The organism is Arenibacter hampyeongensis, from assembly GCF_002909255.1.
In the GTDB taxonomy this organism is placed as follows: Bacteria; Bacteroidota; Bacteroidia; order Flavobacteriales; family Flavobacteriaceae; genus Arenibacter; species Arenibacter hampyeongensis.
The window spans coordinates 57,672-173,014 of sequence record NZ_PIOB01000007.1 but is presented as its reverse complement, the minus strand read 5'-3'; the positions used below and the strand labels follow the sequence as shown (position 1 = coordinate 173,014).

Annotated in this window: 112 protein-coding genes (2 of these 112 cut by a window edge); 52 read left to right on the top strand and 60 right to left on the bottom strand. The window is 38.3% G+C overall.

Annotated elements, in window-relative coordinates; all coding sequences use genetic code 11:
- The 3 genes in view from rmuC to CWD91_RS16900 are tightly spaced (at most 18 nt apart) and all read left to right on the top strand, a layout consistent with a single transcriptional unit that may run on beyond the window.
- A protein-coding gene (gene rmuC / locus CWD91_RS16910; protein WP_103442146.1) for a DNA recombination protein RmuC crosses the window boundary here: on the top strand, nt 1–556 show its end. The gene continues 797 nt to the left of window position 1, outside the view; only the last 556 of its 1,353 coding nucleotides appear in the window; its start codon lies beyond the left edge, outside the window; the stop codon is at nt 554–556.
- 18 nt (nt 557–574) lie between these two features.
- Nucleotides 575–931, top strand: a complete 357-nt coding sequence (locus CWD91_RS16905; protein ID WP_103442145.1) for a 6-phosphogluconate dehydrogenase — start codon at nt 575–577, stop codon at nt 929–931.
- Between the two features lie 5 nt (nt 932–936).
- Nucleotides 937–1,488 (top strand): acyl-CoA thioesterase, encoded by a 552-nt coding sequence (locus CWD91_RS16900; RefSeq protein ID WP_103442144.1) that lies wholly within the window; start codon nt 937–939, stop codon nt 1,486–1,488.
- Here the strand turns inward: CWD91_RS16900 and pgl are convergent.
- On the bottom strand, nt 1,485–2,195 hold the full coding sequence (gene pgl, locus CWD91_RS16895; protein ID WP_103442143.1) for a 6-phosphogluconolactonase: 711 nt from the start codon (nt 2,193–2,195) through the stop codon (nt 1,485–1,487). The two genes, CWD91_RS16900 and pgl, sit on opposite strands and share 4 nt — an antisense overlap.
- A gap of 19 nt (nt 2,196–2,214) precedes the next feature.
- Complete coding sequence (gene zwf, locus CWD91_RS16890) at nt 2,215–3,747, bottom strand: glucose-6-phosphate dehydrogenase (RefSeq protein WP_103442142.1); 1,533 nt, start codon at nt 3,745–3,747, stop codon at nt 2,215–2,217.
- A gap of 189 nt (nt 3,748–3,936) precedes the next feature.
- Between zwf and gndA the strand changes: the two genes are divergently transcribed.
- Together gndA and CWD91_RS16880 are read left to right on the top strand one after the other, a co-directional pair.
- Nucleotides 3,937–5,346 carry an NADP-dependent phosphogluconate dehydrogenase gene (gndA, locus tag CWD91_RS16885; RefSeq protein WP_103442141.1) on the top strand — a complete coding sequence of 470 codons (1,410 nt, stop codon included), beginning with the start codon at nt 3,937–3,939 and terminating at the stop codon, nt 5,344–5,346.
- 81 nt (nt 5,347–5,427) lie between these two features.
- Nucleotides 5,428–5,709, top strand: a complete 282-nt coding sequence (locus CWD91_RS16880; RefSeq protein WP_103442140.1) for a hypothetical protein — start codon at nt 5,428–5,430, stop codon at nt 5,707–5,709.
- A 347-nt stretch (nt 5,710–6,056) separates the two neighbouring features.
- Here CWD91_RS16880 and CWD91_RS22830 read toward each other — a convergent pair whose 3' ends face one another.
- The 4 genes from CWD91_RS22830 to CWD91_RS16865 all read right to left on the bottom strand — a co-directional run bounded on the left by CWD91_RS22830 (nt 6,057) and on the right by CWD91_RS16865 (nt 9,309).
- Entirely contained in the window at nt 6,057–6,200 is a 144-nt protein-coding gene (locus CWD91_RS22830) for a hypothetical protein (RefSeq protein WP_192877688.1), read from the bottom strand.
- A gap of 266 nt (nt 6,201–6,466) precedes the next feature.
- Entirely contained in the window at nt 6,467–7,744 is a 1,278-nt protein-coding gene (locus tag CWD91_RS16875) for a tetratricopeptide repeat protein (RefSeq protein ID WP_103442139.1), read from the bottom strand.
- A gap of 91 nt (nt 7,745–7,835) precedes the next feature.
- Complete coding sequence (locus CWD91_RS16870; RefSeq protein ID WP_103442138.1) at nt 7,836–8,603, bottom strand: DUF4331 family protein; 768 nt, start codon at nt 8,601–8,603, stop codon at nt 7,836–7,838.
- A 25-nt stretch (nt 8,604–8,628) separates the two neighbouring features.
- Entirely contained in the window at nt 8,629–9,309 is a 681-nt protein-coding gene (locus tag CWD91_RS16865; RefSeq protein WP_103442137.1) for a DUF4331 family protein, read from the bottom strand.
- Nucleotides 9,310–9,487: 178 nt separating this feature from the next.
- Here CWD91_RS16865 and CWD91_RS16860 point away from each other — a divergent pair, with 178 nt between their 5' ends.
- The gene (locus CWD91_RS16860) at nt 9,488–10,675 is read left to right on the top strand and encodes an LETM1-related biofilm-associated protein (protein WP_103442136.1); all 1,188 of its coding nucleotides are present in this window, start codon (nt 9,488–9,490) and stop codon (nt 10,673–10,675) included.
- Between the two features lie 92 nt (nt 10,676–10,767).
- Here CWD91_RS16860 and CWD91_RS16855 read toward each other — a convergent pair whose 3' ends face one another.
- From CWD91_RS16855 to CWD91_RS16815, 9 genes are all read right to left on the bottom strand, one after another.
- On the bottom strand, nt 10,768–11,523 hold the full coding sequence (locus tag CWD91_RS16855; RefSeq protein WP_103442135.1) for a LytR/AlgR family response regulator transcription factor: 756 nt from the start codon (nt 11,521–11,523) through the stop codon (nt 10,768–10,770).
- A gap of 37 nt (nt 11,524–11,560) precedes the next feature.
- Nucleotides 11,561–11,884, bottom strand: coding sequence for a 2TM domain-containing protein (locus CWD91_RS16850; protein WP_103442134.1), 324 nt, complete (start codon nt 11,882–11,884; stop codon nt 11,561–11,563).
- Complete coding sequence (locus tag CWD91_RS16845; RefSeq protein WP_239985824.1) at nt 11,884–12,213, bottom strand: 2TM domain-containing protein; 330 nt, start codon at nt 12,211–12,213, stop codon at nt 11,884–11,886. The genes CWD91_RS16850 and CWD91_RS16845 overlap by 1 nt, the downstream gene beginning before the upstream one ends.
- Nucleotides 12,213–12,515 carry a 2TM domain-containing protein gene (locus CWD91_RS16840; protein ID WP_103442132.1) on the bottom strand — a complete coding sequence of 101 codons (303 nt, stop codon included), beginning with the start codon at nt 12,513–12,515 and terminating at the stop codon, nt 12,213–12,215. The genes CWD91_RS16845 and CWD91_RS16840 overlap by 1 nt, the downstream gene beginning before the upstream one ends.
- An 89-nt stretch (nt 12,516–12,604) precedes the next feature.
- The gene (locus tag CWD91_RS16835) at nt 12,605–13,942 is read right to left on the bottom strand and encodes a 2TM domain-containing protein (RefSeq protein ID WP_103442131.1); all 1,338 of its coding nucleotides are present in this window, start codon (nt 13,940–13,942) and stop codon (nt 12,605–12,607) included.
- Nucleotides 13,943–14,018: 76 nt separating this feature from the next.
- The gene (locus CWD91_RS16830) at nt 14,019–14,273 is read right to left on the bottom strand and encodes a hypothetical protein (protein ID WP_103442130.1); all 255 of its coding nucleotides are present in this window, start codon (nt 14,271–14,273) and stop codon (nt 14,019–14,021) included.
- Nucleotides 14,274–14,964: 691 nt separating this feature from the next.
- Nucleotides 14,965–16,098: a Gfo/Idh/MocA family protein gene (locus tag CWD91_RS16825; RefSeq protein ID WP_103442129.1), complete on the bottom strand. Its 1,134-nt coding sequence runs from the start codon at nt 16,096–16,098 to the stop codon at nt 14,965–14,967.
- Nucleotides 16,099–16,110: 12 nt separating this feature from the next.
- Nucleotides 16,111–16,968, bottom strand: a complete 858-nt coding sequence (locus CWD91_RS16820) for a sugar phosphate isomerase/epimerase family protein (RefSeq protein WP_103442128.1) — start codon at nt 16,966–16,968, stop codon at nt 16,111–16,113.
- An 83-nt stretch (nt 16,969–17,051) separates the two neighbouring features.
- Nucleotides 17,052–20,558: a PVC-type heme-binding CxxCH protein gene (locus CWD91_RS16815; protein ID WP_205164653.1), complete on the bottom strand. Its 3,507-nt coding sequence runs from the start codon at nt 20,556–20,558 to the stop codon at nt 17,052–17,054.
- A gap of 194 nt (nt 20,559–20,752) precedes the next feature.
- Between CWD91_RS16815 and CWD91_RS16810 the strand changes: the two genes are divergently transcribed.
- From CWD91_RS16810 to rpiA, 6 genes are all read left to right on the top strand, one after another.
- Nucleotides 20,753–21,619, top strand: a complete 867-nt coding sequence (locus CWD91_RS16810) for an AraC family transcriptional regulator (RefSeq protein ID WP_103442193.1) — start codon at nt 20,753–20,755, stop codon at nt 21,617–21,619.
- A gap of 86 nt (nt 21,620–21,705) precedes the next feature.
- Entirely contained in the window at nt 21,706–23,262 is a 1,557-nt protein-coding gene (locus CWD91_RS16805) for an NAD(P)/FAD-dependent oxidoreductase (protein WP_103442127.1), read from the top strand.
- Between the two features lie 69 nt (nt 23,263–23,331).
- A complete protein-coding gene (locus CWD91_RS16800) occupies nt 23,332–24,606 on the top strand; it encodes a DEAD/DEAH box helicase (RefSeq protein WP_103442126.1) in 1,275 nt (424 codons plus the stop codon).
- 129 nt (nt 24,607–24,735) lie between these two features.
- Nucleotides 24,736–25,578 carry an endonuclease/exonuclease/phosphatase family protein gene (locus tag CWD91_RS16795; RefSeq protein WP_103442125.1) on the top strand — a complete coding sequence of 281 codons (843 nt, stop codon included), beginning with the start codon at nt 24,736–24,738 and terminating at the stop codon, nt 25,576–25,578.
- 8 nt (nt 25,579–25,586) lie between these two features.
- The gene (locus tag CWD91_RS16790) at nt 25,587–26,198 is read left to right on the top strand and encodes an FMN-binding negative transcriptional regulator (RefSeq protein ID WP_103442124.1); all 612 of its coding nucleotides are present in this window, start codon (nt 25,587–25,589) and stop codon (nt 26,196–26,198) included.
- Nucleotides 26,199–26,241: 43 nt separating this feature from the next.
- A complete protein-coding gene (gene rpiA, locus CWD91_RS16785) occupies nt 26,242–26,949 on the top strand; it encodes a ribose-5-phosphate isomerase RpiA (protein WP_103442123.1) in 708 nt (235 codons plus the stop codon).
- 94 nt (nt 26,950–27,043) lie between these two features.
- Here the strand turns inward: rpiA and CWD91_RS16780 are convergent, their stop codons facing one another.
- The 3 genes from CWD91_RS16780 to CWD91_RS16770 all read right to left on the bottom strand — a co-directional run bounded on the left by CWD91_RS16780 (nt 27,044) and on the right by CWD91_RS16770 (nt 30,737).
- Nucleotides 27,044–27,832, bottom strand: coding sequence for a hypothetical protein (locus CWD91_RS16780; RefSeq protein WP_192877687.1), 789 nt, complete (start codon nt 27,830–27,832; stop codon nt 27,044–27,046).
- A 215-nt stretch (nt 27,833–28,047) separates the two neighbouring features.
- Nucleotides 28,048–28,782: a response regulator gene (locus CWD91_RS16775; RefSeq protein ID WP_103442122.1), complete on the bottom strand. Its 735-nt coding sequence runs from the start codon at nt 28,780–28,782 to the stop codon at nt 28,048–28,050.
- Nucleotides 28,783–28,784: 2 nt separating this feature from the next.
- Entirely contained in the window at nt 28,785–30,737 is a 1,953-nt protein-coding gene (locus CWD91_RS16770) for a histidine kinase dimerization/phosphoacceptor domain -containing protein (RefSeq protein ID WP_103442121.1), read from the bottom strand.
- A 184-nt stretch (nt 30,738–30,921) separates the two neighbouring features.
- Here CWD91_RS16770 and CWD91_RS16765 point away from each other — a divergent pair, with 184 nt between their 5' ends.
- The 16 genes from CWD91_RS16765 to CWD91_RS16695 all read left to right on the top strand — a co-directional run bounded on the left by CWD91_RS16765 (nt 30,922) and on the right by CWD91_RS16695 (nt 45,192).
- Nucleotides 30,922–31,461: an ester cyclase gene (locus tag CWD91_RS16765; protein WP_103442120.1), complete on the top strand. Its 540-nt coding sequence runs from the start codon at nt 30,922–30,924 to the stop codon at nt 31,459–31,461.
- Between the two features lie 62 nt (nt 31,462–31,523).
- Entirely contained in the window at nt 31,524–32,291 is a 768-nt protein-coding gene (locus tag CWD91_RS16760) for a hypothetical protein (RefSeq protein WP_103442119.1), read from the top strand.
- A gap of 41 nt (nt 32,292–32,332) precedes the next feature.
- On the top strand, nt 32,333–33,100 hold the full coding sequence (locus CWD91_RS16755) for a hypothetical protein (RefSeq protein ID WP_103442118.1): 768 nt from the start codon (nt 32,333–32,335) through the stop codon (nt 33,098–33,100).
- 167 nt (nt 33,101–33,267) lie between these two features.
- A complete protein-coding gene (locus CWD91_RS16750; protein WP_103442117.1) occupies nt 33,268–34,071 on the top strand; it encodes a hypothetical protein in 804 nt (267 codons plus the stop codon).
- Nucleotides 34,072–34,234: 163 nt separating this feature from the next.
- Nucleotides 34,235–34,669, top strand: a complete 435-nt coding sequence (locus CWD91_RS16745; RefSeq protein WP_157943824.1) for a hypothetical protein — start codon at nt 34,235–34,237, stop codon at nt 34,667–34,669.
- 59 nt (nt 34,670–34,728) lie between these two features.
- Nucleotides 34,729–35,649 (top strand): ester cyclase, encoded by a 921-nt coding sequence (locus tag CWD91_RS16740; protein WP_103442115.1) that lies wholly within the window; start codon nt 34,729–34,731, stop codon nt 35,647–35,649.
- A 73-nt stretch (nt 35,650–35,722) separates the two neighbouring features.
- Entirely contained in the window at nt 35,723–36,619 is an 897-nt protein-coding gene (locus CWD91_RS16735) for a dioxygenase family protein (protein WP_103442114.1), read from the top strand.
- 257 nt (nt 36,620–36,876) lie between these two features.
- Nucleotides 36,877–37,347 carry a YybH family protein gene (locus tag CWD91_RS16730; RefSeq protein ID WP_157943823.1) on the top strand — a complete coding sequence of 157 codons (471 nt, stop codon included), beginning with the start codon at nt 36,877–36,879 and terminating at the stop codon, nt 37,345–37,347.
- A gap of 61 nt (nt 37,348–37,408) precedes the next feature.
- Complete coding sequence (locus tag CWD91_RS23090; RefSeq protein ID WP_262509689.1) at nt 37,409–37,540, top strand: hypothetical protein; 132 nt, start codon at nt 37,409–37,411, stop codon at nt 37,538–37,540.
- A gap of 17 nt (nt 37,541–37,557) precedes the next feature.
- The gene (locus CWD91_RS16725; RefSeq protein WP_103442112.1) at nt 37,558–38,436 is read left to right on the top strand and encodes an SDR family oxidoreductase; all 879 of its coding nucleotides are present in this window, start codon (nt 37,558–37,560) and stop codon (nt 38,434–38,436) included.
- Nucleotides 38,437–38,454: 18 nt separating this feature from the next.
- The gene (locus CWD91_RS16720; RefSeq protein WP_103442111.1) at nt 38,455–39,000 is read left to right on the top strand and encodes an acyl-CoA thioesterase; all 546 of its coding nucleotides are present in this window, start codon (nt 38,455–38,457) and stop codon (nt 38,998–39,000) included.
- A gap of 12 nt (nt 39,001–39,012) precedes the next feature.
- A complete protein-coding gene (locus CWD91_RS16715; RefSeq protein WP_103442110.1) occupies nt 39,013–40,050 on the top strand; it encodes a methyltransferase in 1,038 nt (345 codons plus the stop codon).
- A 6-nt stretch (nt 40,051–40,056) separates the two neighbouring features.
- Nucleotides 40,057–41,067, top strand: a complete 1,011-nt coding sequence (locus CWD91_RS16710; RefSeq protein ID WP_103442109.1) for a methyltransferase — start codon at nt 40,057–40,059, stop codon at nt 41,065–41,067.
- Nucleotides 41,068–41,161: 94 nt separating this feature from the next.
- Complete coding sequence (locus CWD91_RS16705; RefSeq protein ID WP_103442108.1) at nt 41,162–42,211, top strand: proline iminopeptidase-family hydrolase; 1,050 nt, start codon at nt 41,162–41,164, stop codon at nt 42,209–42,211.
- Nucleotides 42,212–42,228: 17 nt separating this feature from the next.
- Nucleotides 42,229–43,872 carry an AMP-binding protein gene (locus tag CWD91_RS16700; RefSeq protein ID WP_103442107.1) on the top strand — a complete coding sequence of 548 codons (1,644 nt, stop codon included), beginning with the start codon at nt 42,229–42,231 and terminating at the stop codon, nt 43,870–43,872.
- A 138-nt stretch (nt 43,873–44,010) separates the two neighbouring features.
- Nucleotides 44,011–45,192, top strand: coding sequence for a DUF1624 domain-containing protein (locus CWD91_RS16695; protein ID WP_103442106.1), 1,182 nt, complete (start codon nt 44,011–44,013; stop codon nt 45,190–45,192).
- A gap of 47 nt (nt 45,193–45,239) precedes the next feature.
- Here CWD91_RS16695 and CWD91_RS16690 read toward each other — a convergent pair whose 3' ends face one another.
- The 7 genes from CWD91_RS16690 to nusB all read right to left on the bottom strand — a co-directional run bounded on the left by CWD91_RS16690 (nt 45,240) and on the right by nusB (nt 53,283).
- Nucleotides 45,240–46,679, bottom strand: coding sequence for a carbon starvation CstA family protein (locus tag CWD91_RS16690; RefSeq protein WP_103442105.1), 1,440 nt, complete (start codon nt 46,677–46,679; stop codon nt 45,240–45,242).
- Nucleotides 46,680–46,737: 58 nt separating this feature from the next.
- A complete protein-coding gene (locus tag CWD91_RS16685) occupies nt 46,738–47,853 on the bottom strand; it encodes a hypothetical protein (protein ID WP_103442104.1) in 1,116 nt (371 codons plus the stop codon).
- Nucleotides 47,854–47,898: 45 nt separating this feature from the next.
- A complete protein-coding gene (locus CWD91_RS16680; RefSeq protein WP_103442103.1) occupies nt 47,899–49,686 on the bottom strand; it encodes an FAD-dependent oxidoreductase in 1,788 nt (595 codons plus the stop codon).
- A 323-nt stretch (nt 49,687–50,009) separates the two neighbouring features.
- Nucleotides 50,010–51,329, bottom strand: coding sequence for a Gfo/Idh/MocA family protein (locus CWD91_RS16675; RefSeq protein WP_103442102.1), 1,320 nt, complete (start codon nt 51,327–51,329; stop codon nt 50,010–50,012).
- A gap of 100 nt (nt 51,330–51,429) precedes the next feature.
- Nucleotides 51,430–51,717, bottom strand: a complete 288-nt coding sequence (yajC, locus tag CWD91_RS16670) for a preprotein translocase subunit YajC (protein WP_103442101.1) — start codon at nt 51,715–51,717, stop codon at nt 51,430–51,432.
- A 12-nt stretch (nt 51,718–51,729) separates the two neighbouring features.
- A complete protein-coding gene (locus tag CWD91_RS16665) occupies nt 51,730–52,203 on the bottom strand; it encodes a DUF1573 domain-containing protein (protein ID WP_103442100.1) in 474 nt (157 codons plus the stop codon).
- Between the two features lie 132 nt (nt 52,204–52,335).
- Nucleotides 52,336–53,283, bottom strand: a complete 948-nt coding sequence (gene nusB, locus CWD91_RS16660; protein ID WP_103442099.1) for a transcription antitermination factor NusB — start codon at nt 53,281–53,283, stop codon at nt 52,336–52,338.
- Between the two features lie 179 nt (nt 53,284–53,462).
- Between nusB and CWD91_RS16655 the strand changes: the two genes are divergently transcribed.
- Both CWD91_RS16655 and CWD91_RS16650 read left to right on the top strand, forming a co-directional pair.
- Complete coding sequence (locus tag CWD91_RS16655; protein WP_103442098.1) at nt 53,463–55,217, top strand: ABC transporter ATP-binding protein; 1,755 nt, start codon at nt 53,463–53,465, stop codon at nt 55,215–55,217.
- Nucleotides 55,218–55,297: 80 nt separating this feature from the next.
- The gene (locus tag CWD91_RS16650) at nt 55,298–55,669 is read left to right on the top strand and encodes a PUR family DNA/RNA-binding protein (RefSeq protein ID WP_031444651.1); all 372 of its coding nucleotides are present in this window, start codon (nt 55,298–55,300) and stop codon (nt 55,667–55,669) included.
- Between the two features lie 166 nt (nt 55,670–55,835).
- On the opposite strand, the gene CWD91_RS16645 is transcribed toward CWD91_RS16650, so the two are convergent.
- From CWD91_RS16645 to CWD91_RS16630, 4 genes are read right to left on the bottom strand one after another with little or no spacing between them, the layout of a single operon-like run.
- Nucleotides 55,836–56,873, bottom strand: a complete 1,038-nt coding sequence (locus CWD91_RS16645) for a lysophospholipid acyltransferase family protein (protein WP_103442097.1) — start codon at nt 56,871–56,873, stop codon at nt 55,836–55,838.
- On the bottom strand, nt 56,870–57,790 hold the full coding sequence (locus CWD91_RS16640; protein WP_262923156.1) for a bile acid:sodium symporter family protein: 921 nt from the start codon (nt 57,788–57,790) through the stop codon (nt 56,870–56,872). Before CWD91_RS16640 ends, CWD91_RS16645 begins: the two co-directional genes overlap by 4 nt.
- Before the next feature lie 3 nt (nt 57,791–57,793).
- Nucleotides 57,794–58,132, bottom strand: coding sequence for a tRNA-binding protein (locus tag CWD91_RS16635; RefSeq protein ID WP_103442096.1), 339 nt, complete (start codon nt 58,130–58,132; stop codon nt 57,794–57,796).
- Nucleotides 58,129–58,434, bottom strand: coding sequence for a phosphoribosylpyrophosphate synthetase (locus tag CWD91_RS16630; RefSeq protein ID WP_103442095.1), 306 nt, complete (start codon nt 58,432–58,434; stop codon nt 58,129–58,131). Before CWD91_RS16630 ends, CWD91_RS16635 begins: the two co-directional genes overlap by 4 nt.
- 110 nt (nt 58,435–58,544) lie before the next feature.
- On the opposite strand from CWD91_RS16630, the gene CWD91_RS16625 reads away from it, so the two are divergent.
- Nucleotides 58,545–59,102, top strand: coding sequence for a thioredoxin family protein (locus CWD91_RS16625; RefSeq protein WP_103442094.1), 558 nt, complete (start codon nt 58,545–58,547; stop codon nt 59,100–59,102).
- 84 nt (nt 59,103–59,186) lie between these two features.
- On the opposite strand, the gene CWD91_RS16620 is transcribed toward CWD91_RS16625, so the two are convergent.
- Nucleotides 59,187–59,738, bottom strand: a complete 552-nt coding sequence (locus tag CWD91_RS16620; RefSeq protein ID WP_103442093.1) for a YfiT family bacillithiol transferase — start codon at nt 59,736–59,738, stop codon at nt 59,187–59,189.
- 363 nt (nt 59,739–60,101) lie between these two features.
- Here CWD91_RS16620 and CWD91_RS16615 point away from each other — a divergent pair, with 363 nt between their 5' ends.
- Together CWD91_RS16615 and CWD91_RS16610 are read left to right on the top strand one after the other, a co-directional pair.
- Nucleotides 60,102–60,740 carry a peroxiredoxin gene (locus tag CWD91_RS16615; RefSeq protein WP_103442092.1) on the top strand — a complete coding sequence of 213 codons (639 nt, stop codon included), beginning with the start codon at nt 60,102–60,104 and terminating at the stop codon, nt 60,738–60,740.
- 362 nt (nt 60,741–61,102) lie between these two features.
- A complete protein-coding gene (locus CWD91_RS16610) occupies nt 61,103–61,294 on the top strand; it encodes a cold-shock protein (RefSeq protein ID WP_103442091.1) in 192 nt (63 codons plus the stop codon).
- A 439-nt stretch (nt 61,295–61,733) separates the two neighbouring features.
- Here CWD91_RS16610 and CWD91_RS16605 read toward each other — a convergent pair whose 3' ends face one another.
- The 3 genes from CWD91_RS16605 to CWD91_RS16595 all read right to left on the bottom strand — a co-directional run bounded on the left by CWD91_RS16605 (nt 61,734) and on the right by CWD91_RS16595 (nt 65,071).
- The gene (locus CWD91_RS16605; protein WP_103442090.1) at nt 61,734–62,666 is read right to left on the bottom strand and encodes a peptidylprolyl isomerase; all 933 of its coding nucleotides are present in this window, start codon (nt 62,664–62,666) and stop codon (nt 61,734–61,736) included.
- A gap of 156 nt (nt 62,667–62,822) precedes the next feature.
- On the bottom strand, nt 62,823–64,196 hold the full coding sequence (locus CWD91_RS16600; RefSeq protein ID WP_103442089.1) for a M20/M25/M40 family metallo-hydrolase: 1,374 nt from the start codon (nt 64,194–64,196) through the stop codon (nt 62,823–62,825).
- Nucleotides 64,193–65,071, bottom strand: a complete 879-nt coding sequence (locus CWD91_RS16595) for a PPK2 family polyphosphate kinase (protein ID WP_103442088.1) — start codon at nt 65,069–65,071, stop codon at nt 64,193–64,195. The genes CWD91_RS16600 and CWD91_RS16595 overlap by 4 nt, the downstream gene beginning before the upstream one ends.
- A gap of 418 nt (nt 65,072–65,489) precedes the next feature.
- Here CWD91_RS16595 and CWD91_RS16590 point away from each other — a divergent pair, with 418 nt between their 5' ends.
- A complete protein-coding gene (locus tag CWD91_RS16590; protein WP_103442087.1) occupies nt 65,490–66,179 on the top strand; it encodes a hypothetical protein in 690 nt (229 codons plus the stop codon).
- A 165-nt stretch (nt 66,180–66,344) separates the two neighbouring features.
- Here CWD91_RS16590 and CWD91_RS16585 read toward each other — a convergent pair whose 3' ends face one another.
- The 10 genes from CWD91_RS16585 to CWD91_RS16540 form a co-directional block, all read right to left on the bottom strand.
- Nucleotides 66,345–67,508 (bottom strand): sigma-54-dependent transcriptional regulator, encoded by a 1,164-nt coding sequence (locus CWD91_RS16585; RefSeq protein ID WP_103442086.1) that lies wholly within the window; start codon nt 67,506–67,508, stop codon nt 66,345–66,347.
- 11 nt (nt 67,509–67,519) lie between these two features.
- Nucleotides 67,520–68,398, bottom strand: coding sequence for a DUF6268 family outer membrane beta-barrel protein (locus CWD91_RS16580; RefSeq protein ID WP_103442085.1), 879 nt, complete (start codon nt 68,396–68,398; stop codon nt 67,520–67,522).
- Complete coding sequence (locus CWD91_RS16575; RefSeq protein ID WP_103442084.1) at nt 68,388–69,284, bottom strand: mechanosensitive ion channel family protein; 897 nt, start codon at nt 69,282–69,284, stop codon at nt 68,388–68,390. Before CWD91_RS16575 ends, CWD91_RS16580 begins: the two co-directional genes overlap by 11 nt.
- A 1-nt stretch (nt 69,285) precedes the next feature.
- Complete coding sequence (locus tag CWD91_RS16570) at nt 69,286–70,623, bottom strand: ABC transporter permease (protein ID WP_103442083.1); 1,338 nt, start codon at nt 70,621–70,623, stop codon at nt 69,286–69,288.
- A 5-nt stretch (nt 70,624–70,628) separates the two neighbouring features.
- Complete coding sequence (locus CWD91_RS16565; protein WP_103442082.1) at nt 70,629–71,552, bottom strand: ABC transporter ATP-binding protein; 924 nt, start codon at nt 71,550–71,552, stop codon at nt 70,629–70,631.
- A gap of 564 nt (nt 71,553–72,116) precedes the next feature.
- Nucleotides 72,117–73,241, bottom strand: a complete 1,125-nt coding sequence (dnaJ, locus tag CWD91_RS16560) for a molecular chaperone DnaJ (protein ID WP_103442081.1) — start codon at nt 73,239–73,241, stop codon at nt 72,117–72,119.
- A 9-nt stretch (nt 73,242–73,250) separates the two neighbouring features.
- Nucleotides 73,251–73,823, bottom strand: coding sequence for a nucleotide exchange factor GrpE (locus CWD91_RS16555; RefSeq protein ID WP_103442080.1), 573 nt, complete (start codon nt 73,821–73,823; stop codon nt 73,251–73,253).
- Between the two features lie 140 nt (nt 73,824–73,963).
- Nucleotides 73,964–74,926 carry a TIGR01777 family oxidoreductase gene (locus CWD91_RS16550; protein WP_103442079.1) on the bottom strand — a complete coding sequence of 321 codons (963 nt, stop codon included), beginning with the start codon at nt 74,924–74,926 and terminating at the stop codon, nt 73,964–73,966.
- A 130-nt stretch (nt 74,927–75,056) separates the two neighbouring features.
- On the bottom strand, nt 75,057–75,722 hold the full coding sequence (mnmD, locus tag CWD91_RS16545) for a tRNA (5-methylaminomethyl-2-thiouridine)(34)-methyltransferase MnmD (protein ID WP_103442078.1): 666 nt from the start codon (nt 75,720–75,722) through the stop codon (nt 75,057–75,059).
- A gap of 1 nt (nt 75,723) precedes the next feature.
- Nucleotides 75,724–76,227: a DUF4920 domain-containing protein gene (locus CWD91_RS16540; protein WP_103442077.1), complete on the bottom strand. Its 504-nt coding sequence runs from the start codon at nt 76,225–76,227 to the stop codon at nt 75,724–75,726.
- A gap of 105 nt (nt 76,228–76,332) precedes the next feature.
- On the opposite strand from CWD91_RS16540, the gene CWD91_RS16535 reads away from it, so the two are divergent.
- Nucleotides 76,333–77,406, top strand: coding sequence for a branched-chain amino acid aminotransferase (locus CWD91_RS16535; RefSeq protein WP_103442076.1), 1,074 nt, complete (start codon nt 76,333–76,335; stop codon nt 77,404–77,406).
- Nucleotides 77,407–77,492: 86 nt separating this feature from the next.
- On the opposite strand, the gene CWD91_RS16530 is transcribed toward CWD91_RS16535, so the two are convergent.
- A complete protein-coding gene (locus tag CWD91_RS16530; protein WP_103442075.1) occupies nt 77,493–77,882 on the bottom strand; it encodes a pyrophosphohydrolase domain-containing protein in 390 nt (129 codons plus the stop codon).
- A gap of 665 nt (nt 77,883–78,547) precedes the next feature.
- Between CWD91_RS16530 and crcB the strand changes: the two genes are divergently transcribed.
- From crcB to CWD91_RS16505, 4 genes are all read left to right on the top strand, one after another.
- Complete coding sequence (crcB, locus tag CWD91_RS16520) at nt 78,548–78,913, top strand: fluoride efflux transporter CrcB (protein ID WP_103442073.1); 366 nt, start codon at nt 78,548–78,550, stop codon at nt 78,911–78,913.
- A 298-nt stretch (nt 78,914–79,211) separates the two neighbouring features.
- Nucleotides 79,212–79,550, top strand: coding sequence for a P-II family nitrogen regulator (locus tag CWD91_RS16515; protein WP_103442072.1), 339 nt, complete (start codon nt 79,212–79,214; stop codon nt 79,548–79,550).
- A 30-nt stretch (nt 79,551–79,580) separates the two neighbouring features.
- The gene (locus tag CWD91_RS16510; protein WP_103442071.1) at nt 79,581–80,831 is read left to right on the top strand and encodes an ammonium transporter; all 1,251 of its coding nucleotides are present in this window, start codon (nt 79,581–79,583) and stop codon (nt 80,829–80,831) included.
- A 111-nt stretch (nt 80,832–80,942) separates the two neighbouring features.
- Nucleotides 80,943–82,010: an outer membrane beta-barrel protein gene (locus CWD91_RS16505; protein WP_103442070.1), complete on the top strand. Its 1,068-nt coding sequence runs from the start codon at nt 80,943–80,945 to the stop codon at nt 82,008–82,010.
- A 54-nt stretch (nt 82,011–82,064) separates the two neighbouring features.
- Here the strand turns inward: CWD91_RS16505 and CWD91_RS16500 are convergent, their stop codons facing one another.
- From CWD91_RS16500 to CWD91_RS16490, 3 genes are all read right to left on the bottom strand, one after another.
- On the bottom strand, nt 82,065–82,703 hold the full coding sequence (locus CWD91_RS16500) for a DUF1684 domain-containing protein (protein ID WP_103442190.1): 639 nt from the start codon (nt 82,701–82,703) through the stop codon (nt 82,065–82,067).
- Between the two features lie 266 nt (nt 82,704–82,969).
- Nucleotides 82,970–84,382, bottom strand: a complete 1,413-nt coding sequence (locus CWD91_RS16495) for an alpha/beta hydrolase (protein ID WP_103442069.1) — start codon at nt 84,380–84,382, stop codon at nt 82,970–82,972.
- Between the two features lie 220 nt (nt 84,383–84,602).
- Nucleotides 84,603–85,055: an Lrp/AsnC family transcriptional regulator gene (locus CWD91_RS16490; protein WP_103442068.1), complete on the bottom strand. Its 453-nt coding sequence runs from the start codon at nt 85,053–85,055 to the stop codon at nt 84,603–84,605.
- A gap of 118 nt (nt 85,056–85,173) precedes the next feature.
- On the opposite strand from CWD91_RS16490, the gene CWD91_RS16485 reads away from it, so the two are divergent.
- Nucleotides 85,174–85,566, top strand: coding sequence for a hypothetical protein (locus CWD91_RS16485; protein WP_103442067.1), 393 nt, complete (start codon nt 85,174–85,176; stop codon nt 85,564–85,566).
- A gap of 115 nt (nt 85,567–85,681) precedes the next feature.
- Here the strand turns inward: CWD91_RS16485 and CWD91_RS16480 are convergent, their stop codons facing one another.
- Nucleotides 85,682–89,140 carry a methylmalonyl-CoA mutase family protein gene (locus CWD91_RS16480; RefSeq protein ID WP_103442066.1) on the bottom strand — a complete coding sequence of 1,153 codons (3,459 nt, stop codon included), beginning with the start codon at nt 89,138–89,140 and terminating at the stop codon, nt 85,682–85,684.
- A 254-nt stretch (nt 89,141–89,394) separates the two neighbouring features.
- Between CWD91_RS16480 and purU the strand changes: the two genes are divergently transcribed.
- The gene (gene purU / locus CWD91_RS16475; protein ID WP_103442065.1) at nt 89,395–90,246 is read left to right on the top strand and encodes a formyltetrahydrofolate deformylase; all 852 of its coding nucleotides are present in this window, start codon (nt 89,395–89,397) and stop codon (nt 90,244–90,246) included.
- Between the two features lie 55 nt (nt 90,247–90,301).
- Nucleotides 90,302–91,003, top strand: a complete 702-nt coding sequence (locus tag CWD91_RS16470; RefSeq protein ID WP_103442064.1) for a DUF4197 domain-containing protein — start codon at nt 90,302–90,304, stop codon at nt 91,001–91,003.
- Nucleotides 91,004–91,273: 270 nt separating this feature from the next.
- Here CWD91_RS16470 and CWD91_RS16465 read toward each other — a convergent pair whose 3' ends face one another.
- Nucleotides 91,274–92,053 carry an alpha/beta fold hydrolase gene (locus CWD91_RS16465; RefSeq protein WP_103442063.1) on the bottom strand — a complete coding sequence of 260 codons (780 nt, stop codon included), beginning with the start codon at nt 92,051–92,053 and terminating at the stop codon, nt 91,274–91,276.
- Between the two features lie 182 nt (nt 92,054–92,235).
- Here CWD91_RS16465 and CWD91_RS16460 point away from each other — a divergent pair, with 182 nt between their 5' ends.
- Entirely contained in the window at nt 92,236–92,427 is a 192-nt protein-coding gene (locus CWD91_RS16460; RefSeq protein ID WP_103442062.1) for a hypothetical protein, read from the top strand.
- 5 nt (nt 92,428–92,432) lie between these two features.
- On the opposite strand, the gene pyrF is transcribed toward CWD91_RS16460, so the two are convergent.
- The gene (gene pyrF / locus CWD91_RS16455; protein ID WP_103442061.1) at nt 92,433–93,251 is read right to left on the bottom strand and encodes an orotidine-5'-phosphate decarboxylase; all 819 of its coding nucleotides are present in this window, start codon (nt 93,249–93,251) and stop codon (nt 92,433–92,435) included.
- A gap of 5 nt (nt 93,252–93,256) precedes the next feature.
- Nucleotides 93,257–94,333, bottom strand: coding sequence for a peptide chain release factor 1 (gene prfA, locus CWD91_RS16450; protein WP_103442189.1), 1,077 nt, complete (start codon nt 94,331–94,333; stop codon nt 93,257–93,259).
- Between the two features lie 386 nt (nt 94,334–94,719).
- Here prfA and CWD91_RS16440 point away from each other — a divergent pair, with 386 nt between their 5' ends.
- On the top strand, nt 94,720–95,382 hold the full coding sequence (locus CWD91_RS16440) for an ATP-binding cassette domain-containing protein (protein WP_103442059.1): 663 nt from the start codon (nt 94,720–94,722) through the stop codon (nt 95,380–95,382).
- On the opposite strand, the gene CWD91_RS16435 is transcribed toward CWD91_RS16440, so the two are convergent.
- The 4 genes from CWD91_RS16435 to CWD91_RS16415 all read right to left on the bottom strand — a co-directional run bounded on the left by CWD91_RS16435 (nt 95,371) and on the right by CWD91_RS16415 (nt 100,560).
- On the bottom strand, nt 95,371–96,324 hold the full coding sequence (locus CWD91_RS16435; RefSeq protein ID WP_239985822.1) for an FAD:protein FMN transferase: 954 nt from the start codon (nt 96,322–96,324) through the stop codon (nt 95,371–95,373). The genes CWD91_RS16440 and CWD91_RS16435 overlap by 12 nt on opposite strands.
- A gap of 287 nt (nt 96,325–96,611) precedes the next feature.
- The gene (locus tag CWD91_RS16425; protein WP_103442057.1) at nt 96,612–97,055 is read right to left on the bottom strand and encodes a Rieske 2Fe-2S domain-containing protein; all 444 of its coding nucleotides are present in this window, start codon (nt 97,053–97,055) and stop codon (nt 96,612–96,614) included.
- A gap of 49 nt (nt 97,056–97,104) precedes the next feature.
- Nucleotides 97,105–98,283 (bottom strand): AIR synthase related protein, encoded by a 1,179-nt coding sequence (locus CWD91_RS16420; protein WP_103442056.1) that lies wholly within the window; start codon nt 98,281–98,283, stop codon nt 97,105–97,107.
- Nucleotides 98,284–98,373: 90 nt separating this feature from the next.
- Complete coding sequence (locus CWD91_RS16415) at nt 98,374–100,560, bottom strand: glutamine synthetase III family protein (RefSeq protein ID WP_103442055.1); 2,187 nt, start codon at nt 100,558–100,560, stop codon at nt 98,374–98,376.
- Nucleotides 100,561–100,756: 196 nt separating this feature from the next.
- On the opposite strand from CWD91_RS16415, the gene CWD91_RS16410 reads away from it, so the two are divergent.
- Nucleotides 100,757–101,770 carry a glutamine synthetase beta-grasp domain-containing protein gene (locus tag CWD91_RS16410; protein WP_103442054.1) on the top strand — a complete coding sequence of 338 codons (1,014 nt, stop codon included), beginning with the start codon at nt 100,757–100,759 and terminating at the stop codon, nt 101,768–101,770.
- A gap of 76 nt (nt 101,771–101,846) precedes the next feature.
- Here the strand turns inward: CWD91_RS16410 and CWD91_RS16405 are convergent, their stop codons facing one another.
- Nucleotides 101,847–103,466: a carboxypeptidase-like regulatory domain-containing protein gene (locus CWD91_RS16405; protein ID WP_103442053.1), complete on the bottom strand. Its 1,620-nt coding sequence runs from the start codon at nt 103,464–103,466 to the stop codon at nt 101,847–101,849.
- Between the two features lie 22 nt (nt 103,467–103,488).
- Entirely contained in the window at nt 103,489–104,427 is a 939-nt protein-coding gene (locus tag CWD91_RS16400; RefSeq protein WP_103442052.1) for a calcium/sodium antiporter, read from the bottom strand.
- A gap of 713 nt (nt 104,428–105,140) precedes the next feature.
- On the opposite strand from CWD91_RS16400, the gene CWD91_RS16395 reads away from it, so the two are divergent.
- Genes CWD91_RS16395 through CWD91_RS16385 form a run of 3 tightly spaced genes read left to right on the top strand, consistent with a single transcriptional unit; the run spans nt 105,141 to nt 107,817 of the window.
- A complete protein-coding gene (locus tag CWD91_RS16395) occupies nt 105,141–106,157 on the top strand; it encodes a DHH family phosphoesterase (RefSeq protein ID WP_103442051.1) in 1,017 nt (338 codons plus the stop codon).
- Nucleotides 106,154–106,699 (top strand): gliding motility-associated peptidyl-prolyl isomerase GldI, encoded by a 546-nt coding sequence (gldI, locus tag CWD91_RS16390; RefSeq protein WP_103442050.1) that lies wholly within the window; start codon nt 106,154–106,156, stop codon nt 106,697–106,699. The genes CWD91_RS16395 and gldI overlap by 4 nt, the downstream gene beginning before the upstream one ends.
- A gap of 11 nt (nt 106,700–106,710) precedes the next feature.
- Complete coding sequence (locus CWD91_RS16385; RefSeq protein ID WP_103442049.1) at nt 106,711–107,817, top strand: peptidylprolyl isomerase; 1,107 nt, start codon at nt 106,711–106,713, stop codon at nt 107,815–107,817.
- A gap of 139 nt (nt 107,818–107,956) precedes the next feature.
- Here the strand turns inward: CWD91_RS16385 and CWD91_RS16380 are convergent, their stop codons facing one another.
- Complete coding sequence (locus CWD91_RS16380; protein WP_103442048.1) at nt 107,957–108,418, bottom strand: CBS domain-containing protein; 462 nt, start codon at nt 108,416–108,418, stop codon at nt 107,957–107,959.
- A gap of 166 nt (nt 108,419–108,584) precedes the next feature.
- Entirely contained in the window at nt 108,585–110,045 is a 1,461-nt protein-coding gene (locus CWD91_RS16375; RefSeq protein ID WP_103442047.1) for an aminoacyl-histidine dipeptidase, read from the bottom strand.
- Between the two features lie 83 nt (nt 110,046–110,128).
- Here CWD91_RS16375 and CWD91_RS16370 point away from each other — a divergent pair, with 83 nt between their 5' ends.
- Nucleotides 110,129–111,184: a DUF3810 domain-containing protein gene (locus CWD91_RS16370; protein ID WP_239985821.1), complete on the top strand. Its 1,056-nt coding sequence runs from the start codon at nt 110,129–110,131 to the stop codon at nt 111,182–111,184.
- A gap of 148 nt (nt 111,185–111,332) precedes the next feature.
- Here the strand turns inward: CWD91_RS16370 and CWD91_RS16365 are convergent, their stop codons facing one another.
- Nucleotides 111,333–112,136, bottom strand: a complete 804-nt coding sequence (locus CWD91_RS16365; RefSeq protein WP_103442187.1) for a DUF6503 family protein — start codon at nt 112,134–112,136, stop codon at nt 111,333–111,335.
- 74 nt (nt 112,137–112,210) lie between these two features.
- On the opposite strand from CWD91_RS16365, the gene CWD91_RS16360 reads away from it, so the two are divergent.
- The 3 genes from CWD91_RS16360 to CWD91_RS16350 form a co-directional block, all read left to right on the top strand.
- Nucleotides 112,211–113,020 carry a TrmH family RNA methyltransferase gene (locus tag CWD91_RS16360; protein ID WP_103442045.1) on the top strand — a complete coding sequence of 270 codons (810 nt, stop codon included), beginning with the start codon at nt 112,211–112,213 and terminating at the stop codon, nt 113,018–113,020.
- Nucleotides 113,021–113,083: 63 nt separating this feature from the next.
- Nucleotides 113,084–114,316 carry a M48 family metallopeptidase gene (locus CWD91_RS16355; RefSeq protein ID WP_103442044.1) on the top strand — a complete coding sequence of 411 codons (1,233 nt, stop codon included), beginning with the start codon at nt 113,084–113,086 and terminating at the stop codon, nt 114,314–114,316.
- A 44-nt stretch (nt 114,317–114,360) separates the two neighbouring features.
- Nucleotides 114,361–115,343, top strand: the beginning of a protein-coding gene (locus tag CWD91_RS16350; RefSeq protein WP_103442186.1) for a RelA/SpoT family protein. Its footprint extends 1,222 nt past the window's final position; only the first 983 of its 2,205 coding nucleotides appear in the window; it begins with the start codon at nt 114,361–114,363; its stop codon lies beyond the right edge, outside the window.

Genomic DNA, 115,343 nt, shown 5'->3' with positions numbered 1-115,343 from the left:
GTTGAAGGAAAAATTTCTTAAAGATCATATTAATTCCTTAAGAAGGCATGTGGACCAGCTTTCCGCTAAGAAATATGAGGACCTTTATGAAATGGAGAGTCCGGACTTTGTACTCATGTTCGTACCAATAGAACCTGCATTTGCGATTGCCATAAACAATGACAACTCCCTGTACAACAAGGCATTTGAACAGAATATAATTATCGTAACCCCATCCACCCTACTGGCTACCCTACGTACCATAGACACGATGTGGAACAATGAAAAACAGCAACGAAATGCGATTGAAATTGCAAGGCAGGCTGGTGCATTATACGATAAATTTGAGGGCTTTGTTGGGGATTTAATGAAAGTGGGCAAAAGGATGGATGAGGCAAAGTCCGAATACAAAGGAGCCATGAACAAATTGGTAGATGGCAGGGGAAATATAATTACCAGCATTGAGAAATTAAAGAAAATGGGTGCCAAGGCAAAAAAGTCAATCCCCGAAACCTTGCTTAAAAGAGCCCATGATGATGAAGATGACGAGAATGAAGAACCATTGACCTTACTATAAACAAACTAAACGATCAACATGAAAAAAATACTTGGATTAACCCTTCTTGGCCTGGTCCTAATTATAACTGCCTATTTTTTATTTGTATATTTTGTTCCCTATAGTGAAGGTATCCGCTCTGGAGAACTTATAAAAATAAGTCATAAAGGAGTACTTATTAAGACATGGGAAGGCGAGATAAGTCAAGGAATATCCGGTGCACAGATATTCTCTTTTTCCGTATTAAAGGACGATGTAATTGCCAAATTAAAAGAATACCAAGGAGACTACGTAAAGGTGACCTATATAGAGCGTTACCGCACTTTCTTTTGGTTAGGTGATTCCAAATATTTTATCACTGCAGTTGAAAAGGAAAAATCGCCCCACTTAAATTAAAAACGATGGACAAATTTAAAACAGCCAAACAATCCAGATTATCCATAACCGAATTAATGTTACCCTCCCATTCCAATTTTGGTGGTAAGGTACATGGCGGCCACATATTAAATTTAATGGATCAAATAGCCTTCGCCTGCGCTTCAAAACATTCCAGAAAATATTGTGTAACGGCTTCCGTAAACAAGGTCGATTTTTTAAATCCAATTGAGGTTGGGGAACTGATAACCTTAAAGGCTTCCGTGAATTATACAGGGAGAACATCCATGGTCATTGGTGTCCGGGTCGAATCTGAAAATGTGACCACAGGAAAAAAGAAACATTGTAATTCCTCCTACTTCACTATGGTCGCCAAAGACGCCGAAGGAAATAGTACGCCTGTGCCCGGCCTAATAATTGAGGATGAGCAAGGTGTACGCAGGTTTACCCGTAGCATTCAAAGAAAAAAACAGGCAATGTCACGAAGCAGTCTTTTTGAATCATCCCAATTTAAAATTAATGACCATTTAAAGGATTTGGACAACGAAAATGTCCTGATCAATCTGAATCCTGCCTAGTTGATCTGAGCAGCGGCCTCCTCGTCCAAAAACCAAATTAAATCCCCTGAGGTAGGCACTACCAAGGAAGCTGGATAGCTGTCATGGCCTTCTTCCTTCGTAATTATGGCTCTCACCTTTTCAGCCTTACTACTCCCGGTCACCAAAAACGCTACCGTCCTGGCATTATTGATCAGTTTTCCGGTTATGGTAATTCTTCTTTGTCCCGAATCTGGATGTACGGCCACTTCACAAGTATTTTTGGAACCCCAAAGATCTATTTCATGGGGGAATATAGATGCCGTATGTCCGTCATCACCCATACCAAGGATAACAAAATCAAATTGAGGTATGTTGTTCACTATGGGCAATTCTTCTTCCAAGACCTTGCTATATCTTTCGGCCTCCAACTCCGGTAAGTCTTCCCCGTGAACACGGTGGATATTATCCTTTGGAATATTGATTTTGGATAATAAATGCTCCACCGTCATTTTGTAATTACTTTCAGAATCGGTAGGTGGAACACAACGCTCATCTCCCCAATACAAATGAACCGTGGACCAATCCACATCCTTGTAATGCTCTGCCATATAATCAAAGACTACTTTGGGCGTACTGCCACCGGACAAAGCAATATGGGTTGTTTTGTTTGTTTTTATCTGTTCTTCCAAATAATTGGAAAAGATTTGGGCAACTTCCAATTTGGTAGGGGATATGTTTATTTGCATCTATTATATTTATTGATAATTACTTAATAACACAGAAACCGGGGTCATCGGCCAAGTTTTCACCGGGATTCCGCCATTTCAGGTCGCCTTCCAACAGGTGGTCGGAATTTGTTGGACCCCAGACCCCTGAGGAATATCCATATATATTTACATCCGATCCGTTCTTCCAATAATCCAATATGGGATCAACAAATTCCCAGGCCGCTTCCACTTCATCCGCCCTTGCATAAAGCGTGGCATCTCCCTGCATAGCATCCAATAATAATCGTTCGTAGGCATCCATCACATTGTTATCCACCAAATTGGAATAGTAAAAGTCCAGATTGGCTCGTTCCACAGTGAAGCCCTGACCAGGAACTTTTACCCCAAATTTGATAAGAATGCCTTCATCTGGCTGAATCCTGATAATCAACTGATTATCCTTGTTGTTCATGTCAGAATTTTTAAACACTTGGTGATGTGGCGATTTAAAATGTATGACCACTTCGGTTACTTTGGTAGGCATTCTTTTGGCAGTTCGCACATAGAAGGGAACATCTTTCCACCTCCAATTATCTACAAAGAATTTTATTGCCGCATAAGTCTCTGTTTTTGAATTGGGATCAACGCCATCTTCTTCCCTATAGCCTTTCACTTTTTTTCCGTCTATAACAGACGAAAGATATTGCCCCCTTACCGTATTGCTGTATAAAGTTTTCTCATCGCGCATAATTCGCAATGATTTTAATGCCTTAACTTTTTCGTTTCTAATTTCCAGTGCGCTTGCATCTATAGGTGGTTCCATTACAATTAATGACACTATCTGTAACAAATGGTTCTGAAACATATCTCTCAGAGCTCCGGATTTGTCATAATAGCCACCCCTTTTTTCCACTCCAACACTTTCGGCGTTGGTAATTTCTATATGGTGTATGTAATTCCTATTCCAAAGAGGCTCAAAAATACTATTGGAAAAGCGAGTGACCAGTAAATTCTGAACCGTTTCCTTACCTAGATAATGATCAATTCTGTAAATCTGGGATTCATCAAAATAGGTTTGTAAACCAATATTAAGTTTTTTGGCCGTTTCCAAACTATAACCAAACGGCTTTTCAACAATGATTCTCTTCCAACCGTTGGTCTCGTTATTTAGGCGTTGTTGGGAGAGGTTTTTTGCAATTACCTCGTATAGACTGGGTGGTGTTGAAAGATAAAAGATATAGTTTTCCTCAGTATTGAATTTATTGTTTAGATCGGATATTCTGGTGGCCAACTTACTGTATTCCTTATTATAATCTTCGCCCAAATCCTCATAAAAAAACTTGTCCGCCAGGGTGTTTATAAAATCCGAAGAAGCATCCTTTACCTTGTTCTTAAGGTATGTACTTTCCAAAACTACCTTTCGCCTAAACTCACCATCGGTCATGTTACTTCTACTTACCCCCAATACCACAAAATTCTCAGGAAGCTGTTTTGCCTTGTATAAATTAAATAAAGCCGGTACCAGCTTTCTAGCAGTTAAATCTCCTGATGCCCCGAAAATAACAAGCATTTGATTTGCTGTTTTGTTCATAATATATTTATTGGAAGTTTTGTTCAATTTGTTGGGTTTTTAAAACTTTGGTACTAAAAACCGTTTAATTGATTATTTTTGATTTTTGAATTATCGTGCGAAGATAAAACTAATTTAGCTTATTCATTTATAAACAAGGACACTTAACAAAAGCCCCTTTATTTTGTTAAATAACTTTAAGATAAAAACATGGAAAACACATACGATTTTGGATTGATTGGCCTAGGTGTCATGGGACGTAATTTTATATTGAACGTTGCGGACAACAACTTTTCGGCCATGGGATACGATCTTGATGATGAAAAGGTAAATGCATTAATTGAAGAAGGACAAGATACCAAAAGAGTAAACGCCTCAACAGATATCCAATATTTTGTAAAGTCCCTGGCAAAGCCTAGAAAGATTATGCTTTTGGTACCTGCCGGTAAAATTGTGGATTCCGTAATCGAGAGCTTATTGCCACATTTGGACAAGAACGACCTTATTATAGATGGTGGAAATTCCTTTTTCACGGATACCGATCGTAGGGAAACTTATCTACAAACCAAGGGAATCCACTTCTTTGGTTCCGGGGTTTCCGGGGGAGCAAAAGGCGCTAGACGTGGCCCCAGTATCATGCCAGGCGGAAACAAGGAAGCCTACAAAGAAGTTCAACCTATTTTTGAAGCAGTTTCCGCTAAATTTAAGGGAGAGCCCTGTGTGGCCTATTTGGGACCTAAATCTGCCGGTAACTATGTAAAAATGGTACATAACGGAATTGAGTATGGCCTAATGCAACTTACCTCCGAAATATATGATCTTTTAAAAAAAGCAGGAAAATACAATAATGATGAACTGCATGCCACATTCGCTTCATGGAATAATGGCCGACTACAATCGTTTTTAATAGAAATATCCGCTGAGATTTTTAAGCAAGAAGATGACAAGGGTGATGGCAGATTGGTAGACAAAATATTGGACAAGGCCAAACAAAAGGGCACTGGAAAATGGACTTCCCAAAATGCTATGGACTTAGGTATTCCAATTCCCAGCATAGATATAGCAGTAAGTATGAGGGAAATTTCTGCCTTGAAGGAAGAAAGGATTTTAGCAGATAAGCTATACAATAGGCCAGAGCCAGCAATAATGGACAAAAAGGAAATGGCAAAATGGGCAGAAGAAGCACTTTACTTTTCCTTTATCAATACTTATGCGCAAGGTCTTCACCAATTGGCAGTTGCCTCTGAAGAATACGGCTATGACCTAGACCTTTCGGTAATCGCTAAAATTTGGAGGGCAGGTTGTATTATCCGTGCCGGATTGTTGGAAGATATTTCTATGGCATTTACCAAAGACAAACAATTGCCCAACCTCCTATTGTCCCCACAATTTGTACCCAAGGTACAATCTACGGTAGCGGCGGCAAGAAACTTAGTGGCTTATGGTGCCAAAAATGGTATTCCTTTGCCAGGCCTTTCCAATTCATTGACCTATTTTGATGCCTACACCTCAGGCAGATTGCCACTGAACCTTATCCAGGCACAGCGTGATCATTTTGGGTCCCACACCTATGAGAGAACCGATATGGAGGGAATATTCCATACGGAATGGGAAAAATAATCACCAGTTTTATATCGGTTTTGAATACTAGTTTATTTTGGCTATTTTTAATATGAATTAGAAGTAGCCAAAAAAAATAAGATGAGCGGAAGCATTCAGGATATGAACAATAGAGTGAATCAGAATCGCTCTTTAAAACCGTCCAATAGGGCACGGTTTAAGGAAAGTAATCGGGACAATATTTATTCTGATTCCGAGGCTTCCACAACAAAACTTACCTTTAAGCAAGTCTCCGAAATTGAATTAAATAAAATAAAGGACAAAATCAATAGTAAGGCTTTAAAAGATAGGAAAAGAGAAATGTATATATTTCTTGTCATCGTATTAACGCTCGTGGCAACTCTTTTAATTCTCTTTAAATAAACAACTATTGCCATATACCAATTATCCCTACTTTCCGCTTCCAATTAGTCCAATAAAAGGTATTAAACCTCAGGGCAAGCCCTGAACCCAATAATAGGAAACGACCCAACGGTCGAGGTATTGAACCTAGATCCCGCCGAAAAAGGCGGGATTAGTTCAACTTTCAATTTTCAGTGCGTCTTACTGACTTCTCAAAATTGAGTTTCACTAATAAACATAACAAAATAGTTGCTAGATCTAAATATCCGCTGCCTTCCCTAATTAATTTCGAACCGAATTCTATAAAATATCCAATAGGAACTGGAGTTCAGTCATGGATAAACAACGCCAACCAAAAGTAAGGGGCCTTAAGCGCTATATTTCTTCTGAAATTTATAATTGGTCTTTTTTAAATCTTTACTTATTTCCAAAGTTACAAGATGTGCCTTTATAATCTTGACATAAGAAAATACCATTATAAACATCCAAGCTGCGAAAAGATAATATTCCATAATTGTTTAATTTTAGATTAGTAACAAAGGCATTAAATACAATGCTTAATGTTTTTATTTTAAAATACTTACGCAATAAACCTGAACCAGGTTTTACGATTGAACCACTTATTTTGGTTATACATCGTATTTTCAAAAAATAAAAAAAAGAACACCATGACATTGAATGCCATGGTGTTCCCACCTAAAAAACAACTAAACACACCTTACTGTTCATTAACACCAAATCGTAAATAACAGGTCCTTACCTCCAATGTCAATTTGCTCTAAAGGTTCATTATTTTGCTCTCCATAGACGGTCCAAGCTCATAGATTGCCCCCAATAATTCTGTCTTTAATTCCTCCACCTTTGAATATTCTCCTGTTGCCTTGTAGATCACTGCTGATCTATAAAGTATTCCCGGCTCAAATGTTTTTCCTTCAATATGTTGTTTTACAATCTCCAAAGCCTTATCCTTTTGCCCAAGTTTATAATAACTGTAGGCCAAAAGATCATATGACCCAGGTGTTGATCTGTTATTCACCTCCACTTCCGCTACCTTTAAAGCCCTTGTGTATTGCTCTGTCTGCTCCAAATACATACCAACATTATAGACATTGTACATAGCTCCGTAGTCCGGGTTTGCTACGGCTATGGCATAACTATCCAAATTATTTGCCATCTCCGTCCTATCGCCCATGTACTCTGCTATCTCTGCCTTTAAAAGGTAATAATCAGGTGATAGGTAATTCTTGGTTACAGAATCCAATATTCGCAATGCTTCCTTTGGATTTTTTTCGTATGAAAATACGATCCATGCAATTCCTTTCTTGGCATATGCATTTTGCGGATCCAATCTCAGGGATTTTAAATAATGCTCATAAGAATCCTGAATTCTTCCAGCATGACCATAATAATCCGCCAAATTAGTGTAGGACCACAGTATTATAGAGGAATTCTTGGAAGACTCTGCCCTTTCCTTGGCCTTTTCCATAAAACGGATGGCCGTTTCCAAATCCCCTTTATGATCATTCCACTTGGCCAATCTTATCAAATAATCAAAATCGGACATATTTTTAATACTATCCAAATAATGCCGGGCCTTGCCATAATTACCCAATTCCATATGTATATCAAAAAGTAATTTTTGCGATTCCCCAACCCCGCTACCCATGGCTCTAGAGGAATTTGCCAATTCCAAAGCTTCTTTAAATCTGTGTTGCGAAATATAATTTCGGGCCAATGCCCTGTAATACCCAGATTTACCTACAGCTGCAATTTCAACAGCCTTATCAAGGGCCCTTTCAGCCATTTTAAGTTGTTTTATATCTCCCGTTTCTTGAAAATACCTGTTGTACTCACCTGCAACTATACCAAAACTCATCAACTGCATGCTATCTGGTTGAATCTTGGAATTCCAAAGCTCAAAATATTTTGACGTTTTCTGAGATTCCCCGAAGCCTAGAAAAACATTGTAATCTTCGGCTTGTGTAATTCGCTTGGACGATTCCTGTGTACAGGAAACCGCAATAAACAGGACTATTATTATAAGTGAATATTTCATTGTAGAAGGTTTTATTGTTTTAGGTGATAATTTTTAAAATAAGGGAGAACTATTTCCATTCTCCCCTATCCTCCTCTTCATAGATAAATACCTACTCCGGATTTCCCACGTATGGAAAACTGGCGGAGACCGTTGCTGTTAGGGCCACTCCGTCCGAAGTTAATCGTGGTGTATCAGGGTTACCGTCCATATCCTTATCGGAACCGTCAAATCGATCTCCTTCCGCCCCTCCAAATAATAATATCAAACTAACATCTATGACATCATCTGTCAAGTTTCTTCCGGTAAGTGCTACTTCGTCCCCGTCCGGAACCAAAATTCTTCCGTCGTTGTCGAAATCCGTACCTGGATTAAAATAAGTAGTGGGCAAACTTGGTGAAATCTCCAAAACATCTGCTGCCAGGTAACCGGTCAAGGTTGCTGCATCCAATCCCAAAATATTATTTTCATAATTCAGGTCAGCCGGATCAATACCCAACAAGCCGGCATACACGTCATAGTATTGTTCCAATCTAGCTTCGTATCCAGCCTGGAAAGTTGTTCCCATTTCTGAAGGTATAGTTCTGTTTTGTGCATCCTTAACACTTGGTTGACCTTCCATATCAAAACCTAAAACCGTATTTATTCCTGGTCTTCCCATGTGATCCACTTGCGTAAAGCTTCCAGAGAAATCGGTTACGGTCATACAGGGTTCGCAAGAACCACCACAATCGATACCGGTTTCACTTCCATTCATAATTCCATCATCACAAGTGGACATAGCTATTGGATCCATCATGTCATCATCGTTATTACAGGCAGTCAATAACGCCAAACCTAATATTGGCAAAAGCGCATATTTTATTGTATTTAGTTTCATAATTATAGTTTTAAATAGTTAAATGTTATTGTTTTTTGTTCGTAGTAACCCAAGTCTTATACACGTTCAACCCCAATGCATTCTGGCCTGTAGTGGCACCCAACAAGGAGTTGGGAAGCTCTACAACGATAGACATGGTGTTTTTACCTTCGAAGGTATCCACGGCCTCCTCGGCTGTTTTAAATCCACCTGGGGCCATCCCCCCGATTACAGCATTGAATTGAAAGAAATCGAAAAAGAACGTATCCTGTCTTGGCCCTGCAAATAATGTAGCCCCATTCGCTGTTGTGGCCTTAATGGCAGTAGTTCCGGAAATTTCAACACTCCCCAAGGGAGAGTCGACCAAGACCTCACTGTCCAATCCCGTTTTTAAAGGTGCTACCGGTCCAAAGAAATACATCCTACCCTCTCTTGGTATGGCCTGAATAACCAAATCCTCTACCAAATCACCATTCGTATCAATGTTGATTTCCGTCAGGACTGTCTCATCAAAGCTTCCATAGGCCAAGTCCGGCACCACATTAGTTTGAAGATCCACCACAAAAACCGTGTTGTCCGACCCTTCGGAAGGCTCAAACCCATAAAAATCAGCGATATCCGCCGTAGTGCCCATAGAGGAAGGAGCATCTATGTGATCCGCTGCAATCAAAATAACTCCTGCCGCTGCAAGGAAGCCAAGCCCTAATAATAATTTTGTCTTTTTCATAATTTCGATATTTTTTAGATTAAAATCACCCTTACCTACGGAACTTAAATTGTGAGGGTTTGGTTTTAAATGTTAATATTATGTTAATGCTTAAATATGCCCTTTTGCCGAAAAAACGGTTGCAATAAGAATGAAGTCCCATATTTTAATTTAATTTTACCCTCTAAAATTTGGATCTATGAATCCTTCGGCCTCTGGTTGGATAGATAAGTTTGGGTATCTCGTAAAGGACAATAATGATTATTTTAGCTCCTTTGAAGAATTATATGCCCTATTAAAAAGCACTGGATTTGTCTATGGGATAAATTTGGACATACCCCCTTTTATTATTAAGGATGTTCCATTATCGGAAGACGAAAAGGCCAAGATTAATTTAATAACTGCACTTTATTATACTTATAAGCTCAAAAACACGGAACCCAATTTCGAAGCTTTCTTGGGATATATCTTTATGTTCTATAAAGATTTGGGGATTAACAGGATTTCTTTTTTGAACAAATTTCTTACTGGAAAGAAAACATCTGCGAAGCTTGAAAACCTTTTAAACTCAAGAATCTATTTAGAGGACAATGTAATTAGCAAGACATTCAATAACATCATTACCAATTCCCTTCTTTTTATAGATGTTCTAAGTTTTAAACGATATCTTGAAGGTGAAACTTCAATAAAGGAGTATGCACAACGCTTGGAGCATATCACCATAAATATCACATATCACACTTTAAACTCGAAAGAGAAAAACAGGAATGACGAAAAACTTGCGCAACTTTTTGCCTCCTCCCTAACTTTTATTGAGAGTGCGAAACAAAATTTTGATGGCTCCTATAGGAATGAATTGGTCCGTAAATATTCCACCTCGGAAAATAGGTATTTTCTTGATGTTGCCTGTCTAACGGTTTGGGAAGATCAGTCCTTGGATTATACCGAATCCGAGTTTATTTTTGGCATTGGAAGTGACCTAGGTTTTGACCCCAATGAGATTGCAAATTCACTTCGGGATGTTACTGGATTTTTTAATTTGAATGCGGACAAAATACCTCATTTAAAAGACCATAATTTGGCCGTACAATTTTACGATAGTATGTCTAAAATTGTAAATAAATTGATCTTAAGAAACAGTAAAAGGTTGCAAAAAGAATTATCGGAAAGTAAGGAATTGGTCACACTACTTTCCAAATCCACCGTTAAGGATCTTAGCCCGGAAGAGAAGAGAAAAGTACAAAATCAACTACTGGATATTTTTAAAAGTATTCCTTCGTTGGCGATATTTATTCTACCAGGAGGAGCAGTTTTGTTACCAATATTCATCAAATTAATTCCTAAATTACTACCTTCCTCCTTCGACGACAATAGAGTTGATGAATAGCAGTAAAATGACCCAAAAACACTACTATAAGAAAAACCTATGGTGAATTATTTTTAATATTAACTACATTAAAATCAATTAATTAGATACTTTTACTCTAACCATAACTTAAAGTCCTTTACTCTTTCCCTACTCACTATTATTTCATGCCCTTTTAAGTGATTCAGTTTAATTTCCAATCTGGAATTGGTGTATGAAACAATATCTTTTATATGACTAATATTGATATAGAATTTTCTACTCACCCTGAAAAATGATTTAGGGTGAAGTTCGTATTCCAAATTTTCCAACGTAAGGTCCAAAAGATAATTTCTGCCATCGATAGTGGCCGCATAGGTGCCTTTGTTCTCACTGTAAAAACATTCTATTTCTTCCGCATTGATAATTTTTAAATGCTGTCCCACACTCACTGTAAACCTCTTTTTATACTCCCGTTCCAAAGGGTTGACCAACAGCTTTTTTATATCCTCAAAATCGAGCGACATTTTCTGCTTTTCAGGCTTAAATGAAAGGTACTTTTTTACGGCAATTTCCAATTCCTCATCATCGATAGGTTTTAACAAATAATCAATGCTGTTTAGCTTAAATGCCTGCAATGCATATTCATCATAGGCCGTGGTAAAAATTACTGAACTTTGGATATCAACAGCTTCAAAAATCTCAAACGAGAGTCCATCCGAAAGTTGAATATCCAGAAAAATAAGTTCCGGATGTTTATTTTCCCGAAACCAAACAATAGCCTCCTCAACGGAATAAAGCATAGTGGATACCTCTACCTTCAAATTAGCCAATAATCGCCCCAATCTTCTTGCGGCTGGTTTTTCATCTTCAATAATGATTGCGTTCATTTGTGCGGGTTAATTGTTTGGTTAAGTTATAAATTCCCTATTCCTCCATGTATTTTCGAATTTGCCTTTCTTCCCAATTTCTAAAAAACGCGGGTTTCAATTTGAAGTAATAAATTCCAATTACCAACAAAACCACCCCCCATATGATTGGAATAAAAATGATATTCCATTCCATCCACCCTAAAAATTCTTGGTCCTTAACTCCTTGGTCTTTAAAAAAGTTCATGATATTTTCTTTAAATGTAAAAAGAAGGACGTTCATTAGGAGGTAAATTGCTACATGGGCATAAAAATTTTTTAGATTATCAACCCATTTTTTCGCTTGTATGTACTTTTCGGAATCGTAATTGTCCATTTCCATTATCTATATCTTTCGGATTCCTTTTTTTCTTTCTCCATATACTTACGAATCTGTCTATCTTCCCAATCCTTATTAAAAAACGGATTGTAAGAAAAGACCTTTAAACCGTGAAACACTAGGCCAATACCCCAAAATAACCATACAGCAATTGTTCCAAAATCCCAGAATGCCTCCAAAAATGATTGCCCATTACCCATGCTGCCAATAATTTTAACTGTAGTGATCATTAAATTTACCGCAAGATAAACTGCCAAATGAATATAAAATCCCTTTAATTCCTCTACCCGTTTTTTGGCAAGTAGCATTTTTTTCTTCTTGTTGTAGTCCATTATTTCCATCTGTTTTGTGGTTCATCCTCCCGCATATACTCTTTTATTTTTCTTTCCTCCCAATTCTTCCCGAAGAAAGGATTGAGACCAAAAACTTTTACTGCCTGAAACACCAGCCCTATTCCCCAACCAAAAGCCGCCCACAAAAACCAAGCGTACTGCCATTTGTTGGTATAGTAATTTATAGCCGCTAGGAACATTATAAACATAAGGTAGGACGCTAGATTTAAATAGAATTTCTTAATGGTTTCCACCCTCTCCTTAGCCCTGTAGTATTTACTTTCCTTATCTAAATTTTCCATGTTTTATTTTTATTTCAAAATTCGGTACACATTTCCACTTTTTCAAAAGAATATTTATGAACTGTTGAATTCAAGGGATGGATTGTGCCCTAAAAATTTTCATTATCCATGTATTTTCGAATTTTTTTCTCTTCCCAGTTTTTACCAAGTAAAGGATTATAGCCAAAAACCTCCATGCCGTGAACGGCAATACCAAATCCCCAGCCAACGGCAGGAAAAAGGATCCAAGGAAAACTGGTGGTATTGTAATTAACAATGGCCAAGATAGGTAGCACTACACAATACGAAATAAGATTCACATAAAATCCCTTGATAGCCTCCACCTTCTCTTTTGCTTTTTGATAACGCTTATCCTCCAAAAATGTCTTGTGCGTTTCCACAACCCCAATTTTTTGAGTTAGTATGGGAAGCTTAACAGTGAAATCTACATTCGTTCTTTGAATCTGAACTTCCCTTTTGGAAAGAATGTGGTAGCGCTCCTGTATATTCCGTAGTCCAACCCCACTACTTTTTTTTACAACCTGCTTTTCCTGCAAATTATTGGACACACAAAGCATTCCGTCTTCCACATATACGCGTATGCGTAAAGGCTTGGTTGAAGTAACCACGTTGTGCTTTACTGCATTTTCCAACAAAAGCTGAAGGGACAGGGGCACAATTTTTGTTTCGGCCCCACTGCCCTGCTCTGGGATATCAAAAACTATACTGTCCTCAAACCTCATTTTTAATAATCGTACATAAGTCTTGGCAAAAGCAAGCTCCTCATCCACTGTCACCAAATCTTTGTTCTTTTGTTCCAAGACATAACGATATACCTTTGAAAGGGAAGTAGTGAATTTTTGTGCCTGCTCCGGGTCCTCCACAATTAAACTCGTAAGCACGTTTAGACTATTAAAAAGAAAATGGGGGTCCAATTGATTTTTAAGAGCATCAAACTTGGCAGAAGCGGTACCTGCAATTATTTTCTGCTCCTTTACCTTATTTTCCTGGCGATACTTAAAATACCAAGCCAAATAGAATACCAATGAAATTAATACCGCAAGAAACAGTGAAACTTTATAATATTCCGGTTTCTCACCATTCAAAAAATCAGAAATCGGCATTTTTTCGAGTCCCACCCGTAGAATTAAACGGGAAATAAATATTCCGGCCAAGGAGAGCAGTATATTTCCGGAAATACCCATTAAAAAGAGTTTTCCTCTATAAAACTGATTTTTATATTTATCCAAAAGAAATTGGATCCAGTAGGCGTTTACCATATATAGAATTACAGCAAAAATCATATTGCCATAGTATTCCTCCAATGCACGCTGGTATGAGAAACCCCCATCAAATTTTCCCATAAAAAAGAAAACGGCAAGAAATACGAAATAAATCAATGTCCCAATGAACACTGCATTGCCTAAATGTTTAATAAATCGCATCATTGATTATAATTTACTGACCGGCCATAATAACTCACCAACATTTCTATTCGGCTTTCGGAATTACTGAATTACTGAATTACTGAATTACTGAAAATCTTGGATTAAAGTTAACAAAAAGATCGCACGGCAAGGCTATTTTTACTTCATTGGAATAGACATCCTTCCCACAAAACAAAGTTGCTTCCATAGTAATTCTTAGTATTGACACCTCTCCATTACAATATTGAAACACAGGCGCTGAGACGACATCATTTTGTAATTTACTTTGATCTTGTCCTGACGCTATTTGATTAACGATTGTAGCAATAATGATTAATATGATTTTTTGCATAACCAGGTTTTATTTTATTTTCAACCATGCAAATGTGAATTAATCTAAAATTATAGGGAAATTGATTTTACCCAGTTGTTGTATTCCGGGGATGGGCTGGGAAAGGGAAGTGTTATAAATAGAAAAGAGGACGCACCCCTACGTCCTCTTTTAAAATGCAAAAAATAGTTTCTTTTTAAAAACTTATTTTTCTAGTCTTACTTATGAATGTTAAATTTAACATTTATTCTCCTACGAAAGGTTCTTTTTCGAAAAAAAATTAACTCAAGCCGTAAAACTGAATATATCCTCTAAGCGGATTGGTACCTAATCCCATAATCGTTATTCTCCCAGAATAGGACATACTTTGAATTAACCAACAACTGAAATAGCCGACGTGAACGTGAAATTGCAATCCAATACAGGTCTTGGAATTAATATAACAAAGGGTAGGGCCATACTTAAAATAGAAAAGAGGACGCACCCCTACGTCCTCTTTTAAAAGTTAAAAAATAGTGTCTTTAGCAAAAAACCATTTTTTAAGTCTTACTTATGAATGTTAAATTTAGCGAATTTTTCAATACGGAAGGTGCTTTATTTGCAAAAAAAATAACTCAATCCGTGATTTTAATTCAGGATAAATTCCTGCTACACTCTGTTTCTTACATAATTTGTCACTTTATACTAATGTTTATAAAATACTAAAAACAAACTATTTACCGGAAAAAGTAAACTCGGGCAACCTAATAATCTCCCCGCCCTTCAGTGCGGACTCATGGGCCAGAATACCTACACAGGTAATATTGGCCGATTGCTTGGCATTCGGATAAGGCGATTTGTTCAGCACAAGGGCATTTACAAATTCATGTACCAGATGTGGATGCGACCCCCCATGACCGGCTCCCTGGGTGAATGAGAGATGTTGGTGCTCGTCGGAGTCGTACACCCCTTGTGTGGTGAAATGTTGTATTTCTTTTGGCAATAATTTTGCGAAATCCGGACTTTCCATTTCCTCAGGAATTTCCGGTTCCGGCTTTTTGGCCGTGTGCACCACCAGCGGTTTCCCTTCGATCAAAGGCCATTCCACTGATTTCTTTGACCCATATACCTCAAAACTTTCGCGATATTGTCTTGCCACATCAAAAAGGGATCTATACACCTGGGCGCTTAAATCCGAATTCCGAAATTTAATATGAGTGGTTTCCACTGCAAATGGCGAGTTGTAATGAGGTATCAGCTCTTCCCGTATAGTTCCGGACCCAAAACAGGAAACGTACTCAGCTTCACCTCTTGTAAGGGCTAGAACTGGTCCTACACAATGCGTTGCATAATGCATTGGGGGCAGGCCAGGCCAGTAATTGGGCCAACCATCCATATCCTGTTGGTGACTGGCTTTTAAAAACTGTACTTTCCCCAATTCACCATTTTCATACAACTCCTTCATGTATAAAAATTCCCTGGCATAAACCACGGTTTCCATCATCATATAAGTGAGCCCTGTTTCCTCCGTCAAGCGCACTATTTCCTCACATTCTTCCACGCTGGTTGCCATAGGTACGGTACAAGCAACATGCTTACCTGCTTTTAAGGCCTTTATAGACTGGATGCCATGATCTGGAATGGGTGTATTAATGTGCACGGCGTCTATTTCCGGATCCTTCAGGAGTTCGTCATAGGAAGTATATCTTTTATCAATTTTGAACGTATCTGCCAACTCATTTAACTTGGCTTCGTTTCGCTGTGAAATAGCCACAAGATTGGCGTTTGGATGCTTCTGGTAGATGGGAATAAATTCTGCTCCAAATCCCAAACCCACGATAGCAATGTTTACTTTCTTAATGCTCATCTTATCTTAATTTTAATTAAATGTCCTTTTTAAAAAATCGATTCCTTCTGAAGCGAATTCGTCCTGACTCTTGGCCAAATTCTTCCAAATACACACGGCTCCGGCCAATTCCTTAATTTCCGGGGTAAAGCTTTCTATCACAATTGCCCCCTTATAATCAATCGCCTTTAATCCATCTGAAAAATCGGACCAAGGCGTTAATCCGGTACCAGGAATTCCCCTGTGGTTCTCCGAAACCTGAACGTGAATCAATTTGTCTCCTACCGTTTTTATGGCTTCTGCAATATCCCCTTCCTCAATAGTCATATGAAATCCATCCAATAACACCTTGGCTCTATTGTGATTGACATCTGCAATAAAACGCATGACATCCTCGGCGGTATTGACCATGTCGGATTCAAAACGATTTAGGGGCTCCAATGCAATGGACACCCCATGATTCTGTGCCATTGTACAAACTTTGGCAATATTGCGTACCGCTAAGTCCCATTCCCGTTTCCGATCTTCCTTGGAGAGCATTCTTGCCTTGCCTACCGCCGCATACATGGGACCTGCCAAAAAATCTACTTCCCACAGATTACATAATCGAAAACATTTTTCAATGTAGTCGAAGCAATTTTGATGCACTGAGACATCCTTATGGGTCAAATCTTTTGTTGGCCCAAATGCACCGCAAACAACCGCTTGTAGCCCAGTGTCTTTCAAAGCACTTTTTATGACTTCCCCATTGATCAATTCCGGCTCTTCTACCGGGATTTCTACCAAATCATACCCCATCTTTTTAATTTTAGGGAACAGGGCAATAGATTGGGAATTAAATGGTGATTCCCAAAGCCAGGTGCTTACACCATATTTAATATCATTTGTCATTATAGAATAATTACTTTAAATAAGTTCCTTAATTGCTTACTTTACAATTGTATACATTATAAATACAGTGGTCATTGTACCGTCTATTTGGCCTTTACCACCTTCATAACACCCTGCATTATTCGCCAATGTCCGGGAAAGGTGCAGATAAAGGGATAATCACCTGGTTCTTGGGGAGCTATGAATTTTAACACAACCTTTTCTTCAGGGTTTATGATGGCAGTGGCAAAAAGCACCTCAGGCATGTCTGGAACATAATTTTTCTCTGCACCATTGGGGTCCATTGCCAATTTATCTGCGGCCATGCCTACTTTTTCCTTTTCACCAGGTTTGGTTATAATAAGGTTGTGCTGCATAAAATCCGTATTCTCAAAAACCAGCTCAACAGCCTTTCCCGCTTCTACCACAAATTCGGTTATGTCGTACTTCATTTCGTTTTTAATAGTCTTGATATTAACAACAATGGCATTCGAACCACTATCCAAACTATTATCCTCACCAAATTCAACATCGTTGATATAGGTTTCTACCAAGAGTTCCGCTAGCGACTTATCGGCAAATAGGTTCTTAACAGATTTGGCAATATCCAACTCAACTTCATATTTCCAATCCCCTGCCAAGGCGATATTGTTTTGGCCATACTTTAAAAACATTTGCTCTTTTTTGCCCCAAATTCCACCTCCGCCACCAGTATCCTCTACCCGGACGGCAATGGAATTACTACCAGCTTTCAATACTCCTGATGGAATCTGATATACTCTATTGGCCTGATAATCTTTCTCTGTTCCTCCAACCAACTTACCATTAATATAAACCTTATCGGAATCGTCTATAGGGCCTAAAGAAATAGTGCCAGACTTTGCAGCAACATTGGCAGGAACATCAACACTTTTACGGAACCAAATAATACCATCCATCTGCAATCCAGCATCTTCTATAAGCTGTGGAAGGAGCATTGTTTCCCACTTGGAATCGTCGAGATCCATTACTTGTCTATGTTTTCTATCTGATGATCCAATTTCAAAATTAGGATTGGAGGCCATGAATGCAGTGATAAATCCTTGATGGTGTCTGCTCCCCGCCACATAAAGTGCCTTTGCCAACCAATCATCGGCAACAACCTCTTCGTTTTTACTCAACTCAAACAATTGCCTTCCAATTTCTACATTGGATTCCCTTTCGGAAAAATATAAAAGTGCTGCCAATTGTACCTCAGGGTCTTTGTCCTTCAATATGTTGGATTTTAACAGCAAGGCATCTATTGTTTCGTTTTTCGGCAAGATCTGAATGGCGGCTTTTCTAACCGCTCCTGATGGATGCTTTAAGGCGGTCTTGACCACTTCCATTGCCTCGGCATTGGAAGAAACAACACCAAGTCCATCCAAAGTCCATAAACCATGCAATGCTCCGGGATTAAGTCCCAATGCGTCCACTTGGGTATTCCCGACCAATTTGATAAGATCTGGCACGACCTCAGTATTTCCGTTTTCAACCAATAAACGCTGGGCGGTCATTCGCCAAAACATATTATCATTGGTTAGGGCCTTTACCAAACCTTTTGAATCATCCTTATTCAAGGTAACGGATATTTTGTCTACGGCATCTTTGGGCAAAATGCGCCAAATACGCCCCTTAGACTTATCGCGTAACGGGTTTTCGTAAGCATTCCCCAGTCCGTTGACGGCATCATATCCTCCTCTATCTGCGTTTGGGGTCGGGTTGTGCTGAATTATAAAATTATACCAGTCCAATACCCAAACTGCACCGTCGGGCCCTACTTTGGCCTCTACCGGGGAAACCCATTCATCCGAACTGGCCATTAAATTGCCCCCATCCTTTTCTATATATCCGGCTCCGTCCTTTTCAATTTTGGCAATATGAACTACCCCGCCCGTTGGTTCGCAAACAAAGGCATAGGTATTCCAATATTGTTTTGGAAAGTTTCGGGCGGTGTAAAAATGGTGTCCTGCGGCAGCTGTAAAGCCCCCAAAAACATCAACCTGTCTTATGTTTTGTGTAATGGGCAACATGGCGTAATGACCATCTATTTTTGTACTTCCCTTAAGTGAAACCCCCACCACATCTTTCAAATTCTTATTGGGTATCCCCATAAAAACACTATGGGTATTGTTGGCGGTGGATGCAAAAATGGAATTATCCTCGGTAATCCCCAATCCCCATGTATTGTTACTCGTATTGGTCAGAAATTCAAAATTGCCAAAGTCGCTGTTGAAACGATATATGCCTTGACCAAATTCGAAATTTTCATTGGAAATAGTCCCTTTAAAACCTGAATACCCAACAACCCCGTAGATATCATTGTCAATTCCCCTCTGAAGGTTCGATGGTCCGGCGTGGGTATCAAAAACACCCCAACCATTAATGGCTATTTCCTTTACATCCGCTTTGTCATCACCATCAGTATCCTTCAAAAACAAGAAATATGGCGCTTGGGAAACCAAAATTCCCCCATTCACAAAGGTAAAACTGGTAGGTATATTTAATTTATCGGCGAAGACTGTAAACTTATCGGCTTTTCCATCCCCGTCCGTGTCTTCGCAAATTTTTATTCTGTCATCTCCAGAGCCTTTGTCGTCGCGTACTGTATTGGGATAGTCAACGGTCTCTATAACCCAAAGTCTACCTTTCTCATCCCAGTTCATTGCTATCGGGTTAATAATGTTTGGCTCGGAAGCAAATAGCTCCAACTTAAACCCAGTTGGGACCTGGATTAATTTAGCAGATTCTTGCGGGGACAAAGGCAACTGATATTTGGGCGCAGGATCTCTTTTCTCATAATTGGGAATGTTGGCCATTTCTTTATAACTCAGACTTGGTATGTCTTTAGAAAATTCCTCCCAGTTCTTTTTAACTTGATCACTTACCGCCCAAAGAATACCTTCTTTAATAAGATTTTGAAATCCGGGTTTGCTCCAAGTTCTTTCATCATGTCCGTAAGCTGTATAGAATACCTTCCCTTTGCCAAATTGCTTTACCCAAGTCCATGGTTCATGATGTTCTCCATCCTCCCTCTCCATCAACACGGTAATATCATCGGCAAACTTATCATGGATATAGGTTTCATCCCAAGTCGAGAACTCTTCCGCGGCCTGCATTATAGGGTGCGACTTATCAATAATTTTGGCCGTAAAGGTATCCGTACCATGTGATTTGAATTGCCCTCCTACCAAATTCACATATTCTTCAGACTCGTGAAAACAGAAGCTCGCACAATGAATAGGGATAAATGCATGACCTTCGGCAACATAGTCCAACAATGCCCTCTCCTGTTCTGGAAACCTACTTTCATGATTGGCATAAATTATTAGCCCGTCGTAAAGATCCAAATTTTCCGGATTTAGGTCTTCTACATCCTCCGTATAGGTAATATTTATACCACTTTGCGTCAGGGCTGAGGCTAATATAGGCATGTAGACCCTGGAATTATGGTGCTCTAGGGCATGGCCTAGGAACAACATTTCTATACGTCTGGGTTGATCGTCCTTCTTTTTCTTTTGGGAAGAATTACAAGCCGCTAGGGTTACAATGACTATTAGCCAACAGAATAAACGTGCCATTATGGTTTTCATGATAAAATTATATTTGTGTACAACAATGATAACTATTAAACAGGCACAAAGAATACTATATGTTATCCAAAGTTGACTACATTATATCATAAGATTGGATTTATACATATATTTACAGATAAAAAACTACAATATATTGACTTCATACTAAAAACCTGTTGTTCGTTTTTAATCAATTCAATCTTTATTCCAAAGTGAAATCAGCCTTACAAAAATCGCCCATTCCAAACTCCCACGCCTTTGTAGCCAAAATATTGCGACAACCCAACTTTGATCCTATTTGGCATTTTCACCCCGAATATCAACTATTTATGGTCTTGAAAGGCAGTGGCACGCGTTTTATTGGCGATCATGTAAAGCATTTTAAAGAGGGGGACATCACTTTTACCGGTCCCAATTTACCGCATATGTGGCGCAGTGACAATGAAGGTATGACAGTAGAGCAGAATTTATGGTCAGAGGGAATCGTGGTATACTTTCACGAGGATTTTATTGGTAACAGTCTATTGCAAAAAGAAGAAATGATTAAACTTAGGCAATTGTTTCAAAAGAGCCTGAGAGGGCTGGATATTAACGGCAAAACAGCCAATTCCATTGGCACTATGTTGAGCAATCTTTTACATCTTGAAGGCATGGACAGTGTTTTGGAATTGTTCAAAATACTAAACTGCCTTTCCAACACAACGGAAACTAACATATTGGCCAGTCCCGGCTATACCAACTCATTAAAAGAAGGGGATACGGAAAGAATGAATAATGTACACGCCTACGTAATGAAGAATTTCAGAGGAAAAATAGAGTTGGACACTGTGGCTTCCTTGGCCAATATGACCCCTACCTCGTTCAGCCGATATTTTAAAATCCATGCCAATAAGACCTTTTCCGAATTTATAAGTGAGATCAGGATTGGCTATGCCTGTAAACTCTTGATCGAAGAAAAAATGAATATCGGTCAGGCCTGTTATGAAAGTGGCTTTCAAACCTTATCCAATTTCAACAAACAGTTTAAGGCGATTACCAAAAGAACCCCCATGTCCTATAAAAAAGAATACAAAGTTTAACCAAACATGAATCCAGGAGCCTGCCCTATAATTTTTCGAATAAATAAATAAATAAATAATTACTTTAATTAAAGTAATTTTGCGCTATGGTAAGAAACATTCAGCTTAGGACCACCTTATTGGAAGAATCCGTAGAAGATATCCTAAAAAAGAAAGCTGCAAAATATTTGGGAACTTCCGTACAGGAAATTTCAACGATAAAAGTGCTTCGAAAATCTATCGATGCCCGGAAATCTACCATATATTTCAATTACAAGGTTTCAGTTTATATCAATCAAACTGCACCAAAAAATAATGAGTACAGCTTTGAGTACAAAGATGTTTCCAAAGCCAAAAAAATACACATTATAGGTTTTGGACCTGCAGGCATGTATGCCGCTTTGCGCTGCATAGAATTGGGGTATAGACCCATCGTCTTGGAAAGGGGGAAAAATGTTAAGGATCGTAGGCGCGACCTAAAGGCCATTAACAGGGATCATATTGTAAACGAAGACTCCAATTACTGCTTTGGTGAAGGAGGTGCTGGCACCTATTCCGATGGTAAACTTTACACCCGAAGCCTTAAAAGAGGCGATGTTCGAAGAATATTCGAAAATTTGGTCTTTCACGGCGCTACTGAACAGATCCTAATAGATGCACACCCACATATAGGCACCAACAAATTACCCAAATTGGTGCAGAATATTAGGGAGACCATAATTAAACATGGAGGGGAAATACACTTTCAAACCAAGGTTGTCGATTTTAAGATTCTTAATAACACCATCAAAGGAATTGTTTTGGAGGATGGCAGCGAAATGCCCACGGACAGGGTTATTTTGGCCACGGGCCATTCGGCAAGGGATATATACTATTTGTTGAACAACAAAAAAATTGCCATTCAGGCCAAATCATTCGCTATGGGTGTCCGTGTAGAACATCCTCAACATATTATAGATAGTATTCAATACCACTGTTCAGGAGAACGCAACGAGTTGCTTCCGGCTGCTTCCTATAGTCTTGTTGAACAGGTAAAGGATAGAGGGGTATATTCGTTTTGCATGTGCCCTGGAGGGTTTATAGTTCCCGCAGCAACAGCTCCAGGAGAAGTAGTCGTCAACGGCATGTCGCCCTCCAAGCGCAATAACTTATTTGCTAATTCGGGCATTGTAGTTGAGATAAATGTGGATATGGATATTCATAAATATGAACACTATGGGGCATTGAAAGGGTTGGAATACCAAAAGGATTTGGAGCGATTGGCTTTTACCTCGGGTGGACGAAACCAAACCGCTCCTGCACAACGACTTACAGATTTCGTGGAAGGAAAACTGTCCAACGATCTAAATCCGACTTCCTATCAACCTGGCCTTAAATCAGCACCCTTACATTCACTTTTACCCAAAATGATCGGTAGTAGACTGCGTTCAGGTTTCACTGCCTTTGGAGAAAAAATGAAAGGTTATTACACTTCAGAGGCCAATATTGTGGGAGTGGAATCCAGAACCTCTTCGCCCGTAAACATCCCAAGAAAAGAAAATTTGGAACATCCTGAAATCCAGGGACTATTTCCCTGTGGTGAGGGTGGTGGCTACGCTGGCGGTATAGTATCGGCCGCCATGGACGGTGAACGCTGTGCTGAAGCCGCGGCTGCCGGTCTCTAGGTCTATTTATTGATTTAAACGGTTTATCCAAACTAATCCCCTACCTTTGCCGCTTATTTTACATACTACATGACATTCAAAGACTTAGGTATTATAGAGCCTATCCTAAAAGCCCTAACGGCAGAAGGCTACTCAATTCCAACTCCAATACAAGAACAGTCCATCCCCATATTACTTAAGGGCAAGGACCTATTGGGTTGCGCTCAAACCGGAACCGGTAAAACAGCGGCATTTTCCATCCCCATCATTCAGCAAATGGTGATGGATCGGGAAACCAATCAACAACAACGAAAAATTAGGACCTTGGTCGTTACCCCAACAAGGGAATTGGCCATCCAGATCGGGGAAAGTTTTACCTCATACTCTAGATTTACAGGAATAAGAAACACCGTAATTTTCGGAGGCATTAAGCAGGGAAGGCAAACAGATGCCCTTAGAAAGGGAGTGGATGTGGTTATAGCCACCCCAGGAAGGTTGTTGGATTTAATGAACCAGGGGTTTATTTCCTTAAGGGATGTGAAGTACGCCGTATTGGATGAGGCCGACCAGATGTTGGACATGGGCTTTATCCACGATATTAAAAAGATAATTGCCAAACTACCAACAAATAGGCAATCGCTATTCTTTTCGGCCACCATGCCACCGGCTATAGTGGAACTATCCAAAAAAATCTTGGGCGATTTTGACCGTGTCACCATAAAACCGCAACAGGCCACTGCCGAAAAAGTAGAACAAGGTGTCTATTTTGTCTCCAAAAAAAATAAGCCAAACTTATTGATCCATCTTTTGGAAAAAGATCCAAATGATTCGGCCCTTGTTTTTTCACGGACCAAGCATGGCGCCAATAAAATTGTAAAACAATTGGCCAAGGCCGATATAAAAGCCGATGCCATTCACGGCAATAAGTCACAGAATGCAAGACAAAAGGCATTGGGTGATTTTAAGGATGGGGAATTAAAGGTGCTTATTGCAACGGATATTGCCGCCAGGGGAATAGATGTTGAGGAACTTTCCTTGGTTATCAATTACGACTTGCCCAATGTTCCTGAGACTTATGTACATCGTATAGGTAGAACAGGTAGGGCCAGTGCCAGTGGGGTTGCATTATCCTTCTGTGATGCTGAAGAAAGGCCTTATCTAAAAGATATACAAAAACTTATAAACCAGCAGGTTCCCGTAATAAAGGACCATCCATTCGTGGATGACGGATCTGAAGAGGTGCCGTTGGAAGAAAAAAAACATCACAATAACAGGCAAAAACCAAGAACGGGGCATTCCAATTCCAGAGGAGGCAGAACCAACAACCACAATAGGAGCAGGAACAACAGGCCAAAGAGAGATTGATATTTATAGATTAGCCCGCTTTTTGCAATATGATTTGGTGATATAAATCTCCGATAATTAGCAGGTATTTAAAAAATTCAAGATATTTATTCTTTTAAATCAATCCATTTTTAAAAGAATAAATATCACATGAAAAATTTAGTTACTGCAACAGTAATAGGTTTGGTCCTTTTTATTATCCCAATTTCCTCATCGTCCCAAACTACGAACATCATCAGTTATAACATTAAATATGACAATACTGGTGATACGATCAACAATTGGAACGACCGTAAAGCGTCCCTGGCGAAACTAATTCAGCATTATAAGGCCGATATTATAGGTATTCAGGAGGGGTTGCACAATCAGGTGGACTTCTTAAATACGGCCTTGGCCGGATATGCCTATGTGGGCGTTGGTAGGGACGACGGTCAACAAAAAGGGGAATACTCGGCAATTTTCTATAATTCCAAGAAATTTAATGTATTGAAAACGAATACCTTTTGGCTATCCGAAACGCCGGAAAAAGTATCGGTAGGATGGGATGCCTCCATGGAGCGAATCTGCTCCTATGCCCTATTTCAAAATGTAAAGTCCAAAAAACAATTCTGGGTCTTCAACACCCATTTCGATCATCGAGGAATGCAGGCTAGGGTCAACTCCGCTCAACTCATTTATAAAAAAATAAATGAAATTAACACCTCCAAATTACCTGTAATCCTTATGGGCGATTTAAATTTAACCCCTGACACCGAGCCCATTCAATACTTAAAAAAGAATCTGACGGATGCCATGGAAATATCAAAAAAACCTTTCTACGGTCCTATCGGCACCTTCAATGGATTTGATCAGGACCGAATTATGCAAAATAGAATAGACTACTTCTTTGTGAAAAATGTTGACGTCCTGTCCTATAGCCATATTGATGACAGAATGCCCAATAACAAGCATATTTCTGATCATTTGCCGATTTTAATGACCATTGCCAATTAATTGATAATATGTACACCCCTTCACATTATAAAAATGAAGACTTTAAAGAAGTAAAGGAATTCATAAAACATAATAGTTTTGGAATATTGGTGAACCAAATCAATGGGCGGCCATGGGCCACACACATTCCCCTGGAGTTGGATTTGGATGGGGAAGGAAAGGACATTTTGGTGGGGCATATCTCAAAAGCAAATCCTCAATGGAAGGCCTTTAGGAATAATGAAGAGGTCCTAACCATCTTTAATGGCCCACATAGCTATGTCTCCTCATCTTGGTATAAGGAAGAGGAAGTACCCACCTGGAACTATATTGCTGTTCATGTGTACGGAAAAATAAAAATAATGGAGGAAGCTGCCGTCCTTGCCTCCCTTCATAAATTAGTGGACAAATACGAAAAAGGCTCTACCAATCCCATTTCCATAAATGATTTATCCAAGAATACCATGAAGCAGATAAAGGGTATTGTAGGGTTCCAAATCAGTATTACTGATATTCAAGCTACCTATAAATTGTCTCAAACAAGGCCACAGGACCATCCAAAAATAATGGAGGAACTACAGAAAACCAATAATCCTGGTTCCTTGGCTATTGCCAGTTGCATGAAACATTTAAAAAGGTAAACCCTAAGGTATTTTTATTCTTCGCATTCAAAAATAGTGATACATGAGCCTAGATCAAGAAAAACAAATAGCTGCCAAGGAAGCGGTGAAATATATTAAAAGTGGCATGACTGTGGGATTGGGAACAGGTTCTACTGCAGCCCATATGGTTAATGAATTGGGAAAACTTGTTTTAAACGGACTTAAAATAGTTGGAGTGCCCTCCTCGGAAAGTACTAAAAAATTGGCATCGGAAAAGGGAATACCACTTATCACCTTGGAAAATGCCAATGCAATTGACGTCTATATTGATGGAGCCGATGAATTTGACCCCTATATGCAACTTATAAAAGGTGGTGGAGGTGCTTTGTTAAGGGAGAAAATATTGACCTATAATTCCGATTTGGTCATAATCATTGCCGATTCACAAAAGGAGGTAAAAAGGTTGGGCGCTTTTAAACTTCCCGTAGAAACCATTCCGTTGGCCACCCAAAAAATAGAGCAGTTGCTAAAAAAAATGGGACTTCAACCTAATTTAAGACTAAAAGATGGTAAAAATTTTATCACGGATGAAGGTAATTATATTCTTGACCTTAACATTGCGCATATAACGAATATTCCCTCGTTGGAAAGCAACCTTAAGCAAATTCCAGGTATTGTAGAAACGGGCCTATTCTTGGATATGGCCGATATTATTATTGTGGGTCAAGGACAAACCGTCATAACAATAAAAAAAAAAAAAGGTTTAAACTATTTGATGAAACGCCATTGAGGACGACTAGACTTTCTTGACCACCATAAATGGAAGAACCTGTAAGGTTGCCTTACAGGTTCTTCCATTTTATAAAGAATAAAAAGGAAGATTGTTAACGTGCTTTTCTGATCAATTTGGCCATATAAACATATTTCATGTCCCTTAACCCAATACCTTCTTCCATAGCTTTGGTTGATGCAGGGGTTGCGCCCTCTGCCCAATTAATATTTTGGTTCAGCGCCTGCTTATAATCCTTGAACATACTTACAGTCATGTGGGAAGCATAGGTATCACTACCTATTGGGCTAATAAAGCGTACTAAACCCCAATTTGCCTTTCCACCAGCATCTACAACTTTTTGGTGAATGGGTTGAAAGATTTTCATCTCTGCCTTTTCATATGAATCGTAATTCATTAAGTCTACCTTCATTAAATCCATTTGGGCCACGGTACCCAAAGACATGTTGAACTCCCCTTTGGTAGTGGCAATTTCTTCTGCAAATATTCTTACCGCCAAATCCCTTGTAGCCGAGGAATGGTTTAATTTTTTATTTAGATCGGCTTCAGTCATCCCAGGATAGGCCGCTTTGGCCCTGTCCATTAGATTTGCCCAACTGCTACCGTCCATCATCTTAACCGGATCGTTATAAAGGGAAACGGTCAAGTACTGAAAGCCCTGTTGCTCTCCCCCTGGGCTAAGCGCCCATAGGTCCCAGCCGATAATATCACCTGCTTTTACGCGTTGCAGTTGAATTTTTTCCCAAAACTCTTCCGTGGCGTTATATTCCATTTCCTGTTCATTGTCCACTTGCATAAATTCAAATACCAGAAACAGTTTTTCTTGAGCAATAGTTAAATTGCCCATTAATAACAATGCGAATAGAATCAATTTTTTTTTCATGATCATAAAGTGTTATTGGTTAGTACTGATTATTAGGATCATGAATTATTATACAAAATCACAACCCAAATTAGAATCTAATAATTGGTTATCTTAAACCCAATTGGGTGTTATTTTAACCAAATAATTTCATAATAATCAAGTAGTTAGGACGAATGGAAGTTATTTTTGTCCGTAGGCAGGTTTAAAATTACCAAAGCATTAAACTAATTATATCAAATAGTATGCAAGTGTTTGAGAAGATGTTCTTTAAATGATTTACTTATAGGAATAACTTTTCTATTAATCTCCAAATGGTTATCGGCAACCACATCCAATTTGGCAATGTTGACCATATAGGATCTATGCACCCTAATAAACATATGGCTTTTAATTTCCTTTTCTACAATTTTAAGGGTTGTGCTGATCAAGTAGTTCCCGCTTGATGTTATGATATTACTGTAATTTCTATCGGCCTCTATATAAAGAATTTCGTCTAGCAGTAGTTTTACCATTCGTCCGTTATGTCTAACGAAAATTCTGTCTGCCATAAGCTCGAAATGTTCGGAGATTTCTTTGCTCTTCGTATTATTTTCATGTATTTGATCTACGACCAAGGCAATTGTCCGCTGCAAATCCAAATTATTAAAAGGTTTTGAAATAAAGGCATAAGGGTGTGTAGCTTTAGCCTTGGCAAAAGTAGCTTCATCGCTATTTGCCGTAAGATATATTATGGGAATCCTTTTGGATTTATGAATCTCAATTGCTGCTTCAATTCCATTAATGGATCCTTTCAGGTTAATATCCAATAATATGATATCAGGGGTGTTTGCCCTAGCGTGTAAAATGGCCTCCTCTCCCCTAGTTTCAATGCCTGTGACTTCATAACCTAAATTGGAGAGTTGTACAGATATATTCGCAGCGATAATCATATCATCCTCAACAATTAAAATACGAGTCTTGTGGATCATAATCAGGCTGCTTTGTGATGTTGAAATTCAAATGAAACTGTTGTGCCCTTCTTTTGGCGAAGCACCATTTTACCATCCAATTGCTTGGTTAAAAGTGCTATCAACTGAGTGCCAAACCCCGTTCCTTTAGCCCTATTTCCATTCTTGATACCAATACCGTTGTCGTTGACTTTTAGTTCTAAATGATCTGACTTCTGAATGAGTCCAATAGTAATAGTTCCTTTAATGTTATTGGGAAAAGCATATTTTAAGGAATTTGTAATCAACTCGTTGATTATTAATCCTATTGGCGTTGCTATATCAACATTTAGTTCGATTTCCTCCATATCATAAACCATGTTGATTCTTTGTCCGGCACCATAGGAGTGTAGCACATAATCTCCTAATATTTTAAAATAATTCCTCATCTCTATGCTCGCCAAATTTTTTCCCTGATATAAATTTTGATGTATCATACTCATACTCTGAATCCGATTTTGGATTTGGTGCATGTTTTCCTTTATTTTTTTATCGTCTATATGCGTAGATTGTAGCGATAGCAAACTGGATACCACCTCCAGATTATTCTTTACCCGGTGATGAATCTCCTTTATCAGGAATTCTTTTTCTTTATTTTGATGTTGCAGTAATACATTCTTTCTTCGATTATTTTTAATGGCTACAACTCCCAAGACCAAAAGAAAAAAAAGCAATCCGGTAATAATCGAAGTTAAGATTTGGTTGCTCTGTTGCTTTTTTATTGTTCCTCGCTGTAAAAGAATGGTATCCTCCTTTTGAGCAACTTCAAATTCCGTTTGTAACAAAGCAATCCGATGATCGGATTCTGCTGTGAAGATTTCCTTTTTTAACCCGTCATATTTTGAAAACGCTTTGTAGGCCTCCATATAGTTATGGTCCCCAGCGTAAGCTTTTCCCAAGGCTTCGTATGCCTGACTCAAATAAAATTCATCCCCAAAATCATCAGTCGCCACATCAAGTGATTTTTCAAGACTTTCTATGGCATTTTTATATTTCCCCTGTAGATTCTGCATTTTTCCAATAGATAGCAAAGAACGCATCAGCATAAATTGGTTCTCCAACAATTGGGCATATTTAACAGCATTATTTCCCGCATTTTCAGCTTTCTTGTAATTATTTAAATAGGCATATAAATCCACAAGTGAGATATAAACATCACTTAAATTATTATAAAATCCGTAGCGTTCTCCTATGGCCAAGGAATGCTCAAAATATTTTAGTGCCTCCTCATGCCTATTCAATTTAAGATAGTTGTTGGCAACAACATAAAGGGTGAAATCATAATCCAGATCAATAATCCCACGTTCTTCAAAGAGGACTACGGATTTAATACCATATTTTAATCCTTTATCATATTTGGCCTGTTTCCATAAAATATTACTCAAGTCGCTATAAGCAAGTGCAATCGCTTTTTTGTCATTTTGCTCCTCCCCCAATCTCAGCGCTTCCATCGCATAATCGGCAGCCCTATCCAATTGCCCCCGGCGTTCATAAACATACCCCAATTGTGTATTTAAAAAGGCAAGGTCCGTGGTCAACACCTTACTTTTGGCATTTTCCAACACTGCTTGGGCACTATCCAATTTCTCCATCCGCAAAAGGATAGCCCCTTGGGTAATCTGAAATCGGCCATGCCATAAACTATTTTCCTTTTCAAGGGTATGCTCCAATCCCAACTTGGTATATTTTAAGGCCCTTATTAGATTCCGGGTATGCCAATAATAGGCAAGATCGTTTAGGATCTCAAATTTTAAGGTATCCGTTGGAGCGTCTTCATAAAATTTCTCCAAATGTTCCAGATAGGAAGCTCCAAAATTATCGGTATCCACAAACACCTTTTGATAAGGAATCTGCCTATCAAAATTTATGAGTTGACCGGATAACAATGAACTAAAGAAAACAGTAAAGTAAATTGCTATGTAGTGGTGTTTACCCATTTTTTAAAACTATGATATACTTTAAAAAGCCGGGGTTCTTAAATATACGAATATTATTTGCATAAATCATAGGGTAATTAAAACCACCTGTTCGGACAAAAAATCAAGCCCTCCGTCCTAAATGAATTGATTATCAATCTAAAAACCAATTAATTAGTTTAGGGTATGGAGTTATTTAATTGTCATGAAATCATCAATAATACTTTTTACGTTTATGTTTATAGGTTGTATTTCTTGCAAAAACGACCCAAAACCTCTGGGCAATGGCGCTATTTTAGAAAATGATGATAATCAATTGGTTACTAAAAAAAGTAAGCTCGAATCCTCTATTGACGCCTATCTGAACATTAGGGATGAAGAAGAAATAAATGACTTGGTTACCGACAATTTTATAAGAAATATGAACGGAATTCCCGTGGTTACCAATAAATCGGAATTAAAAGCCAGAATAAGCCTATATACTACCGGATTCCCCGACCATAATATTTCGTTGAGCAATAGTAATATATGCGAAAATCAGGGCTATGTAAATTGGGTCTTTAATGGAACCCACACAGGACAATTTGCCGATGTTATTGCTACAGGGAAAAAAGTTAAAATAAACGGATTTTCACATCTGTATTTTAATGAAGAAGGGCAAATATATCAAGAGGATATCTTTTATAATGAATTGGAGTTTTTGCAACAATTGGGATATTCCCTAGTGGCACCAATTCTTGAATAATGTAGTAGTTAAATGCTCCCTCCACAATAGAAAAAAGTATAAACCATTAAAAAATAAATGTCATGAGAACACTAGGGAATAATTTAATTACAGCTACCCTCTGTTTGTTTTGGCTAGGGATGGGTTTTGCCCAGGGCAATGACCAATCCCAAGCTTATTGGGTGCATGAGGATGTAGTAAAACCAAGTATGGTAACGCAATATGAAACAGTTTGCAAAGAACTTACCGAAAATTTAAAAAAACACAATATCAAGGGTCTGAGTGTAATAGTGTCGAATACTGTAGATAACCGTTACATGTGGATAAGTCCAATTAGTTCCATAGCGGATGTGGACCGTCCGATATTCCAGACATTATCCGAAAAAATGGGCCCGGAAAACATGACGGCCATGTTTAACAAAATGAACAAGTGCTATGATATTGAACACGATTACGTAATTCAAATGGACAAGGAATTGTCCTACATGCCCAGCGGAATTACTCAAACCCCTGAAGGGCAGGATTATCGAAAATTTCATTATTACTATTATACACCGGGAAACGCTGCAGCTGTTAAGGAAAATGCCCAGGCCATAAAAAAATTATTTCAGGACAAGGGGTCTAAACTACATTATCGGGTATACCACAGTGGCTTTGGAAACAGAGGCGCCTACTATATGGTAGCCATTGCTGCCAAAGACGCTGCAGATTACGCCAACAAAATTACCGAGAACAATACGTTAATGGGGCCGGAATGGCAAAGCACCTTTAGTAATTTTATGGGGAGCTTGATAGAATATGAGTTGGTTGAAGGACGGATGAGACCCGATATGGCCTATTCCCCAAAATAAGGAATATTAAAATCAACATTATAAACTAAAACTTTAAAATTATGAAAAGCTTAAATCAATTATTTGTTATTGTATTATTGGTACTGTTGGCTCCTTGCCTGGCATTGGCCCAAGCGGAGAAAAATCAAGCCTATTATATCCACGAAGACCAGGTTAAACCTTCCATGATTCAAAAATACAACGAGGTATCCAAGGATTTTATGGAAGCATGTAAAAAACATAAGCTTGAAGGTGCTAGCTGGCAAGTAGCCTCAACCTCTACAGGTAGGTATTTTAATATTTCACCCATTGAGAATATGGCGGATCTGGACAAGAACGTAATGGCACCATTGGCAGAAAAAATGGGAGAAGAAGCCTTCAAAGAACTATTTAAAAGGTATAACGAATGTTACGACAAGCATGGCGATTATATTATTTATCTGAATAAAGAACTTACATATATGCCCGAAGGCATCAGTACTACTACCGAGGGTCAAAACTATAGAAAATGGCATTTTCTAAACGTTACACCAAGCAATATTCAGAATCTAAAGGGTAAACTTAAGGAGCTAAAAGCATTATACACAAAAAAAGGATCCAAAGAATATTATCGAATTTATCACAATGGATTTGGAAGTATGGGCGATTACTATCTCGCTGTAATTTCGGCAGTAGACGCCGAGGACTACGCTAAAAAATCCAAAGAAAATGATGCATTATTGGGCGAAGAAGGAAAAAAACTTTTCGGTGAACTCTTTGGTTATGTACTAAAATACGAAACAGAGTCTGGTGAAATGCATCCTGACCTTGCATATACGCCATCAAATTAAATTCACAAACAGGTATGCACTAGGTTTCAAAGAACCCTTAGGGTAAAAAGTAATTTGAAATTTTCAATTTGAATTAGCACTTTTTAAAAGAAAATATACCAAACCATTGCTATAACCTTCATGCCTGTTTTTTAAACAAAAAAAAAGTAACAACTAAATCGAACATAATGAAAACAACAATTCATTGCATGGTTAAATTAGTAAAAGTACTGCTGATCTTTGTTTTTCTTTTCAGTTTTAAACTGAATGCCCAAGATGATGGGAACAAGGGCATAAGTATATATCAGTATAGACAGGTAGCACCCGATCAAATGGAGGAATTCATTTCCAGGGAAACCAAATATTGGAGCAAAGTGGCTGAAAATGCCTTAACCAAAGGGAATCTAATTTTTTGGGGGTTGTTGCAGAAAGTGGGTGGTTTTGACGAGCCCAACTCCCCCAATATCCTATTTATCAACACCTATAAGGATATTGACGCAATGGAGAGTATCTGGGATCCATCTGGAGTTTGGCCCAATGTTCCGATGGATCAAATGGATACTTTTTCTATGAGTAAAGTGATCAACACCATATTTGTTAAGCCCGCGGTATGGGTAAAGGCCAGTAATGCCATTCCGGAGAACGATTATAATTTTGTTAAAATAATTTATCACAATGCCTCTAACCCAGGGAATTTAATCGCACTGGAAGAAAAGCATTGGGGTCCTTTTATTCAATCTGCAATGAATAGTGGTAAAACGAAACAGAAGGCCTGGGGAAATGCAAGGATACTGTCCCCCTCCGGTCCCAAAATGCAGGCTAATACAATTTCTTTTGACCTTTATTCCAGCTTAAAGGAAGCATTAGATCCCACCTGGGATCAGAATGCGGTATTTCCAACAGACGGTCTTACCGAGATTGGGAATCTGGAAATTGATCAGAGAATCAGTTATGTCTACCGGATTGTAAAAGTAGTAGCTCCGCCGGAGTAATGGCATCATTCCCAAATAGGCTTGTAAGCCTTACTTGTAAAAAGTTAAAATGAGGTCAATTTAATTTCAACGAAAAATTCACTTCCAATTTTCTAACTACGTCAAAATAAGTATCCAATTAGACCAAAAAAAGAATTCAATAAACAACAAAAACTCTAGAATTATGAAAACAATGAAATCAATTATCGGAGCCCTAATCGTTATTGCCCTATTTATCCCAACTTCTGCATCTGCACAGGAGGGACATTATTATACAGTAACCACCTGGACGCTTAGTATACCAGAAAATGGATCCAGGGCAGAGCTCAATGCCCATTTAAAGGAATTTTCTGAAAAAATAACCTTCAAAAACGATAAGGTTATCAGTGAAAAAGTGTTCCACCATATATCGGGTGCCGACTTACGGGATTTGGTTGTTATTAGTGAGTATGCCAATTGGAACGATATAGATGCCGCATCCAATAAGCAGAATGAATTGATGAAAACTGCGTGGCCCAAGGAAGAAGAGCGCATGGCCTTTATGAAATCGTGGAACAAGTACGTGGTAACCCATTCTGACGAGATATATCAAGAAATTCCGGAATTAACCAAAAAATAGTACTAAACCTAACGGGAAATATAATTCCGTTAGGTACAATCAAATAAAACAAAAGCATCATGAGAAAAATACTAATTATTGGGCTGGCTATGGCTTTTATAACGGCCTGTCAAGAAAAGGCTCCACAACGGTATACTCAAAGTTCTCCTGAAATTAATACCGTCAAGAAATTGATCGGTAATTACAATAATAAAACCTATGACACCAGTATCTATGCAGATACCTCCAAGACATATTACAATAGCAAGGATACCCCTTTAACACCTGATGAGGTTATTACCTATCACAAAGAAAGGGATTTGGCCTACTCAAATAGAAGTTTCCTTGATAAGGACCAAGAATTGGAAATGGTGCTCACCGATGATGGAGAAACATGGGTAAATTGTTGGTTGGACTGGCAAGGTACACTTGCCGGAAATGGTCAAGTGGTCAAGATTCCCATACACTTAACATATCGTTTCGCAGATGGTAAAATTGTTCGTGAAGTTGGAATGTGGGATCCCACAGAAGTGGTTCTTGCCCTCCAAGAAATGGAAATGAAAAATAGCATGTCCGCAGATGAAAAGGTTATTCAGGCTACTATAGGCAATGTTACCAAAGCTTGGAACACCAACGATAAGGAATTGATGTATGCCAATTTGGCCAAAAATATTATAAGGACAGCCAACGGAGCTACTATTGCAAAAAAACAATCCGATTATGGAGATTTTATGGATGTCTATCACGGGGCTTTTCCTGACTTTAAAGTAAGCTTGGACAAAACGGTAATTGATGGCAATAAGGCCTATCTAAACTGGACATGTACGGGTACCAACAAGGGAGAATTTATGGGAAATACACCTACCAATAAAAAAATTGAAACCCACGGATTTAGTGTCTGGCTGTTCGACGCTAAAGGAACAGCAGTTCGGGAAGACGCATTTTATGACAATCTTGTTGTATATGAACAGTTGGGCTACACAATGCCTAGTCTTAAGTAAGAAACATTAACCTATTCTAATTGTAATTTATCATAACAAATAAAAGCACAATAATTTTAAATCAATTACATAAATGGAAAGAAGAACTTTTGTTAGTAATGTGGCTTTGTGTGCAATTGCAATAAGTACCTCAGGTTTCATTCGATTTGATGGTTACAGTTATGTTGGGGATTGTGAAACTACAACCGATATATTGGGGCCATTTTATAGACCCAATAGTCCATTGCGCAATAATCTATCTATCATGGGTGAATTGGGAGAGTCTATTGAACTAGTCGGAAAAATAAATCACAACGACTGTACCACCCCATACCACAAAGCCAAAATAGAACTATGGCATTGCGATGCACAGGGAGTTTACGATAACGCATCCCAAGATTATCGTTATCGTGGAACTACCTATTCGGATTTAAATGGCAAATATTCCTTCAATACAATTCTACCGGTTCCATATGACGTAGGTGAGGGAACCATTCGGCCAGCACATTTTCATTTGATGATATCGGCCGCCGGCTATCAGCCCATGGTAACGCAACTCTATTTTGTTGGTGATGACTATTTAGACAAAGACGAATCTTCTTCATCCCCATCTGCCAAAAAAAGGATCTTGAGTGTTGAACAATTGACCAATGGTGGCAAAAAAGTTTTGTTTGATGTAAATATGTCCCAAAACTTGAGCCCGGAATCCGCTGCCATTGATAAATTGGCTGGAGTTTATACCGACAATAATAATATTACAAAAATGGTCTTCTTCAATAAGGACAATTCCCTCTGGAGAAAAAACGAACTTTTCGGGGTCAATTTTAATTATATAGGGGACAATACCTTTACCCTTCCTGGTGTTGACCCTGAACTTAAATTGAGCTATCATTTTGAAATTTTATCCTTAAACACCACTAAATTGACCATTTCCCAATTAAACCATAATGGAAAAAAACAGATTCAAGTACTAACTAAAGAAAAAAAATAATCCATGGTACCATAGGATATTATGAATCCTAAATGGACTATAGCCAAAGATTCATCAAAGAAAAAAAATGTTGCTTTTGGCACACCCTAAGCAGGTAGTACCTTCTAGGGGTCAGAGATTGGCCGGTATCAGGGCATTTGTTTTAATACCCAGCCCTGGCTCTTATAATGCAATCCTGTCTTGGGTTCGCCCATAAAGTAACAATTGCAATTAGAACTCAAGATGAGTCCTTAATTAATTATTTAAGAAATTTTATCATGAAAAAATTAAGTATCACAGCAGTATTGCTTTTTATTATATCAGGCTGTAACCAACAGACCCTAATAGATCAGAATGCGGAAGGTGAAAAACTTATGGAATTAAGCCGTCAATGGGCCAAATCAGAGTCCAATGAGGAATATTTGGGCTATTGGGCAGAGGATGCACTTTTTAAAGCTCCCAATGAACCGGTTCTAAGAGGAACCTCGGAAATTTCCAAGATGCTGGAGCGAGATTCCCAACTCCCCGGTTTTGAGATAGATTGGGAACCCCAGGAAGCCTTCGTTTCCAAAAGTGGGGATTTGGGCTATTTGATCGAGAACCTTAGAGTTAGTATGAACGATTCCTTGGGAAACAAAATGCACTTCTACAATAAAGTGGTAACCATTTGGAAAAAGCATGAGGATGGCACTTGGAAAAATGTAGTCGATTTTGCCAGCGCCGATCCTTCGATAAAATCCTTGAAATAATGGCCTTGAAAAAGCCGAATACCTTTTTAGGACTTTTCAAGACACAAATGACCCTAATTCCGTGGTTTTAGTTTTTGAGGAAGCGGACATGGATAAGCCTGGAGCCATTATCAATGACCCCAAGTACAAGTCCATTAAAAATAAACATACCGTATTGGAACCTATTATTATTTCAATGCAGCTAATCTTATAAATTTGGAGCGATATATTATGAAAACAGTACTAATAACAGGAACTAGTAAGGGCATTGGCCGTGAAACCGCCCTCGCGTTCGGACGGGCCGGTTATAAAGTATTCGCGACCATGCGAAATCCAGAAAACGATATAGCCTTAAGACAATTCATAAAGGACGAATCATTGGAAATTATCATTTCTAAAATGGATGTCGATTCCGATGCATCTGTTAAACAATGTATTACGGATATTCTTAATAAGAATAGCAACATAGATATCCTGGTGAACAATGCAGGAATTGAGCGACATGGTTCCATCGAAGAACTGGGTATGGAAGATTTTAAAGCCATAATGGAAACCAATTATTTTGGGGTGATTAGATGCGTCAAATCTGTACTGCCACAAATGCGAAAAAATAGAAAAGGTACTATTATTAATGTTGCTTCGGTGGCAGGGAAGATTGCAAATAGCCCATTAGGGGCCTACGCAGCCAGCAAATTTGCCCTGGAGGCATTGAGTGAAGCCTTGGCAGGCGAAGTAAAACCATTTAATATAAGGGTTGCCATTGTTGAACCGGGAATTATCAATACTCAAATGGCCAAAAATATCAGTATCGGTGACACTTCTATTTATCCACATTCCAAACGTTTTGCAGGTTTGTTTGCAGCATCGTTGGAAAATCCTACACATCCGTCATTGGTCGCCGATAAAATTCTGGAAATCGCGGAAAGAGGATCCTGGCAATTGCGCCATCCCATAGGTCCAGATGCACAGCCATTTTTGGAGTGGCGAACAACAATGTCCGATGAGGAATGGATTGACTGGAATGCCGCCAACGATTCTGATTGGTACAATGCGGTGGAAAACACCTTTGGTTTGAATGCCCGACATGACAAATCAAAATCAATTCACTAATCCACGAGTTGCACAACTATGGTCTATTATTGGATACATCTTTTTTATATTTTTATTTGCTCAAAATTATTTTGGAAGGAAGTTGATCTAACCTCGAATCAAGCTAGAAAACGAAGGGTAAGTATTTTGGATTGCGACACTTTTAGATATATGTCCAATGCCAAATACGCATATTATATGGACTTCATCCGCTTTGAAAAAATGTTTCGGTCAAAACTATTTGAGAATACCGTAAAAAAAGGGATGTATGCCGTTTTAGGGTCTCAAAAAATCATCTACAAAAGACCTTTAAAAATGTGGTCAACTTTCAAGATCACCCTTATCCTGGAAGGATGGGATGACAAATGGGTATATCACAGTCAAGTTTTTGAACAAAATAACCAAGTATGTGCCATTGGCTATACAAAAGCCGCATTTTGGAAAGACAAAAAGGCACAGGATTTAGAAATGATATTTAAAAATTGTGGTGTTAAAATTAATGAAATGAAAATTTCAGCAGAAATACATGACATATTTAGTAATGATTACCAACTTTTAAAAAATACAACTGACATATTAATCTAAATACTTTGTAACATGGAAACAGCAGAAAAAATAACATTGGACCCTTCAAAAATTATGCAGGTCGGTACCGGATTTTTCGGAACCAAAACCTTACTAACGGCAGTAAACATGGAACTTTTTACCATTCTGGCCAAACGGGAATTATCAGGCAATGAAATTCAAACCAGACTTAGTCTCCACTCACGAAGCCTATATGATTTTTTGGATGCTTTGGTAGCCATGGGCTTTTTAAAAAGAAAAGGAATAAAGGAAAGTGCTGTTTACAGCAATGCGGAAGATTCGGATTTCTTTCTGGACAAGAACAAACCTAGCTATATAGGTGGGATTTTGGAAATGTGCAACAACCGTTTGTACCCTTTTTGGAACGATTTGGAGGATGGACTAAAAACGGGGCTGCCTCAAAACGAAACCAAAAATGGTGGGGAACCTATTTTTGAAGCGGTTTATGCAGATCCAAAAAAACTTCGGGAATTTGTTGGAGCTATGGCCGGCGTACAAATGGGGAATTTTATGGAATTTGCCAAAGTATTTGATTTTTCGAAATACAAAACCCTGTGCGATATTGGTGGGGCGGGAGGATTTTTGGCGGCTCACGTTTCCATGAACAGTAAACATATGCAATGTTCATCCATGGATCTGCCCCAAGTTGAGCCAATTGCAAAGGAAAATGTACTAAATATGGGTTTAAAGGATAAGGTGAAAATTATTTCAGGGGATTTCTTTACCGATGATTTTCCGAAATCGGATGTGATCACAATGGGCAACATCTTACATGACTGGGGCACCAAGGATAAAAAGATGCTTATCAAAAAGGCATACGACGCCCTACCTAAAGGAGGCGCTTTTGTTGTAATAGAAAATATTATAGACAACGACAGGAGTAAAAATGCCTTTGGACTTTTAATGTCCTTGAACATGCTTATAGAGACGGCTGAAGGTTATGACTTCTCTGCTTCCGATTTTAGCAAAATGGCAATTGAGGCAGGATTTAAATCAACTTCAATAATGCCATTGAAAGGGCCTACAAGTGCAGCCATCGCCATAAAATAATTTCAAATGGAAAACAATCTACCACCCAATATCGCTATTACCCAAATGATCTTTGGATACGTAACCACCAAGGCCATCCATGTCGCGGCTAAACTAAATATAGCGGACCTAATCACCTCCCATGGTCCCATGGACGGCTCCGAGTTGGCTCGCCTAACAGGTGCCAATGCCGAGGCTATTTTCCGACTTTTACGTGCCCTGGCCAGTTCGGGAATCTTCATTGAAAATGAAAACGGAAAGTTTTCACTTACTCCATTGGCAGAATGCCTTAAGGAAGATAGCCCAACCAGTGTAAAAGCCATGGCCCTTTCGGCCGGAAGTCTATTTTATAAAACCTACACTGAATTTCTGTATGCCGTTCAGAATGGCGGTGGTGGATGGGTAAAGGCTCTAGGGTCTCCTCCTTTTGAATATCTACGTGACCATCCGGAGGAAGGAAAAATTTTTGATCGTATGATGACAGATATTCACGGAGGTGAAACACAACCCATGGTCGAAAATTATGATTTTTCCGTTTTTAAAACGGTCATAGATATTGGTGGAGGCAATGGCGATGTAATTTCAGCAGTACTTAATAAAAATCCGGAAACTAAAGGTGTTTTGTTCGATTTGCCCGAGGTTATTCAAAGGTCTACAGAAAATATATTGGCAAGCGGACTTAAAGTGCGATGCAAACTGGCGTCCGGAAATTTTTTCGAATCCGTAACAAGCGGTGGGGATGCCTATATCTTGAGGCACATTATTCACGACTGGAGTGATGAAGATACAGTTCGCATACTAACGAATTGCAGAAAGGCCATGAACCCAGGAGGAAAAATATTGGTGGTTGAAGCAGTGATTCCAAATGGCAATGACCCTCACCCTTTTAAGTGGTTAGACCTTACAATGCTCATGATAGGAGGAAAAGAACGGACCAAAGAACAATTTGCCCAGGTTTTTACGAAGTCAGGGTTAGAACTCACGAGGATAATACCCATTACCCCGGCTATATGTATAGTCGAGGGAGAAGTGAATTGAACTTGTTTTAATAAATAATTATCTTTAGTAAGCTATGCCCCATTATGGTGCTGGGCAATATGTATCTCTGCCAATATAAAAACATACTACAGCTATGAAAACCTTATTTCTTTACACAAACATTTTTCTTGTTTTTTTAGTGTCCTGTGCGGAAAAACAACAATCAAAAATGGAAACGGAGCCTACATCCACTTATCTGGATTACTCCAACAGCGAAGATCAATTTACCGGCGGGATTAATATGATTGATATCAATACCCCTAAAGGCACTTTTAAGGTATGGACCAAACGGGTAGGCAACAATCCCAAAATGAAGGTATTGTTACTTCATGGTGGTCCAGGGGGTACCCACGAATTTTTTGAATGTTTTGATGGATATTTACCAAAAGAAGAAATTGAATATATTTATTACGATCAATTGGACTCCTATTATAGCGATAAGCCCAATGACTCCACTCTTTGGACCACAGATCATTTTGTGGAGGAAGTGGAACAAGTTAGAAAAGCCCTAAACCTAAATAAAGATAATTTTTATCTCCTAGGGCAATCTTGGGGCGGTATCCTGGGAATGGAGTACGCATTAAAATATCAGGATAATTTAAAAGGACTAATTATTTCCAATATGATGGCCAGCATCCCGGAATATGAGAAATATGCTGCGGAAGTTCTTGGTCCAAAATTGGCTCCCGAGGTCTACACGGAAATAAAGGATATGGAGGCCAATAACGATTTTGAAAATCCCAGATATTCTGAATTGGTAACCCAGCATTACTATACGGAACACTTTTTAAGAATGCCTTTGGATAAATGGCCAGAATCCATACACAGGGCCATGGGCCACCTCAACCCCAATATTTATGTATTCATGCAGGGATATAGTGAATTTGGGGTAACAGGAAATGCCTCTTTAAAGGGCTGGGATGTATCCGAGAGATTAAAAACAATAAATGTCCCTACTTTGGTTATCGGGGCAACACACGATACCATGGATCCCAAATACATGGAATGGATGTCCCAAGAATTGCCAAAGGCCAGATTTTTATTATGTCCAAATGGCAGCCATTTATCGCAATACGATGACCAAAAAACCTATTTCAATGGATTGATAAAATTTATTCAAGATGTTGACAACCAAACCTTTTGAACCAATAAAACATAGTCATGCATAACTTCAATTCTTCTATAGAAGCCTTTCTTTTCTGGGAAAAAGAGACCCCCCTTAACCCCTACTTAATTCAGAATTTCGAGAACCATCAACAGAGTTTATCTTATTCTGAAGCGGGGATTGAAATGAGAAAATTGGCCTCCTATTTATTAAAATTAGGTCTACCTAAGAAAAGTCATATTGCCTTGCTTTCCAAAAATTGCCCCCACTGGATTATGGCGGATTTGGCCATATCCATGGCCGGTTATATTTCCATTCCCATCTACCCAACATTGACTTCCGAAGGAATAAATCAGATTTTAACTCACAGCGAATCCAAAGCCATTATTATTGGGAAACTGGACGATTTTGCCTCCCAAAAAGAGGGCATTCCAAACATCCCCATAATTAGTGTAAAAACCTTTGGTGGTAATACCGGAGTTTATTGGGAAGACATTATGAATCAGGAAGTGGAGTTGATGGATTTATATATACCGAAAGGCGATGATTTACACACTATTATTTATACCTCTGGAACCACAGGGCAACCAAAAGGAGTAATGCACACTTCAGGGAATTTCACCAAAAGTTCAAGCATATTTACCCAGATCATAAACTTACCTAAAAACCCTAAATTTTTTTCTTATCTGCCATTGGCCCATGTTGCAGAACGCGCCTTTTGCAACGGAATACTATTTTATGGAGGCCAGATAACCTTTCCCTATTCTTTGGAGAAATTTGCCAGTAACCTAGAGGCACTTCAACCGGATATTTTCTTTGCCGTTCCCAGAATTTGGACCAAATTTCAAGAAAAAATACTGGAAAGTCTTCCGCAAAGGAAATTATCCTTGCTATTGTCCATTCCATTCGTAAACAAAGCAATAAAGAAAAAAATTCAGACCAAATTGGGGTTGTCCAACGCATCATTCATTGCCTCGGCGGCTGCACCCATTGCCAGTAGTTTGGTGAAATGGTACAGTACTATTGGCATCACTATTCATCAAGCCTATGGTATGACAGAAGATTGTTGTATTTCGCATTCCAATTTATCCGGGCAAAGTAAAATAGGGACTGTAGGCAAAGCACTTGAAGGGGTAAATATTAAATTCTCTGAAGAAAGTGAAATTTTAATTTTAAACAACTGTCTTTTTAAGGGTTATTACAAAGCTCCAGAAATAACAGCAACCGTTTTTGATGAAGAAGGATATTTTAAAACTGGAGATATTGGAGAATACGACCATGAAGGTTATTTAACCATCACTGGCAGGGTGAAAGATCAATTTAAAACCGATAAAGGTAAATACATATCACCTGCCCCCATTGAACTACAAATTTCTAAAAATACGGATATTGAACAGATCTGCGTCGTTGGTACTGGTATACCTCAGCCAATAGCTTTGGTAACAGTCTCTTCTTTAGGGAAGTCCAAATCTAAAGATGATTTAATAAAAAGTTTACATCAATCTATATTGGAGATTAATCCAAGTTTGCAAAAACATGAAAAAATAGCAAAAATAGTGGTCATGCAAGAGGAATGGAATGTAGCCAATGGATTTTCCACTCCCACCCTAAAAATTAAGAGGAACAGTTTGGAAAGGGTATTCCAACCCCTGTACCAAACATGGTTCGAAGCTGACCAAAACGTGATTTTTAAATCCTAATAATATTTCGGTCCAATGGCCCAATACTATAGGGAGTATGGATGAACGAGGCGTATTTAAGCAGGTTAAAAAGTAAATCTGCAGTTATTCACAATTTGTTACAGGCAATAATAACCAAGCAAAAACAACTACACATTTATGCTATCCAAAACCAAACGAATAGAATCCATTGATATATTAAGAGGTTTGGTCATGGTTATTATGGCCTTGGACCATGTAAGGGTCTATTTTAATTATGGTTCTTTTTTTATAGACCCAACAGATGTTGAAAACACAACACCCATACTGTTTTTTACACGCTTTATAACACATTATTGTGCCCCTGTATTTGTGTTCCTTGCTGGAACTTCCGCATTCCTATATTGCAGGAATAAAACCAGAGCAAAACTCTCAAAATTCTTGCTAACCCGGGGTATTTGGTTGATTTTTATGGAAGTAGTCGTTAACAATTTAATTTGGACGTTTGATATTACTTACAGTTTTCCCATTCTTCAAGTTATTTGGGCCATTGGCTTTAGTATGATTTGTTTATCATTTCTAATTTATTTACCTAAAAAAATAATCTTTGTTATTGGATTGGTAATTATTGTGGGACATAATTTTTTGGATAGTATTGTAATGCAGGGGACCAGTCTGCAATCTATAATATGGTATCTGTTGCACCAAGATCAGGCCTTAGTACTGGGGCCCAATAAAATGGTGATGTTCCATTACCCTGTTATTCCGTGGATTGGATTAATGGCATTGGGATATTGTTTAGGAGAGCTTTACGCGAAGGACTTTGATGCAAAACTAAGAAGAACACTTTTGTTGCGCATAGGGTTGGGAGCCTTGCTCTTGTTCTTTGTATTGAGAGGATTGAATGTCTATGGGGATTTGGTGCCCTGGACCATGCAGGACACAAATACTAAAACCATTATATCTTTTTTTAATGTAACAAAATACCCGCCTTCACTGGCTTTTGTACTTATTACCATTGGTCCGGCCTTACTTTTCCTTTATACCATAGAAAATGTAAAAAACTCTATTTCCAATTTTTTTATGGTTTTTGGAAGAGTTCCCTTCTTCTATTATTTTCTACATGTATTTGTGATTCATGTTGTGGCCATTGCCGGGATTCTAATTTTTGGTGGCAATTGGAAGGACATGATATTAACTGCCGATGTATTTATGAACGCAAAACTGGCTACCTATGGCTATGCTCTATGGATCGTCTATTTGGTATGGATCGGGATAATATTTGCCCTCTATCCTTTGTGTAAAAAATACATGATTTATAAGGCAAATAATCGGGATAAATGGTGGTTGAGCTATTTATAAGGAAGATCTATTGACCGTTTTCAAAAGAAGTATATGAGTTATAATGACTATACCCCAACAAAGACTTTTTTCCTTTGAGAGGTATATACCCAAAATGCAATTGTAATGGCCAATGTGATTAGAGTGCCACCTATATAGGAGATTTCGTTTGGCAATTGAAAACCTTCCGGGGCAATTAAAATATAAGTACTACAAACCATTGTCATAAAAATTGCCGGTAATAGGGTAACCCAATAAGCCTTATTTTCATAGATCAAATAAGCCGTTATAGTCCAAAGCACGATCATGGCCAAGGTTTGGTTGCTCCAAGCAAAATAGCGCCATATTATTCCAAAATCTATTTGTGTAAGGGCAAAGGCAATGATAAATAACGGCAAACTAATAAGAAGCCTGTTCAATATTTTTTTTTGGTTGGACTTGAAAATATCGGATAATATTAAACGGGCCGACCTAAAGGCCGTATCGCCCGAGGTAATCGGGGCGGCAACAATTCCCAATAAGGCCAATATGCCACCCACTTTACCCAACATATTAAGTGATATTTCATTGGCTGCCCAAGCGGCATTATTGTTGTTGGCCATCATTGCGCCGTTTAACTCTTCTACATTCCCAAAAAAGGTCATGGCTGCAGCAGCCCAAATCAAGGCTACGATTCCCTCCGTTACCATTGTTCCATAAAATATCTTTCTCCCTAATGTTTCGTTATTCATACAGCGTGCCATTAAAGGGGACTGGGTAGCATGGAATCCGGAAATGGCACCACAGGCAATGGTTATAAATAAAATTGGAAACAATGGAGTTGCCTCAGGGTCATTGGTCATATTTTTTAAATTACCGGGCACCAATTCAGGAATATTATAATCCCCAAAAAAAAGGGCAATTAATAGTCCAACGGCCATAAGTAACATGGCCACTCCAAATATGGGGTAAAGCTTGCTTATTAATTTATCTATGGGCAACAATGTGGAAAGAATATAATAAACCAAAATAATGGCTACCCAAATCCAAACACTCCAGATATTCCCCGTCATACCATCGATTATTTTTGCGGGGCCCACCAAAAAAACAGTCCCTACGAATATTAAAAGTACTACAGAGAAAAAGCGCATAAATTGTTTAGCGGTGGTACCAAGATATATTCCCACTACTTCACTTATACTCAAACCGTCGTGCCTTATAGACAGCATTCCGGAAAAATAGTCGTGTACTGCCCCTGCAAAAATACTTCCCAGTACAATCCACAAAAAGGCTGCCGGTCCAAACATGGCACCTGCGATAGCACCAAAAATTGGCCCCAATCCCGCTATATTTAAAAATTGGATCAAAAAAACCTTCCAAGTGGGCAATGTCATAAAATCTACATCATCCCTTAGCCTAACGGCTGGGGTCTCCCTAAACTTATCCACGCCAAAAATACGTTCTACAAATTTTCCGTACGTAAAATAACCAAGTATTAAAGCTCCTATTGATAATACGAATGATATCATCTGAATTATGTTTTATTTACTATTTTAAACTTATTGTAGGCCTATTCCCCCCACCCTTTTATTCCAATTCTTCCAAAAATTCGGATACAATATAAGCGTATGTATGTTTACCCGAATTTGAAAACCGCAAAAGTTGCGCCTTAATTTGTGGATTAGTCATTACATTTTTTTCAATTGCAGTGAGGTAAACTTTGAGCTGATTTTTTGTCATTAGCTCCAAACTGCTGCCCAATAAGACCAAAACCTCAACGGGAGCCTGCTGAATATGATTCAACAACAAACTTCTATTGTTGATATCTACTGTAGCAAAACTTTCCCAAAAAGGCATTTGTAAGCTATCGCTTTCCCAGAACAATTTAGGGAGATTTTGTACAATATAGGTACGAACCATGGGAATACCCTCCTTGAAAATTTGTACTATTCGGTCCTTGTAATCAATATACTCTTCATTATTCAAAGACTTTAGCGCATACATTTGATAATCCTGCTCATTGCTCATAAGCATATAGCGCTTCATTTCTTTATCAAAGTTATATGTGGTAAAATCCTGTAGTTCTCCTTTAATGGTTCCGTGCGCTATATTCCAAGCAACATAACAGGAATAAAGTGCCCCATCTACTACAGATTCCTTTACCTCGGTTATAGTGGCCCCCGCTTTGGCGTCTGCACCGTCGAGTTCAGAATCCTCGGGCTTTTCCACCAACTCATCAATTTTCTTTCTTTTCAGAATTGAATTGTCATCCATTAATAAGTGGTGCAATTTTTCATAATCCTGTTCCAGGAATTCCTCATGATCATGTTTCGTCAACGTCTGGCCCTCCACCTTATCATAACCTGCATACGCTCCCAATAAATTCCAATAAAGTGTAAGATACATTAACCTGCATTCGCCATCTGCACAGACCGGAGTACAAATATCAGCCGTATATAATACTGGCCTGTTCTGCGTGGTAACAAGGATATCAACATTCTGATTGCCCAAAGTCTCTACCTCGATAAAAAATGGAGTTGGTTTATTTTTTAACACCATACCCTCCTTCCATTCCAATGCAAAGAACTCCGGCTTTTTGCTCAGTGTTTTATGTTGGGAAACACTTGTAAGACTAACGTCTGTTTTTTGAGTCCATACAAGTCCCAATCCACAAAATAGTAATGTAGCTATTATTATTTTCATGATGATTCACATACTTCTTTCATGGAACAAAATGTGCTTCAAAAACTATTTCTTGGATTCGGGAATAGGTGTATATTTTTGTTTTTCTATAAGAGCCATATATTCATCCAAATACCCCGTATAAATATCCCTAGGATTAACATCGTACTTTTTACAAAGTGATGCTGCAAAACCTACAGCGGCACCCATTTGTCCGGTTGTCCTCATTACCCTTGGTCCACCCAGGCCAACATGGGAAGTACTGAAATTTCTACCGGCCATAAACAAATTACTTATATTTTTTGAATACAAGCTTCTGTATGGGATATAATATTTAGGAGTCTTATAAAAAAGCGCTTCAGAAATAAAGTCAGGATTTTTCTCATCCTCCAACACGGTCTGATAATGTACGTCCACCTCCCTAGTTTCTTCCACTACACCATCAGGGAAAGTACGGCCGGATTTGGCATCGTTTAATGTAAAAATATAATCTCCCACCAATCTTCTGGATTCGCGTTTACCTACTAGATAAGATACCCATTCCAATTTTCGATTGGCATTTTCAGGTAATTTTTTGGCATTTCCGAAAGAACCATAAATAGCCCTTAGCATATGATCTCGGATTTCCTCGGCATCGTCTATTTGATTAAGATCATTACGGCTAAACTCCCACTGCCATTCTCCCTTGACTTTGGCATAATCCCTGGCCACTGGCATTGCCCAAGGTACCTCAGGGAATTGTTCCCGCTGGTCCGTTTCATAGGAGCGCCAAAGTACTGAAGATCCCATTACAGCATTGTCCGGTTGTTTTGGACTCCATAATTCCCCATGCTCTTTCCATTCTTCCCCATATTGATCAACACTTTCACGTCCATAAGAAAATTCTGCACCGGCCCAAAAACCTATCCAACCATCGCCAGTGGAATCTACAAATAGCGGTGATTCAAAACGAATGCGCTCCCCTGTAGCTGTTTGACGTGCATCTACATGACCGATTCTATTTTCAACAGCTTTGGCATCATACGCCCTCCAGTTTAAGAAGAGGGAAATATTCTCATAACTTTTTACATTGGTATCCCTTTTTATTTGGTCCTTATGCGCCTCCGGAGATCCATTGGGATAATGTTCCGTATCCAACTTTTTAAGGATCCGTTCAAAATTACCATATATACCCAAGGTATGTACCCTAATTTCGCTGCTGGCATTACCTCCCAAAACAGGTCGGTCGTGAATTAGCGCCACCTGAAGCCCTTGCTCTGCGGCCGCTATAGCTGCCGCGCAACCAGCAATTCCACCACCTACAACAACTAGGTCATATTTCTTGGTAACTTTGGGTGCCAACGGCTCCATAACAACAGTTTTCCTCCAAGTAGCCAACTTATTCATGGATGAAGGTGGTTCAGCGTTAGAAGTAGTAAAATAGATGGCATCACATCGACCGTTGAAACCTGTAAGGTCTACAAGTTCCAAAGTATTTTTTTTATTCGTTATCTGAACAGCTCCGGCATATTCCCAACCCCATCCAGAACGGAGGCCTAGCGTATTTCCCAACACCAAGCCATTTACCTTAATCTGAAATTTTCCCGGTGCTTCCCATTCTCCCGGTACCCAATTCTTGGTTCGTACCCAAACCTTATATTCGCCATTCTTTTTGAAATTTACCTGGGTTTGTGCATTTTCCACAGGTACCCCCATACCATGGGCCTGAAGATAGGAAGAACCCATTTGTTCAATGAATTGGGGGTCAACTACCCACCCCCCTTTATCGTCAAAACTTTCCGCTTCCAGCAATAAATCTTGGGATATCGTTAAATTCATACTGAAGAAGCACAAAGTTAAAATCAAATATTTCATAAGTATTTATTTAAATATGGTTTAAAACAAGGGGTTGTTCCAAAGGAGTTTGCTGTTTAATTCCCTATTTATTAACCTCCGTAAATTTTACAATTATTTACTAATAATCCTAATGTGATGAAATTTTACAATCCATATCCGCATCAATCTTGATTCACCTCGCTTGAAAGTAATCAGGAAAATTGTTTGGAAAAAACCGATAAATTGAAATGAATTGGCCTATTTGCTCAATTCAATAATGAAGTAAAACATCAACTACCGTAGACACCAAAACCTAATTCACATTCCTAAACCCCATAAAATTCATGAGTTGAATGTTTTCATTAACCTTTTGGCAACTCCCATCCATTGTGATAATGGGCATTTATCAAAGCATTTGAGCTGTCATCTGAAAATCGGCCCTCATAATCGTCCCAATAAATTCTATTGCCCGTTTTAAAGGCAATATTTCCCATGTGGCATACCAGAGCCGCATCATATCCCACCTTCAAAGGAGCTTTTAATTTGGAGCCGTCCCTGGATTTTACCGCCTCAATAAAATTTACTGTGTGTTTGTCCAGACCGTTGCCTTGGTTTTGTTGTAAAGTTATGCTTTGCATTTTATCCTTTTCGGCAATTACCTCCCAACCTTTGCGATCCAAAACAAGGGTGCCATTATTTCCAATAAACGAAATTCCATGATTGCGTCCGTAATTGCCATTATCTATCCCTGTAGCATGTTCCCACAATATGGAAAAACCGTCATATTCGTAAACGGTCTGCAATGTATCCGGTGTTTCTGAAGCATCATTGGGATAAGCAAACCTACCCCCCAACGCCATCACCGATTTTGGAGTGTTGGCCTTCATTCCATAAAGGGCATAATCCATAAGGTGCACTCCCCAGTCCGTCATTAATCCCCCTGCATAATCCCAATACCATCTAAAATTAAAATGAAATCTATTGGCATTAAAAGGTTTCATGGGTGCAGGTCCCAACCACATATCATAATCCACCCCAGCAGGAGTAGCTGTATCGGGTAAAACTGGTACAGACCCCATCCAGCCTTGATAAGCCCAGGCTTTTGCCAAGCGAATTTCCCCTAATTTTCCGGAATGGACAAAATCTATGGCATCCACAAAATGGGGCTGACTCCTTTGCCATTGTCCAATTTGCACCATTCGATCGCTTGCCTGGACAGAACTTAACATAAGGTTACATTCCTCTATGGAATTGGCCAAGGGTTTTTCGCAATACACATCCTTACCTGCCTTAACCGCATCGGAAAGTTGAAGGCAGTGCCAATGATCTGGAGTGCCAATAATTACCACATCAACATCCTTATCTTCCAATAATTTTCTATAGTCCTTATATAACTTTGGGTTTTTTATCCCCGCCTTTTCCAGATCGGATGTTCTCTTTTTTAAAACACTATCATCTACATCACAGAGTGCTACAACCTGAATTTCACTCATTTTAAGCATAGAAGTTAAATCGCTAAATCCCATACCATTACAACCGATCAATCCTACCCCGATTTTGTCGTTTGGACTTATATTCCTTCTAATGGAAGCCAATAGGTCCATTGGAATTAAAAATGCTGCCCCTGTGCCCATAGCCAAAAGCGAGCTCTTTTTTATGAATTTTCTTCTATTCTGTATCATGGTAAAATGGAATTTATAAACCCTTAATGTACAAAATATTATTACAAAAAAGCACCAACTTTTGGTTGGTGCTTTTTTGTAATAATATTGAAGAAGAAAATTATTTCTTTTCGGGTGCGTTTAATTTTTTGCTCAACTCCATTGAAATAGAGGAACGATCAAATTTAATTTTCCCGGCCATGGTTTCTATAATACACGAAAAATCGTTATCGTTTAGATCGGCAATTTTTCCATGCATACCACTCTTGGTAACAACTTTATCTCCCCTTTTCAACTCCTCTGCAAATTTCTTTTCTTGCTTTTGACGTTTTCTTTGTGGAGCGATCATAAAAAAATACACCACTACAAACATCAATATGAGCGGAAGATATGGATATTGTTCTAACATAATTTTATCTACTTATTTAACAGGACCTACAGGACCTGCTCCTTTTGGAGTTACAAATGCTTTTATTCTAAGTGTTTCCGTTCCTTTACTGGTGTTGGCGGTAACAGTAATATCTTTGGTAACTTGGTTTTGACCAGAACCGTTGAACTTCACCAACAATTCGCCTTTCTCACCTGGAGCTATAGGAGTATTTTTTGGAAATTCAGGAATGGTACAGCCACAGCTACTTTTTGCATCGGTAATAATCAATGGAGCGTCACCAGTATTTGTAAAGGTAAAAATAGTTTCTTGTGGTGCGTTTTGATCGATAGATCCAAAATCGTGCTCTATTTTGTCGAATTCCATAACTGGAAGACTTTTTGAGGCCGCATCTCTTTCGGCTGCAACTTCTACATTGGAAGCTTCAATTTTACTGGAGGCTTTTTCTTTACAAGAAAAAAGCACAAGCACAGAAAAAACACTTAGGGATAAGAATAATTTTTTCATCTGTTTATATTTAATTGTTTTTTAAAAGTCAAATGTAATTCGCCATTAAACATCTTGGTTGATTTCAAGAATTACCATGGCTCATTCCATCTGATTTAATTTTTATTTTGCGCAAAATTAAGGAATATTTGTTTATAATAAACCTCTACCAACTTTTTTTAGTTTGCCATCCTCCTTATATTCCCTTACCAGCTTATCCAAAATCCCATTGATGAATATGCTGCTTTTGGGTGTTGAATATTCCTTGGCTATTTCCAAAAACTCGTTTATGGTAACCCTTTCCGGTATCGATGGAAAGTTCAGTAGTTCGCAAATCGCCATTTTTAATAATATGGCATCAACATCGGCTATACGATCTTTGTCCCAATTAGGTGTTTTACCTTCAATTTCATTTTCCAACTTGGTATTGTTCAACAGCGTTTTCGTCAAAAGCCTATTGGCATAAACCATATCATCCTCATCCTTCAATAGTGGTGGCAAAAAATAAGAGGGAACACTGCTCACTTTTACTTTTTTAAACTGTTTTAAGAGATAGGTGTTTACAATTGGAATATCATCTACCCAGGTTAATTTGTCATCCTCGAAATAATCGTAGATCTTTTCATTAGGTGCAATAATCTCCCTGAACAGATCTATGATAAGTTTTTTGTCCTCCTCATAAGTACTTTCGGTATTGGACATATATTTAATATATATTTCACTTTCCATTACCTCCTTGTAAATAATCTTAATGTACTCTTCGTTTAAATACCAGTTGTTCAGTTTTCTTTTGGACAGCTCATCCTTTAAAGACTTGTTCCCAGCAATTTGAAGAAGTAATTTATTGCCCAGGAATTTTTCCTTGTTCGGATAGGAATCCGAGGTGTTTTTAAGATATTTTTTGGAAGAAAGGTTTACCTGATCTTGTGCCCTTTCATGCAATTCTATGAATAGACTCAGCATTAACAAGTAAAGGGTGTACATGTTTTCTATGCTTACTTTTAAAAATTTTTCTTGTTTTTCAAGCGAATCATCCTTCGATTGTGTCAATGCATAAATACATTGCATAACTTTAACCCTAATGTGCCTTCTTGTAAGCATTTTTAAAGAACTTTAGTAAAATAAATAAAACTTTCGGGTACAAAAGTAGGATTATATTTTTTAATCCTAGCTATCTTTTTCGGTATTATCTTATGTGTTTTATAACATTTGTTTAAGATTCAAAAAACTATCTTTGCCGAATTGTAATCCATAATGCTACAATTCCTGTTTCCTGTCGGATGAAAGAACTTAAACATCTAAATAAATATTTTAAAAAGTACCGGTTCAAACTTCTTGTCGGTATTGTAATTACCATGATAGCCCGTGTCTTTCAATTGGTTATGCCTTCTTATGTAAAGAAATCCATTGAAGTGGTGGAAGGTTTTATAGGCAATGATATTGTGAAGGCCGAGGCAAAGGAAATGCTTCTGGAGTACATACTAATTATTGTGGGAGCGGCATTGCTGTCTGGCTTTTTTACCTTTCTAATGAGGCAGACCATTATCAATGTTTCCCGATATATTGAGTACGATTTAAAGAATGAAGTATTTGACCACTATCAATTATTAAGCCTCAATTTCTATAAGAAAAATAGAACTGGCGATTTAATGAACAGAATAAGTGAGGATGTAAACCAGGTAAGGTTATACGGTGGCCCGGCCATAATGTACGGCATTCAAACACTTACACTTTTCGTTTGCCTTGTTCCGCTAATGTTTATAAAAGCCCCAGTTTTGGCACTATACGCCTTGTTACCGTTACCGATCCTATCTGTACTAATTTACCAGATAAGTAAGATTATTCATAAGAGAAGTACCATTGTCCAAGAATTTTTATCCACCCTTTCCACTTTTACACAAGAATCTTTTTCAGGAATTTCGGTAATAAAAGCATATGCCTTGGAACCCAAGGTAAACACCGAACTGAAAAATTTAGCACTTGATGGAAAGGACAAAAGTATGGATCTAGCCAAGGTGAATGCCTGGTTTTTTCCACTTATGATCCTTTTAATAGGAATTAGCAATATTTTCGTAATCTACGTCGGGGGTAAACAATATATTGACGGTGAAATAGCCTCAATAGGCATCATTGCGGAATTTATTTTATATGTCAACATGCTAACATGGCCGGTTGCTGTCGTTGGTTGGGTTACCTCCATAGTACAAAGGGCAGAGGCCTCACAAAAAAGGATAAATCAGTTTTTGCAAGAAGAGCCCAATATAATAAGTACGGTAGATAGGGATACCCCTATACAAGGAAAAATAGAGTTTAAGAATGTTACTTTCACTTATGAAGATACCAACATTACTGCCTTAAACAATATATCATTTACCATAAACAAAGGAGAAACCGTTGCTATCCTAGGGAAAACGGGATCCGGAAAATCTACCATATTGGATTTAATTGCCCGTTTGTACGACATCGACTCAGGAGAAATTCTGATAGATGATATACCTATCAAGGAATTAAATCTAAATAGCTTGCGTAAATCCATTGGGGCCGTTCCGCAGGATGCTTTTTTGTTTTCGGACACCATTAAGAACAATATTAAGTTTGGAAAGGAAAAATCCACTGATGAGGAAATTATTGCCGTGGCCAAGAAAGCCGTGGTACATGAAAACATAATGGGCTTTAACAAACAATATGAAACCATCTTGGGAGAAAGGGGCATAACCCTAAGTGGAGGCCAAAAACAACGTGTTTCCATTGCGCGCGCGCTCCTCAAGGACCCACAGATTTACCTGTTTGACGATTGTCTTTCAGCTGTTGACACTGAAACCGAAGAGGAAATCTTAAATCAATTAAAAAATGAATCTAAAAATAAGACCACTCTAATCGTAAGCCACAGGGTTTCATCGGCCAAAAATGCAGATAAAATTATAGTTTTGGAGAACGGAAAATTAATACAGGAAGGGACACATGAAGAATTAAATTCTGTTGAGGGATACTACAAAGAGCTGTATATGCACCAACTTTCTGAGAAAGAAAAATAGAAAAATGTTGTTAGATTAGGTTTTTTTTTCCACTTTTGACAGATATATACCTATGAAAAATTAACTATACACTAGACGAAATGAGCGATAAAGATTTAATGGACCAAGAAGAAATTTATTCAAAAGTTTTACGAGCAGGAAGAAGAACTTATTTTTTCGATGTTAGAAGCACAAAGGCAGGGGATTATTATTTAACTGTTACCGAGAGCAAAAAGTTCACTCATGATGATGGTTCTTTTCATTATAAAAAACACAAGATTTATTTATATAAAGAAGACTTTACCGCCTTTAAGGAGAATTTGGATGAGATGATGGATTACATTATAGATGAGAAGGGTTCCGAAGTAATATCCGAACGTCATCAAAAGGATTTTAAGAAAGAAGATTCGGAGGAAAATGGATCAATAAGTTCTACAGACAGTTTTACCGATGTAAGTTTTGATGATATCTGATACTATTGTCGTTTTATAAAAATATAACGGTCCTTCTTTGTGGGGCCGTTTTTATTTTAAGACCTTTTCAATTTAGTCATTCATTGGCCGGTACAAGGTATTCTACTATTTCCTGGATATCTATTAAGGAGAAAAACTCAAAGTTTAACTTATGGGCTCCACCCCATCATAGCAATTTTACAAGAACGATGTTTAAGATTAAATGCGCAGAGCAAATTATAAGGGCTGGCTGCCAATTTAGGAAAGTGAGCAGCCCCAATATCAAAAAGAGCAACTGTAAAGGATAAATCAATAAGGCAAACATAAATCTGGTTGTGCTCATAAATTCCAGTTCTGTAACTTTGGGCTTAATGCATTTTGACCACAGTATTACCATAGGGAAATTCAACACATTAAATAAACCCTTAAACAAGAATTTAATTCCGGAACCCTTTTCTTTGGATCTAGGACTTGGCATAGCCTGCTTGTCCAAAACTAGATTAACTGCTTTAGGTTCTAAATAATCCACATTAGAGTCTTCTAATTTTTGTATCGTATCATCATAACTAGCCTCCTCTTCTATATGCGTGGTAAGTTTTTTTAATTGATGGGATACTTCCTCCTTCAAACGACTTGTAGATCCCGAAACATCCTCCTTGTCAAAAAAATCCTGAACCCTTATTTCCTTACCATAAAACAAAGCCGCCTGGTCGGGGAATTTTGCAGCATTTGTATAGTTCACCCCAATGGGTATAATAGCAATCTCCATTGAGGGATCGCTTTCCAGGGCCAAAAACAAAATACGGGTAAAGCCCTTACTTAGAGGCCGGACCCGACGTTTTAGGGAATGGTTCCCTTCTGGAAAAATAAGTATGGCCTCTCCTTTTTGCAAAAGTTCGGAGCAACGTTCAAAAATTACAGTATTCCCTTTTAAGGAATTCTTTCCATCCCTTATCCTATAGACAGGAATCATCCTTAAAAATTCGAAAAACATCTTTAAAGCCTTCGTCTTAAACACATCCGACCGTGTTAAAAAATAAGGCTTCCGGTTGCAATTGGTTGCAACTATCAGGGCATCCAGCAAAGCATTTTGATGATTTGCCAAAAACATAATAGGCTTCCCAGAGGGCAGGTGATGCAAGCCTTCAACTTTTATTTTGGCAAAGTAGAAGGTCAATGCCGTACGCAGCCAAACCCTAAAAAAATGATATCCAAGTTTCCTCAAACAAGTTCTTCTTTATCAATTGGTCTATATCCCCATAAAGTGGCTAATGTTAATCCGGACACCAAGTGCCAAATTCCCCAAAAAGCTGCCAAAAGGGCCATTCCTCCCATACCATCAAAAAAAGTAAATATCAGTAGCAAGGCCAATCCTGAATTTTGAATTCCCGTTTCAATGGCTATAGTCCTTCTATTCATTTGTGAAAGCCCTAAAAGATTGGCTACAGAATAACCGGTAACAAAAGCCAGCAAATTGTGTAGGAGCACGATCCAAAATACGTAAAGTACATACTCCATAAAAATATCCCTATTGTCATATAAAGCCACAAAAATGAGCACTATAAAAAACACTAGGGAGAGCACTTTTAGAACTTTGGCCGTTTTAAGGGCCCAATTTGGTCTTATATAATTTATCCACATGCCCAAAATTAGGGGTAACCCCAAGAGTAATGCCACTAGTTTGATCATAGCGATAGGTGAAATGGCCACTTCTTGCAATAAGGCAGCTGTTGGACCATAATAGGAACCCCAAAATTGAAGGTTCAACGGAGTCATAACCACTGCCAATAAGGTAGCTACAGCTGTTAGGCTAACGGATAAGGCTGTATTGCCTTTGGCCAAATGCGTTATAAAATTGGAAATATTGCCACCCGGACAAGCAGCTACCATAAACATGCCCAATGCAATACTGGGCAATGGCTCTATCAACATCACCAATATAAAGGTTACAGCCGGCAACAAAGCAAACTGACTTAATAGCCCTATAAAAAGAGGTTTTGGTTTTTTTACCAATCGCCTAAAATCATCCAGGGAAATATCCAAGGCAATTCCAAACATCACCAGGGCCAGAGCTATGTTCAGCACCCAAAGCGATTGCTCATTAAAGTCTAAATGGACCTTGTCCAGGGGGATAGATATCAAATATTAAGAAATTTTAAGTCCATTGTCCACTGTGGTCTCCGGTTGCAACAGTATTACATCGGAACCGTCAACAGCTCCTAATATAAGACATTCGCTCATAAAATTTGCAATTTGTTTTTTAGGAAAATTTACTACGGCAATTATCTGTTTCCCCAAAAGTTCCTCCTTGGAATACCTTTGTGCAATTTGGGCCGAAGATTTCCTAATCCCCAGATGCTCGCCAAAATCTACGTGAATTTGATAGGCAGGATTTTTGGCTTTTGGAAAATCCTTTATCTCTATAATAGTGCCCACCCTCATTTCTATTTTGGAGAAATCGGGCCATGTAATAGTTTCGCTCATATAACAATTCTGCGTTTATCCATATTTCTTTTGGGGATATTTCCTGAATATGCCCCATATGCGCCCACTAAAAGACCCTTATCCCCGCTCGAAGTTTTAATGGTAAAAAGGACCATATTATCATCCGGATCGCTCATTCCTTCAAACCTAAAGAATTGAACTATTTTAAAATCCTTTACAGGCAGTGTCCGTTTTATTTTTATATTTTTTATTTCCACATCACATAAGTTTATATTTTCTGTGAAAACAGCCTTATTTAGGTCAGTTATAGCCTCCGATAATACTGTATTTGAATTTCTCATTACCCCATATTTTAAGGTTCATAAAAAAAATAACTAATACATGATCCGCATAAAAGAATCTTTAATTTCCCTTAACTTTGCATAGGACCTATCCTCAAAATAATAAAGTCATGGCCAATACATCCAGTAATATGTTGCCCTTGGGCACAATAGCCCCTAACTTTAAATTGTTCGATACCACAGCGGAAAAACGCAAAAGCCTTCAAGAATTAAAGGGCACCGAAGGTACCGTGATCATGTTTATTTGCAACCATTGCCCTTTTGTTAAGCACCTTAATGCCGAAATCGCCAAAACCGCAATAGAGTACCAACATAAAGGTATTTCATTTATTGCAATATCCAGTAATGACGTGGATAACTATCCGCAAGATGCACCACATTTAATGAAGTTGATCAGTGTGGAACAAAAGTATTCTTTTCCGTATCTGTACGATGAATCACAAGAAGTAGCCAAAGCATATGAAGCAGCGTGTACTCCGGATTTCTACCTGTTCGACGCTAATTTAATATTGGTATATCGCGGTCAATTTGATAGCTCCCGTCCTGGAAATGGAATCCCGGTGACCGGTGGAGATCTGAAAGCCGCCATGGACTCCCTACTTGAAGGAAAGGAAATAAATGCAATCCAAAAACCCAGTATGGGCTGCAATATAAAATGGAAAAAATAATAACCACCGGTTGATCTCTACATTTTGTTTTAATGTAGTGACTTTATGGTTGGTAGGGATGCAAATTGTATTGTTCAAAAGGGACTATGGAAAACACCAACCTTTCCGCTCTATTAAACCTTCTATATGTGCCAGATGATGATTGCCATGCCAGGCATATTTTCCAATATTCTCCATAAGGCTAACCTCCACATTGCCATCGGGATGAATATACACTCTTTCCAAATCTTCCTTGGACAAACCCCTTAAAAGGTAAACCAATTTTGCATGTAGTGCCTTTAGGTAATCCAAAGATAAGGCAATTGGTGCATTATTGGCATCCAATAAATTGCTCCATTCTTTTTCATCATACGCTTTGATTATTGGTCTATCTTCCGTCAAAGCCCATTTAAACCTGGTATAACTATGGTGATGACTATCTGCCATGTGATGGACCACTTGTCTTATAGACCAACCACCTGGTCGATAAGGAGTATTTAACTGCTCATCGTTCAGATTAATCACCAAGTCTTCCAAACGGGTAGGTAGTGCCTCCAGTTCAGAAATCCAATCGGACAAAATTACATCACTTACTTTTTTGGTAAAAGCGAAATGGCCAATGGGATATTTCAATTCTTCTAAAGTTCTTTCTTCCATACCATAAAATTAAAGAAGTTTGATTCAAATTAATAGATATCCAATTAAAAAATTGTGTTGATGTTATAAATTATGGTCTTTGGCAATAGTGCCGCAAATATGACTTAAAATTAGACTCATAGATTTATTCGTATTAAAATTTCAGAAAACTAGTTACTCTAAAAATCCTTTAAGGGAAATGCGCTACTTATTGACATTCAAATTGTTAAATGCTGAAAACCTAAGTAAATTTGATGGGCATAAATATTAAACAACCAGGTGTTTTTGTTAAATTTTAATACTTTTTTAACCTTTTAAAAAAGTCGATTACAATGTAATCTACTAAATTTATAGGATATTAATTTTTAACTAAATCACTATAATATGGCAACTATACGATTGGGCGACACGGCCCCTGATTTTACGGCAGATAGTTCAATGGGAATGATCAATTTATATGATTATTTAGGCGATGGATGGGGAATCTTGTTTTCACACCCAGCCGATTTTACTCCTGTTTGTACCACTGAGTTGGGAACTGCTGCAAAATTTAAAGCAGAGTTTGATAAACGTAATGTAAAAATGCTGGCTCTTAGTGTTGACGGTGTGGCATCACATGGAGAATGGATAAAGGATATAAATGAAACACAGCATACCACAGTTAACTTTCCCATTATTGCAGACGAGGACAAAAAGGTTTCCACCTTGTACGATATGATTCATCCAAATGCGAATGACAGCCTAACAGTGCGTTCCGTTTATATAATAGGACCAGACAAAGCTGTTAAGCTAATTATCACTTATCCAGCGTCTACAGGCCGTAATTTTCACGAATTGCTTAGGGTGATAGATTCGCTTCAATTAACTGCTTACCACAAGGTGGCCACCCCAGCTAACTGGGAAAATGGCGATCGTGTTGTAATTAGTCCGTCCATAAATACTGATGATGCCAAAAAAATATTTACTAAAGGGGTAGAAGAAATTAAGCCTTATTTAAGAATGACACCGCAGCCCAATATTTAATAACTTATCGGCTAACAACATATTATAAACATAAAGTCTTCCTGTTTACGGAAGACTTTATTGTATAAAAAACCGGTGAAACTCGACCATATTTAATTGTAGACCGCAAGATCCCAACATAATTTACTTTCGCCGGGAAACATAAACTTATTGCATTATAGTTCCAAGAAAAGGATTAAGTTTAATTGGTGCAAGAAAATAAGTATTGGACCAAGACCATTAACGCACAGTTAATTAGCCGCTTAATTTATATTCCCCGGCATATCCGAACCCAGTTTAAAAAATATAACTATCAAAAAATCATGTAGTTAAATAATTAAACCCTATCTTCGTGCCTAATTTAATTTTTTTAATTTTTTATAATGAATAAAGGAACAGTAAAATTCTTCAATGACTCCAAAGGATTCGGATTTATCACTGAAGATGGCTCAAGCGAAGATCACTTTGTACACATTTCTGGCTTAATCGACGAAATTCGTGAAGGTGATGTTGTAGAATTTGAACTACAACAAGGTAAAAAAGGATTGAACGCAGTAAATGTAAAAGTGATTTAATAATTACGGTACAATTTTTTTTAGAAAATAGAACCCATCCATTAGGATGGGTTTTTTTATACCCCTAAACCAAAAGAAAATTAATAATATTTAAAATGTATATTTTATTACACTATTCACTACAGATTTTTAACCGGTCCATATAATATTTATTTCTATACGCAACCTTTTATCCCTTTCGTCATCTTAAATACGAACACTAAGAATATCTCATTATAAATAACTATTACATGACCACTTTTTTCACCATTCTCTTATCCTTATTGGTAATAAATATAGCACTATTGGTATTAAGCCTTAACAGGACCAAAAGATAGATCAGTGCTTTAACCTAATTCCATTAGGTCAAATTTCCATATGGATTTTTAAATTTTAGTCCGATGGGCAAAAAAAAGGTTCTAATTTCTTAGAACCTTACCACTTTATTTTACTTGGATCATTAACTTATCCCCATTAATTCAACGTCAAATATTAGTGTGGCATTTGGTGGAATTACTCCTCCTGCACCAGCGCTACCATATCCCAAATTGGATGGAATAACGAATCTGGCCTTATCCCCTACTTTCAATAGACCGATACCTTCGTCCCATCCGGGAATTACCTGACCAACACCTAATTGAAAGCTAATGGGCTCCTTTCTCTTATAGGAAGAATCAAAAACTTGTCCGTCCAACAAAGAACCTTCATAGTGTACGGAAACATTTTTTCCGCTTACGGATTTATCGCCTTTTCCCTCTTGAATTATTTTATATCTAAGTCCGCTTGCAGTTTCTTTAAAACCAGCTGCAACCTTATCCAGTTCGGCAGCCATTTTTTTCTTTTCTTCCGCCAGCCTCTTTTCTCTTGAACCTTCAAAAGTTCTAAATGCTTCAACAGCATTCCATTTATCGGCTTCGGCCCCAATTCTTTCAATGGTTAGACTTTCAATTTTATCTCCTTGTTTTATAGCATCCACTATATCCTGCCCTTCAACAACATGTCCAAAAACAGTATGCTTGTTGTCTAACCAAGGAGTAGCCACGTGGGTTATAAAAAATTGTGTCCCGTTAGTTCCCGGACCTGCATTGGCCATAGAAAGTACACCAGGTCCGTCATGTGAAAGATCTGGATGAAATTCATCGTCAAATTTATAACCGCCATCGCCAGTTCCCGTTCCAAGTGGACATCCACCTTGAATCATGAAATCTGGAATAACCCTATGGAATTTTAAACCATCATAATATGGTTTTCCTTGTGCTTTAATACTATTTTCCAAATTGCCTTCTGCCAAGGCTACAAAGTTACCAACCGTCCCAGGTGTTTTATCATGGGTAAGCTTTACCACTATTTCTCCTTTAGAAGTATTGAATTTTGCGTAAATTCCGTCTTGCATATCGCTGTTTTTTTATTAGTCTGCAAAGGTAAGGATAAGTTTTCTGTTTAGAAAAGTCTTGGGAGTATAGAAGGGACGTTCGGAACCTCCACTACACATAAAAAAATCCTGGATTACTCATATTTACGCCAAATTAATGGTCGACAGAGTCCGTATTTATTTAATACCATATTGATCGAAGAGATATATTAAACTGGCCATGGAAGCTGCTCCAAGTTCCAATTCCCTTTTATTTACATGGGCGAAGGTATCATTTGCCGAATGGTGATGATCAAAATAGCGTTGTGAATCAGGTCTTAAACCTGCCAAAACAATCTTATCATTTTTTAATGGTCCTATATCCGCACCACTTCCTCCTTTTGTGAACAAATGCACCAAATAGGGTTCAAACAAACTTTTCCAGCTTTCTACCTGACTAAAATTAGCTTGGTCACAATCAAATGAAAAGCCACGCGGGGTAAATCCACCCGAATCACTTTCCAACGCAAAAATATGTTTTTCATTATTTTTGGACGCTTGTTCGGCATAAGTAGTGCCTCCGCGAAGTCCGTTTTCCTCGTTCATAAAGAGCACCACCCGTATAGTCCGTTTAGGCTTATATCCAGTAGCCTTGAGCAATCTTAGAACTTCCATACTTTGCACACATCCGGCACCATCATCATGTGAGCCATCTCCCAAGTCCCATGAGTCCAAATGGCCGCCAACTACCAAAACCTCATTTGGATATGTACTACCCTTTATCTCCCCAATTACATTAAAAGAATCTTCGTCCGGTAAAATTTTACAATTTTGCCTAAAGAAAAAATTTATGCCAGGATTTAACTTGAGGGTCGCACTGAGCAATTCAGCGCCGTTTGTACTAATGGCCGCTGCTGGAATCCTATCCGCCATTGTGGTGTCCCCATAACTCATTGCACCGGTATGCGGGAAGTCGTCCAACCGCAGGTTTAAAGATCTAACAATAACTCCTACAGCACCGTATTTAGCAGCTTCGGAAGCACCTGAATATCGCTGGTCAGAGCAATCTTTATAGGATTGAAAGGTATTGATATTGGCAGGATCCATCGGTTTATTAAAAAACACGATCTTACCTTGAATTTTTTCTTTCCCCAAAGCTTTTAACCCTTCAATGCCAATTACCTCTACCACCCCTGCCTTAATACCACCAAAAGGGGTTGCGATAGACCCTCCCAATGCACAAATGGGTACATTATTGGTTAATCCAGGATCACTTTCCATATAGGCAAATTCCGGTGTACCCCTCACCCATTTGGGCACCTTGACGGGCTGGAGCCAAACCCGATCTAGACCCATGGAATCCAAGACTTTTTTAGTGTAATCTACCGCCTTTTGAGCCTGTAATGAACCGGAAAGTCGTCCTCCTATTTGATTGGACAAATAATTTAACCAAGCATAGCCGTTACCATTGGTAAGAGCCGAATTATAAATTTCCTTAATCTGAGTTTGATCATTGTTCTGCGCTTCAATCTGTGTTACTAAAAGTAGAAATACTACCAATAAATACCTCATTCGTTTTCCAGTTGTTTTTTATATTCTTCTAAATTAGCTTTTATTTTATCATCCAGTTCCGGTTCCCTTATATCTTTGTATTTTTTTAACTCTTCCAGTAAAATGGCGGCAACAATTACACGGGCAGCCTTTTTATTGTCGGATGGAATTACAAACCAAGGTGCGTGAGGTTTTGAGGTGTTGTTGATTGCCTCCTCATAACACTTTTGGTATTTATCCCAGATTAGCCTTTCCTTTAAATCGCCTGGGGAAAACTTCCAATTTTTCTTCCTTAAGGCCAATCTACGTAGCAGGCGCTGTCGCTGCTCTTCTTTGGACAAATGCAGAAAAAATTTGAAAATAATGGTTCCGTTTTCCGCAACGTGGCGCTCAAAATTATTTATTTGTTCAAACCGTTTGTCCCAAAAACTTTGGTCTATATCCGATACCATGTGGATTCCAGGGATATGTTCATTCATAATATATTCCGGATGTACCCTTGTTACCAGAACGTTCTCATAATGTGTCCGATTAAATACCCCAAATTTCCCCTTGGGCGGAAGGGCTATGTAGTGCCTCCAAATGTAATCGTGCTTTAATTCCAATTCTGTAGGCACTTTAAAACTGTGGACAACCACTCCCCTTGCGTTAAAATCTTTAAAAACTTCCCGTATCAGGCTGTCCTTCCCAGCTGTATCTGTACCCTGTAAACAAATTAGTACACTGTATTTGCCATGGGCATACATGGTGTCCTGAAATTCTCCCAGCTCAATCCTAATATTTTCCAGCGCCCTCCTTAATTTTTTATCGGACGAATCTAGATCTTCCCTAGTATTGGAATTTGCCAATTCAATTTCACTATCAACCCTATAAGTAGCTGCCTCTATATTTTTCATGGATAATGTTTAGTGCTCCCATAGAGAGCAATTAGAAACAAAAAATATATGAAATTATTCAAATTACCTAGAAGTTAAAGCTTGATTTTTTTAGGAAGCCTGATTTCCATGGCCTTTGGAACAAATATGAAGACCGTTCCAGTCGTTAAGGGAAACACAAGGTTTCAATATAAAACCCAATTTTAAGGAATTGCTTTACATTATTTTATAGGACCTTGAATAAAGATTAGGAGTTTTGTCGATGGAATATCGGCCAATCCTGCGAAAAAAAACTACCATATATCCGAAGAAAGCTTCAGTTCGTCTAAAAACCAAATCAACCACTGTACTTCATCGAATAAACATGGAAAATTATGGTCGTAGGATTACCTTTACAAGGTTATATCTCCCAGTATAACAAGAAACTAAAACCTACTTTATGAGACTTTCCGTTATAGCTGTTTGTTCTTTTACAATGTTTATTTTCTCCTCTTTTAAAATTAACAAAGCCTGTGAATACGCCGGCTCCAATATTGGCTACATTCAATCACAAACTGAAAAGGCCATAGCCACCGAAGACATTAATATGACAAAGTATTTTGCTTACAAGGCATTGAATGCCATAGTAAAATCCAAGTCACAATTAGAGGATTGCGGATGTGAACATGCCACAGAGTTGATCCATGAGAGCTCCGTGAATTTAACCAATGCCACCAAGGCAACCTCCTTACCAAGTGCCAAAATATTACTTAAAAAAGCATTGGACAACGCCTCTGGGAGTTTGGAAGCACTAGATGAACACGACTCACATGATAGTAGATATAACAATGATGTTTTGGCAATGAATACCAAGACTGCAATAGCTGAAAAAAAATCACAAAAACTCCTGGATAACAAAACCCTTGAAAACAAAGTAGATATCGCCTTGGAGAAGTTTAAGCAATCCCTGAACAAGGTAGTGGAATCCGTGGATTGCAAAGAAGCCAAGGCGTTTACACAAAATGTATATAACATTAGTGAACAGCAACTTTTGAGGCCAAACCTTTCGGAAGGCAAAAAATACTATAATCTAAAGACCAAGGAAATTGCGGCCAAGGCACTTGCAAGGCTTGGTGACTGCAAAAAATAACAACTGCCAAAAGGGCATTCGGCAGTATATTCCCAAGGTTGAATCCTAGCAACCTAACACTCCAAAGGTGTAGAAGTATTAGCGCTCTGGCACCCTATAGTAAGTTTTCATTCTTATTTTTCAATTCAGCTTTTATAAAAAAAATAAGATACCGAAAGGTGCGAATTATTTACTCGCAAACAACTTAACATCCTCTTCGGTCACTTCGTTTCCGCCAAGAATTATTAAGCGTTCCACTACATTTCTTAATTCACGTATATTTCCAGTCCAGTCATACCCCTTTAATAGGGAAATAGCCTTTGAAGAAAATGTTTTGGGCGCGCTTCCCTGTTCTGAGGCAATTTTGTCGGAGAAATGCTTTATAAGCAACGGAATATCGTCCCTTCTATCATTTAAAGCAGGAACTTTTATTAAAATCACGGCCAATCTGTGGTATAAATCCTCACGGAACCTTCCGCTTTCTATTTCCTCCTTTAAGTTCTTATTGGTAGCGGCGACCACCCTAACATCTACTTTAATATCTTTATCGGAACCTACCCTGCTTATTTTATTTTCTTGAAGTGCACGAAGTACTTTTGCCTGTGCCGACAGACTCATATCCCCTATTTCGTCTAAAAATATGGTTCCATTATTTGCTGCTTCAAACTTACCGGCCCTATCCTTGACCGCTGATGTAAAAGCTCCCTTGACATGTCCAAAAAGTTCACTTTCTATTAATTCGGAAGGAATTGCCGCACAGTTTACTTCTATCAAAGGGTGGGCGTTTCTCTCGCTTTTTTCATGTATCCAATGCGCCACAAGTTCCTTTCCAGTACCATTTGAACCTGTAATCAGCACTCTGGCATCTGTAGGAGCCACTTTCTCTATCATCTCCTTGATTACGGAGATTTCCTTGCTCTCACCGATCATTTCATAGTTCTTGCTGACCTTTTTCTTTAAAATCTTGTTTTCTACCACCAATTCCTTCCTATCCAAGGCATTGCGCACCGTAGTCAACAACCTATTTAAATCTGGTGGTTTGGAAATATAATCGAAGGCCCCAATCCTCATGGTGTTCACGGCAGTATCTAGATCCCCGTGTCCTGAAATCATGATAAAAGGAATTTCAGGTTTTATTTTACGAACAGCTTCCAAGACCTCAACACCATCCATTTTTGGCATTTTAATATCACATAAAACAAGATCAAAGTCCTCTTTTTTTATGGTTTCCAATCCCATCAACCCATCTTCGGCCTCTTCCACTTTATAGCTTTCATTTTCTTCCGAAAGAATTTTCACTAGAACCCTTCTTATGGCCGATTCATCTTCAATTACTAATATTCTAGACATAATTATTTTTTTTATATTCCAATTCTAAAACCTGTTCTAAAGTAGAAACTAGGTTGGTCGTTCAATGTAAAAATATTATTTCGATCATCATCCCTCAATACTCCTGCCTGAAAAAGGGTATGTCCTGCATAACCATAAAAGAAAATATTTTTAGCCACTGCATATTGATATCCCAATGTAAACAAGGCTACAGAAGTAGAAATGGAGGAAGCAATACCAGAATCCGAGCTAATCACCGTATTTTGGAGATTTACATAATATCCGTCCACTATAAATTCTGTTTGAAGCATATGTTTGTCATTAAAAAAGTATTTCATACCACTTTTGGGGGCTCCAATAACATATGCCCAATTGGGATGAAACCTCTTTTCAAAATAGACCAAAGGCAATGGTATTCTTACCGCCACCGTTGAATTATAAGCCACTCCCAATACCAATCGTGTTGGTTTTTCAATATTTGGTCTATCCCGAAGCGCTCCAATGGTAACGTTCAAGGACACATCGCCATCACCTATATCGTTGGTCAAGGTTGAGGATAAACGTGGAGTAACAACTCCTACGAAGCGCCAGTCTTGATTGTACTGCAATATGTAAGCCATGTTTAAATCGGCCACATGAAATGTCTGTGTAATTTCATCATCATATGGTGCTCCGCGATTAAGATCAAAGGCTATGCGATTGTACTCGGCCCCAACAATAATATTGTCCTTCTTACCCACCTTTATGGGCAAGTTGGCCACTAATTTTATACGTGACAATTTTGCTTCAGCAGTATTTCTGGGCATTAGCATATACTCCAACCTAAAAACATCAGGCGTCTGGGCACGACAAAAATTTACCAACAAAAAGAATCCAATTAGGAATCCCAATTTTTCTATTCTAATTCCCATCCCCAGTATTATTTTTTTCTACCTGTATGGTTTGCAAAGCACGGGATTGATACAAATGAATATCCCTTTGTGGAAACGGTATACTTATTTGGTGTTCCCTAAATTTGGCATCTATCCTATACCTCATAGCACTTTTAATTTTTGGATCTCCATAACTGTCGTTAATGTAAAAATTAATGGAAAACAATAAGGCGGAATCCCCAAAATCATCAAATAGGACAAATGGCTTTGGATTTTTTAAAACCCCTTTTTGATCACCGGCGATATTTTCCAATATTTTGGTTACCAAATTGACATCGCTGCCATAGGCCACCCCAATCTTAACGCTCTCTCTGGTACTTTTATGATTTTGGGTATAATTATATATACTATCCGTTAAAAATTGGTGGTTTGGAATTATGATCACCTTGTCATCCCTGGTAAGTGCTCTGGTTGTCCTTAACCGAATTTCAAAAACACGCCCCACTTTCTGATTTACCTCAACAATATCGCCTACACGCAAGGACTGATCCATAATAATCAAAATACCCGAAATAATGTCCTGAAACAAATATTGCAAGGCAAACCCCAAACCCACAAAAAGCGCTGCAGAGGCAGTCAACAGTACGGTAAGATTAACCCCTGAGGTATGCAGAACTACCAATACCACCATAATGTAAAATAAGTATCTCAAGAACCCAAAAATGCTGATAAACTTATTCTTATCCTCTTCGGGCAGCTTTGCTGTAACCAATTTTCGGACTAGCCTTAAGGAATAGGTCACGACAATTATAGCAAGGATGATCGTTAAAAAAGTGCCTGCCGTAATATCCACTTTATCACTATCCCAAATTTTGAAGGCAAGGAAATCACTAAAGACCTTAACAATATTCTTAATTTCTTCCATACTAATATTTCAGCCATTTAAACAAATCCCTATAAGATGGCTTTTTCCCGTACATCAATATTCCGACCCTATAAATTTTTGCGGCCAACCATACAATACCTATAAATGTGACAATCAATAAGAAAATAGATACAACCAACTCCCAAATTGGCACACCACCTTCACCAATACCTCCCGGCAGGCGCATAAGCATCACAATGGGCGATGTTAGTGGAAATAAAGAGAATGCAACCGCTATTGGCCCATGGGGGTTATTAAAAACAGAAAAGAAACCCACATAAATGGCCAACATTAACGGGAGGATAATAGGGAAAATAAACTGTTGGGTATCGGTTTCATTATCCACCGCTGCCCCTATGGCTGCGTAAATTGAACTATAAATTAAATATCCCAGTATAAAATAGATCAGGAAAAAACAAATCAGCATAACCCACGGTATCCTAAAAAGTTCGTTCGCATATAATTGCATGGCGGAATCCGATGCCGCCATATACGCTGCTCCGCCAACCAAGCCGGGAGCGTTAGCGGCCCCTGAATTTAATCCCGAAGGATCAATATCGAAAACCAGAATCAAAATACCAAACATCAGAACGGCGGAAATGATCCAAATGGCAAACTGGGTAACCCCTGCCAAGGAAGTTCCAATTATTTTTCCAAGCATAAGCTGAAAAGGCTTAACAGAGGAGATAATAACCTCTATTATCCTTGATGTTTTTTCCTCGATTACACTGCGCATAACGAATCCACCGTAAATTATGATGAACATCATGATCAGGTACCCAAATGCCCCACCAATAAAGGCTTTAATTTCGATTATTCCTTTCAGGTTCTGTTCCCCGGAAAAGTTAGCCGTATTAATTTCAAAGTTATTACCTACACTTTCAAAATCGGAAACCGAGACCCCTAGTTCCTGTAACCTCCGCAATCGCAGACGATCTTCAAAGACATTTTCCAAATTGTCCAAAACGTTAGATCCCGGAGCATCCTTGGTATAAAAAAAAGACCTACTTGCCACCTTTTCCAGGTCTGGCTCGTCGGGGATATAAAGCAAACCATAAAACCCCATTTTTTGAACAGAATCTTTGGCAGCCTCCAAATCAATATCTCTGATCCTTACAAATGAGGTACTTTCTGTACCATGAAAATCAGTGGTGAAATAATTGCTCTCATTTAAAACTGCAATAGTCCTTATCTCATTATCATTAATCTTAGTGAGATAAACAACAAGGACAACCATTCCTACCATAAGGATTGGGCTCAAAAACGTCATGACTACGAAGGACTTGTTTCGAACCTTTGCTAAATACTCTCGTTTTATGATGAGTGATAATTTACCCATAAAAATTATTTGGTTTGAACGGTTCTAATAAAAATATCGTTGGCCGATGGAATTGTTTCCGTGAAATTATTGACATTTGCCCTGCCAGATAAATGGGATAGGAAGGGACCTGTATCATTGGAAGGCAATTGCACAGTAAAATTTAGCTGAAGCCCACCATCGACATATTCCGAAGAAAGAATTTGAAATTTATCCTTTAAGTCCTCCAATAGCCCATTGGCACTTTGCACTCCTAACCCTACTTTATAAATATTGTTCTTATATGCTTTTTTTATATCGCTAAGCTTACCGTCCAATAGTTTTTCCGACTTATGTATGAGTGCTATATATTCACATAACTCCTCCACGGATTCCATTCTATGGGTAGAAAAGATAATGGTTGTTCCTTTGTCCCTAAGTAGAAGAATTTCATCCTTGATTAAATTGGCATTTATGGGATCGAACCCACTAAACGGTTCATCGAAAATCAAAAGCTTTGGCTCGTGTAATACGGTGACGATAAACTGGATCTTTTGAGCCATTCCCTTAGAAAGCTCCTGTATTTTCTTGTTCCACCAATCTCCTATTTCCAAGCGATCGAACCAATATTTCAATCTATTTTTGGCATCTGTCTTGGACAGTCCTTTTAATTGGGCAAGATATAGGGCCTGCTCGCCCACCTTCATACTTTTATAAAGTCCCCTTTCCTCAGGTAAGTATCCAATCATGGATATGTGGTGGGGCTGCAAGAGCTTACCATCAAAGTAAATTACACCTTGATCCGGATTTATAATTTGATTGATTATCCGGATTAAAGTAGTCTTCCCAGCTCCATTGGGACCGAGCAGGCCGTAAATACTATTTTTGGGAATTTCCAATGAAACTTTGTTGAGAGCTATATGGTTCCCAAACTGCTTGGAAACCTCTTTAGCGACCAATATATTATTCATGTACGCAATTTCCCCAAAGATATATAATTGCTATGTAAGAGATAGGTTGGAATTTTATAAATTATTTCTTTTTAAGCTTTTTATCATAATTTAACTATGATAAAATTATGTGCTCCGGAGCCTTAAAAATTAAGAAATTGGATTTTCATAAAAAAAAGAAAAAAGGAAGTGTTGAAAATCCCTATTCCCCCTACAAATGACCAACATTTAAAGGTTGATCATCAAAAAAATTCAAACCTACAAGTCGGTAATGGGAATTCTCTAGTCAGCGGGATTAGTTCTGCCTTCTATCCTTAATTCGCTTCCTGAAGCTCTTAAAAATTATCCCCATATATCCAATCGCTCTCAGTATAACCCTAAGATCCCGCCAAGGGGCGGGATTTGTTCAACCTACTATCTTTAATTCGCTCCTTCGGAGCTCTTAAAGACAGGGTTTCACAAACAAAACCCACCCTTAACGAATCAAGGATGGGAAAAAAAAATTGCTATGAAAAAGAAAATAATATTGGTTACCCAATATTATCTCAAATATACGTTTTTTATTTATAAAATAAATCGCGAGCTCTAAGAGAACATATCCTTAACCTTTTCAAAGAAAGATTTATCGGATTTTTCGGGTCTAGGCTCAAAGTTTTCGTTATTCTGCATACGTTCAAAAAAGTCCTTTTGCTCCTTGTTCAATTCCTTGGGCGTCCAAACATTTACATGTACCAGTAAATCCCCACCGCCATAACCATTAAGACTCGTAATACCCTTACCTCTTAATCGAAGAATTTTACCGGACTGTATACCAGCTTCCAATTTGATCCTTACTTTACCTCCTACGGCATCAATCTCTTTTGAGGTCCCCAATACGGCTTCGGAAATACTAATATAAAGGTCATAATGAAGATTATCCCCTTCCCTCTTTAGCGTTTCATGCTCTTCAGTCTCTATGGCAACCAATAAATCTCCGGGAACTCCATTTCCTGGAGCATCGTTTCCTTTATTAGGCACTTTTAATTGCATTCCGTCCTCAACCCCGGCAGGAATATTGATACTTACGGTTTCCTCAGAAACCTTTAATCCATTGGCATCCGCATCGCTGGGCTTCTTATCTATCATTTGACCACTACCCCCACAGTTGCTACAAGTGGCTGCGGTCTGCATTCTACCCAGAATTGTATTGGTGATTTTGGTTACTTGGCCTCGACCTCCACAGGTGCCACAAGTCTGGTATGTAACCCCTTCTGCTTGAACTTTTCGCCTTACCTTTATTTTCTTTTCTACTCCATTGGCAATTTCCTCCAAGGTCAACTTAACCCTGATTCTTAAGTTACTTCCCTTGACACGTCGCTGACCACCGCCACCGCCAAATCCCGAAAAACCACTAAAGCCACCACCGCCAAAGGCACCACCGAAAATATCGCCGAACTGACTAAAAATGTCATCCATGTTCATTCCGCCACCGCCGAAACCGCCGCCGCCCTCAAAGGCTGCATGTCCATATTGATCATAACGGGCCTTCTTATTGGGGTCGCTTAGAACCTCATAGGCCTCTGCCGCTTTTTTAAACATTTCTTCAGCCTTGGCGTCACCTGGGTTTTTGTCAGGATGGTACTCGATTGCCTTCTTGCGATATGCTTTCTTTACTTCAGCCGCAGTAGCATTTTTTCCAATGCCCAAGATGTCATAATAATCCTCCTTCATAAAATATTTTTAATTTCCAACAACCACCTTTGGATGGCGTATGATTTTATCACCCAGTTTAAAACCTTTTTCCACTACATCAACTACTTTGCCTTTCAACTTTTTACTGGGAGCTGGAATTTGCGTGATGGCATCATGTATTTCCGCATCAAAGGCGTCACCCTGCTTTACTTCAATTTCTTGAAGCCCTTTATTTTTTAATGTTTCCTTGAACTTATTACTTATTAATTCCACTCCCTTGAACATCTCCCGATCCTCAGATTTGGAGACCTCCTTTAGTGCACGGTCAAAATCATCTATTATTGGCAATAATGATACAATAACCTCTTGGCCGGCTGTTTTAAACAAGTCCATTCTTTCTTTTGATGTACGCCTTTTGTAGTTTTCGAATTCTGCAAAAAGACGTAAAAATTTGTCTTTTTCCTTATTAAGGTCTTCCTGCAATTGCTCTTCCAGGCTAAGTTCTTCGCCCTTTTCAATATCTTCGTTCCCAACAAATGAACCGTCCTGTTCCCCTTCTTGACTTTCTATATTATTCAGAAGTTCATCTTCCATTTCTTCTGTTTTATTTTCGTTACTCATTTAAAATAAATTTATATACCTCCGAATTGAAGTGGCAAAAGTACTGCCAATTCTTGAAAAATGTCATAATGTCATTAAACTTTATAAAAAAACATCCGTCAATGACGGATGTTCATAATGCTTATAATACCTGTTAACCCCTAGGAAACAAACTCGTTCTGATAAAGTGCGTCATTGGTCGTATGCTCTCCCTTGTCCATATAGATATTTTCCAAGGCTCGACAAATGTTGGGGTAAATGAAATCAAAACCCGACTCTTCAATTTTTTTACAACTCACGCGCTGGCTGACTAACAACAAATAAGACATTTCTCCCAAAGCCAAACGCATTAGAGGCCGTGGAATATTGGGCAAAAAAAGCGGTTTATCCAAAACTCTTGCCAATTCTTTCGTTAGCTTAACATTGGTTACAGGATTTGGTGCCACACCGTTATATGTTCCCGTTAGCTCCTTTGTCAAAACCTGTAGAAATATCCTGCCCAAATCCTGAAGGTGTATCCATGATTGCCACTGGTTCCCAGAACCAATGGCCGCCCCAAGGTAATATTTTATAGGCTTGGCCATTTCGGGCAAAGCTCCACCTTTATTGGACATAACCAAACCTATCCGAATTTTGGCGGTCTTAATATTAACTTTTTCAAATGCGTCTACCTCCTTTTCCCAAACAGCTACTACCTCCCCCAAAAAACTGTCATCCACCTTTTCTTCTTCCTCCTTATAATATTGGGATAACGAATTTGGGTAAATCCCTATCGCAGATGCGGACACAAGTGTTCCAATACTATGGGCTCCTTCCTTGGGTATAGCCCCCAACAGAGTTCTTAAGGAATTTACCCTACTATTTAGTATCTTTTTTTTATTATTCTTGGTCCATCTCTTGGAAATACTTGAACCCGCCAGATTGATTATTGCCGTAACTCCTTTAAAGCAATCTGCATCTATTTCATTCTTACCGGGGTTCCAATAAAAACCATTATAGCCCGTTTGTGAAACGATTTTTTTCTTACTGGTGGTCAAATAATTTACAGTAATATTATTTTGTTTACACAAATTTACAATTTCACTCCCAACCAAACCTGTTGCACCTGTTACAAGAACCTTCATACCCTTTCTATCTTTCCGTCAACTTTGGTATAAATATATAGGTTTTTAGTATTGAAGTAGTTGACTTTAGTTTAGGTTTAACAGTCCAAGGTCCTTGGCTGTTAAGTATTCCATAATAAAAGTCCCATAATTAGGAAATTTTTAAGGCACGGAGCATTTCTCTTTTTCCTGGAGGCCCAGGCAACCTTTCTACAATGAACCCTACGGCCTGCATAGCCCTCCTTACGCTTCCCTTGGCAGAATAAGTAACCAGCACACCATCTTTTTTCAAAGCCCTGTACATTATGGAAAAAACTTCCTCCGTCCAAAGCTCTGGCTGTACCCGGGCACCAAAGGCATCAAAATAGATAAGATCAAAGATATTGACATCCGAAATTTCCTTAAAATCCAACTGCTGTTTTGTCAAGGAAAAACCAGCTGTAATTTGATGTGATTTTTCCCACGAAGTTTGGTGCATCTTAAAAAAATGTTGTTCAAAATCCTTTGCATCCAGTGCTCCGCCATAGCCCAATTGCTCCAATTCCTTGGGGACTACGGGATATGCTTCAACCCCAGTATAAGCCACTTCCAATCCATGCTTCTCCGATTCCAATAAGGTAATAAGGGCGTTCAATCCCGTACCGAAGCCAATTTCCAAAATAGACAAGGCACGATTTTGGAACAAGGATAAACCATTCTTTATAAAAACATGATAGGCTTCCTGTACAGCACCGTGAATTGAATGGTACTGTTCGTTCCACTCTTCAATTTGAATTGTTTTGGAACCGTCTGCAGTTGTAATTATTTTCCTTTTCACATTATTTCTTTATCAACACTCCATCCGCTTCAAAGGCATAAGTTTTCTTTGACCCGGTTATTTGGGCAATTTCCTCCTCGGATTTTCCACCATCCTGGGCAAAATGTCGTTGGTCTTCAACATTCCTTTCTTCAACAAAGGCAACGCCATTTACAATTACCTCCCTACCAACAATGTCCTGTGGCATAAAAAAGCTATAATCCTTAAATCTCACCATAGTTTCTTCCCCATTTCCCAATTCCAATTTCATCCAACAGCCTTTTGCTTTGCAGACCTCGGTAACCTTGCCTGAAAATTTGGCGGCAAGAGTGTCGGTCTTAACCATTACTTTGTATTTCTTAAGCAACATACCAGCTGTCATGGCGTTGGAATCAACTATTTGGGTTCCGAAATACTCATAGCTTTCCTCTGCCAAGGGTTCAGCAACAAGTTCCTTGGATTTATTTTGTGGCCTACAAGCTGAAAAGACCATAAAAATCGCAATCAAAATGTTAAAATACTTCATTATAGCCAGAATTTAAATCACTTTACAAAACTGGGTCTTTTTTGACGAAAAAAGAAGTACTACTAATGATATTTGCTTAATTTTATTGCTTTAAATTAAATCTCTATGCAAACTGTTTCAAATTCAATAATAGTTGAGAAAGTTAAAACCTCGAAAATTGATAAAGTAGATTTCAATAATTTATCGTTTGGGAAGTATTTTACAGACCATATGATGGTCTGCGATTATAAGAATGGAGCTTGGGAAGTACCAAAAATAGTTCCGTACCAACCGATTACGCTTGACCCGTCAGCTAAAATTTTCCATTATGGTCAATCTGTTTTTGAAGGGATGAAAGCCTACAAGGATGAAGATAAAAATGTTTGGCTTTTCCGTCCTTTGGAAAACCAAAAGAGAATTAATATTTCGTCCAAAAGACTTGCTATGCCAGAGTTCCCTGAAGATTACTTTATGGATGGCTTAAAGGCCCTTTTAAAATTGGACCATAAATGGATTCCGACCGCGGAAGGAAGCTCATTGTACATTAGACCTTTTATCTTTGCTACAGGTGGAGGATTCCATGCATCACCTTCAAGCGAGTACAAATTTATTATTGCTTGTTCGCCATCTGCTTCCTATTTTGCAGGTAAGGTAAAAGTTCTTATAGAAGAAAAATACTCAAGATCCGCTAATGGCGGTGTAGGATTTGCCAAGGCCGGCGGTAATTACGCGGGACAATTTTATCCAACCCAATTGGCAGTTGAAAAGGGCTATAATCAAGTTATTTGGACCGATGACAACAACCACGAATATATCGAGGAGGCAGGTGCCATGAATATATTTGTTAGAATAAATGATACTTTAATTACCAGTCCCACAAGTGACAGGATATTGGATGGTATAACCAGAAAGAGTATTATAGACATTGCGAAAGATGAAAATATAAAAGTGGAGGTTAGAAAAATTACCGTCAAAGAGGTTGTTGAAGCCTCAAAGAACGGAAGTCTTAAAGAAATGTTCGGAGCCGGTACCGCGGCAGTAATTTCACCTATCGCCACTTTCGGATTCCAAGGCAAGGATTATGATTTGCCAGAAATAAAAGATAGCTATGCCACCTTATTAAAGAAGCGCATTACCGATATTCAATACAACAAGGCCAAGGATAAATTTGGTTGGAGATATCAAGTGAATATCCAATAGCAATCCCTATACATCATTAAAAAGGCCCTCTTCGTTTAAAAGGGGGCATTTTTTTAGTTCAATTATGAATACAGGAATCGGATATTCTATTTTTTATCCAAAATATCCACTATGTTGGGCTTAAAATAATTAGGCCCTTTTAACACTTTTCCATCCTCCCTGTAAATCGGTTTGCCGTCTATTCCCAATTTACTCATATTGCTTCGCTGAATTTCCTCAAATACTTCTTCAATTTTGTATTGCATACCGTGTTCCAATATTGTTCCACATAATATATAGAGCATATCACCAAGGGCATCCGCAACTTCAACCACATCATTGTTGGTGGCTGCCTCGAGATATTCCTTATTTTCTTCGTCCATCAAATTAAAACGTAGCAAATTCTTGTCCTTGCCCAAATCAGCCTTAATCTCCTTGGAAACACCCAACCCAAACGAATTATGGAACAATTCTACGGCACTAAGTTTACTTTTCATTATTGAAATTATTTAAGTTAGATTTGCGTAAAAATATAAATATGTTCAGTACCGGACAATTAATTTTTGCAGGTCTTTTTTTTGTTGCATTTGTTGTAATTACCATAATTTCTTATCAAAAAGACAAAAAACTTCATGAAAAAAATTATAAAGGTGTCAAATGGGTAGGACTTTTCTTCACATTATTCATAATTATTTTATTCCTTATTAAGTTTTTCCTTAAAAATTAACAATTATTATTGGTTCCCCATAAAAAGCACATCCCTTGACAACAATTTAGATTTTTTCAGCGTATAATATACGAAAAGGCGTAATTTTGCGTTTGGTAACTAAATCGTTTAGTTGTATGGTAACTTTTTTCAGTATTTTATTAGTTCTTATTGGTATAAACGCATTACTTTTTTTAGTTAGTTTTAACAGTAGTCCAAAAAAGAAAGAAAAGTCCGTCAAAAATATTTCAGAATCTACAACAGTAATCTTCCCCCTAGATTTAATTAACTCGAAATATAAAAAGGCAGTTTAAATCTAGTCTAAAAGGAAATATGTGCATCTTTGCATAAATACTACCCTTATACAGTATTTATGATTTATCATTGCAAATTTTCAAGAACCCTATATGTGGTGATTTTTATTTACTTTAATCAAGAAATAAAAATTATAAGTCGATGAAGCAATTTCTACTCGTCTTTTTAGGAGGGGGCTTGGGGAGTGGACTGCGTTTTTTACTAGGCAAAACTTTCAACAACACCTTTCACAATTTTTTCCTTGGTACTTTTATTGCCAATATTATAGGTTGCCTACTAATAGGCTTTATTCTTGGACTTTCGTTTAAGAACAATATACTTTCCTCAAATCAGACCTTATTATTGACCACTGGTTTCTGTGGTGGCTTCACTACTTTTTCAACATTTGCTTTGGAACAACACTCATTTTTAAAAACTGGTGATTTTGTTAATTTTGCCGGTTATACCCTCGCCAGCCTAATCATCGGAATCCTTGCCGTGGCTGCAGGATTCTGGTTTTCCAAGTAACAACACCTCGTTTACTCCCTTTTCATTATTTCTTTCCATTTTAGTTTTTTCAGGAGATTTTACCAATTTCCTGCATTATTAACAGCAAAACGCTTAAAAAGACACGATTCTTTCAGTTTTTGACCCAGCAAATGTTAATTATATTAACATATCAACATAATTATTATTAAGAATCTACATACCCACAAAATATAGGGGTATTTTTTATATAATATGTAATTATTTCTTATACACCCCCTAAAAAATAGGGGGGTATTAATTTTATATATATTTTTGCTTCATAAATAATAAATCAATTATGAAAAAAATCGAGGCAATTATTAGGAAGTCAAAATTTGATGACGTAAAAAAAGCGTTACATCAAATTGAAGTTAACTTTTTTAGTTACTGGGATGTAACGGGAGTCGGAAATGAAAAAGAAGGTCATGTATATAGAGGCATTTCCTATAGCACATCCGACATTCAACGCAGGTATCTTTCCATAGTAATATCGGATGAGTTCTTGGAGCGTACGGTTAATACGATTCTGGAAACCGCATATTCAGGAAATGTAGGTGACGGTAAAATTTTCGTTTCGGAAGTTTTGGAAGCCTATCGCATTAGAACAAAGGAAAGCGGAAAAGCAGGCATTAACTAAAAAATTAAAAATCAACAAACAATATACAACATGGACGTAGGATTATTTACAGCAAATAACGTTTGGATGATGATATGTACGGCTCTCGTATTCTTCATGCATTTAGGATTTTCTCTTTTGGAAATTGGACTAACCAGACAAAAAAACACAATCAATATCTTATTTAAAAACGTATTTATCATCTGCATGGGGTTACTCATATATTATGTAGGTGGATTTAACCTAATGTATCCAGGTGATTTCAATGGATATCTTGGTTTCGCCGGATTTGGCATTGAAGCCCCCATACTACCAGACGGCAGCTTGGACCTCACCTATAGCGAAGGGTATACGTATTGGACCGATTTTCTGTTTCAAGGCATGTTTGCTGCAACAGCAGCTACTATAGTTTCTGGAGCAGTAGCAGAACGTATTAAACTTGGTGGATTCATGATTTTCACCATAATCTACGTAGGATTGGTTTATCCTATTGTAGGTTCTTGGCAATGGGGTGGTGGATTCCTATCCACACTGGGTGGCGATGATGCCGGTTTCCACGATTTTGCCGGATCCACTCTAGTGCATTCCGTTGGAGGATGGGCAGCATTGATCGCAATCTATATATTGGGACCTAGAATTGGCAAGTTTGGCGAAGACGGAAAACCTAATGCGATTCCGGGCCACAACATTCCATTGGCAGCCGCTGGTGTGCTTATTCTTTGGCTGGGCTGGTTTGGGTTTAATGGTGGATCGGTCTTATCAGCAGATCCTGCTGGGACTTCAATCGTATTGGTCACAACTTGTTTGGCGGCAGCCGCAGGTGGAATGGGATCATTTATCTTCTCTACAATCCTATACAAGAACTATGACCTTACCATGATGCTGAACGGTATCTTGGGCGGTTTGGTAGGTATTACTGCAGGAGCCGACCTAATGTCTCCTTTTGAGGCTATTATCATAGGTCTAATAGCCGGGGTAATTATTGTCCTAGGCGTTGCTTTGGTAGACAAATTAAGGCTGGATGATCCAGTTGGAGCAGTTGCAGTTCACCTTATCTGTGGTATTTGGGGTACTTTGGCCGTTGGTATTTTCGGAGTTAAGGCCGGTGTATCCCAGTTTTTATACCAACTATCAGGAGTAGCCGCAACCGGTATTTTCTGCTGCCTAACAGCATTTATCATTCTCTACACGATTAAGAAAACTTCAGGAATCAGAGTTTCCAAGGAAGAAGAATTGGAAGGCTTGGATTTACATGAGCACGGAATGGATGCCTATGCCGACTTCAGGATGAACCAACACTAATAAATACAAAAGGTAACGGAGCGTTTTGCAGAACGCTCCGTTAATAACCTTTTCAATTACAACAACTCAATAAATACATAACATCCTGAATAGGATATAACCCATTGAATTATGAAAACGATTATTTACACAAAATACGTAAAAAATTTACTATTACTTGCATTTGTTCTTGCTTCAGCATTGACCTTTGCCCAAGAAGAGGAAAAGGAAGACAAAAAATTCACCATCAGCGGAAGTGTGGATGCTTATTACAGAACAAATTTAAATGGAGACAACGGTTTTGACGACACCTCTGGTGCCCCTAATGCAGCTCCTGGATCCTCTTTTGCCAATTTACCTGGTTTTGCCTTGGGAATGGCCAATGTGATTGCCGGTTACGAAGGTGAAGATGTAGGTTTCGTAGCTGATCTTGTTTTTGGACCAAGAGGAACGGATGCCATTTTTGCTTCCCCTTTATATTCTGCTACGGGAAATATTGTTAACCAATTGTATGTATACTGGAATGTAAGTGAATCCGTGAAATTAACCTTTGGTAATTTTAATACATTCTTAGGTTATGAAGTAATTTCTCCTGTAGCTAATTTTAACTATAGTACATCTTACTTATTTTCATATGGCCCCTTCTCCCACACCGGCTTAAAAGCAGACTTCACCTTATCTGACGACTTTAGCTTAATGCTGGCGATCATGAATCCTACCGATCAAACCGAATTGAATCCAACCGAAAAATATGCCTTCGGAGCTCAATTGGGCTACAGCGGTCAATTCTTAAATTTCCTTGCGGATGACGGTGCTTTTGAGATCGACTTCACTGGAGGCTTCGATTTGTCAGATGAATTCTTCTTGGGAATCAATGCAGCCCTATATGACAATGATGATATTGGTTTTGCCGGAGTAGCTCTTTACCCTCAATATGCCACTTCTGACAACTTTACCTTGGGATTAAGAGGTGAATATTTCGCTGAAACAGGAGACTATGGCGCCATTGGAACAGGACTTGAAGATTCCAGTGTTTTTGCTGTAACGCTTACAGGAAGTGCCACTATAGGAAATTTAATAATCAAACCAGAATTGCGATTGGATAGTGCTTCTGATGATTCCTTTAGTTTCTTAGATACGGATTTGGCACCACAAAAGAGTTTGTCCTCTTTTGTTCTAGCCGCCGTGTATTCTTTCTAAAAAAATTGAGTTTATTATTTATAGCCCCGCTTAGAGCGGGGCTTTTTTATTTTATCATTTTCTAAATGCCTTCACTCCTGCTAAAATTTCAGTGTCCAGTCTATTTTGCTTTGGAACCAACGGACAGGAATATTTGGGATTATAAGCGCAATATGGATTATATGCCTTGTTAAAATCCAACAGAATGCTATCGCCGTCCGGAATAGTCAAGTCCAAATATCTGCCGCCACCATAGGTTTCCTCACCATTGGTTAGGTCCGCAAAAGGCAAAAATAAATAATCCCTATACTTCTCCTGCTGCAATAATTCTTGATTTTGATATACTTCCAATTTATGATTGCGACCATTAAGGTCAAAAGTAGCTACACCATATACAATCTCCTCAGTCTGTCTTTCAGTGTTAGTAGGCATAAGGAATGGCAGGGCCTCAGGTGTTCTAGTAAATTTTGCAATTACCCTATATGTAGTATCGGGTTTATAAAAATCCAAAGTCGTAAAATCCTTTCTAAACCTATCCGGTAAGGGAGAAGTTTCAGGGTCCTTGAATTCCTTGTTCAATTTTTTCTGAAATTGAACAATATCTTCCAATGAGCTAGCTTCCACAAGTGCCGTTTTCCCGTGCTCCTGGTCGTGATATCTTTTTTCCTTACAGCCCAGTACAAATATTACCAAAATCAAAAATAACTGCTTCATTTTCCTGCTTTTGGCATAAAAATACAACATCCCTATTTCTGAATAAAAAATTTCTTGAAACAGACTAACCTTAAAGCGTATTCCTAACGGAAACGCATTTAAAAGTATCTTGAAAAATTTGTGTTAGATAGTTTACGAATGGCAAACAGGAACTATCATTTTCATTTCCTTTATTTCCCAGTTTACAATGTGAATCAATAGACCTCCAATAATTTGAGGGATAAGGGCAATGCCACTTGCCATGACTATCCACCAAATATAACGGCTCATTCTTCAATTATATCATAACGGGCGTCCTTAAGATATTTTGCCACAATTTCGTTGAACTCAGGCGTAATCCGGAGAAGGGCAGTACCCTCCAAACTATATAATTCAGCTTTATCAGCATACCCTTTTTTCAATAATTCTTCCAGATAAAACAATGATGTTCCATAATCCTCCATTTGGGCACTGCTGGCTATTATTTTTAAATAATAACTGTAATCATAGGGATCTGTTATCGTTTTTAACATCCATAGTAGGTTTAAAACCTCCTGATTTACCTGGCTCCCTCCTTTAACTATATCTATATTATCTTCAATTAATGCATTAACGTAACCCAAAAGCCTTTTCCCCATTTCCTTTTCAGCCGTAATCTTGCTTTTGTCGTACTTCTTTAGTTCCCCCATCTGGTATATCCACCAACCCAAATTATTGTAATTATAGGTAGCTAAATCCTCCTCCAAATAATAAACATAATCTTCCTTTATAAATGACTCCTTAAGCAAGGTATTGTTTTCATTGCGCGTCATTGTCTTAAAAACCTTATCCTTTTTCAGTTCACGCTTTATCTTCTTTAAGGAATCGGTATCTTTGAATACTCTGTACACGGACACAGCTTCCTCCAACAAATTATCCGCCTGAATTAAGTTGTTGGATCTAATTAAAGCATTTATTTCCAGCAAATTTTGGGCATAGGTCTTATCCACATAAGCCTCATTCTTCACAATTTTTCCTTTGGCCATTGCGGATAAGGTGAAGATTTCCAAGGCCTTTTCCAGATATTCGGTATGGGGCCATTCATGACCACCATTAAATACGAGGAAATGATTAGGAAATTTTAACCTGTCAAGTAACGATTTACCAATTAACATTTCGGGATATGCATAATCCTCCTTTCCCACTATTCCTATAAAATGAAACAAATTGTTAGCGTCCAATATTTCCAAATTGGGATAAACGGCGCCACAGGAAATTACCCCGGAAATACCCTTTACAAAAATTGGCAGGACAGATGCAAATCTGGCCCCGCTATCAAATCCTGCACTATAGGTCCTGTTTTTTTGAATAGGCAGTAAGGTGATAATCTCATTAAACATTCTGCCCGTTATGAGAATATTCTGGGAAGTGGTCAAAGAGTCGTTGACATTGTTTGAAGCCGCCAAGATATACCCCTGTCTTTCAGCCGCATCCTTAAACATACGCATGGCCTGTTTACCCCTTCCTGCCATGTCAAAAACAAAAAGAATAGGCCAATTTTTGTCCATTTCAAAGCTTGTAGGAAGATACAGTGAAAAACTTTCCGATATGGAATCTTTAACAGCAATCGAATCTATTACAATGCCTTTTTTCAAGGTTATCTGCTGTGAATTACCCAAAAAAACCGTCCCGAGGAACAGAAATATTATAATTTTCTTCATAGACTTATTGTCATCAAATATCTAGCCAAATTAATAAAGTGTTCCTAACATTCCAACGTATATCAGATTCAAATATTGATGGGTAAATCAAAATTAAACATCATTAACTTTCCACTTGGACCGTTACAATACATTAAATTAAATAATTAATACTGTAGCACCAAAGGGGTTAACCTCTTTTAATTAAAAATTTGCCAAGCAAAATCCCTAAAACAACTCCTTAAGCCTCTCTTTTTCTAATAGGAGCATTGGAAACTACATCCGATAGGATAATATGGGTACGGGTTTCACCATATTGTATGAGCTTGTCTATAAATTTCTCCAAATGAAATTGATCCTTTAGGACCACCAACATAATAATATTCTCGTTTCCTGTAATACGATAACAATTGACCACTTCTTCATAAGTATTCACAATTTCCAAAAATGGCCGCAATTTCCCCATAAAAGCGCGCAGGGTAATAATGGCTTTTAATTGATATCCCGTATGTGAATGGGATACCACAGCTTTGTACCCTGAGATGACCCCGATATCTTCCATTTTTTTCACCCTTTCCGCAACCGCAGGAGGAGTTAACCCAACTTTCCTTCCAATATTGGCAAAAGATTCCCGGGCATTTTCCTGTAGCAATTTTAATATCTTCCAATTAAGGACATCTATCTTTGTATTCAATATTTAAATGATTAAAATTATTAACTTTCAATAGCTAATTTACAATTTTACTTTATATTATAAATTCATTTTCCTTAATTTCTACGTAATTTTATATAAGAAAAGTTGCCAAAAAAAAATGCCTTACAAAAACTTAAGTACGATTCCGATTTATCGCAAATCCTTGGATCTTTTACAGATGAGCAGGGAAATTGCTTCGTACCTATCTTACAATAAGGATTTGCTGAAGCTTTATCAATCCAACAGCCTTCGGGACATAATGGTCGATTCCCTTTTAACGGATTCCATTTTAATTCCTCAGCAAATTGCTGCTGCGGAGCGCTCTGAATGCCATGCCGCTAGAATGAGAAGTGCCACTTTCATCAATGTCATTATAAGAAACATAAACTCTTATTGTACCGGTTTGGAAAAAGATGGAGTTAAGGAAAAAGAATACCTAAATCTTTTGAGGAGCGAAATAAAAAGTTTCAGAAGAATGTACAAAGTTTGGAGGCGATCCATACGGAGTTAAGGTATCTTCATCACAACATCTTCCATATAATTAAAGTATATCCCTTAAACTGCGAGGATTCCAGGGAATTACCAAATCCTTCATCAAGCTGAAATGTCTTTTACAATACTGTAAATTACATATTCCGCCTATACTGCCCTCCCACTCCAAACAATGCTTTGGTAATTTGACCCAAGGAACAGAATTTGGTAACCTCCATAAGCTTTTCAAAAATATTATCGTTTTTAATGGCCGCCATTTGTAATTCCTCCAATTGTTTCCCAGACTCATCACCCATCATCGCTTTTAACTTTTCCAAAGTACCAATCTGGGCCTGTTTTTCAGTTTCAGTGGCCCGGATTACCTCTGCTGGTAAAATTGTAGGCGAACCTTTAGAGCTTAAAAAGGTGTTCACCCCAATAATAGGAAATTCCCCATTGTGCTTTAGGGTCTCATAAAACAGACTCTCCTCTTGAATTTTCGATCTTTGATACATGGTCTCCATAGCCCCCAACACTCCTCCCCGTTCTGTAATACGGTCAAATTCCAACAGTACGGCTTCCTCTACCAGATCCGTCAATTCCTCAATTATAAATGAACCCTGTAGTGGATTTTCGTTTTTAGTCAAGCCCAATTCTTTATTTATAATCAATTGAATGGCCATGGCCCTACGAACAGATTCCTCGGTTGGGGTGGTTATTGCCTCATCATAGGCGTTGGTGTGCAATGAATTGCAATTATCATAAATGGCGTATAGCGCCTGTAGTGTAGTACGGATATCATTAAAATCTATTTCCTGGGCGTGCAAGCTGCGGCCTGAAGTCTGTATATGATACTTTAACATCTGTGCCCTAGAATTTGCCCCGTATTTAATGTTCATTGCTTTTGCCCAAATCCTACGGGCAACCCTGCCGATTACGGCATATTCGGGATCAATCCCATTGGAGAAGAAAAAGGACAGATTAGGGCCAAATTTATTGATATCCATCCCCCTGCTCAAATAATACTCCACATAGGTAAACCCGTTGGATAAGGTAAATGCCAATTGGGTAATGGGATTTGCACCTGCCTCAGCAATGTGGTACCCTGAAATAGATACCGAATAAAAATTGCGTACCTCGTTCTTTATAAAGTATTCCTGTACATCACCCATAAGGCGGAGGGCAAATTCCGTTGAAAAAATACAAGTATTTTGGGCCTGATCTTCCTTTAAGATGTCTGCTTGTACCGTACCCCTTACTTTATTCAAGGTTTTGGCCTTAATTTCAGCGTATATATTAGTCGGCAAAACCTGATCACCGGTGATTCCCAAAAGCATTAGCCCCAAACCATTATTACCTTCGGGCAGATTACCTAGGTATTGCGGCCTCTCCATTCCCTTTTCCTTATAAATAACAACTATTTTCTGTTCAACCTCTTTTTCCAATCCATTTTTAAGAATATACTTTTCACAATTTTGATCAATGGCAGCGTTCATAAAATAACCCAATAACATGGGTGCAGGACCATTGATGGTCATACTAACGGAGGTTGTAGGACTGCACAAATCAAATCCGGAATACAATTTCTTGGCATCATCCAAACAGCAGACAGAAACTCCTGCGTTGCCAATTTTACCATAAATATCCGGCCTGTAATCTGGATCATGGCCATAAAGGGTTACTGAATCAAAGGCAGTAGACAAACGCTTGGCGGGTAACCCCAAACTCACATAGTGAAATCGCCTGTTCGTACGTTCGGGACCACCCTCACCTGCAAACATTCTGGTTGGATCCTCTTCTGTTCTCTTAAAAGGATAGAGTCCGGCAGTATAGGGAAATTCTCCAGGTACGTTTTCCTGAAGAATCCAGCGCAGAATATCTCCCCATGCCCTATATTTTGGAAGTGCTATTTTAGGAATATTCGTTTGAGCTAGGGATTTAGTATGTGTTTCAATGTTAATTTCCTTTCCCCTTACGTTAAATTTAAAGCCCGGTGATCTGTATTGTTGAACCTTTTTTTCCCAATTCACAATTAGCTCCCAGTTGTGTGGATCCAAGTTCATTTTAATTTTATCGAATTCCCTGAACAAGAGTTCCAACAATTGTTTTTTATCATCGGGCATGGTCATCTTTAGGATTCCTTCCTTATTTATCCCGCTTTTCGTGAGAAAGGAATTAAAATCCACATTCGCGTCAACTCCGGATACGGACTGAATGGTTATAAAAACTCCAAATAACCTTTGAGCCAGGTCTGATTGATAATCTGCCTTTTTATCATAGGCCCTGTTGTTTTCAGCTATTTCTGATAGGTATCGGGTACGGGCAGGAGGTATTATAAAAATCTTCTCTGCTTCAGCATTGGCGATTTTATATTGGGAATTCAAAGCCGTTCCTGTTTTCGCAACCAACTTGTCCATGACAGACATATATAGTCTATTCATTCCAGGGTCATTAAATTGCGAAGCAATGGTCCCGAAAATTGGAAGCTCATCTTGATCGGCATCCCACAGTCCATGATTTCGCACATATTGCTTTTTCACATCCCTAAGAGCATCCAAAGCCCCTCTTTTATCGAATTTATTTATTGCCACTATATCGGCAAAATCCAACATGTCTATTTTTTCCAACTGCGTAGCTGCACCAAATTCGGGCGTCATGACATAAAGCGAAACATCACTGTGTTCAATTATCTCCGTATCTGATTGGCCTATTCCCGAAGTTTCCAAAATAATTAGGTCGAACCCCGCCACCTTTAAAACCTGTACGGCTTCATCAACATGTCTGGACAATGCCAAATTGGATTGTCTGGTGGCCAAAGAGCGCATGTAGACCCGAGAATCGTTTATGGCATTCATACGAATACGATCTCCCAACAAGGCACCGCCAGTTTTTCTTTTAGAGGGATCTACAGAAATTATTCCAATCGTTTTACCGGAAAAATCAACTAAAAATCTTCGGACCAATTCATCTACCAAACTAGATTTTCCGGCTCCTCCCGTTCCTGTAACCCCTAGAACCGGCACCTCGTTATCCAATGGTAGTGGACTTGGAAAGATCTTTGCAAAATCGTCATGTCTATTTTCAGCCAAGGTAATCAGCCTGGCAATAGCATTTACATCCTTTTCCCTTAGGCATTGGATCATAGTTTGGCCTTTCTCCATTTTGAAGGAAGGAATTGGAAAATCGCTTTGCCTTACCAAATCATTTATCATTCCTTGAAGTCCCATAGTCCTACCGTCATCCGGGGAATATATTCTGGTAATGCCATGATCCATCAACTCCCTAATTTCTTCAGGCAAAATAACTCCCCCACCACCACCAAAAATTTTAATGTGCTCTGCTCCTCTTTCCAATAAAAGATCGTGCATGTATTTAAAATACTCATTATGCCCCCCTTGGTACGAAGTTATGGCTATGGCATTCACATCTTCCTGAATGGCGCAATCCACAACCTCAGAGACACTACGGTCGTGCCCTAAATGTATTACTTCCACACCATTAGACTGAATAATGCGTCGCATCATATTAATTGCAGCATCATGACCATCAAAAAGAGAGGCGGCCGTAACGATACGCACTTTGTTCTTTGGAATATATGGTGGCTTTTGTTTCATAACAACAATACTATTTTCCTTTTTAAGATAGATTGAAAATCACCTATTAAACTATTGTTCCGCTCTGTAGTTATCGCAGTATTGAAATAACAAGGCCTGCACATTTTAATAGTCAAAAAAAGGACAATTATACGGGTGCAATTTAGCAAATTCGCAAAGGATATAGCTATAAAATTAGAATTTTACAAAAATACCCCTTAACTAAAGTACTTCATTCCTAAAATCCTAATTTTACGGCTTAAAACAATTATACTTTGAAGACAACCATCCTCATTAATTGCCCCGACCAATCTGGAATAATTAGTTCGGTTACCGGATTTATACATAAAAAAGGTGGCAATATTATTTATATTGATCAGCATGTTGATAAAGAAGCCGGGGTCTTCTTCATGAGACTGGAAAGTGATTTTGAAAAAAACATTCCAGCCGTGAAGAATTTAAAACTAGAATTTGAAAAGGAATTGGCCCAACCTTATCAAATGGAATGGAGTCTGTATTTGGGATCTTTTAAGCCAAAAATGGCCCTATTTGTTTCTAAATACAATCATTGTCTATACGATTTATTAAGTAGGTACAACTCAGGAGAATTGGAGGTTGAAATACCCTTTATTCTTAGCAATCACAGTGATTTAGAATATGTAGCACAACAATTCGATATTCCTTTTTTCCATATACCTGTAACAAAAAATACAAAAAGTGAAGCTGAAAATCGTCAATTGGATCTTTTGAAAGAATATCAAATAGATTTTATCGTATTGGCCAGATATATGCAAATTGTAACCGGCAAAGTTATTGATCACTATCCCAATAAAATCATCAACATACACCATTCATTTCTTCCTGCATTTGCTGGCGCCAAGCCTTACCACGCAGCTTTTGATAGGGGAGTTAAGATTATTGGGGCTACCAGCCATTATGTTACCGAGGAATTGGATGCCGGGCCCATAATTGAGCAGGATGTTACTACTGTAACCCATGCCCATAGCATTAAGGATTTTATAACCAAGGGACGGGATCTAGAGAAAATTGTACTGTCCAGGGCTGTAAAACTTCACATTGGTAGAAAAACAATGGTCTATAACAACAAGACTGTAATTTTCTCTTAGCCCAAGTACTAAATTCCAATAGCTTAAGTTATAGTTATAACTATAAAATTTAAAAATGAAAAAATTATTATTAGCTGTAATCCTATTCCAATTTGTTGGATGTTCGGAATTACAACAGGTGGTCAATCAGTTACCACAAGGTGGAACCATTGGCAATGACGAAATTGCAAACGGTCTTAGGGAAGCGCTTTCCATGGGAATTGATAAGCAGGTAACTAAATTAACCCAAACCGATGGCTTTTTTAAAAACGAACTGGTAAGAATTATGCTGCCCGAAGAGTTGCAGAAAGTAGACAAGACCCTACGGGACATAGGCCTCTCCAATTTAGCCGATGAAGGACTTAAGATACTAAATAGGGCTGCTGAGGATGCCGTTAAGGAAGCAACGCCCATATTTGTGAACGCTGTTAAGGGCATTACCTTTAACGATGCTAAAAATATCCTATTGGGTGCGGATAACGCAGCCACCATATACCTTACCAACGCAACCCAATCCGAACTTTACAACAAATTTAATCCTGTTATTAAAAATTCCTTTGAAAAAGTAGGGGCAGATAAAATATGGAATAATCTGATTACCAGATACAACAATATTCCCCTTACCAATAATGTTAATCCAGACCTAACAGATTATGTTACCCAAGAGGCTTTGGATGGCGTTTTTATGATGATTGCGGTGGAAGAAAAAGAAATAAGGACCAAGGCTTCTTCTAGAACCACAGCTGTTTTAAAAAGGGTTTTTGCACTGCAGGATTAAAGGTGAACATTTTATTTAATATTTGTACAATAAATGCATTTTCTATCCGTTACAATTACAAGTATACACCACAGTCTATTATTTGCTAAAATAGCGATCCAATTATAAAATAAAAGTTTGAGTTAGTATTTTTTGAGTTAGTTAGTTTAAAACCGGTGGGAGCACCGGTTTTTTTGTTTTAATGGTGGTTAGTTTATTATCAAAAATATTGCGCCGGGCGCAAACCAAGATAGATTCAATTTTTAAACTTATTCAGAAAAAAGACATTACCTATTTTATTAATAGATATTCAATAACGGTATCATTAAAAAATTGTGGCTGTTCTACATTCACCACATGCCCACAGTTTTGGACCACTATCAACTCTGAACTTTTATGATCCAATACAATTTGCCTAATGGTTGGCAGGAACAGATAATCCTCAGCGCCCATTACATAGAGTGTGGGAATCTTTATATCAACCGTCCTAAAAAAATGCAGTAAGGGATTTATTTCCGAGGTCAACTTGAACCATCGTATAAATTCTTTTTGATACAATTTCTTGGCCTCACGAACGAAAAGTAATCGAGATTCCTTATGATTCTTATTGGGCATAATCACAAAGGCAAAAAATTTATACAGCCATAAATAAGGAACTATTGATTTTAATATAACACCGAGCTTCATCAATATCTGGGACCTTAGATTCAATTTCATAATAGCACCTCCCATAATCATACTCTCCACCCTATGTGGATGCTTTTCGGCCAAATTGCGAATTAAAATGGTGCCTAAGGAAATCCCTATAAAATGAGACCTTTCAATTTTTTCATAATTGATGACCTCCAAAATATCCTCGGTTATATTGTCAAATGTATACTTATCCTTAAAGGCATCCTTAAGATTAGGCTTGGAGTTTCCGTGACCCCTAAGATCCAAAAGGAGTACATTAAAATGTTTTTTAAATTCCCTAAGCTGCTTGTACCATATAGTGGAACTCCCTCCTGCTCCATGTACAAAAGTCACCCATTTGGTGGACGTACTATGAATATGTGTATTATAACTGATCAATATGCATTTTTTATAAAAGTAGCATTAATTACGACATCCTTTATAAGGCTTAAAATATTCGCGTTTTACGACTTGTATTAACCCAAGGTTAAAAAATAGATAAATTACCTGATTATTAGACCAATACCCCCTAAAAGAGTAGACATAGACCTTGTTTCTATTTATATTTGTAAAAAAAGTTTATGAAAAATCAATATTGCAAAGTAGGTTCAATAACACATATGGGCAGCAATGAATTAAATCTATTGGAGCACCAATACCAAAATTTTATGGACAAGGCTTCAAGTATTAAACATTCCGATTTAAAACTTGCCGAATTTTTTGAATTGAAAGCCATGAAAATCCAAAAAATAATCCAAAACTTGGTTCAATAAAAAATTTAGCGTTTTTTTAGCTCCATACTCATTTCCAACTGCAGCTCCTTGGCCTTTTCAGTGGAAGCCAGTGCAAAATCTTTTTGGTCCGAGGCATAAATGATTCCTCTCGAGGAATTTACCAAAAGACCAACATTTTTACTCATTCCATACTTACACACTTCGGACAAACTTCCGCCCTGTGCCCCCACTCCCGGTACCAATAAAAAACTTTCAGGGACAATTTTTCTGATTTCCACCAAAAAACTGGCCTTTGTTGCTCCTACGACATACATTAAGTTTTCAGAATTTTCATAGGTTTTTGAAATTTCCAAAACCTCTTTATACAGCTCTTGACCACCTACTATCTTCGTCTGAAAATCATAAGCACCTATATTGGAGGTAAGTGCCAATAGTATTGTATGCTTATCTTTAAAAGTTAAAAACGGCTCCACGGAATCCCTGCCCATATATGGAGCTATGGTAATCGAATCAAAGCCAAGATCTTCAAAAAATGCTTTGGCATACCTCGCGGAAGTGTTCCCTATATCCCCCCGTTTAGCGTCTGCGATAGTAAATATTTCAGGATAATCGCTATTTAAATAGTCGATAGTTTTTTCCAAAGCCCCCCATCCTTTTATTCCGTAAGCCTCATAAAAGGCTATGTTAGGCTTATAGGCAACACACAAGTGGTGGGTGGCATCAATAATTGCCTTGTTAAAGGCAAAGATGGGATCATCCTCATTTAATAGGTGCTTTGGAATCTTGTCCAAGTCGGTATCCAACCCAATACAAAGAAAGGATTCCTTTTTCCGAATCTGTTCAACTAAAAACTGAGTAGTCATAGGAATTAAAATATCTCAGAGGCCTCCTTTAGTTTCTCCGTATTATCAACCAAACTCAATTCGTCTATGATACGTTGAATATCCCCATTAATAATGTTTTGCAAATCGTAAAGCGTTAAGCCAATCCTATGGTCCGTAACCCTACCTTGTGGATAATTATAGGTTCTAATTTTAGCGGAACGGTCACCACTACTTACTTGGGAGTTTCTCTTGGCAGCGTCTTCCTCTTGCTTTTTTGCCAATTCCATATCATACAAACGCGAACGCAATACTTTAAACGCCTTTTCCTTGTTTTTGTGCTGTGATTTCTGATCCTGACACTGTGCTACAAGACCCGTTGGCAGGTGGGTTAAACGTACTGCTGAATAGGTTGTGTTCACAGATTGACCACCTGGTCCGGAGGAACAGAAAAAATCTATTCGGACTTCCTTGGGATCGATCTGTACGTCGAAATCTTCTGCCTCGGGAAGCACCATTACAGTAGCGGCACTGGTATGTACCCTGCCCTGGGTTTCGGTCTGTGGAACACGTTGAACACGATGTACCCCAGCTTCAAACTTAAGAGTACCATAAACATCTTCTCCCGTAACTTCGAACTGAATCTCTTTGTACCCTCCACTTGTACCCTCACTTAGGTCAATAACATTCGTTTTCCAACCTTTGGATTCACAATATTTAGTGTACATTCTAAAAAGATCACCGGCAAAAATACTGGCTTCGTCACCTCCAGTACCTGCGCGTACCTCAACCACTACGTTTTTGGAGTCTTCAGGATCCTTGGGTATCAGCATCAATTTAATTTCCTCTTCCAATTTGGGTAGTTTGTCCTTGGCCTCCTCCAACTGCATTTTGGCCATATCCACCATTTCCTTATCGCTACCATCGGACAAAATCTCTTCTGCCTCGGAAATGTTATTGGTAAGCTCTAAATAAATAGTTCTCTTATCTACAAGCTGTTTTAAGTCCTTATATTCCTTGTTTAGTGCCACATAACGCTTCTGGTCGGAGATAATGCCAGGCTGAATTATAAGGTCAGAAACCTCATCGAAACGTTGCTTTACTATGTTTAATTTATCTATCATATACAAAATACACTTGGACTGCGAATTTACGATAAATTTGTACATTTAAGCATATCCTATTCATAGATGAATTCAATTTTCAAAATTAGAACCTATCAATTGAGTTTTCTCTTTGCCAAGCCATATCTGTGGATATCCTTTCTCCTTACCGTTTTTATGCTGTTTAGCGGTAAGCTTATTTTTAAGATTTCCCACCCAAATATTATGATCCTGAGTTCCAAAATATTGTTCTACTTAGGGGTCTTTCTGTTTTATTATGAAATTAGCTTGCAGCAACGTTTGACGTTTTATCAAAATTTCGGCCTTTCAAAAACAATACTCTTTGTCCTAGCATTGTTATTCGATACTATCATTACCATGGTATTTATAAACCTTATCCTTTTATTTTGATTTTAGAAATAGATAGTGTAGAACTGGAGTTTGATGGAAAAAAGATCCTATACGGAATTTATGTAAAGTCCGAAATAGGCAAAGTTACTGGAATCCTAGGAAGAAATGGCAGTGGAAAAACATGCTTATTGAGAATTTTGTTCGGGGACTTACAACCGAAATATAAGAACATCCGTATCAATGGAAAATGTCTTCCAAAACCACTTTACCAAAATGGAACAATAGGCTATCTGCCTCAATATCCTCTTTTGCCAAAAAATACAAAGTTAGACCTTGCATTTAAGTTATTCGATGTTTCATGGCCCACTTTTATAAGCCATTTCGACGGTTTTAAAAAATACGGCAATGCCAGGATCAAAGATTTATCCTCAGGAGAAATAAGGGTAATTGAGGCTTACCTAATACTTATGTCCACAAAGGAAATTATACTTTTGGATGAGCCTTTTTCCTTTATCGCCCCACTATTTGTGGAGAAATTCAAAGCACTGATCAACGAAGTAAAAAAGACCAGTATTATAATTCTAACCGACCACTTCTACAAGGATATTATGGAGGTCAGCGATACCACATATCTTTTGAAAAATGGATGTTCAAAGGAAATAGTAAAAAAGGAAGAATTGGTTAGGGAAGGATATCTGAACAAGAGACTAATCGAATAAAATACCATTACTTTTATGCATCTTATTGTTGCTGTCCACTATAATTACTTCTGTCCCCTTTAATTGATTTATCAAGGCCATTCCTGAATCAACGCCGAGCACAAAAATAGCCGTTGCCAAGGCATCTGAAAATTCAGCGGTTTTGGAAAAGACGGATACACTATTTATTCCTGTAGTAGGAAGCCCTGACCGTGGGTCTATAATATGCGAATATTTTTTTCCATCAAAGGAGATAAACTTGTCATAACTTTCAGAGGTAGCTACCGAAGATTCCAAAACGGGTAGCCAGGAAAATATCTTATCCTTACTAAGTGGATTGGCAATACCGATCAACCATTTCTCACCCGTGGCCTTTGTACCCCAAGTTGTTAGATCTCCAGAAGCATTGATAACACCGGCACGAACCTGCTTTTCTATCATAAGCTCTTTGGTTTTATCAGCAGCATAGCCCTTGGCTATTGCTCCCAAACCAATCTTCATGCCTTTCAGTTGTAAAAATACCGTATGATTTTCCTCATTGAGAATGATCTTCCTGTAACCTACCTTACTTACGGACTCCTTGATTTGTACTTTGGTAGGCTTATATTTCATTGAACCGTCAAATTTCCAAATTTTGTCCAGGCCGGCAAATGAAATATCAAAGGCACCGTCGGTAATTTCTGAAATCTGATTAGCCCTTTCTATTAGCTTAAATAGTTCCACACTAACCTTCACCGGTTTTATGCCTGCATTTCTATTGATCTCCGATGTTTCCGATTCCTCATCCCAGGAGGACATTAGTTTTTCTATCCTTTTAATTTCAGATAGGGCCTCTTCTATATTTATATAACCTATTTCTTCGTTATCGGCTACTATGGTAATATCAAATTTCTCCCCCATTAAGGTTACGGTTCGTTGAACCGTAACAAATTTTCGCTCTTGGGCATGGCCCATCAGCGCCATCCAAAATAAAATAAGAGAACATAAAACCCTCACCCTAAAACAACGTTAAAAATTGAACTATTTTCCTTCCTAATAATAAAAAGTGAATTGCCATTGATAGGTATCAACTCACAAAGAGACAACCAATAAAAAGTAACCTTTGCTCCAATCATAAACCTATGATTATTAATAGAGCAAATAATTCCATTGCCTAAAAAAGGAAATTTCCAAGAGACATATAATAAGGGTGTGCAGAATGATTTTAGGGAAAAACTCATGTAAGAAAGTAGGTTATAAATCAGATTTGATTATTCAAATACACGAAGGATCTGCCCGTTTAACTCCGTTTTAAATATTTTAAGGGGTTTTGCAATATCATTGCCTATTTGATTTAATGGAGTCCCGACCTGACTAAAAGTAGAACCGTGCGTAGAACATTTGAAAATACCTCCATTCTCCGTTTTAAAACTTATTCCATCTGTTTGTTGATGACTACATACCTGACTTGCGGCTACAAAAACACCTTCCAGATTTTTTACGACCACCACATAATTTTTCACAATAAAGCCGCCGTTATTTTTCAATTTAGCTGCCTCTGCAGAGTTTAAATCTATAGTAAAATCGACCCCGGTTGGTATTGGTTTGGGATCTATAACTTCACCACTATCCGAAGAACACCCATTTAAACATGGAAATGTAAGTGCGAACGCCGCCCCCGTCCCTAAGGTCCTTAAAAACTGCTTTCTTTCCATAACGTAATTTCTTTATAAAACAACGTAGGAAAAAGGGGATTCGTATACCTTAATACACAAAGGTGCCGAACTCGCTTTCAATTGTGAGTTTTTTAACAGAATTGGCCTCCACTTTACCCACTATTTGTGCTGATACACCGAAACTTTCCGAAATGGTGATTAGGTCAGCGGCAATGGATGGATCAACATAGAGTTCCAACCTATGGCCACAGTTAAACACTTGGTACATCTCCTTCCAATCTGTCCCTGATTGTTCCTGAATTAATTGAAACAATGGCGGGACTGGAAATAGGTTATTTTTTATAATATGAAGGTTTTCCACAAAATGAAGGATTTTGGTTTGTGCCCCTCCACTACAATGAACCATTCCATGAATATCACTTGCCCCGTATTTGTTCAGTATTTTTTTAACAATTGGAGCGTAGGTTCGGGTTGGTGACAACACCAATTTGCCGGCATTTAAGGGGGAGTTTGGTACCTCATCTGTCAACCTTACATTACCGGAATACACTAAATCCTCAGGCACTGCAGCATCATAACTTTCAGGGTATTTCTCTGCCAAGTATTTGGCAAAAACATCATGCCTGGCAGAAGTAAGTCCATTACTTCCCATTCCGCCATTATATTCCTTTTCATAACTGGCCTGTCCGGAAGACGAAAATCCAACGATCACATCCCCAGCTTCAATATTGGCATTATCTATTATGTCGCTTCTTTTCAACCTAGCTGTTACGGTAGAATCTACTATAATGGTACGTACCAAATCTCCTACATCGGCGGTTTCCCCACCGGTAGACCTAATGGTTATTCCATGTTTCCCCAAATCTTCGATCAACTCTTCCGTACCATTGATTATGGCTGAAATGACCTCGCCTGGAATTAAATTTTTATTTCTCCCTATGGTAGAGGACAACATAATATTGTCCGTAGCCCCAACGCAAATTAGATCATCCACATTCATTATCAAGGCATCTTGCGCTATCCCCTTCCAAACGGAAACATCCCCGGTCTCTTTCCAATACATATAGGCCAAAGAGGATTTTGTACCAGCACCATCTGCATGCATCACCAAACAGTAATCCTTATCATTGGTGAGGTAATCGGGCACAATTTTGCAAAAGGCCTGTGGAAACAAACCTTTATCAATATTTTTTATGGCATTATGTACGTCTTCTTTGGAAGCAGAAACCCCTCTTTGATCGTATCTTTTGCTGTTGGATGAGCTCATGAATAAAAGTTTGCGACAAAAATAGTGGAATCCATAAAAAAAAGCCCACAAATTGTGGGCTTTTAATCCAATAAATTAAAAATGTCCAAATTATTTAATGAACAACAGTTCCCTATATTTTGTCAGGGGCCAGTATTCGTCTCCTACCACTTGCTCCAATTTATCGCAATGGTAGCGAATTTCATCAAAATAAGGTCTCACATTGTCACAGTAGGCGAAGGCCTTCTTGTTTATATCAGACATATTGTTGGCTTTCTTTCTTTCGTCCACCATGGCATCGGTCTTCATTTTAATGGCACGGATATGCTCAGAAATTCGCTCCACGATGTCCAACTGACTTTCGGACATTTTTTTATGGGCGGCACCGTATATCTCTTTTAGACCTACCACATTTTTTATCAATTTATTCTGATATTCCACTGCAGCCGGAATAATATATCCATAAGCAAGCTCATTAAAGACCCTGCCCTCTATTTGAATATGAAGGATATATTCCTCCAACTCTACTTCTTGACGGACCCTTACCTCTATTTCACTCAGGACATTCATAGACTTGAACAATGCCAAGCTTTCCTTGGAGGTAAGTACCTGTAATGCCTGTGGAGTATTCTTATTATTGCTCAAGCCACGGGATTTTGCCTCACTTTCCCAGGCTTCACTGTAACCATCCCCTTCGAATCTAATCCTTTTTGAGGTTTTAATATATTCCCGAAGGACATTGAAAATGGCCTCATCCTTTTTAAGTCCTTTCTTGTCCACCAATAGATCCACTTCTTTCTTAAAGGCAATAAGCTGTTTGGCCACAATGGTATTTAGGACGGTCATTGGCTTTGCACAATTGGATTTGGAACCTACGCCGCGCATTTCAAATTTATTTCCTGTAAAGGCAAATGGGGAGGTGCGATTACGATCCGTATTATCCAATAAAATTTCCGGAATTTTACCTACCACGTTCAACTTTAATTCCGTCTTTTCCTCGGGGGATAATTTACCTTTGGTAACACCTTCCAATTCATTTAGGACCTCGTTTAATTGTTCCCCGATAAAAACCGACAGGATGGCTGGAGGAGCCTCGTTGGCACCCAATCTATGGTCGTTACTTGCAGAAGCTATGGAAGAACGCAATAATTCCTCGTAATTATCCACGGCTTTTATAGTGTTCACGAAAAAAGTTAGAAACTGAAGGTTTTTCATGGGGGTGGAGCCAGGGCTAAGCAAATTAACGCCAGTATCTGTGGCCAATGACCAATTGTTATGCTTTCCAGAACCGTTTATATCCTTGAAGGGCTTTTCATGAAAAAGCACCTTAAAGAAGTGTTTGTCAGCAATTTTCTCCATGACATCCATAAGCAATAGATTGTGATCTACCGCCAAATTGGTTTCTTCAAAAATTGGCGCCAATTCAAACTGGTTCGGTGCTACTTCATTATGTCTTGTTTTTACAGGAATACCCAATTTAGTGCACTCCATTTCCAGTTCCTTCATGAAATTCAACACCCGGCTTGGAATAACCCCAAAATAATGATCATCCAATTGTTGGCCTTTTGCAGCAGTCTGCCCTACCAATGTTCGGCCTGTTAAACTTATATCTGGACGTGAAAATGCCAAGGATTTGTCAATTAAGAAATATTCTTGCTCCCATCCCAAGGTGGCGTTAACTTTTGTCACATTTTTATCAAAGTACTTTGCCACGGCAGTAGCTGCCTCGTCCATTGCACCCAATGCCCTCAACAATGGAGCTTTATTATCCAAGGCCTCACCGGTATACGCAACAAATACAGTGGGTATACATAAGGTAGTGCCATATAAAAATGCCGGCGATGTTGGATCCCATGCCGTATAGCCCCTAGCTTCAAAAGTATTACGAATACCCCCATTAGGAAAACTAGAAGCATCGGACTCCTGCTGAACCAACTGGCCTCCCCCAAATTTCTCCATCACCCTTCCCTCTGGTGAAAAGTCAAAAAAAGCATCATGTTTTTCTGCAGTTGCCCCTGTAAGTGGTTGGAACCAATGTGTATAGTGTGTGGCTCCCATGGAGATAGCCCATGTTTTCATACCCTCCGCCACCTGGTCGGCAACTTTTCTATCTATTTTGGCGCCGGACACTACTGCTGCCTTCACCCTGTCATATGCATCTTTGGTCAAATATTGCAACATTCGTTGCTCATTAAACACATTCACCCCAAAATAATCTGAACGCCTCCCGGTCTCCTCAACCTCTATTTTACTCCGGGTATGACTGTTTGCTATGGCATTAAACCTTTGATTTGACATAAATACTTTTTTGACAAAAATAGCAATTCATTAAAATATACCACAAAAAATAACTATTTAATAATTTACCCCACAAAAAATAGGGGGTTCAAAAAAAATAACGACAATATTGTCATTTAACCCACTAAAAAATGGCGTATATGATGAAAATTATTATTTTTGTCTGCGTTAATAATAAAAATCAACAAGAAATATTATGAGCAAGTCTAAATTAGAATACATTTGGTTGGATGGGTACGAGCCCACACAAAACATGAGGAGTAAAACTAAGGTTGAGGAAAATTTCAGTGGTAAATTGGAAGATTGCCCAATCTGGTCCTTTGATGGAAGTTCAACCCGCCAGGCTGAAGGAGGATCTTCTGACTGTGTGTTAAAACCAGTAGCTATCTATCCTGATCCACATCGTATTAATGGATATTTGGTAATGACCGAGGTTATGAATGCCGATGGCACTCCGCACATATCCAATGGTAGAGCTACAATTGAAGATGAAGATAATGACTTCTGGTTTGGGTTTGAGCAAGAATATTTCATAATGGATACTAAAACGGAGCTTCCTTTAGGATTCCCTAGAGGTGGATATCCTAAACCACAAGGTATGTACTACTGTTCTGTTGGCGGTCTAAATACCCATGGTCGTGATTTGGTAGAAGAGCATGCAGATGCCTGTATCGATGCAGGTTTAAACTTCGAAGGTATAAACCAAGAAGTAGCTTGTGGACAATGGGAATTTCAATTGTTCGCCAAAGGCGCCAAAAGAGCAGGTGATGAGATTTGGGTTGCCAGATATCTATTGGATAGATTAACTGAAAAACATGGTTACTATATTGAATACCATCCTAAACCTCTTGGTGATACGGATTGGAATGGTTCAGGAATGCATGCGAATTTCTCCAACACTACATTGAGAACATGTGGGTCAAGAGAAGTTTACGAAAAAATATGTGAAGCCTTCCGTCCAGTTGTTAAAGAGCACATTGCAGTTTATGGTGAGTTCAACGATCAACGTTTAACAGGAAAGCACGAAACAGCCTCTATACATGACTTTAGTTATGGTATTTCCGACAGGGGTGCCTCTATTAGAATTCCGATCATTACAGTTCAAAAAGGCTGGAAAGGTTGGTTGGAAGATAGAAGACCAGCTTCAAACGGTGATCCATACAAAATTGCCGGTAGAATCGTTAAAACTGTTAAATCGGTTAAAATATAAAGAGAATAAAAATAATTGTTGATTATTTTTACCGACCGTTCCTCTTGTTATAAGAGGGGCGGTTTTTTATTTGTCCCTATTTTAAAATCGTGCCTTCGTTAAGCAATGGAGTGTTCATCCAAAAATCGCTATAATTATCAGGTTTCACAATAGGCTGATCCTCGAATATAGGCCAATTTTTATCCATAAAAAGACTAGTATCCGGATTATGTCTTAGTGGCTTTTGCTGTTGTACAAAAAACTCCCTGAACTGCATTAAGGAATACGTCTCGGAGTAATCCAACTTATTCCCATCCAAATCAATAATGTTATCCATGACTATTTGAAAATCATCTTTGGCTATATCCTCTGGATCCGTGTGAAAAACCTCCAAGGCCTGATCTCCAAGGTTCATCTTGGGATACAACTGAACGGTTACACTATCCGCAAGAACAATTTTCTCGATATCTATGCCCCTGCCTTTATAACTAATATTGTAATTCTTATCTTTAAGCACCTTGAAATTCAAGGGTACCCTATTAAATACAACTTCAAATAGCTTGTTTTCATAGTCTATAAACACATTCTTGGCGGTAAAAACCGGTGGTACTTTTACCTCAAATTTATTACTAAAGGAAATGTAACTGGGAAACATTTTGTCATTCTGTTTCTTGTACTCCACTACAGTTCGGTAGAGCAATCTATCCTCTATTCTTTTACTGGTCTTCCTTATTTTTCTCGTCCCCAATAAAGCGTCATAGGTGGCATATTCCAATTTAACGATTTCAAAGTTATCCTTTGAAATATAAATCCTGCCCCGGACCATAAACTTCCAATTGTGCTTATATATGTCTATAACATACAATGCTTCCCCGTCCAAATAAGTATCATCTTCCAGAGAAAAATCATGGTTCTTTAAAAAATCGGTATCCAAATGATCAACAAAGGAATAGGAAAAGGTGTTATAATTCCTAATGGCATCCATGATACGTAAAATTACAAACTCATTGCCCCCGTAACTTTTTAAAAAAGCTTTGGGGATAGTCTTGGTCTTGTATTCGCCATAGTCATATAGCCTTTCACTTAAAGAATCAATTGGAAAGTTCATGTTTCTGGAGTACTCATAAATCCTTGTATTGGAATCCTCATAATCAGAAGTCCCGAAACCCTTATCAAAAACCTCAACAATCGCCTCATTCAAATTGGTATAACCTCCTGATTTCCATTGGTAATCCCTGTAGTAACCAACGTAGGACTGAGGGTCAAAGGGATAATTCAACGGAATATTTTTGATAGCCTGAGCAATAATCCCCTCTGCAGAATTGGGCCTTTTATTATTTCCAGTATTTCTGTCTTTTCCTCTTTTTTTGGAAGCCTTTAAAGTAACCTCATCCAATTGGATAAGCATTGGGTTTAAAAACAACCTATTGAGCTCATCTGTCAATAAATCGCCAATTATAATTTCCCTGGAATCATAGCCCATAGAGGTCATCTCCAAAGTGTCATTAAGCTCCCTAAATTTAAGAGGGATCCTAAAGCTGCCATCATTGTTTGAAATCACCCCCACGGCCCTATTCTTGACCCTAATACTGGCAAAGGAAATAGGTTCTATAGTTTCGGCATCGAGTAGCATTCCACTTACATATGCGCTTTCTTGACCATGGCCAACTGTACAAAACAAAATTAAGAAAGCTATAATGTTCCATTTTATTCCCATAAACAAAATATGATCCCGCTTTTTAGGTTATCGTTAAATATACAAATACAACGTAAACGGCTAAAAGGATTACCCCATCCTTCCACCCTAATCGAAGGCCTTTTGGCAAAAACACCAATGGAAGAATCATGAAAGAAACTCCCAACATCCAAAAAATATCGTTGCTCAGCAGGCGTTGATCCACTACCCTAATAGGTGTTATCATTGCTGTAATTCCCAAAACAGCGAGAAGATTAAAAATATTGGATCCAATAAGATTTCCCAAAGAGATGGCCTTTTCCTTTTTCAGTACTGCAATTATGGAGGCCGCCAATTCCGGAATACTGGTGCCTATAGATACCACGGTTACGGCAATTACCCGTTCACTAACGCCATAAAAAGTAGCCAAACCCACCGCACCTTTTATCAATAGTTCCGACCCCCCCCAAAGGGCAAGACCACCTAAACCCAAAAACAATACCGTTTTAAATAGCGGCAAAGGAACATCATCTTCAGGTAATTCATCAACAACGGCGGTTTTCTGAAATCGTAATAAATACACTAGGAATACAAGGAGTACGACCAACATGACTAGGCCCTCATGTCTCTGAATTTCGCCATCAAAATAAATAAACCCAAAAAACAACATCGATGCCACCATCATAACTGGCCAATCTGTAGTATAAAAGCTTTTTTTCACTTCTATACCACTAAGAATAACGGTTATTGCCAACACCAAACCCAAATTGGCAATATTGGAACCAACTACATTGCCCAGCGCCAAATCGGGAAAGCCTTCCAAAGCGGCATTTACACTTACTATAAGTTCTGGCGCAGAGGTAGCAAAGGAGACCACTGTCATCCCTATAACAATCTTAGGAATGTTAAGCTTTAAGGATAGGGCCACTGCTGCCTTTAAAAGCCAATTTCCTCCAGCAATCAACAACACAAGTCCCAGAACAATAAAAAATATATCCAGCATTAAAAGGTTTTCCGACAAATATAACCAAGAATCACACTTTTTTTTCCTTATACCTGACTTTCAATAAAAATTTTGGAAATATAAAATACCTTTCAAAAATTACGTTGATTCCAAACGAAAACGATAAAAAATGGCCTTTTTTCAATAAAAAACTCCTTGCAATTGAGAAAACACCTTAAAACATACATTATAAAGTTACATATTAATAGCTGTAGTGTCATTTATTGTTTAATATTTAAACTACGATTAAGGGATATTTTAAAAAAATGGAATTCATTTGATTATTTTTATTACAATATTGTATTCAATTATATTTATTCCGCTATCCAATTTTGGAAATCTGCTTAGGTATTGTATATCTTGAATGGATAATCGATTATTACACTATTCATTAACCATTAAAACTTTTATTATGATTACACTAACTAAAATTTTATTGTTCCTGATAATTTCAATATTGTTACGGAAATAATAATTAAGATATGCCTAAATTACAACAACGTCCCTGTACATAATCCACAGGGACGTTTAAATCCTTCCTGAATTAATTTTCCTCTATTTTAACCATTTGCCCCATACTATCCAAGCCTCCAGTATTTTTTCATGTTGTAAAAAATACCGCATTATTAGCGAGGCAAACCTCTGTTTAAATACATTGTAAAAATAGGTACATGGAACAATGGCATTTATTATTAAATTGTATCTTTGCGCGCATGAATTTAGAAATTACAAAAGCAATTAAGACGTTACTGAACGTACCACAAAAAATTGTAATTATACCCCACAAAAATCCGGATGGCGATGCTATTGGTTCTACCTTAGGACTATGGCATTATTTGAAGGGCAAGGGTCAGGACGCTACCATTATTGTACCCAATGATTTTCCTAAATTCTTGAAATGGATGCCGGGAACCGAACATATCTTAAATTTTGAAAAAGACTCTTCAACGGCCAAACTGCTCATCAGCAAGGCCTCTGTTATATTTACCTTAGATTTTAATCATCTTGGAAGGATTGGACAATTGCAGCCTTTATTGGAAGATGCGTCCGCAACTTTTGTGATGATCGATCACCACCAAGAACCTGATGATTACGCAAAGATTACCTACTCGGATGTTAGCATGAGTTCTACTTGTGAAATGGTTTACAATGTGATTGAAGGCCTAAATGATATAGAATACATTACGCCTGAGATTGCAATCTCTTTATATACAGGTATCATGACCGATACCGGCTCTTTTAAGTATTCTTCCACCACCAGCAGAACCCATACCGTTGTGGCCAAATTAATTGAAAGAGGTGCAAAAAATACAGAAGCGCATAATAAAGTATATGATACCAATACGCCGAGCAGATTACACCTGTTGGGTTGTGCTTTAAAAAACATGGTAATCTTAGAGGAGTTTAACACTGCCTTTATTACCCTATCACAAGCCGAATTGGACGCTTATGAATATAAAAAGGGAGATACCGAAGGATTCGTGAATTACGGTTTAACCTTGGAAGGAATAGTCTTTGCAGTCATTTTTATCGAAAACAAAGAAGAGGGTATAATTAAGATATCCTTTCGTTCCGAAGGTGATTTTTCTGTTAATGAATTCGCCAGAGCCCATTTTAATGGAGGTGGACATACCAATGCAGCAGGTGGGCGAAGTGATGTTTCCATGGAAGAAACCACAAACTTATTTAAATCCTTATTATCCCAATACAAAGCTGATTTAAACGCATGAAACACTTTTTATTCTTTTTCCTGATTATTGCCATTATCGGCTGCAAAGGTCCAGAACCACGGAAACCGGTTAAAGTTAAGTCGGGAAGCATTCTACATAAATCAGTGGAACGCAATAAGGATCTATTGGCCAAAGAGGAAAAACAAATAATGGAAATTATTAAAAATGATTCCATGAATACCTATATCTCCAGCGGCATTGGCTCGTGGTACCATTATATATCCAAGAACAACGACTCCGATTATTACCCACAGACAGACGACTTGGTATTCCTCGAATACAACGTTATCAGTTTAGGCAACGAATCCATTTATTCCAAGGAACATATTGGAACTATTACTTATAAGGTAGATAAGCAGGACCTTTTTCCGGGCTTGAGGAATAGCATAAAACTTTTAAAAGAGAATGAAAGTGCAACGTTTTTATTCCCGTCCTCATTAGCTTACGGGTATCACGGGGACAATAATAAAATTGGGGTGAACATCCCCATTAAATCCACTATTACCATTTTAAAGATCGATAAACAAAAAGACAACAATTAAAATTAAGTAAAATGAAGAGAATTTATTTATTATTGGCAATTGTATCCATTGCATTTTCAAGCTGTAAATCTAGCAAGCATGCCGATTTGGGCGATGGTATTTTTGCGGATATCACCACTACCCAAGGTGAAATTGTGCTAAAATTGGAATACCAAAAAACCCCGTTGACCGTTGCCAATTTTATTTCCCTTGCAGAAGGTAAAAATCCCTTTGTTAGTGACAGCCTAAAAGGAAAAAAATACTACGACGGCATCATCTTCCACAGAGTCATTAAAGACTTTATGATTCAAGGGGGAGATCCCACTGGTACGGGTATGGGCAATCCAGGGTATAAATTTAAGGACGAATTTAACGATTCACTTACCCATCATAAAGCCGGTATCCTTTCTATGGCCAATTCCGGTCCTACTACCAACGGAAGTCAATTTTTTATTACCCATAAGGAAACCCCGTTTTTAAACGGCAGACATACTGTTTTTGGGGAGGTTGTTGAAGGAATGGATGTTGTTGATTCCATAGCCAATGTTAAAACAGCGCAAGACGACAGACCAATTACAGATGTTGTCATGAACACCGTTGAAATTATTAGAAATGGTAAGGAGGCCAAAAAATTTGATGCTGCAAAAGTAATGAGCGATTACTTTGCCGAGGCAGAGGAAAAAGCCAAGGCAATGGAGAAAATGAAAACCGATTTCGTAGCCCAGCTTGCCGCAGAGGAAGCTACGGCCAAAGAACTTCCTTCGGGCCTTAAAATACTTACCTTGGCCGAAGGCGATGGAGAACAACCCAAAGTAGGTCAGAAGGTAAACGTTCTATATGCTGGGTATTTATCCGATGGGTCACTTTTTGACAGTAATTTCGAAGAGATTGCCAAAAAATACGGAGTGTACGACGAGGCTAGAAAACATGGCCGTGGATATGAAGCCATTCCTATGGATTATAGCCCGGAGGCAAGGATAATCCCAGGTTTTAAGGAAGGTCTTATGCAAATGAAGGTTGGCGATAAGGTTCGCTTGTTTATACCTTCACATTTAGGATACGGTGAAGCCGGCTACGGACCAATTCCTCCTAACGCAAAGTTGGTCTTTGATTTAGAGATTACGGGAATAGCCCCATAATTACATTTCACAATAGAAAAAGTCGCCTGTTGGTTTCCATAAATAGGAAACCAACAGGCGACTTTTTAATTAATAAACTATTGTAATTCCTATAGAAAATACAACGAACTGATTCCAAAACAAAAAATCGTAAGAAAACTTATTTGTAGTTTTGGGATTTAAGCTTCAAGGTAGCTTTTAAAATGTCTTTTTGGGAAATTTGTCCGACCAATTTTCCATTTTCCACTATCGGAAAGCGTCTGCGTTTTTCATTCAAAAACTTATTGGCTGCGTCGAAAATATTCATATTCCCGTCAATGGTTTCCACATTTTTAATCATGTGTCCCTCCACGGTCAAATTGGAGCTAGGCAAATTATGATATCTGTTTTCGCTTATATGTTTTATACAATCGCCTTCAGAAATCATCCCGATCAATTCGTTATCATCGTTCACGACCGGACCACCTGAAATTTTGTACTTTAAAAGGGAGACAATTACCTCCTCCACGGATTGTTCAGGCTTAAAAGTAATCAGCTTTCTGGTCATATAATCACATACCCTTAGAGGTGGTTCCTCGCTAGGTTGTTGAATTCTGCGCCCTTGAAAACTTTTAATTCCCATAACGGATTTAACTTTGTTTCTTTTAAAAATAAGGAATTTTAAGATGCCAACCTAGAAAAATAATTTAGTGCCAGCTAAATTGGACATACCTTCCTAAGGCTGAGACAAAAATTATGCTTCCCCTTGTTCATTAATATCCAATTAATAATTTAACTAAGGGGTTCCACTATTTTTTTGGGATTTCCTCCAAAATTTTTAAGGTAAACTTCCAAAATTTTTGCAATGATGATATACTGGCCCGCTCATCAGGAGAATGTGCTCCTTTAATGGTCGGCCCAAAACTTATCATATCCACATCTGGGTAATTCTGCCCCAATATACCACACTCCAGACCCGCATGACATGCCACCACCTTGGGTTGTTCCTTAAATAATTCCACGTATTTGGATTGCAACAGCTTTAAAACATCAGAATCAGGATTGGGATCCCAACCTGGATAATCACCACTTAAAGTCACTTCATACCCTGCTTTTTCAAAATTCAGTTGTAGATTTTTGGCCAATTCCTTTTTACCCGACTCTATGGATGACCTTGTAAGACATGCTATTTTAATGGCTCCATTCGACACTTCTACCCTTGCCACATTATTTGAGGTCTCAACCAAATTATCCATCGCCTCACTCATAGCGTACACCCCATTATGAGCATTTTTAATGGCTCTCAATAAGGTTTGCTGCCCTTGGGCTTCCATTAGCGATTCTGAAGTCTTTGAGGGCGTAGCAACGATATTAAGGTTGGGCTCGATAGTGGCAAAATCCCTTTTCAAACCTTGGGCCCAATCCTGAAACATGGCATTAAACTTATCAGATTCCGAAGTATTTATCACCACCAAGGCGGTACTTTCCCTAGGAATTGCATTTCTTAAGCCTCCACCGTTAATTTCCGAAACCCGTAAATTAACATGCTCCTGTCCCTTTAACAATAAAGCATTCATGATCTTGTTGGCATTACCTAGTCCCTTATGGATATCCATCCCACTATGGCCTCCGGAAAGTCCTTTTACTGCTATTTTATACCCTATGGATCCTTCTGGCAAAGTTTCTGCCACATAATTTCCAGTGGCGGTAATATCCATACCTCCAGCGCAACCAATATCGATCTCATCATCATCTTCCGTATCAAGATTCAACAAAATATCACCTTCCAATAAGCCACCCTTTAACCCTTTTGCCCCGGTCATTCCGGTTTCCTCGTCAATAGTGAAAAGGGCTTCCAATCGAGGATGGGGAATTTCAGTACTTTCCAAGATCGCCATTATGGTAGCAACTCCCAGACCGTTATCGGCCCCCAATGTTGTTCCTTTGGCCCTTACCCAATCTCCGTCCACATACATTTCTATTCCTTGGGAACCAAAATCAAAATCGGTCTCAGCATTTTTTTGATGTACCATATCCAAATGGGATTGGAGGATAACCGTCTTTCTATCTTCCATGCCCATAGTGGCTGGTTTCTTGACAATTACATTACCCACGGCATCTTTGGTTGTTGCAAGGCCAAGGGCTTTCCCGAATTCCATCATAAATTCTATTACGCGTTCCTCATGTTTGGAAGGTCTTGGCACTGCGTTTAAATCAGCAAATTTATTCCAGATATTGCTAGGCTCTAAATTCCTTATTTCTTTGTTCATATTCAAAATTATATATTCAAAAATACAGATAGAAAAACAACCATGCTAGATTATTGGTTATTTTTGAATGGATGAACAAAAAAATGAAAACCCTGATTGCCCTATCAATAGTACCCCAGGTAATCTTGGTAAAATGGTTGGGGAATTATCCCGAATTAATTGAAACATACTATAGCCTAGGCCTATACCCCGTTATTTCCGGATTTTGGCGCACTATCTTGGGTTGGATTCCCTTTTCCGTTGGCGATATAATATACGCACTTCTGATTGTCTTGGGAATAAGTTATGTCATTGTTAACAGAGTTGCCATTAAAAAAAACCTTCTCGGATTTTTAAGGGATATTGCCATGGTCTTATCCGTAGCATACTTTACATTTTATCTCCTATGGGGATTAAATTATTACCGTGAACCCCTTGCCAAATCATTGGAAATAGGTGGAAAACACAGTCATGAGGATTTGATGAACCTGATAGATCAACTTATTTTGAAAACCAATGAGATCCATTTTCAAATTACCAAGGACACTGGTAAAATAGTTGAAGTCCCCTATACCAAAAAAGAAATTTCAGAGCTCACTTTAAAAGGTTATAAATCCCTTGGAAAACAAATACCCTTATTCACTTACAATCGACCCAGTCTAAAGACTTCAATTTTTAGCACCGCTTTGACCTATATGGGATATGGCGGGTATTTAAACCCATTTACCAATGAGGCACAAACCAATGACAGGCTACCCAATTTTAGATTCCCGGTCATATGTGGCCATGAGATTGGACATCAATTGGGATATTCGGCCGAAAATGAAACCAATTTTATAGGGTATTTGGTAACGGTCAACAATGAAGATATTTATTTTAAATATGCTGCTTACGCCTATGCCCTTAGTTATTGTCTCAATGAACTTGTACAGTGGGACCAAGATGTCTTTAAAAGGGAATACAGCAAACTTAATCCTGGTGTAAAAAAGAACTATAAGGAACTTGCCAACTTTTATGAGGCATATGAAAATCCAATGGAACCAGTTTTTAAATCCATATTCAATACCTTTTTAAAAGCCAACAATCAGAAAGACGGAATAAAAAGCTACAATGCCGTTGTATCACTACTGGTAAACTATTATCGGCAAAATCCCCTGTAAAATTACATGATGTTATGAACCAACAATAAATTACATCAGCATAAGAAAAAGTAGAAAAAAACGCAATTTTCCCAACTTCCGGACATTTTTTCAATACAGTAAAAATGTAGAGTTCAAGTTTAGAAATACCAACGGAATAAATAACAACCTAGTCTTGCACTTTTCCTTCAACAAACACTCCATTATTGGGCTTTTCAAAGAAACTATCCTGTTTGGTATGCTCACTAAACGCCACCTGCTCAAAAACAACTGGCTCTTTTGGTTCTTTAATTGTACGCCCTTCCGAACCGTACCAAGTCAAGGCCATTGGGACCCTTAGTCCATTTACTTCCTCCCAATCGTGATATCCAATCCAATTTACCTTATCGGAACGCTCACCACTACGGTAACTCACTGTATATCCAAGCCAAGCCATTTCAAAGGTCTTGGGGTCGTAATGCAGAAAGTATTCATCTTTATATGATGTGCCTACACCGGACTTAAATCTTATGGCAATACCAGGGTAATTAACCCCTTGATACACTATATCTTCGGTATCATCATAAACTATTCCCTTATCACCCAACATAAAGGGCATACTAAAAAAATAAGACATTAGATTGTGATAAAATACCGGATCACCTTTATAAGCATTTCCCTTGCTCTGAAGCCATACCTTTTCACCATCGAACCCAAGGACATACCCCGGTCCTTCTATCCTATCCTTTCTAGAATGTAGATCGATCGTGTGTAGCTCCTCCCCCAGCTTAAAGACCAAGGTTCTCTGGTTTTTCCAATTCGCCAAGCCCCCGTGAGCCTCAAAAACCTTTATTAGTAGTTCAGGATATCGCTCCAAGTTTGTAATTGATTCCGTTTTGGGCTTGGCCAATTCCGTATCAACTTCCTTTGCCTTGTTTTCCATCTTACAGGATAACACGCTAGCCAACATCAACACTACGATCATATATTTCATTGTACTTATCTTTAGTTGCTCCATTCGTCGCACAACTCTAATTAAGTTAACAATAATATATTATTTTTGCTGCGATGAGCCACCTTAAAGAAATTACCAGTACCCACAACCCTCTAATAAAGAGCATCCTATTATTAAAAGAAAAATCCCGTGAACGAAAAAAAAATGGGCTTTTTGTCATCGAGGGGATCAAGGAAATTGAGCTTGCCATTAAAGGTGCATATGATTTAAGGACCATCCTTTTTTATCCTGATTTGGTTTCCCATGATACTATTTTGGGTCTAATACAAAGCATTTCAACAAAGCCAGAAATTATAGCCATTTCGAGAGAGATTTTTCAGAAATTGGCCTATAGGGATACCACGGAGGGCATTTTGGCCGTTGCAGTAACCAAGGAACATTCACTGGAATCATTGCATTTAAGAAACGACCGCCCTTTAATTCTGGTAGCAGAAGCGCCCGAAAAACCTGGCAATATAGGAGCCCTTCTTCGTACCGCGGATGCCGCCGATCTAGATGCCGTAATTATTGCCAATCCAAAGAGCGACCTGTACAATCCCAATATAATCCGGTCCAGCGTTGGCTGCGTATTTACAACCAATTTGGCCCTAGGTTCCACACAAGAGATTATTCAGTACTTAATAAATCGCGATATAGAGATCAACTGTGCGGCCTTAAGTGCTTCCAAACCATATACGGAAGTAGATTACACCAAACCGACGGCCATAGTAGTGGGTACGGAAGCTACTGGTTTATCCGAGGAATGGCTCAACAAGTCCTCGCAAAACATTATTATTCCAATGCATGGAGAAATAGACTCCATGAATGTTTCTGTATCCGCTGCAATACTTATCTTTGAAGCAAGGAGACAAAGGGGATTTTAGAAGTAGATTCTAAATACTAAAAACTGCACTCCAAATTAATATTCAAACCCATTAATTTTTTAAATGAACAGTAGCATCCTTTTTTATACCATAATAGCCATATTGACAATACAATTTTTCATTGAAACCTTTTTGGAATACTTAAATGCCAAACGCTATTCCGATGTTGTCCCAAACGAATTAAGTGATGTGTTTGACCAGGAAGAATATCGAAAATCCCAGGAGTACAAAAAAATCAACTATCGTTTTGGACTTGTCAGCTCTGTCTTCTCATTAACATTGACCTTGATGTTTTTGATATTTGGAGGATTTGATTGGATAGATATGATGGCAAGGAGTCTTAGTGACAACCCCATCTTAATTGCACTTATATTTTTTGGAATAATCATGATTGGGAATGACATAATAACTACCCCCTTTTCATATTACCATACCTTTGTTATTGAGGAAAAATTCGGCTTTAACAAGAGTACCAAAAAGTTGTTCTGGACAGATAAAATCAAGGGATGGGTCATGATGATGATTCTTGGCGGAGGAATATTGGCATTGGTCATCTGGTTTTTTCAATGGGCGGGAACCAACTTTTGGATTTATACCTGGGCACTCGTTGCTGTCTTTTCACTTTTTATGAACCTTTTTTACAGTAAACTGATTGTACCCCTTTTTAATAAACAAACTCCCCTAGCAGAAGGTAGTTTAAAAAGTAAAATTGAAGCTTATGCGAAAAATGTAGGCTTTGAGCTCAAGAATATCTTTGTTATAGACGGATCAAAACGGTCCACAAAGGCCAATGCCTATTTTTCGGGTTTCGGTAAAGAAAAGAGAATTACCCTGTACGACACGCTGATCAACGATCTAGAAGAGGATGAAATCGTTGCCGTGCTGGCACATGAAGTGGGACATTACAAAAGAAAACACATAATCTTTAATTTATCTGCCTCCATTTTACTTACCGGGTTTACCTTATTTATTCTGTCCATTTTCATAAACAACCCAGAGGTATCTTTGGCCATAGGTGTTTCTCAACCAAGTTTTCACGCAGCACTGATCGGTTTTGGAATATTGTACAGCCCCATTTCTGAAGTCACAGGATTGGTCATGAACGCCATGTCCAGAAAATTTGAATATCAGGCGGATGATTATGCTAAAAACACTTTTGCCTCCAAACCCCTTATTACGTCATTAAAAAAATTATCTAAGAACAGTCTAAGCAATCTCACTCCTCACCCAGCCTATGTTTTTATGCACTATTCGCACCCGACCTTAATGTCCAGAATTCAAAACTTAAAGGCATAATTTTTGTTGTCTACTATCAGAGTTTGTGCTATTTTTAATTTATGATGACCGAAGCAGCAATAGAAAAAGAAAATAAGGAGATTGCCAAGCAATACAAGGAATTGCTCCGTATAAGCTACCAAAGTCTTAACGATGAGGATAAGAAATTGATACGCTCTGCTTTTGATATTGCCGTAGATGCACATAAAAATCAAAGAAGAAAATCTGGTGAAGCATATGTCTTTCACCCTATTGCCGTAGCGAAAATTGTGGCTTCCGAAATGGGTTTGGATGCAGTATCCATAGCGTCCGCCCTTCTTCACGATGTGGTTGAGGACACCGAATACACCTTGGCAGACATAGAACGTTTGTTTGGGGAAACCGTAGCACGAATCGTGGACGGACTCACTAAAATTGCCCACCTAAAAAAGGATATGAACATATCCCAACAGGCGGAGAATTTTAGAAAAATGCTATTAACTTTAAATGATGATGTGCGGGTCATCATCATAAAAATAGCCGATAGGTATCACAACATGCTCACCATGGATTCCATGCCAGAGCACAAGCAAGTAAAGATAGCCTCGGAAACCCTTTACATTTACGCTCCATTAGCACACAGAATAGGTCTTTACAATATTAAGACCGAACTTGAAGACCTTAGCCTTAAATACACGGAGCCAGATGTTTACGACGATATTTTAGGTAAAATTGAAGAATCCAAAGAAGAACAACAGGCCTATATTGATGCTTTTTCCGGGGTAATCAGCGAATCCTTGGACAAGGAAAAGCTCAATTACTTTATAAAAGGCCGGATGAAATCCATATTCTCGATTCGCCGAAAAATGAAGGTACAGAATGTTTCCTTTGATGAGATATATGACAAATTTGCTATCCGAATTATTTATAAATCGGACCGTCCGAACGAAAAGTTTATAGCCTGGAAAATATATTCCATTGTTACCGATCATTTCACACCCAACCCTGTACGCTTGCGCGATTGGATTTCCTCCCCGAAATCCACTGGTTACGAGGCCCTGCATATTAC

Coding starts and splice junctions, on each gene's coding strand:
- CWD91_RS16905 (WP_103442145.1), top strand. CDS start 575: ATGAAAAAAATACTTGGATTAACCCTTCTTGGCCTGGTCCTAATTATA.
- CWD91_RS16900 (WP_103442144.1), top strand. CDS start 937: ATGGACAAATTTAAAACAGCCAAACAATCCAGATTATCCATAACCGAA.
- pgl (WP_103442143.1), bottom strand. CDS start 2,195: ATGCAAATAAACATATCCCCTACCAAATTGGAAGTTGCCCAAATCTTT.
- zwf (WP_103442142.1), bottom strand. CDS start 3,747: ATGAACAAAACAGCAAATCAAATGCTTGTTATTTTCGGGGCATCAGGA.
- gndA (WP_103442141.1), top strand. CDS start 3,937: ATGGAAAACACATACGATTTTGGATTGATTGGCCTAGGTGTCATGGGA.
- CWD91_RS16880 (WP_103442140.1), top strand. CDS start 5,428: ATGAGCGGAAGCATTCAGGATATGAACAATAGAGTGAATCAGAATCGC.
- CWD91_RS22830 (WP_192877688.1), bottom strand. CDS start 6,200: ATGGAATATTATCTTTTCGCAGCTTGGATGTTTATAATGGTATTTTCT.
- CWD91_RS16875 (WP_103442139.1), bottom strand. CDS start 7,744: ATGAAATATTCACTTATAATAATAGTCCTGTTTATTGCGGTTTCCTGT.
- CWD91_RS16870 (WP_103442138.1), bottom strand. CDS start 8,603: ATGAAACTAAATACAATAAAATATGCGCTTTTGCCAATATTAGGTTTG.
- CWD91_RS16865 (WP_103442137.1), bottom strand. CDS start 9,309: ATGAAAAAGACAAAATTATTATTAGGGCTTGGCTTCCTTGCAGCGGCA.
- CWD91_RS16860 (WP_103442136.1), top strand. CDS start 9,488: ATGAATCCTTCGGCCTCTGGTTGGATAGATAAGTTTGGGTATCTCGTA.
- CWD91_RS16855 (WP_103442135.1), bottom strand. CDS start 11,523: ATGAACGCAATCATTATTGAAGATGAAAAACCAGCCGCAAGAAGATTG.
- CWD91_RS16850 (WP_103442134.1), bottom strand. CDS start 11,884: ATGGAAATGGACAATTACGATTCCGAAAAGTACATACAAGCGAAAAAA.
- CWD91_RS16845 (WP_239985824.1), bottom strand. CDS start 12,213: ATGGACTACAACAAGAAGAAAAAAATGCTACTTGCCAAAAAACGGGTA.
- CWD91_RS16840 (WP_103442132.1), bottom strand. CDS start 12,515: ATGGAAAATTTAGATAAGGAAAGTAAATACTACAGGGCTAAGGAGAGG.
- CWD91_RS16835 (WP_103442131.1), bottom strand. CDS start 13,942: ATGATGCGATTTATTAAACATTTAGGCAATGCAGTGTTCATTGGGACA.
- CWD91_RS16830 (WP_103442130.1), bottom strand. CDS start 14,273: ATGCAAAAAATCATATTAATCATTATTGCTACAATCGTTAATCAAATA.
- CWD91_RS16825 (WP_103442129.1), bottom strand. CDS start 16,098: ATGAGCATTAAGAAAGTAAACATTGCTATCGTGGGTTTGGGATTTGGA.
- CWD91_RS16820 (WP_103442128.1), bottom strand. CDS start 16,968: ATGACAAATGATATTAAATATGGTGTAAGCACCTGGCTTTGGGAATCA.
- CWD91_RS16815 (WP_205164653.1), bottom strand. CDS start 20,558: ATGAAAACCATAATGGCACGTTTATTCTGTTGGCTAATAGTCATTGTA.
- CWD91_RS16805 (WP_103442127.1), top strand. CDS start 21,706: ATGGTAAGAAACATTCAGCTTAGGACCACCTTATTGGAAGAATCCGTA.
- CWD91_RS16800 (WP_103442126.1), top strand. CDS start 23,332: ATGACATTCAAAGACTTAGGTATTATAGAGCCTATCCTAAAAGCCCTA.
- CWD91_RS16795 (WP_103442125.1), top strand. CDS start 24,736: ATGAAAAATTTAGTTACTGCAACAGTAATAGGTTTGGTCCTTTTTATT.
- CWD91_RS16790 (WP_103442124.1), top strand. CDS start 25,587: ATGTACACCCCTTCACATTATAAAAATGAAGACTTTAAAGAAGTAAAG.
- rpiA (WP_103442123.1), top strand. CDS start 26,242: ATGAGCCTAGATCAAGAAAAACAAATAGCTGCCAAGGAAGCGGTGAAA.
- CWD91_RS16780 (WP_192877687.1), bottom strand. CDS start 27,832: ATGAAAAAAAAATTGATTCTATTCGCATTGTTATTAATGGGCAATTTA.
- CWD91_RS16775 (WP_103442122.1), bottom strand. CDS start 28,782: ATGATCCACAAGACTCGTATTTTAATTGTTGAGGATGATATGATTATC.
- CWD91_RS16770 (WP_103442121.1), bottom strand. CDS start 30,737: ATGGGTAAACACCACTACATAGCAATTTACTTTACTGTTTTCTTTAGT.
- CWD91_RS16765 (WP_103442120.1), top strand. CDS start 30,922: ATGAAATCATCAATAATACTTTTTACGTTTATGTTTATAGGTTGTATT.
- CWD91_RS16760 (WP_103442119.1), top strand. CDS start 31,524: ATGAGAACACTAGGGAATAATTTAATTACAGCTACCCTCTGTTTGTTT.
- CWD91_RS16755 (WP_103442118.1), top strand. CDS start 32,333: ATGAAAAGCTTAAATCAATTATTTGTTATTGTATTATTGGTACTGTTG.
- CWD91_RS16750 (WP_103442117.1), top strand. CDS start 33,268: ATGAAAACAACAATTCATTGCATGGTTAAATTAGTAAAAGTACTGCTG.
- CWD91_RS16745 (WP_157943824.1), top strand. CDS start 34,235: ATGAAAACAATGAAATCAATTATCGGAGCCCTAATCGTTATTGCCCTA.
- CWD91_RS16740 (WP_103442115.1), top strand. CDS start 34,729: ATGAGAAAAATACTAATTATTGGGCTGGCTATGGCTTTTATAACGGCC.
- CWD91_RS16735 (WP_103442114.1), top strand. CDS start 35,723: ATGGAAAGAAGAACTTTTGTTAGTAATGTGGCTTTGTGTGCAATTGCA.
- CWD91_RS16730 (WP_157943823.1), top strand. CDS start 36,877: ATGAAAAAATTAAGTATCACAGCAGTATTGCTTTTTATTATATCAGGC.
- CWD91_RS16725 (WP_103442112.1), top strand. CDS start 37,558: ATGAAAACAGTACTAATAACAGGAACTAGTAAGGGCATTGGCCGTGAA.
- CWD91_RS16720 (WP_103442111.1), top strand. CDS start 38,455: ATGGTCTATTATTGGATACATCTTTTTTATATTTTTATTTGCTCAAAA.
- CWD91_RS16715 (WP_103442110.1), top strand. CDS start 39,013: ATGGAAACAGCAGAAAAAATAACATTGGACCCTTCAAAAATTATGCAG.
- CWD91_RS16710 (WP_103442109.1), top strand. CDS start 40,057: ATGGAAAACAATCTACCACCCAATATCGCTATTACCCAAATGATCTTT.
- CWD91_RS16705 (WP_103442108.1), top strand. CDS start 41,162: ATGAAAACCTTATTTCTTTACACAAACATTTTTCTTGTTTTTTTAGTG.
- CWD91_RS16700 (WP_103442107.1), top strand. CDS start 42,229: ATGCATAACTTCAATTCTTCTATAGAAGCCTTTCTTTTCTGGGAAAAA.
- CWD91_RS16695 (WP_103442106.1), top strand. CDS start 44,011: ATGCTATCCAAAACCAAACGAATAGAATCCATTGATATATTAAGAGGT.
- CWD91_RS16690 (WP_103442105.1), bottom strand. CDS start 46,679: ATGATATCATTCGTATTATCAATAGGAGCTTTAATACTTGGTTATTTT.
- CWD91_RS16685 (WP_103442104.1), bottom strand. CDS start 47,853: ATGAAAATAATAATAGCTACATTACTATTTTGTGGATTGGGACTTGTA.
- CWD91_RS16680 (WP_103442103.1), bottom strand. CDS start 49,686: ATGAAATATTTGATTTTAACTTTGTGCTTCTTCAGTATGAATTTAACG.
- CWD91_RS16675 (WP_103442102.1), bottom strand. CDS start 51,329: ATGATACAGAATAGAAGAAAATTCATAAAAAAGAGCTCGCTTTTGGCT.
- yajC (WP_103442101.1), bottom strand. CDS start 51,717: ATGTTAGAACAATATCCATATCTTCCGCTCATATTGATGTTTGTAGTG.
- CWD91_RS16665 (WP_103442100.1), bottom strand. CDS start 52,203: ATGAAAAAATTATTCTTATCCCTAAGTGTTTTTTCTGTGCTTGTGCTT.
- nusB (WP_103442099.1), bottom strand. CDS start 53,283: ATGCTTACAAGAAGGCACATTAGGGTTAAAGTTATGCAATGTATTTAT.
- CWD91_RS16655 (WP_103442098.1), top strand. CDS start 53,463: ATGAAAGAACTTAAACATCTAAATAAATATTTTAAAAAGTACCGGTTC.
- CWD91_RS16650 (WP_031444651.1), top strand. CDS start 55,298: ATGAGCGATAAAGATTTAATGGACCAAGAAGAAATTTATTCAAAAGTT.
- CWD91_RS16635 (WP_103442096.1), bottom strand. CDS start 58,132: ATGAGCGAAACTATTACATGGCCCGATTTCTCCAAAATAGAAATGAGG.
- CWD91_RS16630 (WP_103442095.1), bottom strand. CDS start 58,434: ATGAGAAATTCAAATACAGTATTATCGGAGGCTATAACTGACCTAAAT.
- CWD91_RS16625 (WP_103442094.1), top strand. CDS start 58,545: ATGGCCAATACATCCAGTAATATGTTGCCCTTGGGCACAATAGCCCCT.
- CWD91_RS16620 (WP_103442093.1), bottom strand. CDS start 59,738: ATGGAAGAAAGAACTTTAGAAGAATTGAAATATCCCATTGGCCATTTC.
- CWD91_RS16615 (WP_103442092.1), top strand. CDS start 60,102: ATGGCAACTATACGATTGGGCGACACGGCCCCTGATTTTACGGCAGAT.
- CWD91_RS16610 (WP_103442091.1), top strand. CDS start 61,103: ATGAATAAAGGAACAGTAAAATTCTTCAATGACTCCAAAGGATTCGGA.
- CWD91_RS16605 (WP_103442090.1), bottom strand. CDS start 62,666: ATGCAAGACGGAATTTACGCAAAATTCAATACTTCTAAAGGAGAAATA.
- CWD91_RS16600 (WP_103442089.1), bottom strand. CDS start 64,196: ATGAGGTATTTATTGGTAGTATTTCTACTTTTAGTAACACAGATTGAA.
- CWD91_RS16595 (WP_103442088.1), bottom strand. CDS start 65,071: ATGAAAAATATAGAGGCAGCTACTTATAGGGTTGATAGTGAAATTGAA.
- CWD91_RS16590 (WP_103442087.1), top strand. CDS start 65,490: ATGAGACTTTCCGTTATAGCTGTTTGTTCTTTTACAATGTTTATTTTC.
- CWD91_RS16585 (WP_103442086.1), bottom strand. CDS start 67,508: ATGTCTAGAATATTAGTAATTGAAGATGAATCGGCCATAAGAAGGGTT.
- CWD91_RS16580 (WP_103442085.1), bottom strand. CDS start 68,398: ATGGGAATTAGAATAGAAAAATTGGGATTCCTAATTGGATTCTTTTTG.
- CWD91_RS16575 (WP_103442084.1), bottom strand. CDS start 69,284: ATGGAAGAAATTAAGAATATTGTTAAGGTCTTTAGTGATTTCCTTGCC.
- CWD91_RS16570 (WP_103442083.1), bottom strand. CDS start 70,623: ATGGGTAAATTATCACTCATCATAAAACGAGAGTATTTAGCAAAGGTT.
- CWD91_RS16565 (WP_103442082.1), bottom strand. CDS start 71,552: ATGAATAATATATTGGTCGCTAAAGAGGTTTCCAAGCAGTTTGGGAAC.
- dnaJ (WP_103442081.1), bottom strand. CDS start 73,241: ATGAAGGAGGATTATTATGACATCTTGGGCATTGGAAAAAATGCTACT.
- CWD91_RS16555 (WP_103442080.1), bottom strand. CDS start 73,823: ATGAGTAACGAAAATAAAACAGAAGAAATGGAAGATGAACTTCTGAAT.
- CWD91_RS16550 (WP_103442079.1), bottom strand. CDS start 74,926: ATGAAGGTTCTTGTAACAGGTGCAACAGGTTTGGTTGGGAGTGAAATT.
- CWD91_RS16540 (WP_103442077.1), bottom strand. CDS start 76,227: ATGAAGTATTTTAACATTTTGATTGCGATTTTTATGGTCTTTTCAGCT.
- CWD91_RS16535 (WP_103442076.1), top strand. CDS start 76,333: ATGCAAACTGTTTCAAATTCAATAATAGTTGAGAAAGTTAAAACCTCG.
- CWD91_RS16530 (WP_103442075.1), bottom strand. CDS start 77,882: ATGAAAAGTAAACTTAGTGCCGTAGAATTGTTCCATAATTCGTTTGGG.
- crcB (WP_103442073.1), top strand. CDS start 78,548: ATGAAGCAATTTCTACTCGTCTTTTTAGGAGGGGGCTTGGGGAGTGGA.
- CWD91_RS16515 (WP_103442072.1), top strand. CDS start 79,212: ATGAAAAAAATCGAGGCAATTATTAGGAAGTCAAAATTTGATGACGTA.
- CWD91_RS16510 (WP_103442071.1), top strand. CDS start 79,581: ATGGACGTAGGATTATTTACAGCAAATAACGTTTGGATGATGATATGT.
- CWD91_RS16505 (WP_103442070.1), top strand. CDS start 80,943: ATGAAAACGATTATTTACACAAAATACGTAAAAAATTTACTATTACTT.
- CWD91_RS16500 (WP_103442190.1), bottom strand. CDS start 82,703: ATGAAGCAGTTATTTTTGATTTTGGTAATATTTGTACTGGGCTGTAAG.
- CWD91_RS16495 (WP_103442069.1), bottom strand. CDS start 84,382: ATGAAGAAAATTATAATATTTCTGTTCCTCGGGACGGTTTTTTTGGGT.
- CWD91_RS16485 (WP_103442067.1), top strand. CDS start 85,174: ATGCCTTACAAAAACTTAAGTACGATTCCGATTTATCGCAAATCCTTG.
- CWD91_RS16480 (WP_103442066.1), bottom strand. CDS start 89,140: ATGAAACAAAAGCCACCATATATTCCAAAGAACAAAGTGCGTATCGTT.
- CWD91_RS16470 (WP_103442064.1), top strand. CDS start 90,302: ATGAAAAAATTATTATTAGCTGTAATCCTATTCCAATTTGTTGGATGT.
- CWD91_RS16460 (WP_103442062.1), top strand. CDS start 92,236: ATGAAAAATCAATATTGCAAAGTAGGTTCAATAACACATATGGGCAGC.
- pyrF (WP_103442061.1), bottom strand. CDS start 93,251: ATGACTACTCAGTTTTTAGTTGAACAGATTCGGAAAAAGGAATCCTTT.
- prfA (WP_103442189.1), bottom strand. CDS start 94,333: ATGATAGATAAATTAAACATAGTAAAGCAACGTTTCGATGAGGTTTCT.
- CWD91_RS16435 (WP_239985822.1), bottom strand. CDS start 96,324: ATGGCGCTGATGGGCCATGCCCAAGAGCGAAAATTTGTTACGGTTCAA.
- CWD91_RS16425 (WP_103442057.1), bottom strand. CDS start 97,055: ATGGAAAGAAAGCAGTTTTTAAGGACCTTAGGGACGGGGGCGGCGTTC.
- CWD91_RS16420 (WP_103442056.1), bottom strand. CDS start 98,283: ATGAGCTCATCCAACAGCAAAAGATACGATCAAAGAGGGGTTTCTGCT.
- CWD91_RS16415 (WP_103442055.1), bottom strand. CDS start 100,560: ATGTCAAATCAAAGGTTTAATGCCATAGCAAACAGTCATACCCGGAGT.
- CWD91_RS16410 (WP_103442054.1), top strand. CDS start 100,757: ATGAGCAAGTCTAAATTAGAATACATTTGGTTGGATGGGTACGAGCCC.
- CWD91_RS16405 (WP_103442053.1), bottom strand. CDS start 103,466: ATGGGAATAAAATGGAACATTATAGCTTTCTTAATTTTGTTTTGTACA.
- CWD91_RS16400 (WP_103442052.1), bottom strand. CDS start 104,427: ATGCTGGATATATTTTTTATTGTTCTGGGACTTGTGTTGTTGATTGCT.
- CWD91_RS16395 (WP_103442051.1), top strand. CDS start 105,141: ATGAATTTAGAAATTACAAAAGCAATTAAGACGTTACTGAACGTACCA.
- gldI (WP_103442050.1), top strand. CDS start 106,154: ATGAAACACTTTTTATTCTTTTTCCTGATTATTGCCATTATCGGCTGC.
- CWD91_RS16385 (WP_103442049.1), top strand. CDS start 106,711: ATGAAGAGAATTTATTTATTATTGGCAATTGTATCCATTGCATTTTCA.
- CWD91_RS16380 (WP_103442048.1), bottom strand. CDS start 108,418: ATGGGAATTAAAAGTTTTCAAGGGCGCAGAATTCAACAACCTAGCGAG.
- CWD91_RS16375 (WP_103442047.1), bottom strand. CDS start 110,045: ATGAACAAAGAAATAAGGAATTTAGAGCCTAGCAATATCTGGAATAAA.
- CWD91_RS16370 (WP_239985821.1), top strand. CDS start 110,129: ATGAAAACCCTGATTGCCCTATCAATAGTACCCCAGGTAATCTTGGTA.
- CWD91_RS16365 (WP_103442187.1), bottom strand. CDS start 112,136: ATGAAATATATGATCGTAGTGTTGATGTTGGCTAGCGTGTTATCCTGT.
- CWD91_RS16360 (WP_103442045.1), top strand. CDS start 112,211: ATGAGCCACCTTAAAGAAATTACCAGTACCCACAACCCTCTAATAAAG.
- CWD91_RS16355 (WP_103442044.1), top strand. CDS start 113,084: ATGAACAGTAGCATCCTTTTTTATACCATAATAGCCATATTGACAATA.